This is a genomic window from Ruegeria atlantica, assembly GCF_013032455.1.
Classification (GTDB): domain Bacteria; phylum Pseudomonadota; class Alphaproteobacteria; order Rhodobacterales; family Rhodobacteraceae; genus Ruegeria; species Ruegeria atlantica_B.
Window position 1 is genome coordinate 226,435 of record NZ_WQCF01000001.1, and the last position, 115,343, is coordinate 341,777.

Consider the following 115,343-nt stretch of genomic DNA (forward strand, 5'->3'; position numbering starts at 1 on the left):
ATGGCAACATTGCGCCCACAGGCAAAGCAATACCCAAGGCAACCATGAAAGGCGTAAACGCGGCGTTAAAGAACGGCGCTCCGACCGAGAGTTTGCGATCAAACGCCATCTCGGCCACCATTGGCCACATTGTACCAACAAAGACGACGAAACAGCTGACGGCCAAAAGTATATTGTTCAGCACCAAACCACTTTCGCGGCTGACCATTCCGAATACACCCTTTGCTTCCATCGCCTGAGCGCGAGCCGCAAACAGCGTTAGCGCGCCGCCCATAAAGAAGATCAAGATGATAAGGATGAAGACGCCACGCTCTGGGTCATTGGCAAAGGCGTGCACCGAAGTCAGCAACCCCGAGCGCACGATAAACGTACCAATAAGCGAGAACCCGAACGCAATGATCGCCAGCAGAATAGTCCAGCTTTTCAGCGACTCACGCTTTTCGACCACGATGGCCGAGTGCAGCAACGCAGCAGCCAGAAGCCAGGGCATGAACGAGGCATTTTCGACCGGATCCCAGAACCAGAAACCGCCCCAGCCAAGTTCGTAATACGCCCACCACGACCCCAACGCGATGCCGATGGTCAGGAAGATCCAGGCCGCCAATGTCCACGGGCGCACCCAGCGCCCCCAAGCCGCGTCGACGCGTCCTTCGATCAGGGCGGCCACGGCAAAACTGAACGCCATACTCAGACCAACATAACCCAGGTAAAGAAACGGCGGATGGAAGGCCAAGCCGGGGTCTTGCAACAGCGGATTCAGGTCTCGTCCATCGAACGGCGCTACGATCAGCCGCTCAAACGGGTTGGATGTGAACAGGATGAATGCATAGAACGCCACGGCTATCGATGCCTGAACGGCCAATACCCGTGCTTTCAGCGTCGGCGGAAGGCCACCGCCAAAGAATGCGGCCATCGCGCCAAACACAGCTACGATCAGCACCCACAGCAACATGGATCCTTCATGGTTTCCCCAAGTGCCGCTGATCTTGTAGAGCATCGGCTTAGCGGAATGGCTGTTTTCAACAACCACCCGCAATGAGAAATCCGACGTCACAAACGCCCAGACAAGCGCGCCGAATGAAAAGGCCACCAGCGAAAATTGGATAATCGCGGCGGGTTCGGCAAAGCTCATCCAACCGGGCCATCGTTTGGCGGCACCTATCAGCGGCACCACCGACTGTACGATAGCGACCAGGAAAGCGAGGATCAGGGCAAAATGGCCAAGTTCTGTAATCATGGCCCCGGGTATAATCCTGTTCCGAGGGCAGCGCTAATCACTTTCGCCCCTTTGGGGCGAGCATAGTGTCGCGCCTCGAAACCAAGCCTCAGCCAAATGATGGACATCACATTTTGCGAGGCTTTCGCTCGCACCCGAGCCAATCACCCAGCTTAAGGGGAAAATTTACAGCGCGCGGTTAGTCACTTAGTGAAAACACGCCTGTTTCAGGTTGAAAACACAGATTGGTCTGCCGGGCCAGTTTTTGGCAGGAATGAACCAGTTTGCTTCGGTTATACGACTTTGAAACCCTCCGGAACGAGACCATACGATGATCACCAAACCCATCGACCAGAAACAGCTGAGTCCGATCAAGTTCCGTTCCGAAAACAACGTTCCGATATTGCAGGTCTGTCGCCACAATGTGCTGGGTCATACACAATCTGACAAATTGGTTTAATGCATCCAACATGCCGGTGACATCGTTATTGTCGACAAAGTCCTTTAGCTGAGGTGCCAGATTTCCCTGATGGTCGCAGACTGCGTTCCACAAAGCCCCAATACCTTCTGACGTTTCGACGAAGCCTACAAATCGCGGAAATGGAAACGGTCCCCATTCCCTGTTCCACCTGCAGCTGACCGCTTTCCAGTATTCAGCTTCTTTGCGAATGACGCGCAAGGAACTTGCCGGATAAATTTTCCTGAGCAAGCGCTTCGCTGACGAAAGCCGCTGCAGACGTTCCTGCCGCCGGGGGACTTTCAAGACAAATCGCTGATTTCCGTCGCGCAAACCGACGTCTTTGCCCCGAACCAGATATATGTTGCGCTGCTTGCCATTTGCGATTTTCTCAAATGAACTCAGGTCTATGAAATCGGTAAGTGTCGCCAGCTTTTCCATGCTGGGTTACTTGTGTTTTCAATATATTGAAGTGTACCAGGTCACACAGTGACGTGTTAAAATGTGAGGGGTTATAGACCTTTAAAGGAACCGTTTTGGCAAAGGGCCCAATGCCTGTATCGACATATGTTTCAGACACTATTGTTCTTAAGCAAGTCCGCTTATTGACCCCGCCGCAAGCGACGCCAATCCTCCAGAGCAGGGTTTTCTTCCGTAACTGAAAGGTGATGAAGCAAATTCGGGTCCGGTCCCGGGTCGGCAGCCCCGACGACCTTGCTTCGCAGGTCTTTCAAAGCCTGCAAGTTTTCAAGAACCTTTGGCGTGCGTTGCATCGTGGCGGTGATCTCCCGCTGCAACTCCTGCACCTTGGCTTGATGCCGCGCCCCAAAATAAAACGACACGATCACCCCCAGAAGCCACCACAGCGGCTCGGGCACAAGCGCGATTCCCTGCATACGCGCAGCGAACCAAATCGGATCAATCATAGCCGCTACAAACAGGCCAAGTGTACCAATCGCCATTGCTGGACGGGGCAGACGGTTTAAACCATCCATAAAACGATCAAACGCACCCTTTTGCGGAGCTTTGAATTCCTCGCCGAACTGGAGCATCGCCTGCTGTTGTAAAACTAGAGAGCGCTCCGCCCCGTTTTCCGAATTTTCCCGAAATATTTCTACGGTTTCCCGCACGGAGTTTCGCCCGCCGCCAAACAGAAACGCAAATACGCTTGAGATTAATCCCATCCAGCAACCCTCCGTTTAAATTCCGCGTCATTCAGGTGATATCCTGGGGAAACAAATTCTTCGGCACGAAGTATCCAGCCTCCCTTTTTCCCCGCCCGCGTACGCGCGTATTTTCGTGACGCGGGCCTATGATCGGCCAACCGGAAATAATAGTTCCGCCGCGCGACACCGTATGCATCGCGCAAGGCAATTGGTTCAGGATCGGCTGCGCCCTGACAGGCAAGTGCTGTCTTGGGGCCGACAATCCCATCAACGACGACACCAAACCCCATCTCACCCAGCAAACGTTGCAGGATTTTCACTGCCTGGTTGCCAGCATTCACATGCATGTCAAAGACCGACGCTTGCAGTTCAACCGGCAAAAGGTCCAACCGAGGCCACTCAAAATAATGCCGTACGAACAATTCGACGGCCTGAGATTTACTCAACATTCGAACATCAGAACTGTCGATCGCGCCATCACCCGTAAGGTCCAGCCCCAGTTTTCGCATGGTGTGAATGGTTACGCCGTACTTTGTTGCGCCGCCGGGATCGTCTGGGTCATCTACAAACCCACCCTCACGCGCAACAATGTCAGTTGCAATCTGTCGTACCGTCTGCATTGCACCCCCGCTTGTCTTTGGACAAACGCTGGGGCAATTGAGTTAATGTCCGATCATGAGAAAGGGCGCTGCCTGCGCAACGCCCTGTCAATCAACTCGTTCAGAAAGCTAAGATCAGCTTTCGCCGCCTTCCTTGTAAACGCCTTGCTCTTTCAAAGCGTCAACAACCTCTTTCGGCATATATGTCTCGTCGTGTTTTGCAAGGATTTCAGTCGCTTCAAACACGCCATTCACGTAGGAACCCGTGCCAACCATACCCTGGTTTTCAGAGAACAAATCAGGCAGAACTCCGGTGAACGCCACTTTCACGCTTTCTCCGCCGTCGGTCACCGTGAAGTGTACCGTTTCACCCTGCCCCCGAATGATCGAACCCTCTTCGACCAGACCGCCAATACGGAACACTTCGGTCGGCTTTGGCGGTTCGGCGATTACCTGACTGGGCGAACGGAAAAAGTTGATGCCGTCCTGCAACGCATATCCAATCAACCCCGTGGCCATAGCGAGGGCCACGACAGCCAGCAGAATGACTTGGACACGACGGCGTTTCTTGAGCGTTTTCATTTCATCCTCATGGGAACAACGGGGCCATCATCAGGCCCGCGGTTTCATCCTCACCTAACATCAGGTTAGCGTTCTGCAAGGCTTGCCCACTGCTACCTTTTGTCAGGTTATCCAAGGCGCCAATAACGATGGTGCGGCGCTCGATCCGGTCGCCGACAACACCGATATGGCAGAAGTTCGAACCGCGCACATGGTGGGTCGATGGCGTTTCGCCAAACGGCAACATCTGTATAAACGGTTCATTTTCATAAGCATTGGCAAGCGTTTCATAAACGCTGGCTGAATCACCTTTAACATAGGTGGTCGCCAGAATGCCCCGGTTGGCAGGAATCAGATGCGGCGTGAACTGCACGTGCACAGTCCGGCCTGCCAGCGCCGAGAACTCCTGATCGAACTCACCCAGATGACGATGCGTGCCACCCACGGCATAGGCATTATAGCCTTCGCTAAGCTCTGCGTGCAGCAAGTTTTCCTTTAACGCCCGACCTGCGCCCGACACGGCACATTTCAGATCGAGAACGATATCATCCAGATCAATGACACCGGTTGAGATCAGAGGCCGTAGCACATACTGCCCGGTCGCCGCGTTACATCCAGTGCCAGCAACCAGCCGCGCCGTACGGATGTCATCCCGATAGAACTCGGTTAGGCCGTAAACTGCCTCTTCCTGCTGCTCCAAGGCGCTGTGCGGGTTGCCATACCATTTTTCGTACTCTTCCGGGTCACGCAGCCGGAAGTCTGCAGACAAGTCAATGATCTTCAGGTCATTCGGCAGGTCGCGGATGACCTCTTGGCTGGTTTTATGCGGCAAGGCGCAGAAACACAGGTCGATCTGTGAAAAATCAATCGCGGAGATTTTGCACAGGTTAGGCAAACTCATGTGGCGCAGATGCGGAAAGACCTGCGCCATCGACATGCCTGCCTTACGCTCAGCGGCCAGAGCGGTGATTTCCATGTTCGGGTGCTCGGCGATCAACCGCACCAGTTCGGCGCCGGTATAGCCGGAAGCACCCAGAATTGCGATTTTATGGGTCATGTCAGACCTCTTCATTCATAGTGTCACATGTCACGACCGCCGATGTGACGGTCTTCGAATAAAGTAGAGTGCGCGGCTGCGTCCTTGACCTAAGTCAGGCAGCTTCGAACGTGATTTGTCGTCGGAGGAACTGCGTCGCCCGGTCACTGACAAAGGTCGGCTTTCCTGTGGTCAGAAAACCACCCTTACCATTGCCCTGCATGTTCGGGTGGCGCTCCAGATAGTCCGCCAGACTTTCGGCAACTAAGGCCCCCTGGCTGAACACCTGAACATCCGCGCCCAATGCGGCCTGAAATTCTTCTGCCATAAGCGGGTAATGCGTACAGCCAAGAATAGCGGCCTGAGGCTCGGGCATTTTGCGTTTCAATGCATCCACATGGCTGCGCACGAGCGCCTCGGCGAGGATCATGTCGCCGTCTTCGATCGCGTCTACAACACCGCCGCATGCCTGCGCCTCAACGTCCACGCCAATGGCGCGGAACGCCAACTCTCGCTGAAATGCGCGGCTAGAAACCGTGGCAGGCGTTGCAAACAGGGCCACATGTTTGACAGCAACCTCACGCGGTGGGCTGTTATCACCCCACTGCCGTTCGGTCAGTGCTTCGATAAGAGGTACAAAGACACCCAAAACACGTTTGCCTTCCGGCACGCCATCTTCTTGCATCCGACGCAGCGCCGCAGCGCTCGCGGTGTTACAGGCAAGAATCACCAGATCACATCCCCGGCTCCACAGGTCATAGACCGCACGGCGCGTTAGATCATAAATGTTCTCGGAGTCGCGCACACCGTATGGCGCATGAGCACTATCCGCGTAATACAGAAAATCCACGTCCGGCAGACGTTTCTGCGCGGCGTCAAGAACGGTCAGACCGCCCAAACCAGAATCAAAAATGCCTACTGCCATTTGCCCCTTTAGGCGCGATGCCGTTCCTCGAATTCATAGCCGTAGTCATAAGACTTCAACGGCGTCGGAGACAGCTCATACGTGGCTTTGCGCAAGAAATCCATCATCTTGCGCGTATCCTTGGCCAGCGGGTCCAGAACGTCACGGCCAATGGGCTCTCCGACCACCACTTTGACCGGCGTATCCACACGTTTTTTGAACTCTTTAATCAACAGCCCCATGCGCAGAGTGCTGTGCAAATGACTGGCAATCTGGAACAAACGCGAAGTATGGCCATCGAAGAAAACCGGAATAACCGTCGCGTCCGACTTCGCCACCATACGTGCTGTAAAGCCCCTCCAACCCGGATCCATCGGATGCGAGAAGGGTCTTGCCCCCGTGCTGACCGTACCGCCGGGGAAAATACCAATTGCCCCACCCTCGCTCAGGTAATTCAGCGCAGTTTTACGGGTATCCAAGTTCAACTTCACCGCCTCTTTCGTGTCATCAAACGAGATCGGCAGAATAATCCGGTCCAGATCCTCGGCTTTACGGAATACATGGTTCGCGAGAATGCGGAAATCGCCACGCGTCTGAGACAGCATGTGCCCCAACATCATCCCGTCGAGAATGCCATAAGGATGATTGGCGATCAAAATCAGAGGCCCGTTTCTTGGTATGTTCGACAGCGACCCGCCGACCACGTCCAGCGACAGACCATATCTGCCAACCATCACCGACCAGAAATCTTTCCCCTTGGCGACTTCTTTTTCGTACCCATCCGCGCGCTTGATCAAACGCAAGCGGCCCGTGGCGTTTTCCATCACTTTGATCACCATCCGCCCGCTTTTGGTCTCGGCGGAATGGGCGTAGGAAATGTCACGAGCGACATGACGGCGCGAGGGCATTCGAATCTCCGAGGTTTGTTGCCTGCAAATTATGTGCAGGCAGCAATTTTGCCTAGGTTTAGTGACAAGCCCGTGACGAATTATTCCGCCGCGGCGCGCAATTCCGGCCCTCCGCCCCTTATGGTTGCCAGCAATTCCTCACGGCGTTTGGCTGCTTTGGCCTCATTCGCCTGCAACACTGGTCCGAACCCGCGAATATCCAATGGCAACTGCGCCAATGCAATGACCGCGTCACGCGTATTAGGCGTAACAAGAGGCGTTATCTCCTTGATATCACGCTCATATTGCTTGATCAAAGCACGCTCCATCCGCCGTTCTGGGCTGTAACCGAAAATATCCAGCGGTGTTCCGCGCAGAATTTTCAGCTTTGCCAAAAGCTTCATCGGCTTCAGCATCCACTCCCCAAATGCGCGCTTGCGTGGCCGCCCGTCCGGTCCGGTCCCTCCAAGGATGGGCGGAGCCAGATGGAACGTCATTTTGAAATCCCCATCAAACTCGGTTGCCGCCTTTTCCCTGCTGTCTAGCATCAACCGGGCGACTTCATATTCATCCTTATAGGACAGCAGCTTATGATACCCTTTTGCCACGGCTTCGCGGATGGCTTCATCTTCGAACGTCTCCACCATCTTACGGTAGCGTTTCGCCAGACGTGCACTTTGGTACGCGGTCAGATGCTGCGCGCGGAAGTCGATTTTTTGTTCCAACGTTTTCGGCATGTCGGAAACATTAGGCTCAAGAATTGTCGCGACTTCTTGCGGATGCAGAACCGCCCAGCGTCCGATGTCGAAGGCACGCTTATTTCGCTCAATCGCGGTTCCGTTTAATTCGATGGCCTCGACAATTGCTTGATGACTAACCGGCAACAGGCCCCGTTGCCACGCCGCGCCAAAAACCATCATGTTCGAGTAGATCGAATCCCCCATCACTGCGCGCGCCAGTTCAGTGGCATCGAACATGGACAATCCGTCTTTCAATCTCGCCTGCAGGGCAAGTTCTAACCGGTCCCCCGGAATTCGGAACTCAGTATCGCGGGTGAACTCTCCGGTGACGATCTCATGGTTATTGACGACTGCACCGGTTTGCCCGGTGCGCGTCAGACCCAGTGTCTTAGCCCCAGCCGAGACAACCAGGTCGCCACCAATCAGAGCATGAGCCTCGCCTGTAGCCACTCGAATCGCACTGATATCTTCTGGCTTGTTTGCCAAACGGCAATTGATGTGCACTGCACCACCCTTTTGGGCCAGCCCGGCCATTTCCATCATGCCAGCGCCCTTGCCGTCGATCTGCGCCGCCTGCGCAAGTATTGCGCCCAATGTCACCACCCCTGTGCCACCAACCCCGGTGATGACGACGTTATGAGTGCCTTTGATTTCGGGCAGAACAGGATAAGGCAGATCTGGTAGATCAATATCTGTCGTCGCCTCCTTGCGGATTTGCGCACCTTCCAAAGTAACAAACGATGGGCAGAACCCGTTTAGGCAAGAGAAGTCTTTGTTACAGCTAGACTGATCAATCGCACGTTTGCGGCCAAGTTCCGTTTCCTTGGGCACGATTGAGACGCAATTCGACTGCACACCGCAATCACCGCAGCCCTCACAGATGTCAGTGTTAATGAACACGCGCTTATCGGGGTCCGGAAAAGTCCCACGTTTGCGTCGCCGACGTTTCTCGGCTGCGCAGGTCTGAATGTAGACAATTACAGAGACGCCCTCGATTTCACGAAACCGCTCTTGCACTCGCATCAACTCGGCGCGCTCGAATGTTTCGATACCAGAGGGCAGATCCTTGAAGTTTACGTCTTCCTTTTCGTCATAAACCACGGCGACATGCTGTACGCCCATGGCTGTGACTTCGGCCACAATACGCTCTGCCGTCAGCCCGCCTTCATTTTCTTGCCCGCCGGTCATGGCAACCGCGTCGTTGAACAGGATTTTGAACGTTATATTCGTACCCGCCGACAAGGCGGCTCGAATTGCCTGCACACCCGAGTGGTTGTATGTCCCGTCTCCAAGGTTCTGGAACACGTGCTTCGTGGTCGAAAACGGCGCCTCTCCAACCCAATTCACGCCTTCGCCACCCATCTGGGTGAAGCCTGTCGTCTCACGATCCATCCACTGAACCATGTAGTGGCAACCAATCCCCGCGTAGGCGCGGCTGCCTTCCGGCAACCGGGTCGAACTGTTATGAGGGCAACCCGAACAGAAATACGGCAAGCGCGTAGCGATTTCCTCGGCATTGTCTGCTCGGCGCGCCTCGGACAGCTTTTGCAAACCCGCGCGAATGCCATCGGTCTCACGACCCTCTTCGATCAGGATTTCACCTAGTTTTTCGGCGATCATATTCGGGTCAAGCGCGCCACGGGTTGGGAACAGTTCCTCGCGGTGCAGAGTCCCCGCTCCGCCCTTGTACCAACCATAGACACGGCGACCCCGGCGGTCATCAAAGATAGCCTCTTTGACTTGAACCTCGATCAATTTTCGCTTTTCTTCCACGATCACAATAAGGTCCAGCCCCTCGGCCCAATCGTGGAAACCCGTCATATCCAACGGAAAAGTCTGGCCGATTTTGTAGGTAGTGATCCCCAACCTCTCGGCCTCTTCAGCGTCGATATTCAACAGCGACATCGCATGAGACAAGTCCAGCCAGTTTTTACCTGCTGCGACAAACCCGATTTTTGCACCCGACTTACCCCAAATGCGCTTGTCCATTTTATTCGCGTGCGAAAACGTCTCTGCAGCGAACCGCTTGTAGTCGATGATCCGCCCTTCCTGCAGGTGCGGGGTATCGCCCAGCCTGATATTCAATCCCCCTTCAGGCATATCGAATTCTGGCGTAATCAGTTTCATGCGGTCGAAACTGCCGTCCACAACCGATGTGACCTCGATCGTGTCCTTCATTGTCTTCAGACCGACCCAAAGCCCTGAAAACCGACTGAGCGCAAAGCCGTAGATGCCGTAATCCAGAATCTCCTGCACCCCGGCCGGGCTGACAACCGGCATATACATATCGACCAGAGACCATTCAGACTGATGCAAAACGGTGGAGCTTTCTCCGGTATGGTCGTCGCCCATAGCCATTAGAACCCCGCCATGTTTGGCGGTGCCAGCCATATTGGCGTGGCGCATCACGTCGCCAGACCGGTCAACCCCCGGCCCTTTGCCGTACCATAGGCCAAACACGCCATCATAGCGCCCATCCCCGCGCAATCCCGCTTGCTGACTACCCCATAACGCGGTGGCGGCCAGATCCTCGTTCAAGCCGTACTGAAAGGTCACGTCACTTTCAGTCAGCTGCTTTTGAGCGCGCGTCATCTGCAGATCCACGGCACCCAACGGAGACCCGCGATAGCCAGTTACCAATCCTGCAGTGTTTAGCCCTGCCTGCGTGTCCCGCGCCTTTTGCATTAGCATCAGGCGGACGAGCGCTTGCGTTCCATTCAATAGAATGGGGTTCTTTTCCAAATCGAAACGATCATTCAGAGATATTAATGGCTGACTCATCAGACGCCTCCCGTCGTCAGATTAGTGTGCAATTTACACTCTATTTTAGGTCATAACTTCTGACCTGCATAGTGTTTATCCCCTGAATCCTAAGGATTTCGGTGTTTGATTGTAGAAGTTGTCACCTATTTCATATAGGCAGTCCGAAAGATAACGAAAGTTGCGGCGATGGATTGGGACAAGCTTAGGATATTTCACGCAGTGGCAGACGCAGGCAGCCTGACGCATGCGGGCGATAAGCTTAATTTGTCACAATCGGCCGTGAGCCGCCAAATCAGAGCGCTGGAAGAGTCGCTTGATTCGACCCTTTTTCACCGCCACGCGCGCGGTCTGATCCTGACCGAACAGGGAGAGCTGCTTTTCGACGCGACATCCGCGATGTCCAAACGCTTGGATGCCGCCGCCGCGCGTATCCGCGACAGCGAAGAAGAAGTCTTTGGCGTCTTGCGCGTCACAACCACATTTGGCTTTGGGACCCTATGGCTGGCCCCGCGCCTGCCAAAACTTTATGAGCAATACCCCGATCTAAACATCGATCTGATGCTTGAGGAACGCGTGCTGGATCTACCCATGCGCGAAGCTGACGTCGCGATACGGATGAAAGAGCCCAGCCAGGCCGACCTTGTCCGCAAACGTCTGATGACCGTTCAGATGATGCTGTATGCAACGCAGGAATACATCGAAACACATGGCGGCATGCTTAAATCACTGGATGAGATTTCAGAACACAGGCTGATCTGTCAGACACCTTCGGCACCGCAAGTGGGTGCCAGTGCGGCGATGGTGCGGCATCTGATGACGTTTAACCCAGGTTCTTTGCTGACCGTGAACAATTATTTCGGAGTTCTGCAAGGAGTTCTGCACAATTTGGGCATTGGGGTCCTGCCGAACTATGTTACCAGGGATTTCCCGCATTTGGTCCCGATCCTGTCGGATATCGAAACAGCGGACGTTCCCGTGTACCTCGCCTACCCAGAAGAGCTGCGCCATTCCAAACGCGTCGCCGCATTCCGGGACTTTGTTCAGGACGAGATTATCGCGCAGCGCAAGCACTTGAAACAGATGGGGAAACTGTAGCTATGCACAACCAGCATAGCGGACATGACCTGCAATCGGCCTGAAACATCTTGATCGTTTAACAAGTGATCCCTAAATGAGCACTCGAAGGCGGTGATGCTGAAACGCTCATCATCTTCATACCTCCCTGTTGGACTATGGCCGAGCTTAGTGCTCGGCCTTTTTTTTGGCCAATCGGCAACGCGCGTAGTGCTGGACTGGTAAAACATCTGGGAAACTCGGGTACTTAGACCTATGATCACATAAAAATCACGAAGACTTGTGTTCGAGGACAGATTCGATGTTTCACCCCCTTCGCCTATTGGCGGCGATACTTTCAGTTATTTGCCTTTCCGGACCGGTGCTCGCGCAAGAAGGCACCACCAGTTCGACGGGCGCAATCACCATTCCCGAAGACCTGACCCCTGAACAAGTTGACGATCTGGTCGCCCGCATGTCTGACGATCAGGTCCGCGCTATCCTGCTAGAGCGTTTAGACGCGGTCGCCGAACAGCGCGCTGCTGAAGCAGCCGACCGTGAAGACCCCATCAAGGAAATCAATGCGATTTGGGAAGCGATGGTGGCTTCATGGACCCACGTCGTAGTCACGGTTCCGAATATCTTCAGCGCGCAGGCTCATGCGGTCGAGAATTTTGTAGGTACCTTTGGAACGCAGGGAACGTTCGTTCTCATGGGGTTGGTCCTGAGTGTTCTAGTCGTTGGCTTCATCGCGGAAAAGCTATTCTATCTATTCACCCGCAGATGGCATAGTCAGGGTAGTGGCAGTGAAGAGAATGACCTCTGGGGCGCCGCCAGATACCTATTCCGCCGCTTCTGTCGAGAAATTGCCGGGTTGGTGGTGTTTTACGTTGTAATCCGCGCGTTGGGGCGCGGGTTGCTGACGACCGAACAACTGACCTATGCCGCACCTTTTGTCCTCTACCTGATCTGGGTCCCACGTCTGGGCGCGGCTGCCTCGCGCTTCGTTCTGGCCCCGAACCAACCTCGATATCGGCTTGTCAACATTGACGATCATTGGGCAAAATTCCTGCACCGCAATCTGATTGGACTCTTGCTCTTGATTGGGTTGACACTGTTCATCGTTCATTTCAACCAACTCAACGGGATCACCGGGCGAGAAACACGGATTGCTTTCTGGCTCAATGGTGCGATTCACATCTATATCGGAGTTATTGCCTGGAAAGCCCGCGAAGGGCTGTCGCAGATGATGCTGGGCACCGACCCGGATCGCACGAAGTTCGACGAAGAAGTCGCGTACTACTACCCTTATTTCGCTATCGGTGTGTCAGCGGTGATTTGGCTGCTGGTTGAGTTCCTCGCCGCCCAACGTGATCCGGTGTTGCGTGCCCTGCTGCTGCAAGGTGCTCATTTCACTACGATGTTCTGGCTGCTGATTGCGCCAGCGCTAGATACTCTGATCCGTGGTTTGGTGCGTCACCTGCAGCCGCCGATGCTGGGCGAAGGCCCAGTCGCCGAGCGCGCATATAAATCAACCAAACGCAGCTATATTCGTATCGGCAGGGTTCTGGCAGGTATTCTTGTCATCCTGATGATTGCTAACGCATGGGACCTGGATCTGCAGGAAATCGCGGGCGGAGGTGAAGAGTCCGGCAGCAGATTGATTCAGTTCTTCATCATCATCGCCGTCGGTTACATCTTGAATGAGCTTGTCTCGCTGTGGATCAACCGTCGTCTCGCGAAAGAACAGACTGCGGCCGATCAAAGCCCTGACGAGGAAGCCGGCGAAGGCGGCGGCTCGGGTGGCTCGCGCTTGGCTACGGTCCTGCCCCTACTTCGTGTGACCGCGCAGGTCGCCATCGCAGTCATCTTTGTCCTGCTGGCACTTGGAGCACTGGGCATCAATATCACTCCGCTTCTGGCCGGTGCCGGTGTGCTGGGTCTGGCCATCGGCTTTGGCGCTCAGAAACTGGTGGCGGATATCGTCGGTGGTATCTTCTTCCTTGTGGATGATGCATTCCGCGTTGGAGAATATGTCGACGTTGGCGGCACAACTGGTACGGTCGAGAAGATTTCGATCCGTTCCATGCAGCTGCGCCACCACCGTGGTCCGGTGCACACCATTCCCTATGGCGAGATTCAAAAGCTGACCAACTACAGCCGCGACTGGGTCATCATGAAGCTGAAATTCACTGTGCCCTTCGACACTGACCCCAACAAGGTAAAGAAGATCTTCAAGAAGATCGGCGCCGAGATGATGGAGGACGAAACGCACAAAGATGGTTTCTTGCAGCCCTTTAAATCTCAGGGTGTTTTTGACTTTGACGACGTCGGTATGATTATCCGCGGCAAGTTTATGGCAAAGCCGGGCAAGCAATTCACCTTGCGCAAGGAAATTTTCAACCGGGTCAAAGCCGCGTTCAAAGAAAACGGAATCGATTTTGCCCGTCGCGAGGTGCGCGTTGCGATCCCCGGCCTGGACGAAGCGGAACATCTGACCGAAGAACAAAAAGCCGCAGTCGGCGCGGCGGCTGGAGAGATTGCCAATCAGCAAGCCGAGCAGCAAGAGCAAAAACCCGGCTCTGGTCACGGCGCGCCGAAGTAAAAGACGCAACCGAAACCAACTGCAGGCCGCCCGTCACACCCGTCGGGCGGCCTTTTTCTGGTCAGATGGCCACAGGAAAGCGTCTGACCCCGGTCTTAACCCTTTCCACCAGCGCGCCCTTGCCCTAAAAGGCGCGCAATCTCGGCCCACTTGGACACAGGACAGAAGATGCAAGAGCCCGCAATCACACCCGATCTGATCGCCGCACACGGGCTCAAGCCCGACGAATACGACATGATCCTCGAGATCATCGGGCGTGAGCCGACCTTCACCGAGCTTGGCATCTTTTCGGCCATGTGGAACGAGCACTGTTCCTACAAGTCATCCAAGAAGTGGCTGCGTACCCTGCCCACCTCGGGGCCTCAGGTGATCTGCGGACCGGGTGAGAACGCGGGTGTGGTCGATATCGGTGACGGTCAGGCCGTGGTCTTCAAGATGGAAAGCCACAACCACCCGTCCTACATCGAACCCTATCAGGGCGCGGCGACCGGCGTGGGTGGTATCCTGCGCGACGTCTTCACCATGGGCGCGCGTCCGATTGCCTCGATGAATGCTCTGTCGTTCGGAGAGCCCGGCCACCACAAGACCCGCCAGTTGGTCAACGGCGTGGTCGAAGGCATTGGCGGCTATGGCAACTGTTTTGGCGTGCCCTGCGTCGGTGGCGAGGTTCGCTTTCACCCGGCCTATAACGGCAACTGCCTTGTAAACGCCTTCGCCGCTGGTCTGGCCGACAGCGACAAGATTTTCTACTCGGCGGCTTCGGGCGTCGGGATGCCGGTCGTTTACCTAGGCGCAAAAACCGGCCGTGATGGCGTCGGCGGTGCGACCATGGCCTCGGCTGAATTCGATGATACCATCGAGGAAAAACGCCCAACCGTTCAGGTCGGCGACCCCTTCACCGAAAAGCGCCTGATGGAGGCGACGCTGGAGCTGATGCAAACCGGAGCCGTGATCTCGATTCAGGATATGGGTGCTGCTGGCCTGACCTGCTCCGCGGTGGAAATGGGCGACAAAGGTGGTCTGGGTGTCCGCCTTGATCTGGAAAACGTTCCGCAGCGCGAAGAGAACATGACCGCCTATGAGATGATGCTGTCGGAATCTCAGGAACGTATGCTGATGGTGCTCAAGCCCCAGCTCGAAGCTGAGGCCCGCGCTGTGTTCGAGAAGTGGGACCTGGACTTTGCCATCGTAGGAGAAACGATTGCCGAAGACCGTTTCCTGATCGTCCACAATGGCGAAGTTAAAGCCGACCTCGTTCTGTCGAAACTGTCTTCGACCGCACCGGAATACGACCGCCCGTGGGTGGCGACACCCGAGGCAGAAGAACTGGCAGAAGTGCCTCAGATCGATCCGATCGACGGTCTGCGCGCTCTGCTTGCCTCACCCAATTATGCGGGTAAACAGTGGGTCTATGAACAGTATGACACCATGGTTATGGCAGACACCGCGCGCACGCCGGGTTTGGGTGCTGGCATGGTTCGCGTGCACGGCACCGATAAAGCACTGGCTTTCACTAGCGATGTGACCCCGCGCTATGTGCGTGCCAACCCGGTAGAGGGCGGCAAGCAGGCGGTGGCCGAAGCCTACCGCAACCTGACTTCTGTCGGGGCTAAGCCGCTGGCAACTACCGACAATCTGAACTTCGGCAACCCCGAAAAGCCTGAGATCATGGGCCAGTTTGTCGGCGCCATTCAGGGTATCGGCGAGGCCGTTGCCGCGCTGGACATGCCGATCGTCTCGGGCAACGTCTCGCTGTATAACGAAACAGATGGTCAGGCGATCCTACCGACCCCGACCATAGGCGCGGTCGGCCTGCTGTCTCACACCGATGAGATCATTGGCAACGAAGTCCGCGAGGGCCACGTGGCTCTGGTCATCGGCGAAACCAACGGCCATCTGGGCCAATCCGCCCTTCTGGCTGAGGTCTTCAACCGCGAAGACGGCGACGCACCGCATGTCGATCTGGATGTCGAAAAACGCAACGGCGAGTTCATTCTTGCCAACCGTGAGATGATCAAAGCCTGTACCGATCTGGGCGACGGTGGCCTTGCGCTGGCCGCGTTCGAACTGGCCGAGGCCGCAGGCGTGGGTGTTCACCTCGACGATGCTTCGACCGAATTCTTATTCGGGGAAGACCAGGCCCGCTATCTGGTTGCCTGCAACTTCGATCAGGCCGAGGCATTGATGATTGCGGCCGGTCAGGCCGGCGTTCCGCTGGTCTCGGTCGGCCGTTTCACCGGCGAGACAGTGAAGGTTGGCAATTCCGAGGCTTCGCTGGAAGAACTGGCTGCAACATTCCGCAACAGCTTTGCCGAGGCCGTTGCCTGATTACAGGTCAAAACCGAATTACGAAACCTGCGTCCCGATAGGCGCGGGTTTTGTCGTTTTCAGACCTCTTTCACACCCTTGCGCGCCCCGGCTTGGCGCTCTACATCTTGGGAAAGACCATCAGGAGTAACCTACATGCCGATGAGCGCCCACGAAATCGAACACCTGCTGCGCGAAGCCTTTCCAGATGCGGAAATTCAGGTCGGCGGGCATGACGGCGTACATATGTCCGCCATGGTCGTGGACGAGAGCTTTCGCGGGAAAAACCGGGTTCAGCAGCAACGTGCAGTCTATGCAGCGTTGAAAGGCAAGATGGACGGCCCAGACGGAGAGCTTCACGCGCTGGCGTTGACTACGAAAGTACCCGAGTAATGGATCTAGCAATTGGCATTGCTGGCATTTTGGCAGTGATAATGCTTGTTGCTTTTTTAGCGCGTAGTCGCGCGAAACTTGATCCGAAACCAAAACGAGGCATTCACCCAGGTCAGGGTGACCAGATGATTAACGCCAGTTACGACTCAGGTGGGCCTGGCGGTGGCCACGGAACAATCATTCGTGTACCTAAGGATCCCCAAGAGTATACCAAGGCGATGTCACCCAAGAAATGAGTAGCTGGCTGTTTTGGATAGGTGTACTCGCAACATTGATTGTTGCCGCCGCGCTGATCGAAGCCTATGTGAAACGCAATCGGAAACGTAACCTCGCCGATATGCGTCCGGACCCGGACAAGATCAGCAAAGTCGGCGGCATCGAAAGATACGGGCTGGATCCGCTGGCGCTGGCGCAGGCCGAACACCGACGGTTGGAGGAAGAAGGATGGTCCTCTGACCCGTCACAGAATGAAACGACCGCCCCGGATGCGGGTGAAGAGGACAAGCAAGATGAGCGACGTTAAAACTCAGATCGACGAAACCGTTAAAGCCAACGACGTGGTGCTGTACATGAAGGGTACTAAGGAAATGCCGCAGTGCGGGTTTTCATCCCGTGTGGCAAGCGTTTTGAACTATATGGGTGTCGAATACACTGATGTGAATGTTCTGGCCGATGACGATATCCGCCAGGGCATCAAGGACTATTCCGATTGGCCGACTGTTCCCCAGCTCTACGTCAAAGGCGAGTTTGTCGGTGGCTGCGACATCATCACTGAGATGACCTTGTCGGGCGAACTGGACACACTGTTTGACGAAAACAAAGTCGGCTACAACAAGGATGCAGCCGACAAAATTCGCGAAGCGAACGCCTGATCAGCGGCTGACGCAGCTGTCTAAAATAATCTGCTCACTGGCGGCATCTTCACCTGCCGCCAGATAGCTTACCGTCGCGTCCCAACCTTTGGAACGTAGGAAATACGTCCCTTCCCCACCACTGGATTCATAGCGAATACCAGAGCCACTTTCGACCTGACGCAGCGTGACCAACTGATTATCCACCATCATCGCAGCAGCACTGGATCCGTCCGATCCATTAAAATAGGCGATTTGCAGTGGAGCGTCATTCTGGCAAATGAAAGTAACCGGCAGGATGTCAATTTCAGCCAACGCCGCGCCGCCGACCAATGCCAGAACTGCGGCACAGGCAAGCGATTTCACTGCCTTCATCGCGCAGACCTTTCTTCAACCACAGAAGCCAAGGCCTCAGCCCGCGCAGCCAATTCCGCCAGGGTATCTGTAACCGAAGGTGGCACCACGGCAACTTCGATCCGCTCCGGCTCGGGCTGCGGCATATTTCTAAGGGTATGCAGTTCGGCTTCAACCTCGGCAAGTTTCGCCTCCAGCGCCATGATCCGATCTTCAGTACCAGCCGCCTTGTCGGCCAGCATCAGACCGGCCATTAACAGCATCCGCGACTCCGGCATCCGGCCGATTTGATCGGAAAGCACTTGCGCCTCGTCATCCAGCATCTTGGCGGCCGAGTGCAGGAACGTCTCTTCCCCCTCCTGACACGAGACGTCAAACCCGCGCCCGCCGATTTGAATGGTCACTTCGGGCATTATTCAACCTCTCCTTCCGCCAGTTTCGCCTTGGATAGCAAGGGTTCCAGTCGAGCCAGCACTGCATGCGCCTCGGCCGCGTCCGTTGCCTGAGCGGCGCGTGTCGCCTCAAGCTCTGCCACAGTGGCACGGTTCAGCAGTTCAGCATCTGAAATTCCTTCTGCAGCCGCCGCCCGCAGTTCATCCACGGATTGACGCAACTGCTCATTAGCCTTGCGCATCCGTTGCAAATCATCATCCAAACGTGACATCGCAGCCCCATGGCTAGAGCGTTCAGCGCGCAACATATCCAGTTCGGCGCTCAACTCTGCCACACGCTCACTGTCAGCCAATTCTGATCGCAGACGCATGTTTTCCGCTTGAATGTCCTGCGCTGAAGCAACTGCAGCCGACAGTTGAGCATTCTCGGCTTTTAGTGCCTCAAGCTCGTCCTGGTTTTCCAGAGCTTCCTTGGCTGCTGCCAATTCGGCACGCGCGGCTTCCACGGAAGCTAGCCGGGCGTTGGCTTCGGCTAATTGTTCGCGCAGCGAACCTTTTTCAGGATCGTCCACAGGCGCCGTCCGCAGGCTTTCCATATCAACGCGCATTGCGCTGACTTCCTGTTCGTGACGATCCTTCAATGCTTTCAGGCGCTCTTCCAATTGTGCATTGGCGACGCGTTCGTCATCCAGCGCGGCACGCAATGCGTCGTCTGCACCCCCGCCGACCGGAGCAGTATCCCTCAGCGCTTCCACGCTGGTCCCGATCCGATCCATTGCGGCAACGATACGGCGCTGTAATTCTTCGATCTGGCTCATGCCCCTGCCACCTCTTTATCAAGGTTCGTTCGTTTCCCGGCTTTGTCCGAATCAACATAGCCCGGGTCTTGGCCTAGTCTAACCCAACGGGACGGAAAATACCCACTGTTTGCTTTCAACAACTTGGGCTGTTTTCTTGATCCAGTAAACCGCTGATACGCCCGGTTCTGCTTGCACTTTGGGGGGTGGATGGTATTGAGCCCGCAATCTGCTTGTAATCCAAAGGAACAACGCCCGTGGACCTGACTGCGCTGCGCAATGCCAACCCCGAACACTGGGACAAGGCTGCGGCCATCCGCACCCTGACCCTTGACGCCGTCGCCGCCGCCAATTCCGGCCATTCCGGTATGCCGATGGGCATGGCCGACGTTGCAACAGTGCTGTTCGAAAAGCACCTGAAATTCGACGCCTCGGCCCCGAACTGGCCCGACCGCGACCGGTTCATCCTGTCGGCGGGTCACGGCTCGATGCTGATCTATTCTCTGCTCTATCTGACCGGCCACTCCGATGTCACGCTGGACGAGATCAAGAACTTCCGTCAATTGGGCGCAAAAACCGCAGGCCACCCAGAAAATTTCCTGGTCGAAGGGATTGAAACCACCACCGGCCCGCTGGGTCAGGGCATCTCGAACGCTGTGGGCTTTGCCATGGCCGAGGAAATTCAGCGCGCGCATTATGGCAAGAAGGTCGTGGATCACTACACCTACGTAATCGCGGGCGACGGTTGCCTTATGGAAGGCGTCAGCCAAGAAGCAATCACCCTGGCCGGCCGTCATGAGCTGAGCAAACTGATTGTTTTCTGGGACAACAACAACATCACCATCGACGGCACCGTCGATATGGCTGACCGCACCGATCAGGTGCGCCGTTTTGCAGCCTCGGGCTGGCATGTCATCGAAATCGATGGCCATGATCCCCAGGCCATCGACGCTGCCATCGTTCAGGCGAAAAAGTCCAACAAGCCAACCATGATTGCTTGCGAGAGCCACATCGCCCTGGGTCACGCGGCGCAGGACACTTCGAAGGGTCACGGCGCTCTTACCGATCAGGAGCAGTTGAAGGCGGCAAAAGAAGGCTATGGCTGGCCGCATGACGCGTTTGAAATCCCCGCGAATGTTAAATCCGCATGGGAAGCCATCGGTGCCCGTGGAGCAGCCGAGCGCGCCGCATGGGAAGAGCGTTTCGCGCAAATCTCGGAACGCAAACAGGCCGAGTTCAACCGCGCCTACGCCTTCGAAGCGCCCAAGAAACTGGCCGGTGCTATCCGCGCGTTCAAGAAACAGGCCTCGGAGGATCAACCGAAACTGGCCACCCGCGCCTCGTCTGAAAAGGTTCTGAATGTCGTGAACCCGATCATGACCGAGACCGTTGGCGGCTCGGCTGACCTGACTGGTTCGAACAACACAAAATCGGCCGATATGGGTGTGTTCCTGCCGGAAAACCGTAAAGGTCGCTATATCCACTACGGTATCCGTGAACATGGCATGGCCGCTGCGATGAACGGTATGGCTCTGCATGGTGGCATACGCCCCTATGGCGGTACCTTCATGGCCTTCACCGACTATGCTCGTCCGTCGATGCGTCTGGCTGCGCTGATGAAAGTACCCTCGGTCTTTGTGATGACCCACGACTCGATCGGTCTGGGTGAAGACGGTCCGACTCACCAGCCGGTCGAGCATCTGGCGATCTCGCGCGCAACGCCGAACACCTATGTGTTCCGCCCCGCCGACACGGTTGAGACCGCCGAGGCCTGGGAACTGGCGCTGACCTTCAAAGACAGCCCTTCGGTCCTGTCGCTGACCCGTCAGGGCGTTCCGACCGTGCGAACTGAACACAAAACCAAGAACCTGACCGCGCAAGGTGCTTATGTGCTGGCTGATGCCGAAGGCAAACGTCAGGCCATCCTGATCGCCACCGGCTCTGAAGTTTCGCTGGCGATGGAAGCCAAGGCAATGCTCGAGGCCGAAGGCATCGGTACACGTGTCGTATCCATGCCCTGCATGGAACTGTTCGCACAGCAGGACGAAGCATACCGCAAACGCGTCCTTCCCGGTGGCCCAGTCCGCGTCGGGATCGAAGCTGCCGTGCGCGCCGGTGGCTGGGATCGCTGGCTTCTGGGTGAGCGTGGCCGCGAAGCCAAGGCTGGCTTCATCGGCATGTCGGGCTTTGGCGCGTCTGCTCCGGCAGGTGAGCTGTACAAGCATTTCGGCATCACCGCCGAGGCGACGGTTGCCAAGGTCAAGGAACTGCTGGGCCTGTAAGCCAATCACAAAGAATAAAGCAAAGGGCGGCTTTGGCCGCCCTTTTCCTTTTGATTTCAGTGTGTTTCCGATTTGTTGAAAAGCGGTAGGATCACTTTGGTTCCAACGGGGATCAGTACCAATCCCCATACCAATCCGAAGATCCCATCCATCGTGGCCTTAGAGATCCACTCTACTGCGCCGACCCATTGATCGGAAACCGAATGACCGATGGCATAGGCCCAGTCGTGGATGTGGTGCCCCAGCCAGCCAAAGCCCAATACCTCCATTCCATGAATGACAATCGACCCACCAACCCATAGCATCGCCGCTGTGCCGACAATGGACAGGGTCTTCATCACCGTTGGCATTGCCTTTACCAATCCACGCCCTAAACCGCGCCCGACGGGTGTTGGCGCGTTCTGCGCCAGATACAGCCCCACGTCATCCATCTTCACTATCAGCGCGACCGATCCATAAACCGCAACTGTTACACCGATGCCCACGACCGCCAGCGTCGCGGCCTGCATCCACAGATTGGGGGCCTCGATGGCCGCCAGCGCAATGGTCATGATCTCGGCCGACAGGATGAAATCGGTCTTGATCGCTCCCCTGACCTTCTGCTCCTCCAGATGACCAGGGTCGCGCACGTTCATGTCTTCTTCGATTGCGTGGCTGCCATGTGGAAAGAGGACGTGGAATATCTTCTCAGCCCCTTCAAAACATAAGTATGACCCGCCCAACATCAGCAGCGGCGTGATCAGCCACGGAGCGAAGTTGGCCAGCAACAAAGCCACCGGCAGCAGCAACACAATCTTGTTGAACACCGAACCTCGCGCAATACGCCAGATGATCGGCAGTTCGCGCGCCGGCGCAAAGCCCTGAACGTATTTAGGAGTAACCGCCGCATCGTCGATAATCACACCCGCCGTTTTTGCCCCGGCCTTTCCTGCCGCCGCAACGACATCGTCCACCGACGACGCCGCGACCTTGGCAATCCCCGCCACATCATCCAAAAGGGCCAAAAGACCGCTCATTGCGCTTCCTTTCCTGTCACCTGCCGCATCCGGACCCTACCCGATCTCACGGCTAGCGCAAGCGTTAGCGCAATCGCGTTAGGTTTGCGCTAACACCTTAAAAATATGCCGCTTTTGCTCTTTTGAGATTGCGGATTCACCGCTATATGGCCTGCAACGCAAGCGCATCTGGAGACGTCATATGACCATCAAGGTCGGTATCAATGGTTTTGGCCGCATTGGCCGCTGCACCCTATCGCACATTGCTGCGTCAGGCCGTAACGACATCGAAGTGATCAAAGTTAACGCGACCGGCCCGCTAGAGACCTCGGCGCACCTGTTGAAATATGACAGCGTCCACGGTCGTTTTCCGCGCGATGTGACCATTAACGGCAACACCATGGATCTGGGCCGCGGCCCGATGGAGATGTTCTCGACCTACGACATGAACGAACTGGACTGGGAAGGCTGCGACGTCGTTCTGGAATGCACCGGTAAGTTCAATGACGGCATCAAGGCGAAAACTCACTTAGAGCGAGGTGCCAGCAAGGTTCTTCTGTCCGCACCTGGCAAGAATGTTGACAAGACCATCGTGTTCGGAGTGAACCACAACACTCTGACAGCAAACGACAACATGGTCTCGAACGGCTCCTGCACCACCAACTGCCTCGCTCCGCTTGCCAAGGTTCTGGACGAAGGTATCGGCATCGAAAACGGCATCATGACTACGATCCACGCCTATACCGGCGATCAGCCGACACTGGACCGTCGTCACAGTGATCTGTACCGCGCCCGCGCCGCCGCCATGTCGATGATCCCAACTTCAACCGGTGCAGCAAAAGCGCTGGGTGAGGTTCTGCCGAACCTGAAAGGTCGTTTGGACGGCTCTGCGATCCGTGTTCCAACGCCGAATGTCTCAGCTGTTGACCTGACCTTCCGCGCCTCGCGCGACGTCACAGTAGACGAGGTCAACGAGATTGTCCGCGAAGCCGCACAAGGCCCAATGCAGCGCGTTCTGGGATATGAGCCCGCACCGCTGGTTTCGACCGATTTCAACCACACCGAAGAAAGCTCGATCTTTGCGCCGGAACAAACTCGCGTTGTTGATGGTCGTCTGGTTCGTGTTCTGGCGTGGTACGACAACGAATGGGGCTTCTCGGTTCGCATGGCAGACGTCGCCGTTGCGATGGGCCGCCTTAACTAAGAGTTGTTTGAAATATTGAACCTCTTTGCCCGCTCAGGTTATCTGGGCGGGCAATTTTGTTCGGGGCCACTATGACCAACCAAATCGCAATCTGGCTTGGCTTCCTGATCCTTGGCGCTGTCGTTGTCGACTATGCGGTCTTTGGGCCCGAGCATTTGATCTTCCTCGGGAAAAAACTTTACGCCTTTCTGGATTGGCTCGCCTTCTGGCGCTGAATGAAGTTTTGCTTGACATTTCTGCTCATCTATCATTGTTAGCGCTAACTTTATTCAAACCGACACTCGGACGGAGCGCATCATGACACTCAAGCTGGCAATCAACGGATTTGGTCGTATCGGGCGGGGTGTACTGCGTGCGGTCATGGAAACAGGTCGTACAGATGTGGAAATCGTTGCCATCAACGATCTGGCCAAACCCGAGATGAATGCGCATTTGTTCGAGTTCGACAGTGTGCATGGCCGTTATCCCAACAAAGTAACCCTATCGGACGCTGGGCTGGACGTGGGTACTGGCCCGATCCGTTTGACCAGCGAACGTGATCCCGAGGCGCTGAACTGGTCAGATGTGGATGTGGTTCTAGAATGCACCGGTGTGTTCAGAACTCGCGAAACTGCTGAACGTCATTTAAAAAACGGCTCCAAAAAAGTGCTGATCTCGGCCCCTGCCCGCGGTGACGGAGCGGTAAAAACAGTTGTGTTTGGAGTGAACGAAAACGAGTTGACCGATGCGGATACAGTTGTATCGAACGCATCCTGCACGACCAACTGCCTTTCGCCGGTTGCCGCTGCATTGGATGCAGGGCTTGGCATCGTCCACGGAAACATGACCACCGTTCATGCCTATACCGCCAGCCAGCCTGTCCACGACACGGCAGGCAAAGATCCGTACCTGTCGCGCGCAGCCGCTTTATCGATGATTCCGACAACTACCGGAGCCGCCGCCGCCGTTGGTCTGGTTCTGCCGCAACTTGCAGGGAAATTGACCGGTCAGGCCATCCGTGTTCCTACGCCTAACGTATCAGTCGTTGATCTGGTAGTCGAAGTATCGCGCCCGACCACAGAGGATGAGGTCAATGCCCTGTTCGTAGGCGCGGCTGCCAAGATACCAGGCGTATTGGCTACTGAAGACCGCCCGCTGGTATCTATGGATTTCAACCACGACTCACACAGCTCAACCGTGTCACTAGCAGAGACCAAAGTTACAGATGGCACGCTGGTGCGCGTGCTGGCCTGGTATGACAATGAATGGGGCTTTTCGAACCGGATGCTGGACACTGCTGCCGCGATGGGCGCCTTAACCTAACCGTTCGCGCAGAGCGGTGTAGACGCGGGGCGTGACGAATTTGGATACGTCCCCGTCCAATCGAGCGATTTCTTTCACCAGTTTCGAGGCGATGGCCTGATGCCGAGCCTCAGCCATCAGAAACACGGTTTCGATGGAATCATCCAAAGCACGGTTCATTCCAACCATCTGGAATTCATATTCGAAATCGGCCACCGCGCGCAGCCCGCGCACGATAATCTGGGCACCTACATCTCTAGCACAGTCGATCAACAGGTTTTCAAAGGGATGAGCGATAATTTCTGTCCCGGTCTGCTCGGACAAAAGGGCACATTCTGCTTCGATCATGGAGACGCGTTCCTCTAGGGAAAACAGCGGCCCCTTGTCACGATTGATGGCAACCCCAATCACAAGCTTATCAACCAAAGCCGAGGCGCGGCGAATGATGTCTATATGACCCAGAGTAATCGGGTCAAAGGTTCCGGGGTAAAGACCAACCCGCATTACGCTCTCCTGCGTCGTGAAATTTCCGCGCCAGCAAACATAACTTTGCCATCGGTGCAAGAGGCAGCTAAGCAGCCGACCCTATTCAGTGCCCCATTATCATGCCTTCCAAGGCATCTTTTTCCATGGCCAGTTCGGTTAGCTGCGCCTTAACCACGTCGCCGATGGTCACAATACCAACCAGTTTTCCTTCCTCTACAACCGGCATATGGCGAAATCGGCCTTCGGTCATGCGGGTCATGACATCTTGAACTGTTTCCTGGCGCGTTACCGTGACCAACTCTCTGGTCATATACTCCGAGACCGGATGGGCTAAGCAACCGCTACCGCTGGCTGCAAGTTCGCGAACAATATCTCGCTCTGACAGGATACCTGCTGCGGTTTCGCCACCATCCTCAGAAACGACTACTGTACCGATCCGTTTCTCAGCAAGGATCTTCGCGGCATCGGATACCGTCGCCGAAGGTTCAACCGTCACAACGCCTTCTGCTGCCTTGGATTTCAGAATGGCCTGAACGAGCATGAAGAACACCTCCGAATTAGTAAACTTAACCAAAGCGTTGCGCGATTAAATCACCCTGTCAAGCGTTCGCATCGGCTTCAAGCCGCGCAACTTCGTCACGGATTCCATGCGTTAACGCCTGGGCAAAGCGGTTCAGGCGCTCATTCCTTTGGTCACCCTGATGCCGGACAAGGTAAAAACTTCGCGTCAAACTCACTTGATCCGTCAGTATTTTCCGGAGGTCTGGGTGGAACGGCAAAGTAAAGTCATGGGCAACACATACACCTATGCCAAGGGACACTTGCCGCAGTTGGACCGACACCGAATTCGATGCAAGCGCGACACGGTCAATGCCGATGTCGCTAAGGTAGTCCAATTCCTGATCGAAAATCATGTCGGGGATGTAACCAATCATCCGATGCCCCTTCAGATCGGAAGTTGATTTTATGGGGCCATGACGATCCAGATATTCCTTTGTGGCGACCAAATGCAGTTTGTAGTCGCTGACTCTCTTGACCAGAAGTTTACCAGCAGTGGGTGCACTAACGGTAACGGCCATGTCGGCCTCGCGCCGCGACAAGTTAATGATCCGGGGCAGAGCCAGAATCTGTATGTCCAGGTCCGGATTTGCGTCACTGATTTTCGCACAAATCTGTGGAAGCAAGTAATTCGCGCTGCCATCCGGCGCACCGATCCGAATTTGACCACTCAGCGACTTGGTCGACCCCGCCACGGCACCCTCAGCCGCACGCATTGATTCTTCGGCCTGCAAGGCATGGTCCATCAGACGTTCTCCCGCCGCAGTAAGGACATACCCTTGCTGGGATTTCGTAAACAGCGAGGTATCCAGGTTTGTCTCCAGCCGGGCAACGCGCCGTCCGACAGTTGCCGGGTCGATCTTGAGGATACGTCCTGCCGAGGACAGGCTTTCCTCGCGCGCGACGGCCAGAAAAATCCGCATATCATCCCAATTTGGGCCCATGACTACCCTTTGCATTTTTGCAGTACTCTTTTGAAACATTGCCTCTGTTCGTGGGATTTCTGCAAGCCTATTCTGGCCGCAACTTATCGGAGGAGTTTCCAATGCAAGACCTGACCCATTTCCTGAACGGCGAACAAGTGGCTGGCACATCTGGTCGGTTCGACGATGTATTCAACCCGGCAACCGGCGAAGTACAGTACAAATGCCCAATGGCAAGCGCGGACGAAACTACCGCTGCCATCGAAAGCGCAGCAGAAGCGCAGGTTGCCTGGGGCAAGACCAACCCGCAAAAACGTGCGCGCGTGATGATGGCCATGGTTGGCCTGATCAACCGCGACATGGAGAAACTGGCCGAAGCGCTGAGCCGCGAGCATGGCAAAACCATCCCCGACGCTAAAGGCGACCTACAGCGTGGTCTGGAAGTGATCGAATACTGCGTCGGCGCACCCCAGATGCTGAAAGGTGAATTCACCGACAGCGCTGGCCCCGGCATCGACATGTATTCCATGCGCCAGCCGCTGGGCGTTGTAGCCGCGATCATGCCGTTCAACTTCCCGGCCATGATGCCGCTGTGGCACGTAGGTCCGGCACTGGCCTGTGGCAACGCTGTTATTCTGAAACCGTCCGAGCGCGCGCCTTCGGTTCCGCTGATGCTGGCCGAATTGTTTGTCGAAGCTGGTCTGCCCAAGGGCGTCTTCCAGGTCGTCAATGGCGACAAAGAGGCGGTTGATACCCTGCTGGACAGCGAAATCATTCAGGGCGTCGGCTTTGTTGGTTCGACCCCGATCGCGCAGTACATCTATTCGCGGGCAACAGCGAATGGCAAGCGCGCGCAATGCTTTGGCGGTGCAAAGAACCACATGATCATCATGCCCGACGCCGACATGGACAAGGCAGCTGATGCGCTGGTCGGGGCCGGTTTCGGTGCCGCAGGCGAACGTTGCATGGCAATCTCGGTGGCTGTACCCGTTGGTCAGGAAACTGCAGATGCGCTGATCGAAAAACTGATCCCGCGTGTCGAAAAGCTGAAGGTTGGCCCCTATACCGCAGGGAACGACGTGGATATGGGCCCGGTTGTGACAGGTGCCGCCAAAGAGCGCATCATGGGCCTGATCAACTCGGGCGTTGAGCAAGGCGCCAAGCTGGTTGTCGACAACCGTGACTTCAGCCTGCAAGGCTATGAAGATGGCTTCTTTGTTGGCCCGCACCTGTTTGACCATGTCACAACCGACATGGACATCTACAAGCAGGAAATCTTTGGTCCGGTTCTGTCCACTGTGCGCGCTGAGACCTACGAAGAAGCGCTGAAACTGGCGATGGACCACGAATACGGCAATGGCACCGCGATCTTTACGCGCGATGGTGACACTGCACGTGACTTCGCCAATCGGGTCAACATCGGCATGATCGGCATCAACGTTCCGATCCCAGTGCCGCTGGCCTACCACACCTTCGGTGGGTGGAAGAAGTCGATGTTTGGTGACCTGAACCAGCACGGTCCGGACAGCTTCAAGTTCTACACACGCACTAAGACGGTCACGTCGCGCTGGCCGTCGGGCATCAAGGAAGGTGGCGAGTTCAGCTTTAAAGCAATGGACTGATCCACAACTTCAGCCAAACAGATCAACCCGGCCTTGCACAGGCCGGGTTTTTTTAGGCAATGCATCGCCAAAACTGACAGCTTCACAACAAATTCACTCGGCAGACCCTAGAAATACGGGGCAATGACCAATAATTTACTGGGAAATTATTACTCGAGCAGATCCTGAACTGGAGGCCAATTTGTCAAATTCCCGAATGACTCGTCGCTCTGCTTTGTTGGGCGCAGCTTCCCTTGTTGCGACGCCTGCCTTGGTGCGCGCGCAAAGCATCGATGCTTTCCCGCAGGATGAAGAGGCCATCAGCACACAGTTGCCCGTACGCCGGAACGTTTCTTCATTTTCACAGCAGAACTGGCAGGACCACTTTGACGAGTTGGGCGTTGGCTGCCTGTTGGCCGATATCACCAGCCGCGCGGTGCATTACTGGGGGTCTGATGGATCGTATAAACTGTATCCCAGCTCTGTCCCTATGAGCGAAGAACTCACAAAACGCGGCTATACCAAGGTTGTTCGCAAAGCAGAGAATCCAACTTGGACGCCAACTGCGTCCATGCGCGAACGTGACCCTACCCTACCTGTACGCATGGAAGGTGGCGATCCCGGCAACCCGCTGGGCACCCGCGCCATGTACCTAGATTGGCCTGCCTATTTGGTACACGGCACCCATGATACGCGCAAAATTGGACGTCAAAGCTCTTCGGGCTGCATCGGGCTGTACAATCAGCATGTCGAGGAACTTTATCCTCTGGTCCAGATCGGAACGCAGGTCAGATTGGTCTAACGAACAAAGCCCCGGTGATTGTCACCGGGGCTTTTTCTTCGCGGGCTTTGATTTTATTCCGGAATAATTACGGCATCGACTACATGAATTACGCCGTTGCTCGTTACGATGTCAGCCTGAACAACTTCGGCGCCGTTGACCTTCACACCATTCTTGGCATTCACGCTGAGGCGGTCGCCTTGAACGGTCAGAACCTTTGCGCGTTTGCCAGCGATATCACCGGACATCACCTTGGCGGGAACCACGTGATACGTGAGAATCTCAACCAACTGGTCTTTGTTTTCAGGCAAAAGCAACGTTTCCACCGTGCCCTCTGGCAGCGCGGCAAAAGCTTCGTCTGTTGGGGCAAACACAGTAAACGGGCCGTCGCCCTTCAGAGTGTCGACCAATCCGGCGGCCTGCACGGCGGCGACCAGTGTATTGAAGGATCCGGCCGAAACGGCGGTATCGACGATATCAGCGGCTTGCGCTTTGACAGGTAGTGCAAGGGCAAGTGCGGCGGCGGCTCCGATGAATGTGCGACGGAACATGGCTGTTGTCTCCTCTCCAGCTTGTTACGGAAAGGGATACGGGCATTTTTCCGCAGCGGATCACTCTGAGATCATTTTTCTTTGATCTGAATCCAGATGCTCTGCGCACGTCCTTCTTTCAGAAACGGCAAAGCTTCAACTGCATTGGGTCGGTCTTGTTGCAGAAAGTAACCCGGCCAAAGCATTGAATATCCACCAGATTGCAGCAACGCATGCAGAATGTACTGCTCGCCCCACCCTGGGCAATCATAGAAAAACCGCTTGGGATATTCGTAAGGCAGAAAAACATCGTGGACATGAATGACCACACCAGGTTTGAGCGCGGGGATGATGCGACAGAACAAATGCGCGACGTCATTGCTCATCCGTACTACATGGCTGGAATCGATGAAAAGGACATCACCCGCCTCAAGTTGCTCGAACAATGATGGATCAACCTCTTCCAACCTCATCTGTTCGAAATGGTCCACAACATGCGCGATATCAGCGCGTGGGTATGGGTCGATCGCCGTGATCTGTGTGTCCAATCCACCGTCAATGACGGCCTGCCTTGTGATACGGGTGGAATTGCCACAGCCGACCTCGATCACCCGTTTGGGTGCAAACCGTCGGATCATCAGATACAACGCTTCGGCATCTGGGCTGTCGTAATAGCCGTTGCCCATGTGATAACCAGTCTGGTTGCGTGCAGAGTCTTTCAGGGCTTCCAACGCATCCGCATGCTGGCCATACTCAGCGACCAACTGGCCGATGTCGAAATCTTCCATTCCCGGTGACAGGGCATAGGCCGGACGGGTCAACCCGCCAGCGCGTTCAAACGCCTCAAGTCTGGCACGCTCCTCCTGCTCAATGGTCTTGTCGACCAGCTTTACCCCCAACTCATCAAGGGCTTCGTTGATCTTCGGGAATTTTCTGGGTTTCACGGGGCCGCTCCAATTTCCTCTTGCTTGTTCCTTACCGTTGCTTGGCGGGCCTCTGCAAGAAGGGCCGCGCCAAACGCTTGGCAAAACAGAAAATTCCGTATTCACTGGTGCGAACAGTTAAGCGAGGGCCGCCATGCAGCAAGAATACACGCTGGGTATTGAAGAAGAATATTTGCTGGTTGACCGCGACAGCCTTGAACTCGCCGAAGCACCTGCCGCACTGATGGAGGCCTGTCAGGCTGATTTCGAAGGTCAGGTCAGCCCCGAATTTCTTCAATGTCAGATCGAAGTCGGCACCCGCCCTCATACGACGGTCAAGTCCGCCCGTGAGGATCTGAAACGGTTGCGGTCCTGTGTTGCGCAGCGCGCGGCCGAGTACAACCTTGCCCCGATTGCCGTGTCCTGCCACCCTTTTGCCGATTGGAAGAAGCAGCACCACACCCGCAAGGATCGCTATGATGCGCTGCAGCATGCTTTGGGGGGCGTTGCACGGCGCATGTTGATCTGTGGTATGCATGTCCATGTCGGGGTCGAGGACCCTGCCCTGCGCGCCGATCTGATGCCGCAGCTTTCGTATTTCCTTCCGCATCTTCTGGCTCTGTCTACTTCCTCTCCCTATTGGAATGGTGAGGATACCGGCCTGTCCTCATATCGTCTGACCGTATTCGATAACCTGCCGCGCACAGGACTGCCGCCGGTTCTAGCCAGTTGGTCCGATTATGAGCGCACCACCGGGATCCTGGTCGAGCTGGGCGTGATCGAAGATACCACTAAAATCTGGTGGGATCTAAGGCCGTCGCACCGATTCCCGACTTTGGAAACCCGGATCATGGATGTACAGCCACGGTTGGAGCACACGCTTTCCCTGGCCGCGCTGCTGCAGGCTTTGACCCGAATGTTGTGCCGTCTGAAGGATCGAAACCTGCGCTGGCGCAACTACGATCAGTTCCTGATCGGCGAAAACCGCTGGCGCGCGCAGCGCTACGGCGTCGGTGAAGGGCTTATTGATTTCGGAGATCGATCCATCAAACCAATGCCCGAATTGATGGGAGAACTTATGGGCATGCTTGCCGAAGACGCCGAGGCGCTGGGAACCATGACTGAACTCGCCCGTCTGCAACAGATTGCCCAGAATGGTACCTCTGCCACCCGCCAGCGCCGCATCCATGCCGAGGCTGCAGCGCGCGGTGATGATCCCGGCAAGGCCGTGGTACAACATCTTATCGAAGAATATCACCACGATCTTTGACTCTCTGGAATGCCTCATACCGATGATTGCTGATCGTGCAAAATTTCTGTAAGGATTGCGAAATAGAACAGTTGTTCAATTCATCCGGCAGCGTGGGAGGCAAGCCTTGGATTTTGCACTTACAGAAGAGCAAACCGCGATCTTCGATATGGCATATGGTTTCGGGCAGGATCACATCGCCCCCAACGCCCGCCAATGGGAGGCTGACGGCACCATCCCTAAAAGCCTTTGGCCGCAGATCGGTGAATTGGGATTCGGGGGGCTCTATGTCTCGGAAGACAGCGGAGGGTCCGGCCTCAGCCGTCTGGATGCAACGCTGGTGTTCGAAGCACTTTCAATGGCCTGTCCATCCGTCGCGGCATTCCTTTCGATCCACAATATGTGTGCCAAGATGCTGGACAGTTTTGCCAGCGACGAACTGAAATCACGCATCATGCCCGACGTACTGAGCTTGAATACAGTCCTCAGCTACTGCTTGACCGAGCCCGGATCGGGTTCGGACGCCGCCGCGCTGAAAACCCGCGCGGACCGCACGAATGAAGGGTACACGTTGAACGGCACCAAGGCCTTCATCTCGGGCGGTGGCTATTCCGACGCCTATGTCTGCATGGTGCGCACTGGTCAGGATGGACCCAAAGGTATCTCGACCGTTTATGTCGAGGACGGCACACCGGGGCTAAGCTTTGGCGCGCTGGAACAAAAGATGGGCTGGAAAAGCCAACCCACAGCGCAAGTGCAGTTTGATGATTGCCACATTCCTTGGGGCAACCTTGTAGGCACCGAAGGCGACGGGTTCAAATACGCGATGATGGGTCTGGACGGCGGACGTTTGAACATCTCCTCCTGCTCGTTGGGTGCCGCGCAGACCGGGCTGAACATGACACTTCAGTATATGTCCGAACGTAAAGCTTTCGGCCAATCCATTGATCAATTCCAGGCACTGCAGTTCCGGCTGGCGGATATGGAGATCGAACTGCAGGCTGCCCGAACATTCCTGAGACAGGCGGCGTGGAAACTGGACCAGGGCGCGCCCGATGCGACTAAGTTCTGCGCTATGGCGAAGAAATTCGTAACCGAGACTGGATCGAAAGTGGTTGATCAATGCCTGCAATTGCACGGCGGGTACGGCTATCTGGCGGATTACGGCATCGAGAAACTGGTCCGTGATCTGCGCGTACACCAGATTCTCGAAGGCACCAATGAAATCATGCGGGTTATCGTGGCTCGTCAAATGCTTGCAGAACGCTGAGGATTCCATGCCTGACATCGACATCCGCATCACAGGCCGCGCCGGTCGAATTACCCTGACCCGCCCAAAGGCTTTGAATGCGATGACCTATGATATGTGCATGGCCATCGACACGGCCCTGCGCAATTGGCGTGAAGATGACACCGTAGATCTGGTGATCATGGACGCCGAAGGCGACAAAGCATTTTGCGCGGGCGGTGATATCGCCGATCTCTACGAAACCGGCATCAAGGGCAATTTTGACTTTGGTCGGACCTTCTGGCGCGACGAGTATCGGTTGAACGCACTTATCTTTGAATACTCCAAACCGGTCGTCAGCTTTCTGCAGGGTTTCACAATGGGCGGCGGTGTCGGCATCGGCTGTCACGGTAGCCACCGAATCGTCGGAGAGTCTTCAAGAATTGCCCTACCGGAATGTTCCATCGGATTGGTGCCAGATGTAGGCAGTACCCTTATGCTGGCACTGGCCCCCGGACGTCTGGGGGAATATCTGGGTACCACTGGTCATCACATGGGGCCCGGAGATGCCATCTTTGCCGGATTTGCTGATCACTATATCCCAATCTCGCAATGGCCTGACCTGATCGAAATGCTTGAAGCATCCGGCGATGCGGAATTGCTGGCGACGCATTCCACGACACCTCCGGAAAGCGAATTGGCCAAGCAACAAGCGAAAATCGACGCTCATTTTGCCGGGGAAAGCCTGGGCGACATCCTGAATTCTCTGAGCCAATCAGATCTCGAGTTAGCAACCAAAGCTCTTGAACTTATGGGGCGCAACTCACCGCTTTCGATGGCTTGCACTGTGGAAATTCTTCACCGACTGCGCGGCCCCAGTCTGACGCAGCGCAAAGCGCTGGAGCTGGAGTACCGCTATACTTTCCGCGCGATGGAGCATGGGGATTTTCTGGAAGGCATCCGCGCTCAGATCATCGACAAGGATCGCAACCCGCGTTGGCAGTTTGCCGACCAGACCGTGCCTGCAATTGCAGTGTCAAAGATGCTGCAACCGTTGGGTAAAGAAACACTGACATTTGAGGAGACATAAGTGATGAAAATCGGATTTATCGGTCTGGGTAATATGGGTAATCCGATGGCAGCCAATTTGGCCAAGGCCGGGCATGAGGTTACGGGCTTTGACATGGCCGAGGTTGACGTTGACGGTGTCTCTCTTGCCGGATCAGGTGCAGAGGCCGCTGCCAACGCGGATATCGTCATCACGATGCTGCCAAACGGCCAAATCCTGCGCTCGGTTGCTGATGAGATCCTTCCAGCGATGCATTCCGGAACCGTCTGGATCGACTGCTCGACGGTTGATGTCGACAGCGCCCGCGTCGTTGCAGGTCAGGCGAAAGAGGTTGGTGTCCTAGCGGTTGACGCCCCGGTCTCGGGTGGAATCGGTGGCGCTGCGGCGGGTACGCTAACCTTCATGGCGGGCGGCAGCGATGCGGCTTTTGCCAAGGCCGCCCCTCTTTTCGACATCATGGGACAGAAAGCCGTACATTGCGGTGATTCCGGCGCTGGTCAGGCCGCAAAGATTTGCAACAACATGATCCTTGGCGTGACAATGATCGCCACCTGCGAAGCCTTTGCGCTGGCCGACAAACTTGGCCTCGACAGGCAAAAGATGTTTGACGTGGTCAGCACCTCCTCGGGCTATAGCTGGACAATGAATGCCTACTGCCCCGCCCCCGGCGTTGGTCCGGAAAGCCCGGCAGACAACGGCTATCAGCCCGGTTTTGCCGCTGAATTGATGCTGAAAGACCTGCGGTTAAGCCAGCAAGCCGCCGAAAGTTCGGACGCGGACACACCAATGGGTCAGGCTGCGACTGCGCTGTATGAGCAATTCGTCGAGGCCGAGGGCGGATTAGGCAAGGATTTTTCTGCCATGCTTCCACGGTTCGAAAAGCGTGGACGCAGTTAATTGCAACTCATGGGCGACTTCCCGCGCATGGGGTTGACCATACCGTGACCGACGGCCATCTGTCTCAAGAACGGGCATTTAGTTGAAAGGAAGCAAGATGAAGCGCAGCTTGGCCATTACGACGGCAATATTGGCGATTGCGCTCAGTTCAGGCGTAGCCATGGCCGGGAACGGCAAAGGAAAAGGTGGGCACTGCCCACCCGGTCTGGCAAAGAAATCCGTTCCATGTGTGCCTCCAGGTCAGGTGAAGAATTTTTACCGCACCGGCGACTACATTAACCGCGACTACCGGTGGATTGACGACCCCTATCGATATGGGTTGCGTCGTGGTGACAGCTATATCCGAGCAGGCGACTACGTTTACCGCGTCGATCCCGACACCAGAAAAGTGCTCAACCTGATCGGCGCGGTGGCTGACATCCTTAACTGAGGATCTGCGCTCTATTCCGCAGCAACCCGAGCGCCCTCAAGCATCTGTTTCAGATACCTTCCAGTATGGCTGCGTTCAATCGCGGCCACATCCTCGGGTGTTCCGGTTGCAACAATCTCACCACCACCGTCGCCACCTTCGGGGCCAATATCGATGATATGATCCGCAGTTTTCACAACATCCAGATTGTGTTCGATCACCACAACAGTATTACCCTGATCAACCAATTCATGAAGCACTTCCAGCAACTTACGAACATCTTCGAAATGCAGCCCCGTGGTCGGCTCATCCAGAATATAAAGCGTTCGTCCGGTCGAACGTTTGGACAATTCTTTCGAAAGCTTTACGCGCTGCGCTTCACCGCCCGAAAGGGTCGTGGCCTGCTGACCAACCTTGATATAGCCAAGCCCGACACGCGCCAGCGCATCCATCTTGTCGCGGATCGAGGGCACGGCCTTAAAGAATTCCTGCGCGTCTTCCACTGTCATATCAAGGACATCGGCAATGGACTTGCCCTTGAACTTGATCTCAAGCGTTTCGCGATTGTACCGCGCGCCTTTGCAGGTTTCGCAGGTCACGTAGACGTCGGGCAAAAAGTGCATCTCAATCTTGATGACACCATCGCCCTGGCAGGCCTCGCACCGGCCACCTTTGACGTTAAAGCTGAAGCGACCCGGCTTATAACCTCGTGCCTTGGCCTCGGGCAGACCGGCAAACCAGTCGCGGATCGGGGTGAACGCCCCGGTGTAAGTCGCTGGGTTTGAACGCGGTGTCCGCCCAATGGGGCGTTGGTCAATGTCGATGACCTTGTCCAGATGTTCCAACCCCTTAATGGTTTCACAAGGCGCTGGGGTTTGCCGCGCCCCGTTCAATCGCATCGAAGCGGTCTTGAATAGTGTTTCGATGGTCAGCGTAGATTTACCCCCACCAGACACACCAGTCACACAGACAAATTTACCCAGCGGAAAGTCGGCCGTAACATTCTTGAGGTTGTTACCCGTGGCTTTGACAACTGAAACTTTCTTCTTGTTTCCCATCCGTCGCTCGGTCGGAACCGCGATCTCTCGGGTACCTGCAAGATACTGCCCGGTCATAGACGCAGCATCCGCCGCAATTTGATCTGGCGTTCCCTGACTTACAACCTGCCCACCATGAACTCCGGCACCGGGGCCGATATCAAATACATAGTCGGCCTCACGGATGGCTTCCTCGTCATGCTCCACGACAATCACAGTGTTGCCCTGATCGCGCAGGTTTTTGAGCGTGCCCAGCAACCGGTCATTGTCCCGTTGGTGCAAGCCGATAGAGGGCTCGTCCAACACATACAGAACCCCCGTCAGGCCGGAACCGATCTGGCTGGCCAGTCGAATCCGCTGACTCTCCCCCCCAGACAATGTTCCACTTGAACGGGATAGCGTAAGGTATTCCAGCCCAACGTTATTCAGGAATCCCAAACGTTCGCGAATCTCCTTCAAGATTGCACGAGCAATCTCATTCTTCTGGTTGCTCAGATGGTTTGGTGCAGCCTCGACCCAAGCCAGAGCCTCTTTGATCGACATCTGAACCACCTGGCCCACATGCAGACCAGCGATCTTGACCGCCAACGCCTCGGGCCGCAGACGGTACCCTTCACAGGTGCCGCAAGGCCGATTGTTCTGATACCGCTCGAATTCCTCACGAATCCACGCACTGTCGGTTTCGCGATAGCGGCGTTCCATGTTCGGAATCACGCCTTCAAAGCTACGGGTCACCTGATACACCCGCCCGCCTTCGTCATAGCGGAACTGGATTTCCTCGTCACCCGAACCGCGCAGGAACACCTGCTGCACTTTTGCCGGTAGATCTTTCCAAAGGGTGTTCTTATCAAATTCAAAATGGCGTGCAATCGCCTCAATGGTCTGCAGGAAATACGGAGATTTGCCTTTGCGCCATGGTGCCAAAGCGCCATCGTACAGCTTCAGCGTCTGATCCGGCACCACCAGCCGTTCGTCAAAGAACAGTTCAACCCCGAGACCATCGCAGTCCGGGCAAGCCCCAAAAGGCGCGTTGAATGAAAACAGGCGGGGTTCAATCTCGGGAATCGTAAATCCGCTGACCGGGCAGGCAAAATTCTCGCTAAAGGTGACGCGTTCCGGGTCGCCTTCGCGCGGTGCCGTCTCTAGAATCGCAATTCCATCGGCAAGATCCAGAGCGGTGCGCAAACTATCGGCCAGCCGGGTCTCCATCCCTTCACGTACGACAAGGCGGTCAACGACCACATCGATGTCGTGACGGAACTTCTTGTCCAACGTAGGCGGTTCGTCCAGTTCATAGAAGTCACCGTCAACTTTAACGCGCTGGAACCCCTGCTTGCGTAGCTCAAGGAATTCCTTTTTGTACTCGCCTTTCCGGTCCCGCACAATCGGCGCCAGCAGATAGCCCCGAGTCCCCTCCTCCATTGTCATGATCCTGTCGACCATGTCCTGCACCTGCTGAGCCTCGATGGGTTGACCAGTGGCGGGGCTATAGGGTGTGCCCGCACGTGCGAACAGAAGACGCAGGTAGTCATAGATCTCAGTGACAGTACCAACGGTCGAACGCGGGTTTTTCGAGGTGGTTTTCTGCTCGATGGATATCGCCGGGGACAAGCCGCTGATGTGATCCACATCGGGCTTTTCCATCATATCGAGGAACTGACGCGCATAGGCCGACAGGCTTTCAACATAGCGGCGCTGACCTTCGGCGTAGATCGTGTCAAACGCCAATGACGATTTGCCCGAGCCCGACAGCCCAGTGATCACCACCAGCTGATCACGTGGGATATCCACGTCGATGCTTTTGAGGTTATGCTCGCGCGCGCCGCGCACCTCGATATTCTTCAGCTCAGCCATTTTCGGCCCCCAACACACAAGTGTCTTAGAAATAGGCTAGCGGCATCGAGTCTCCAACAAAAAAGTTAGAACAAAGTATGAACAATCGGATTATTGCCGACATCTCCTGACACAAAAACCCCGATCCGATGGCCACCCCTAGAAAGGGGTTAAGATTTCATCGTATCTAAGGGAAATGGCGCGGTTGACGGGGCTCGAACCCGCGACCCCCGGCGTGACAGGCCGGTACTCTAACCAACTGAGCTACAACCGCGCATTAAGGTCTATGTCTGACCCATTGACCCGGATCAAAGGCTGGCAGCGATGGCGCGGTTGACGGGGCTCGAACCCGCGACCCCCGGCGTGACAGGCCGGTACTCTAACCAACTGAGCTACAACCGCCCGCTGCACGTTCGTTGCTGAACGTTTGGGTGTATTATGGCTACGGTCGGGCAGCGTCAAGCGGCGTTTTGAAGTTTTTTCAGGATTTCGAATTTTTCCGCGCAGCCAGCCATTTTGGGTCAGCCCCACAGCAGGTCTTACTTGCAGAAACGTGCTTGGTGGTACTTGCAGCCTGCCGTAAGTCACTTTATGAAGCGCTCTGGCGGGTGATTAGCTCAGTGGTAGAGCGCTTCGTTCACATCGAAGATGTCAGGAGTTCAAATCTCTTATCACCCACCATCACTTTCATAATTGTTAAACGCCACTTACTTGGTTCGCAGGCCTGAAAAGACGACAATTGACATGACGCTAGGACAAGAACCTCACTGTCTCGGCCTTTTTGATCGCTAAGTTGAGCAACTTGCGTTTATCCAGATACCGAGCTACGGCTATGTCCAATATTATGTGAGCCAAACGAGCAGGTTTTTTGAAGACTATCATTCACATTGGAATGCCCAAGACGGGCAGTACGGCGCTTCAAAAGGCCCTTTGTGGTGCACGTAAAGAGTTGGCCAAAAATAGTGTGTTATATCCAATTCAAGGCAAGCAAGTAAACCACGGACTGCTTGCTGGTGCAGTTCGACCTTATGAGGTTGCTCCGAGACGGTTTCGAAGATTTTCAGAACAGGAACTCAACTCACGCGTTAAGGTTTTTCTTGAAAACTTGAACAGTCAGATTTTAGGGCACGATTCTGATCTGTTAATCCTCTCCTCCGAATACCTGTGGCCAGTGGGGCAAAACCAAGCCGGGCTGGAAAAGCTCGGGTTTTTGCTGAAACAGGCCGGAATCGAAAATCCTGAATTCGTAGCTTATGTCAGGGGGCCTTCCAGCTACTATCTGTCAGCAACTCAGCAGCGCTTACGAGCATCCTCTACGTTTCGACAGCCCGGCAATTACAACATAACAGCGAATCTTGACGCATATTCAGAGTTTTTTTCGAATTCGAAATTCTCCGTTCGCTTGTTCAACCGCGAAGCTCTGGTCGGCGGCGATATTATTTCTGACTTTATGTCGCTGCATAGGCCAGACCTGCAGGGAATCGTGTCGAAGGCGGCAAAAAAAATCTCGACCAATGAATCGCTGTCTGCTGAAGGAATGGTGTTGATGCAGCAGTTTAGAAGGCATTTCTACGCGAACCAAGATGACCGAATTAACAAGCAAACACTAAGGTTCATTAATCAGTTACGTCGTGTAGAGAAGAGGTTAAACCTGCCTCGTCCCATGCTTCGACCTGAGGTCGCCGAATATACAGATTATTCAGGCACTGGGCCTTTAGAACTGCGTGATCGCTATGGCATCGTTTTCCCGAAACTAGACTATAGCCGCCTCGAAAGGGGTGAGTTCGCTAAAAAGCCTCAGATCGGAAGTGACGTCCAGGACGTTGTGCAAGTCAGCGATGAACGACTGGAACAGATGGTACGCCGCCTTTTGCAGAGCTATCTCAGCTTGAATCCCACCCTTAGAAAATGGTTGCGATCCTTGCCTCTTGGTAAATCGGCTTAATCCGCTTTAGCCAGTTTAGAACGCCGCGCAGATTGGCCGATCATTTCTTCAACAACCATGATATCCGGCAGCAGAAACAAGCCTCTTCAATATCTAAGCGTACGCCTTTCACAGCTGAAAGACTCAAGACAGCGATTTTTATAGATGAATGACGGGGCTGTCGCCCCGCTTCTTCCATTTCAGATCAATGCGCTGTTGCCGAAGGAACAGCGTCTTCTGACGCCTTAGCAGCCGCCGCAGCAGCTTCTTCTGCCGCTTCGTCCCACTCAATGGCCTCAGGCTTGCGCACAAGAGAATGTTCCAGAACTTCCGACACATGTTTGACCGGAATGATCTCTAGCCCTTCTTTCACGTTATCCGGAATATCTGCCAAGTCCTTCTCGTTTTCTTCCGGGATCAGAACTGTTTTGATCCCACCGCGAAGCGCCGCAAGCAGTTTTTCCTTAAGCCCACCGATCGGCATCGCATTTCCTCGCAATGAGACCTCGCCAGTCATCGCGATATCCTTGCGCACCGGAATGCCGGTCAGCACGGACACAATCGAGGTCACCATCGCCAGACCAGCACTCGGGCCGTCCTTGGGCGTCGCCCCATCCGGCACGTGGACGTGGATATCCAGCGTGTCGAATTTCGGCGGCTTCACCCCGATCTGAGGCGAGATTGACCGCACATAAGACGAGGCCGCGTCGATGGATTCCTTCATCACATCACCCAGCTTACCCGTGGTCTTCATCCGCCCCTTGCCGGGCAGTTTCAGCGCCTCGATGTGCAGGAGGTCGCCACCGACCGATGTCCACGCCAGACCGGTGACAACACCGACCTGATCGTCCTGTTCGGCCAGACCGTAACGGAACTTGGGCACGCCAAGGAACTCATCCAGATTGTCCGGCGTCACGGTGATCGAGTCCGCCTCTTTCTTGATGATCTTGGTCAGCGATTTCCGCGCCACCTTGGCGATTTCGCGTTCGAGGTTCCGCACGCCCGCCTCGCGGGTATAGGTGCGGATCATCTTTTGCAGCGCTTCGTCGGTCAGTTCAAACTCCTTGGTTTTCAGACCATGGTTTTTGACCTGCTTGCTGATCAGGTGCTGTTTGGCGATCTCGCTCTTTTCCTCTTCGGTGTAACCGGCCAGCGGGATGATCTCCATCCGGTCCAGCAAAGGCCCAGGCATGTTGTAGCTGTTCGACGTGGTCAGGAACATCACGTTGGACAGGTCATATTCGACCTCAAGATAGTGGTCCATGAACGTGCTGTTCTGTTCCGGGTCGAGCACTTCAAGCATCGCCGAGGCTGGATCACCACGGAAGTCCTGACCCATCTTGTCGATCTCGTCGAGCAGGATGAGAGGGTTCGTGGTTTTCGCCTTTTTCAGCGCCTGAATGATCTTGCCGGGCATCGAGCCGATATAGGTCCGACGGTGGCCCCGGATCTCGGATTCGTCGCGCACACCACCCAACGAGATGCGAATGAACTCGCGCCCCGTGGCTTTGGCAACCGACTTACCCAGCGAGGTTTTACCCACACCCGGAGGGCCAACAAGGCACAAGATCGGGCCTTTCAGCTTTTTCGACCGCTGCTGAACGGCCAGATATTCAACGATCCGCTCCTTGACCTTCTCAAGGCCATAGTGGTCGTCATCCAGAATTTCCTGCGCCCGACCCAGATCCTTTTTGACGCGGGATTTGGTGCCCCACGGCAGCGATAGAATCCAATCCAGATAGTTGCGCACAACGGTCGCCTCAGCCGACATGGGCGACATGTTCCGAAGCTTCTTCAGCTCACCTTCGGCCTTTTCAAGCGCCTCTTTCGACAGCTTGGTTTCAGCGATTTTGGCTTCCAGCTCAGCGACTTCGTTGCTACCGTCCTCACCATCGCCAAGCTCCTTCTGAATAGCTTTCATCTGCTCATTCAGATAGTACTCGCGTTGGGTTTTCTCCATCTGGGACTTGACGCGGGTCTTGATCTTTTTCTCGACCTGCAGAACCGACATCTCGCCCTGCATCAGGCCATAGACTTTCTCAAGCCGCTCGCTGACGCTGAGGGTTTCCAGCAATTCCTGCTTTTGCTCGACTTCGATACCCAGATGACCCGACACCAGATCAGCCAGCTTGGCAGGCTCCGTGGTCTCACCAACCGCGTTCAAGGCTTCCTCGGGGATGTTCTTGCGCACTTTGGCATAACGCTCAAACTCATCCGCGACGGTGCGCAGAAGCGCTTCGGTCGTGGTTACGTCGCCCGGAATTTCGGTCAGATATTCGGCGCGCGCCTCGAAAAACTCTTCGTTTTCAAGAAATTCAGTGATCTGCACACGCGCCTGCCCCTCGACCAGCACCTTCACGGTGCCATCAGGCAGCTTCAGCAATTGCAGAACGTTGGCCAGAACACCAGAACGGTAAATTCCGTCCTGCGCCGGGTCATCATCACCGGGATCAATCTGGCTGGACAGCAAAATCTGCTTGTCGTCCTGCATCACTTCTTCCAATGCGCGGACGGATTTTTCCCGCCCCACGAACAACGGCACGATCATATGCGGAAATACCACGATATCGCGCAGCGGAAGTACGGGGTATGAGGAATTAAGGGGCTCTTGCATGCTCAATCCTTATCGTTGGCAAGACGGCTCTGGTCCCTGCTTGAGGCAACTCTTGGCCATCTCCTGTCTTGGACGATAAAGGTGGGGCCTCATCGCCCTTTTTCAACCTTACCGCCATGTATCGAGGTTCAGAATGACTGTTGTGTTCGGCAAGGGCAAGGCGACAAACCACAAGCTTTGGCAATTTTCCTGAAAAACAATTCAGGCGCGAACTCAATGCCGCGAATTTCCGTCTCCTTCCAGTGCATTACCAAATTTTGACCACAAACACGTCACGATCGTTTCGCGATCAACCAATAGTTGCTGTGATTAAAGGATTTTCATTCAAGCCGAGTTCATCATGCTAACCCGTATCTTCTTACAGTACCGACGCTTCTTTCTTTGCTGTATTCTCCTATCAGTCTTTTTTTACCTAGCTACTTTGCTTGGTTACGGTGAGTGGCCAGAAGACGTCCGGGGACCACTTGCTCCGCTCGCATACATTATCACGATCGCGATCTGCATAGGCACGCCCATCATAGTATTTTCGCTTTTAGCAACCTTTATGCTTCCGTTGATGGAGATCTGGTTAGTGTCTTTGATTGTTTTAATGCTGGTCTTCACCCCAATGCGCGCCCTTTTACCGGCAGACTCCATTCCCGGATGGGTGGATTGCATAGCATTGGGTGCCCTAAGCATCCTAACTTATCTCGCGGTGTACGGTTCATGGTTCGGTGGAATTATGAAAAAACACATGAAAAAGCACACAAAGACTTTCCATTTAACCGGAGACCCCGAGGACATCTGGAACGCTTTTTTCCCGAACCCCGAAAATCCAGATCGGTATTATTGGCCGAACACCCAGTTTCTTCCGCCTCCAAATGGCAGCAAAGCAAGTTTTGTCATGACACTCCCTCGTCGCGGGGACCTCGAGAACATGACGCAGAAAGTTTTCATCGAATACGCACAACCCTTTTCAGAGTTTCGGTTCAGCACCCGCTCTCTGCCAGGCTGTTCGGACCCAAATCAGATTGTTGAGGTCAAGATCACGCCAACTGGAACAAAGTGCCAAGTGGAATACACACGCCAACTGATTGACGTGCCTATCGGAAAGCGGCTTTTTCTGTATTTGTCCAACGACTTTCGCGACACTGTTCACAGCATGAAACGCCGCTTTTCCGGGCGGCGAGACGGATCGTTGCAAGGTCGACAAATGCTTCGCGGTTAAAGAAGATCTATATCGCCCTGCGCCCGCTGCGCGTGAAACTGCGCCTGCCATGCGTCAAACGCACCTACCGAAATAGCATCGCGCATACCCTGCATGATTTCCTGGAAATAGTGCAGGTTGTGCCACGTCAGCAGCATGCCCGAGATCATTTCGTTGGACCGGAACACATGATGCAAATAAGCCCGTGAATAATTCGAACAGGCGGGGCATGAACAGTTTTCATCCAGTGGCCGTGGATCATCAGCGTGGCGGGCGTTTTTGATGTTCACAACGCCATAGCGGGTGAACACTTGCCCGGTGCGGCCCGAGCGTGAGGGCAAAACACAATCCATCATGTCAATGCCACGCGCTACCGCACCAACGATATCATCTGGTTTTCCAACCCCCATCAGATAACGCGGCTTGTCGGCCGGCAGGAAGTCAGGCGCGTAATCGAGGCAACCAAACATAGCCTCCTGCCCCTCGCCCACGGCCAGACCGCCAACGGCATATCCTTCGAACCCGATGGCCTTCAGTGCTTCGGCACTTTCCTCGCGCAGGTCCTGCTCCAACCCGCCCTGCATGATGCCAAACAGCGCGTGGCCCGGACGGTCCCCGAAAGCTTCGCGCGACCGTTCGGCCCATCGCATCGAAAGACGCATCGACTCGGCAATGCGATCGCGGTCCGCAGGCAAGGCTGGGCATTCGTCGAAACACATGACGATATCCGAGCCCAGCAACCGCTGAATCTCCATCGACCGCTCCGGTGTCAGCTCATGCTTGGAACCGTCGACATGGGATTTGAACGTCACACCCTTTTCAGTCAGCTTTCGCAGCCCGGCCAGCGACATCACCTGAAACCCGCCCGAGTCCGTTAGAATGGGGCGTTCCCAGTTCATGAATTTGTGCAGGCCGCCTAACCGGTCGATCCGTTCCGCCGTTGGGCGCAGCATCAGGTGATAGGTGTTGCCCAGCAGGATGTCAGCCCCGGTCGCACGGACGCTTTCGGGCATCATTGCCTTGACTGTCGCCGCCGTCCCCACCGGCATGAACGCAGGAGTCCTCACCTCACCGCGCGGCGTGTTGATCACTCCGGTACGGGCTTTGCCATCAGTGGCCTTAAGGTCAAAGGAAAAACGTTCGGTCATGGGGTCGCCTCGGGGTCGCTGAACCGGGTGGGATGTGCCTGATCTGCCGCGCCATTGCAACCCGTCAAGGCAGCGAAGCAACGCGTTCGGTAAACAGTCGCACAACCCCCGCCCCGTCCACGTCCCTACACACACGAACCGCCGGTCGGGACGGATCAGGGCGCGTCGCTCCGATCTCTGAGCCTGCGGTCAAAACCTGCAATCCGGTTTCAACCATGTCAAACATCGGCTCATGGGTGCAGGCAATCACCGCAGTTGAATCATGGAGGCCGCAGCCCTCAAGCCCGCCGATTTCCTTGTAGAATTTCAAATAGAACCGAGAGATATCTCGAAGAAATCCGCCCATATCCAATGACTGATCGGCCAACGCCTCAAAGTCTGCTGTTTCATAAAGGGTTTTTAGCGTCACATCCAAACCGACCAAAACCGTTTCTGGTGGTGCCGCAAAAACCTCATCCGCCGCATTGGCATCATGATAGATATTTGCTTCGGCGTGCGGTGTGACGTTGCCCGGGCAGTAGACCGCACCGCCCATTATCACCAGACGCTTGATGTTGGCCGAAAACGCGGGATCCAGACGCATCGCCTGCGCAATGTTGGTCAGAGGGCCAACCGCGCAAACTACAAGCTCTCCTTTATGCTGACGCGCCATGTCCACCAGAAACTCAGCAGCCGACAGCGAATGATTTGCCCCAATCTCAGGAATGTCGGTGATATCGCCGAAACCTTCAGGCCCGTGGACATGTTCAGACGGTGCGTGGGTATCTTGCCCCGTTGCAAAGGCAGCACCTTCAGCCACTGGCGCATCCACGCCCAGCTTGTGCAGCAAGAACCGCGCGTTTCGACTGGACTGACGTACATGCGTGTTTCCAAACACAGTGGTCAGCCCGATCAGGTCGATCTCAGGTGCTGCGGCGGCGTAGGCAATTGCCATGGCATCGTCGATGCCGGGATCAGTGTCGATGATAAGTTTCATGCCGATCCGATATCGCAAACATTGCAGGATGCAAAGCGGTCACAATCGGAAAATTCCGCCCTTCGTCCAACGCTTCTAAGATTTGCTTTCCAACCCAACCCCTTCATACCAGTGTTGAATTTCGGCGACTCGATACCCATATGTATACCGTCGTACACAATAAAAGAGGACAGATATGACCGAAGACCAGATTATTGGATTGCTAACGTCGAACATTATTTACGTGCTGGCGGCTGTTTTAATCATCACCGTCATATTTAAGGGTGTGAAGATCGTCCCCCAATCCGAAAAATACGTGGTCGAACGGTTTGGGCGCCTGCATTCGGTGCTTGGCCCCGGAATCAACTTTATTGTTCCGTTTCTAGATGTTGCACGCCATAAGATATCCATTCTGGAACGTCAGCTGCCCAACGCGACACAAGACGCGATTACCAAGGACAACGTTCTGGTGCAAATCGACACCTCGGTCTTTTACCGCATTCTTGAACCGGAAAAGACAGTGTATCGTATTCGCGATGTAGACGGTGCTATTGCAACAACTGTGGCCGGTATTGTGCGAGCGGAAATCGGTAAAATGGATTTGGATGAAGTTCAATCCAACCGTGCTCAACTGATTACCCGCATTCAGGAAAGCGTAGAAACCGCCGTGGACGACTGGGGTATTGAAGTGACCCGCGCGGAAATTCTGGACGTGAACTTGGATCAGGCCACACGTGACGCGATGCTTCAGCAGTTGAACGCCGAACGCGCCCGTCGTGCCCAGGTGACAGAGGCCGAAGGTCAAAAACGTGCCGTCGAATTGAACGCCGATGCCGAGCTGTACGCTGCCGAGCAAACCGCCAAGGCACGCCGCATTCAGGCCGAGGCCGAAGCCTATGCAACCGGCGTGGTTGCCAAGGCCATTCAGGATAATGGTATTGAGGCCGCGCAATATCAGGTTGCCCTGAAACAGGTCGAGGCACTGAACGCGCTGGGTAACGGTACCGGTTCGCAAACCATCGTCGTTCCCGCCAACGCGCTGGAAGCTTTCGGAGATGCGTTCAAAATGCTGAAAGGAGGAAAGTAATGGCTGATCCCTTCTGGCTGACCTGGTGGATTTGGCTAGCCGGAGCGCTTGCCCTCGGAATCCTCGAAATCGTGCTGCCAGGCTTCATCTTTCTGGGCTTTGCGATTGGGGCTGCCGTCACCGGATTGATGCTGGTTATTCCCGGTGTCGCGCCTTCTCTGCCAGTTCTGCTGCTAATCTTCGCGGCTTTGTCGCTGATCTCGTGGTTGATTTTGCGTCGGGTTTTCGCCCTGCCTCATGGTCAAGTCAAAACCTTCCGGCACGACATCAACGACTAAACTTCACTGGCGCCCCTCTGGGGCGTCATTGCGCCTCTGGACGCCGCCACTGGCTTTCCCTATATAAATGCTCAGGTAACAAACCCGAGGCACGAATGACTCATCCGAGTGAACAATTTGAGGGCTCACCGCTGATTGCACCTTCAAGCATCGAGCACCCCCTTTATGACACTGTTGTGGAAGCCTGCCGCGCGGTGTTTGACCCTGAGATTCCCGTGAATATCTACGATCTGGGTTTGATCTACACCATCGACATCAACGCCGAAAACGCGGTCAAGATTATTATGACTCTGACTGCTCCGGGATGTCCTGTTGCAGGTGAAATGCCCGGCTGGATCGTCGAAGCTGTCGAGCCTGTCGCAGGCGTTAAGGAAGTGGATGTAGAACTGACTTGGGAACCGCCCTGGGGCATGGAGATGATGTCAGACGAAGCGCGTCTTGAGCTTGGGTTTATGTAAGTTTTCCTCGACAATCCTCTGTCATAAAAAGTTTATCTTTATGTCACTGAGGTTTCTAAAAACCGTTACCAAGATTGCAGACAGTGCTCGCGTGCTTGCGCTTGTATCCTTTCTGGCCCAGCACAGGCTGGAAAAGCTTGTAACCCCATAAACTCCGGCCTGACGACCCAAATATGAGACCGCTCTTGCCCGAGGGCGGTCTTTTTTTGTGCAAACAGGCTGGTTATTGCACACCGCAGGTAGATTTGATTTCTGCTGCCCTTTTATCCAACGCCTTCACGTAATCACCTGATAACATGGTCAATCTTTTGTTTTCGGTTCCGGTTACCATTCCCAATAGCGCCCCTGCAGGTGTCAGCGCCACCACGCTTTCTAGCTGCTGGTCCTGAGCATGTTTCTTTTCGGCTGCAATCGCCCGCAAATCGCCCTCGGCTGTGGCGCAATTGATTGGATGTGTTTTTTGTGCGGTGTCGGCAGATGCCGCGGCCGTTGAGAGCGCTGAAAGAACAGACGCCAACATTATGTTAACAAGCAACAAATTACGCTTAGCCATGTTACCTCATCAATTAATTTTTCGCCCAAGATTGAGTGTGATCAGCTAAAGTCAGCAAATTTCAAAAGGCAAGAACATTCACCGTAAGCGCGAAATGTTAGGTAAGCATGGCTGCTATGTCTTGAGCCATCGCTCTGTCGACACTAGATTAATACTCACGCGCGACAACGGAGATCACAATGTTCGGCATTCCCGGCAAACAAGCCGTGACCATGACGCCCAAAGCGGCAGAGCAGATTGCCCGCCTGATGAAATCAGGTGGTCACGCCGGCCTGCGGATTGGCGTTAAGAAAGGCGGCTGCGCTGGCATGGAATACACAATGGACTATGTCGAACAGCCCGACCCCAACGACGAAGTCGTCGAACAGGATGGCGCGCGTATAATGATCGCGCCTATGGCGCAAATGTTCCTGTTTGGGACCGAGATTGACTATGAGGTCTCCTTGCTGGAGGCGGGCTTCAAATTCCGCAACCCGAATGTGGTTGACGCTTGTGGATGCGGTGAGTCGATCAAGTTCGACGAAGGCCTCTCTGCCAAGACGTAATCCCTTACCCGCAATCCTCCCGTTTTCAGTCCTGCCTGCAACCGGAATTGTCAGTCCGGACTGGCGGTGTTATCCCGTTCTAGCAAATACGAATTTCAAGGAGATCGGGACATGCGGCGCAAGCTGGCGGCTGGTAATTGGAAGATGAACGGAACCACGGCGGCGCTGAGCGAGTTGGAGGCGCTGGCCCGAGCGCACCCGTCACCGTCCATAGATGTTCTGATCTGCCCACCAGCAACGCTGCTGCACCGCGCGGCAGAGGCCGTGCGTGATACCGATATTTCAGTAGGTGGACAAAATTGCCACGCAGCGACCTCGGGCGCACATACTGGTGACATCAGCGCGGACATGTTGGTCGACGCCGGAGCGAACGCTGTGATTCTGGGCCATTCCGAACGCCGCGAAGATCACGGCGAGCAGAACAAAGACGTTCGTGCCAAGGCGCGCGTGGCCATGGATGCCGGGCTAAAGGCAATCATTTGCGTTGGCGAAAGTCTGGAACAACGCGAAGCTGCAAATACGCTGGACATCATCGGCGGGCAGTTGTCCGGATCGATCCCGGATCAATCGACCGGTGAGAACCTGATCGTCGCTTATGAACCCATCTGGGCCATCGGCACTGGCAAAGTCCCCACGCTGAATGAAATTGGAGAGGTTCACGACTTCATCCGCGCCCGGCTGGAACGCCGGTTTGGCGAAGGCGTCGGCCGGTCTGTACGCCTGCTTTATGGTGGGTCAGTCAAGCCATCCAACGCCAAAGATATCTTCGGCGTCTCAAATGTGGATGGTGCGTTGGTGGGCGGCGCCAGTCTTAAGGCACAGGATTTCTCGGGCATCATCGACGCCCTGCAAAAGGCCTGAGCTTAAGCTCAGGCCAGTTTCATCGTCACCATACCGGTCACAATCAAAATCGCCGCGATTACGCGCGCGGCGTTCACTGTTTCCCCCAACAGCATAACTCCAACCAGAAACGCGCCTACCGCACCGATGCCGGTCCAGATGACATAGGCAGTTCCCAGAGGCAGCGTGCGCATCGCCAGCGCCAACAACCCGAATGAGCCAATCATTGACACGCCCATGATGGCGGTCGGCCAAAGCCGTGTGAAACCAGCGGATTGCTTCATGGCAACCGCCCAAACAACTTCCAGCAAGCCAGCAAACAGCAGATATATCCAAGGCATAAGGACACCTCATGTATTTTCGGGTCGTCCCGAAAAATTACCCGTTTTGGGGAGGTCGTCCTCTGCCTCCGATGTGGGATTGCAAGGCATATATTCAAGTGGCCCACAGACAAAAAGGCCGGGCAGATTGCGCTGCCCGGCCCAAGCGAAAACTTACTATCGCTAGTTCGTTATGATCTCTGGCCCCATGAAGGTGTTCGGCAGGAAGGTCGAAATCCACGGTATGTACGTAACCATGATCAAGAAAACGAACAGCACAGCCAGGAACGGCAGCGCCGCCTTCACCACGCTCATCATTGGCATGCCAGCCACGCCCGAAGTCACGAACAGGTTCAACCCGACCGGAGGTGTGATCATCCCGATCTCCATGTTGACCACCATGATGATGCCCAGATGGATCGGGTCGATGCCCAGTTCGATCGCAATCGGGAATACCAGAGGTGCCACGATCACCAGTAGGCCCGATGGCTCCATGAACTGACCACCAATCAGCAGGATCACGTTGACCACAATCAGGAACGTCACCGGCCCCAGCCCCGCAGACAGCATGGCGCTGGCGATATGTTGCGGCACCTGCTCGTCCGTCAGTACATGCTTCAGGATCAGCGCGTTGGCGATGACGAACAGCAACGTAACTGTCAGCTTACCGGCCTCGAACAGAGTATGCTTGGTGTCCGGATGGAAGAAAGCAGTGACCAAAGCATAGGGCTTTTTCAGAAGCGGCAAGTTGGCCGTGCCCTCTTCTGTGCTGAGCGGCCCCATGTCCTTGTAGACAAAGCTGGCGATTAAGAACGCATAGACGGCAGCAACCGCAGCGGCCTCGGTCGGCGTGAAGATTCCGCCGTAGATACCGCCCAGGATAATGACGATCAGGAACAGACCCCAACCGGCCTCTCGTGCCGAGGTGAAGACTTCGCCCCAACCTTTCCACTCACCTTTCGGCAGGTTCTTGACCTTGGCCATGACGTAGATGGTGATCATCAACATCAGACCCGCCATCAGGCCCGGAATGACGCCCGCCAGGAACATGCGCCCAACCGAGACTTCAACAGCCGCAGCGTACACGACCATCACAATGGAAGGCGGGATCAGGATGCCCAGCGTACCGGCGTTACAGATCACACCTGCGGCGAATTCCTTGGAATAGCCGACCTGCCGCATCCCCGCGATCACAATCGAGCCGATAGCCACCACAGTTGCCGGAGACGAGCCGGAAAGCGCTGCGAACAGCATACAGGCAAACACACCCGCGATCGCCAGACCACCGGGCAAATGACCGACACAGGCAATCGAGAACCGGATGATCCGCCGCGCGACGCCGCCTGTCGTCATGAAGGACGACGCGAGGATGAAGAACGGGATCGCCAGCAGGGTAAAGTGCCCCTCAAACGCCTCGAACAGCGTCCCCGCGACCGAAGCCAGCGAACTGTCGGAATAAATCAGCAAGAACAGGGTTGAGCTGAGGCCAAGCGCCACCGCAATCGGAACACCGATCAGCAGCAGGCCAATGACCATTGAGAATAGAAGAATTACGTCCATCAGTCATGCTCCCCCTGCTGAGCGCGCACTTCTTCGATCTCATCCTCAACCTCATGACTGGCGACAAGACGATCCGTTTCGCCGCGCCAGATCTGAACTGCGACCTGAGAAAAACGGATCACCAGCAACAGCATCGACAGTGGCAAGATGAAATAAGGAACGACCTTTGGCAGCTTTTCATAGGCTTCGCCGTAGTTGATCATGTCTTCCAGGAACCGCAGAGGTGCGACCATGGGGATGTCATCAACTTCGTAAAAGCTCTGGCTACGGGCATCGACATTGAAGCCGGTCGGGAACCAGCGGCCCGACGTGGGCGGCAAATCCGCGAACACAGCCCAATAGTCATAGGCGCCCTTCAACAGCAGCAGCGAGAATAGCAGACAGCATGCCACAGCGATCAACGCCAGTATCCGGCGCGGTGCTGGGGCCAGCATGTTCAGGATAGCATCCACACCCAGATGCGCGTGCTTTTTCACGGCATAAGACGCACCCAGCAGTACCAGCCAGCCAAAAGTGAACACTGTCAGCTCAAGCGCCCACAGAATGTTGGAGTTAAATACGAACCGCGCAATCACGTTGGCAAAGGTTACGGCCGTCATCAGGCCCAGTAGCAACGCGATCAGGGTTTCTTCGATATGGTCGACCAGCCCGCCTTGGCCGGGTTTCGCACCAGACATCTTTCTGTCCCCGCATTTTTGTGATGAGAGTGAATAGGTGGCGGGCCTGATATGGCCCGCCCGACCAGCGCGTCCCTCCAACTCCCCAGTCCTGGGACGCGCGGCCTGAACCGGGATCAGAACCCGGCGTTGATGGCCTGCGCTGCGTCGATCTTATCTTGACCCACGTCACCTGCGAACTGATCCCAGACGGGCTTCATCGCATCAACCCAAGCCTGACGTTGTTCAGGGCTTAGTTCACGAATGATGCCGCCTGCATCAGTGATCGAGGCTTTGGCCGCTTCGTTCACCGTAAAGGCTTCTTTGTTCCGGGTTGCGGTGACTTCGTCCAGAATAGTCATGAACTGATCACGCACTTCCGGATCCAGGCTATCCAGCCAGTCGACCGAGGTCACAACCAGATAGTCGATGATGCCGTGGTTGGTCTCGGTGATGCCGTCCTGCACTTCAAAGAACTTCTTGCCGTAGATGTTCGACCAGGTGTTTTCCTGACCGTCCACAACACCCTGCTGCAGCGCGCCATACACTTCCGAGAACGCCATCTTCTGGGGGCTGCCACCGATGGCTTCCATCTGCGCAACCAGCACGTCCGAGGACTGAACACGGAACTTCAGGCCATTGGCATCCGAAGGGTCAACCAGCGGCTTGTTGGCCGACATCTGTTTCATGCCGTTGTGCCAGAAGGCCAACCCCTGCAGTCCACGACGCTGCATACTGTCCTTCATCGCCTGACCTTCGGCCGAGGCTTGGAATGCGTCCACAGCATCGATGTTCTTGAACATGAATGGCAGGTCGAACAGACGGAATTGCTTGGTGAATTTTTCAAACTTTGACAGCGAAGGCGCGGCCAGTTGCACGTCACCTTGCAGCATCGCCTCAAGCACCTTGTCATCGTTATACAGGGTGGAGTTCGGATAGACTTCCACGCACATCACGCCATTCATCTCGTCATTGACGCGCTGCTCCAGCAGGGATGCTGCGATGCCCTTGGGGTGTTTGTCGGTATTCGTAACATGAGCGAACTTCACGACGATCTCGCCATCATCACAGGCCGCCATGCCTGCGGTCGCTGTTACGGTCAGTGCCATGGCTGTTGCAGCCGTTGTCAGGAACTTCATCAGTCTTTTCCTCCCAGACTTTCTAAATCTTCAACTCGGCACCCCTTCAAGCGCCGTATACTGGAAGTGAACCGAATCAACGGGCACGGCTCAACGGTTTGTTACGATTCGTGTTTTTTCTGAGATTTTGATTATATAACAGATAATTAAAACATGCCTTCAATAGGCTCATTTTGTGCCTTTACATGTAGTGTGCGAAATTCCGCACGGCCATATCAGTTGTTGTGCGGAAATTCGCACTTCCGGCGAATCATCTTGGCAGAATCACGAGCTGAAAAACTGCGCTAACCGCAGCTTGCGTCAGCGGGCTGCCCCGCCCAACTGCTAAAAGTGCATGACAATGCGATTTCAGGAGGCGGGAGCCTCTCGCTCTATCTTCGGTAATCCTCGGGGCGTATCTGATACCGGGCTAGCTTGTCGTAAAACGTCTTGCGCGGCAGCTTCAAAGCCTTAGCCGCATCCGAAGCCTTTCCATTGTGCCGCCCCAACGCCGCGACCAGCAATGAACGCTCCACCCGCGCCATCTGCTCGCTCAGCCCCAGATCGGTGGCCTGCGCCACTTCTTCCGGCATACCAAGCACGAACCGCATCGCGGCCGACATCAAAGACCGCGCATTCCCCGGCCAGTCGGCGGCCATCAGAGCCGCCAAATGTTCCGAGGAAATCTCGGGTTCTGCGATGCCCGCTTGCTCAGCTGCCTGAGCCACATTGTGTCGAAAAATTACCGGAATATCCTCGGGGCGCTCAGCCAGTGACGGAATACGCACACGCATTACGTCCAACCGATAGAACAAGTCCGCCAGAAATCGCCCGTCGGATGACAGATCCGCAAGATCCGCCGTTGTTCCCGCAAGGATACGCGCGCCTGTTCCCTGCTCAACCAATTCCAGCGCGGCATATTGCGTGGCTTCAGGCATGGCTGAAATCTCATCCAGAAACAGTGATCCACCGGCTGCGTCCTCGCAAATCTGAACCAGCGCGTCCGGCGTCAAACCCGATGATGGCCTTTTTACAAACGGCCCCTGCCCCTGCGGTGACATCAGATGCACAACCTCGGCCACCTTGGATATCCCACTACCTGCTGGCCCGGTCACCAGAACCTCAGCCCCAGTGGGCGCAACGGTCCGAACCCGCTCTCGCAATGCTTCTGCCTGAGGAGACAAACCGAACAGTAACCGAGCAGCCGGATCTCCACGCTCCAACTCATGCTTAAGCGCGCGCTCTTCCAAAACCTGAGTGCGCACGGCAAAAGCCTTGCTCAAAACATCCAAAAGATCAGCGGCTGCACATGGTTTTTCAAGAAAATCAAATGCGCCCTGCCCCATGGCCCGCACCGCCATCGGAATATCCCCTTCACCGGTCAATAGAATGACTGGCAAATCCGGGTCGATCTCAAGCGCATAGGTCAGCAGATGAAACCCATCACGGCCCGGCATTCGAATATCAGATACGATCACACCGGGAAAATCCGCGCGAATGTGATCTTTCGCCGCCACGAAAGAACCAGCCGACACGGGAAGATAATCCGCAAGTTCCAGCGTTTGCGCCAGCGCCTCACGCACGGCGGCGTCGTCATCAACCAAAAGAACTTTACGCGTCATGCCACTTCATCTTCCCGATACGCTTCAAGCTCGACAGTGAACACCGCCCCTGTTTGCGTATTTGCCCCGCGGATATTGCCACCAAAACTTTGGACCAAACCATACGAGATTGACAGACCAAGACCCATCCCCTCGGACGACCCTACCGCCTTGGTGGAGTAGAAGGGTTCGAACAGCTTCTCGGTATTCTCAATGCCGGGTCCGATGTCGTGTACAGTGACAGAAAGCGGCTCTTCGCTGTCGACTTCAATGCGAATAAGCCGATCGTCTTGCTGGCTCATCGCGTCAGCAGCATTGTTGATCAGGTTCACAAAGACCTGCACCAACCGTACCTCTCCACCCCAAGCGAAAACTGGCCCGTCCGAGGGCTGCCAATGCAACTTAACACCTTCAGCACGCAAACGCGCATCGGTTAGTTCCACGGCTGTGTTGATCACCTGCACCAAATCAACCTTGCCCATCGGTTCGCTTTCATTGCGCGCGAAGGCGCGAAGATTCTTGATGATACGCGCCATCCGAGAGGCCATGTCCGAAATGCGACTCAGATTTTCTGAGGCCTTTTCTGAACGCCCCTTTGTCAGAAACGCCGCGCCATTATCCGCGAATTGCCGTATCGCCATCAGGGGTTGATTCAATTCATGACTGATCCCCGCTGACATCTGACCCAAAGCGCTAAGCTTGCCGGCCTGTATTAGTTCTTCCTGCGCGTGTTTCAGTGCGGTCTCGGCCTCTTGTCTTTCACGCACCTCGCGTCGCAGGGCCGTGTTGGCGACCGTCAAGGCGCGCGTACGCTCTGTAACGCGGCTTTCCAAAATCACGTTTGTTTCGGCCAAGGTTCGCCGCCGTTCAGTCGCCAGAAACAGCAGCGCTCCGAACGCCAAACAGATCGCTGCGACGGTTGCCGCCTGCAACCCAGCCAAACGCTGGGCTGGGGCGACATCAACCAGCACCTCTGCCGTCATGTCGATCACCGGAAGGTCCAGCATCAGGTGCAGCGCGCGTTGCGGAAGATAGCGGCCCCAGTTCAGCGTCCATAGCTCATGCCCGCCAACCATGGTCGTCGCGAAATCGACGGGGCCTCCGTCTGGTGGTTGCAAGCCCTGCTGCCCTTCGGCTCTTTGCCAGAACAGAAGGTCAGACCGGTTCGAGATAAAGACTACCCCGTCCCCGTCGATGAAAAACACCGCCTCGGTACTGCCACGCCAAGTCTGCTCCACATCCTGCACATCAGCCACAACCATCAGCGCGCCCTCAACGCGCCCCGTGGAATCAAATGCAGGTGCCGCGTAAGAATAAGTCCGCTCTCCGCTATCCAGCGCACCATGCGCGTTACCCAAAGCCCCCTGCAAGGCCCGCCGAAATGCCGGGTGATCCGCCATATCCTTTTGCGCCACGGGTTGGGCCGAGGTCAGAACCTGTCCGCGACGATCCAGATACATCATGTTCACCGCAGCCGTCTTGTCAGTCACATCCAACAAAACCGCTTGCGCCGCCTGTTGCCGGGCCGGGCTATCCAATGTGCGCAAGGTGGGGTGGGTGGCCATAAGCACAGCCAATTCCTGATACACCTGCATCTGGGTGCTAAGCCTATCGGCAGCCAGTTCAAGATCGGCCTCGGCCTTTTCGCTAAGCTGCGACAGTGCCTGTCGATAGCCATAAGACCAAACCCCGGCGGACAACAGCCCGACGGCAAACAGAAATCCAAGGATCATCCAAATCCGTTGCATGACATAGGGTCTTGCATTCGACGCGCCTCATGGCAAGTCTGCCTCGCATGAAGACCGTAATCCAATCCCCGGTGGAACCGGGTTTCGTGCAAAATCCTTATGCCTTCTATGACACGGCCCGCACATACGGGGACCTTGTCTACTGGAATGACTACAAGAAGGTCACAGCGGTCTCGCACCGTGCTGTACAGGCGCTGCTAAAAGACAGACGCTTTGGCCGAGAAGTTCCCGCCGAGATGCAAAGGCCCGGCCCCGCGCATCTGCTCCCGTGGTTGAATATCGAGGCGCATTCGTTGCTTGAGGCGGAACCACCACGCCACACCCGTCTGCGCGCGCTGGTGATGCGAGCCTTCACGTCACGCGCGATTGCGGCACTTGAATCGTCAGTTCACGAGCTCAGCCACGCCTTGATCGACCGATTTCCCGATACTCCATTTGATCTGTTGGATGCCTTTTGCACGCGGGTGCCGGTGATCACCATCTGCCGCCTTCTGGGTGTGCCCGAAGAAATGTCGCCTGATCTACTGCGCTGGTCTCATGCGATGGTGGCGATGTATCAGGCCAGCCGCACGCACAAGACCGAGGACGCAGCCGCCAAAGCCGCCGAGGGTTTCACTGCGTTCCTGAGTGAGTACATCGAAAAACGCAGAACCGATCCCCGAGACGACCTGATCACCCGCCTGATCGCTGCAGAAGAAGATGGCGAAAAACTTTCACGCGATGAACTGGTGGCCACCTGTATCTTGCTGCTGAATGCTGGCCACGAGGCAACGGTTCATTCTCTTGGAAATGGGGTGAAAACGCTGCTGAAACTGGGTATCAACCCATGCAACCAGAGAACGGATGGGCTGGTCGAGGAAGTCCTGCGCTATGACCCACCGCTGCATATGTTCACGCGCTACGCCTATGAAGAGGTCGAAGCCTTTGGCCACAGTTTCAAACGGGGGGATGAGGTTGCCTTGCTGCTAGGTGCGGCGAACCGCGATCCTGCGGTTTGGAGCGAGCCGAACCGCTTTGATCCGACTCGCCCGATTGTCACTAACACCAGTTTCGGAGGTGGTCTGCATTTCTGCGTCGGGGCCCCACTGGCACGGCTAGAGATGCGCATTGCGTTGGTGGCGTTATTCGCTCGGTGCCCGAACCTGCGCCTGACCGCCGAACCGGAATACTCAAACACCTACCACTTTCACGGGCTGACCCGCTTGATGGTTCAGACCTGAGAAGCCTCAGTTTTCGATCAGCGCATTCAGCGGCAGCATGGTGGTGGACTTGATCTCCTCCATCGACAGCAATGCGGTCACGTTATGCACACGCACCTCTGAAATCAGGGTCTGGTAGAACACGTCATAGGCCCGTGCATTTTTGACCCGAACCTTGAGGATATAGTCGATGTCGCCCGCCAGCCGGTGCGCCTCTTGCACTTCGGGGCGGTCGCGCAACGCTTTTAGGAACTTACGCTGCCATTCCGCCTCGTGTTCAGAGGTTCGAATCAGAACAAAAAAAGTGGCTTCGAATCCCAGTGCTTCGGCATCCAGCAAAACAGTCTGCTGACCGATGACTCCGGCCCCTTTCAGCTTGCGGATTCGATTCCAGACCGGGGTCTTGGAACTGCCAACACGGGCTGCTATTTCGTCCAGCGATTGGCTGGCGTCGCGCTGTAGCTCGACCAGAATTTTCCGATCCGTGTCATCAATTCGCACTGACATTCCAATTTTTCCTTTGTTTCGAAACAAAAGTCCCGCACAGAGGCGCTGACCAAACATTTGTTCTTATTTACACGCCCATATAGCGCAATACAGGGAATATTTCCTATATTGCAGGTCAAGTCAAACCAAGCGGAACGAACATGCAGCTTACGCATTCATATGATGGCACAGGACACGTCGACTTTGTCGGCGCGGGTCCGGGCGATCCGGAATTGCTGACGCTCAAGGCGGTGAACGCCTTCGCGCGTGCTGACGTCGTGCTGCATGACCGCCTGATCAGCGCCGAGGTTCTGGAGCTGGCGGGCAAGTCCGCCGTTCTGGTTGACGTCGGTAAGGCAGGCTTTGGTCCCTCTTGGAAACAGGAAGACATCGACGCGCTGCTGGTCGACTACGCAGTCAAGGGCCACCACGTCGTACGCCTGAAATCGGGTGATCCGACTGTGTTTGGTCGCCTGGATGAAGAGATCGAAGCGGTCGAGGCCGCAGGTATCTCATGGCAGATCGTACCGGGCATTACGGCGGCCTCTGCTGCCGTTGCAGGAATCGGTCAAAGCCTGACCCGCCGCGGCCGCAACTCGTCCGTGCGGTTCCTCACCGGTCACGACATGAAAGGTTTCGCCGATCACGACTGGACCGCGCTGGCGCGCTCCGGCTCTGTGGCCGCAATCTATATGGGCAAGAAATCCGCCCGTTTCATTCAGGGCCGCCTGATTATGCACGGCGCTGACCGCGAAACGCCGGTCACACTGATCGAAAACGCGTCGCGCCCCGATCAACGCATTCTGGCCACCACGCTGGACCAGCTGCCCACCGATTTGAACGCCGCCGAAATGGACGGCCCCACCCTGACCTTTTATGGCCTCGCCCCGCGCCAAGCGGCCCAGGCCCTGACCGAATTCAAGAAGGAGCACGCCTGATGGCCCGCGCTTTTACACCCAAAGTGGTCACCGCCAACGATCTGTTGGAAGGCGACGTTATCTATCTGACCGAAGACGACCGCTGGTCGCGTGACCTGTCCGAGGCCGAGCTGATCACGGATGAGGCCCACGCTCAGGTCCGTCTGCTGGATGCCACCCGTCAGGCCAACAAAATTGTCGGCGCCTATCTCGCCGATGCCGTAGCAGGCGCGAACGGCCCCGAACCCACCCATTTCCGAGAGGACTTCCGCCGCACCGGACCGTCCAACTATGCCCACGGCAAACAGGAAACAGCAACGCAGCCCCGGGCCTGATATCTGGCCCTCTCTCTCCCCTACAAGGCCCCCAGGTTTCGGGGCTGCAATTAAGGACAGCTAATCATGTATCGCTACTCCGAGTTCGACACAGCATTTTTGGCAGAACGTAACGCGCAGTTCCGCGCGCAGGTTGAGCGCCGCATCGACGGCTCGCTGACCGAAGACGAATTCAAACCGTTCCGCCTGATGAACGGCCTGTACCTGCAGCTACACGCATACATGCTGCGGGTTGCTATCCCCTATGGTACGCTGTCCAGCGCACAGATGCGCCAACTGGCACTGCTGGCCGAGAAGTGGGACAAGGGTTATGGGCATTTCACCACCCGCCAGAACATCCAGTACAACTGGCCCAAGCTGAACGATGTGCCGGACATGCTGGACGCGCTGGCCGAGGTTGGCATGCACGCCATCCAGACCAGCGGTAACACCATCCGCAACGTGACCGCCGACCATTTCGCCGGTGCCGCCGCGGATGAGATCGCTGATCCCCGCCCCTATGCCGAACTGCTGCGCCAGTGGTCGACCGACCACCCGGAGTTCCAATTCATGCCGCGTAAGTTCAAGATCGCCATCACCGGCTCGGAAAATGACCGCGCCGTGATCAAGGCGCATGACATCGGCCTGCAGCTGGTCGAGCGCGACGGCGTTCTGGGTGCCCGTGTTATCGTGGGCGGCGGTTTGGGCCGTACACCGATGATCGGCAAAGAGCTCTCGGAATTCGTCGCCTTTGACGACCTGCTGGCTTACCTCGAAGCCACTGTTTCCGTGTGGAACCAGATCGGCCGCCGCGACAACAAGTATAAGGCGCGCATCAAGATCACCGTCCACGAGAACGGCATCGACACCATCCGCGCCAAGGTCAACGAGCGCTTCCTGCAGGTTCGCCCGCAGTTCAAAGGCGCCGACATGAACCTGCTGGAAGAGATCAAAGGCCACTTCGCTGCCCCGGCTTTCCGTGAGGGCTCGGTTGCCTCGTTCGAAAGCGCCTATACCAACGATCCTGTCTTCCGCTCGTGGGTCGACACCAACATCGCGCCGCACAAGAATGCGGACCACGCGATCGTCACGATCTCGATCAAGAAACACGGCGCGACGCCGGGCGATGCAACTGCTGAGCAAATGCGCGTGATGGCCGATCTGGCCGAAGAGTTCGCCTATGACGAGCTGCGTATCAGCCATGAGCAGAACGTGATCCTGCCGCATGTCCACAAGTCGGACCTGCCCGCAATCCACGCGAAGCTGAAGGAATACGAATTGGCGACCGCCAATATCGGCCTGATCAGCGACATCATCGCCTGCCCTGGCATGGACTACTGCGCACTGGCAACCGCCCGCGCAATTCCGGTTGCGCAGGAAATCGCGACACGTTTCGACGACCTGAAGCTTGAGCATGATATCGGCCACCTGAAGATCAAGATCTCGGGCTGCATCAACGCATGTGGTCACCACCACGTGGGTCACATCGGCATCCTTGGTCTGGATCGCGCTGGCGTCGAAAACTACCAGATTACTCTGGGTGGTGACGGAACCGAGACCGCGACCATTGGCGATCGCACCGGTCCGGGTTTTGCCTACGATGAGATCGTGCCAGCCGTTGAGCGCATCGTCGACACGTATCTTGAGCAACGCGAAAGCAACGAGGAAACATTCCTGCAGACCTATCGTCGGGTAGGCATGGCGCCGTTCAAGGCGGCGCTCTACCCCGAGGCGCAGGCCAATGCCGCTTGACCTGATCCAAACGGAACTGGGTAAAGACCGAAGCGCACTGACCGAAAGGGTCGAAGCGCTGAACGCCCAGTTCCGGCACCACAGTGCGCATGATGTCATGCATGGTGCCATCGAAGAGGTCGACAAGCTTGCTCTGGTCTCAAGCTTCGGTGCGGAATCGGTAGTGTTGCTGCACATGGCGGCGGTCGTCGACAAGATGACCCCGGTGTTGTTCGTGGACACGCAGATGCTGTTCACCGAAACCCTGGAATACCAGCAGGAGGTCAGCGAGCGTCTGGGGTTAAAAAACGTCCATATCATCCATGCCGAGGATGAGGACGTGCAACGTGAGGACCCTTATGGTGCGCTGCGTTTACGGGACACGGATGCGTGCTGCAATCTGCGTAAAACCTTCCCGCTGCAGCAGGCTTTGACAGGCTATTGCGGCTGGATTACTGGACGCAAGCGGTTCCAGTCGGGCACTCGCGCGGCGCTCGATTTCTTCGAGGTAGAGGACGGCACGGGCCGGATCAAGGTCAACCCGCTGGCCCATTGGGCGCCCGAAGATGTGCGCGCCTATATGGAAGAAAACAACCTGCCCCGGCACCCGCTGGTGGCCAAAGGATACCCTTCGATTGGCTGTGCACCCTGCACCTCGCCGGTCAAAGAAGGCGAAGACCCCCGCGCCGGACGCTGGCGCGATCAGAACAAAGAAGAATGCGGCATCCATTTTGTCGATGGCAAGATGGTGCGCGCCGGAGAGAAAACATGAACGTAATCGTATCGGATGAGGGGTTCGCCCCCGACGACTGGACCGACGGCTTTGTCACGCTGGAAGACGCGGCCAATGATGTGGTCGCGCTGGATGTGGCCTCGGACACTGACCCGGATGACCTGATTGACCGTTTGGGCAACGCAAGGATGGTGCGCGTGGACTTCCCGTCTTCGGCGGATGGCCGCGGCTTTACCATTGCCCGCGTTCTGCGCTTGAAAGGCTATACCGGTCGCCTGCGCGCCAAGGGTCACGTGCTGGCCGACCAATACGCTATGGCCCGCCGCAGCGGTTTTGACGAGGTCGAGATCGACCACGCACTGGCCGCCCGGCAGCCGGAAGACCAATGGTTGGCCCGTGCCAACTGGAAAGACAACAATTACCAGGCCCGCCTGCGCGGCTGAGACCCGCATAGCCAGCTTGTGAGCGGAAGGGGGCAATCTGTCCCCTTTTCCTGACTTGGATCAAAGATTAAACGGAGATGTCGGTTTACCCCACCGGCAGTGAAACGATGACAGAGATGAAGCCCGTGACCGAAGCAACCGCCGTGAAGGCCCCCGTTCTGCCGGATGCGCAGACCGTAACAGATGTCAAACACTGGACCGACAGCCTGTTCTCGTTCAAGGTGTCGCGCCCTGCCTCGCTGCGGTTCCGCTCGGGCGAATTCGTGATGATCGGCCTGCTGGGCGACAACGGCAAACCGCTGCTGCGCGCCTATTCAATTGCCTCGCCGTCCTGGGACGAAGAGCTGGAGTTCTATTCGATCAAGGTGCAGGACGGTCCGCTAACCTCGAAGCTGCAGCACATCAAGGCAGGTGACCAGATCATCCTGCGGCCCAAGCCCGTCGGCACACTGGTCCATGACGCGCTGCTGCCCGGCAAGCGCCTGTGGTTCTTTGCCACTGGCACCGGTTTTGCGCCGTTCGCCTCACTGCTGCGTGAGCCTCAGACCTATGAGGATTACGATGAGGTCATCATCACCCACACCTGCCGTGAAGTGGCCGAACTTGAATACGGTCGTCAGTTGATCGAAAGCATCCGCCAGGACGAAATGCTGGCCGAACTGATGGGCGAAGGTTTTGCTGACAAGATTCGCTATTACCCGACCACCACACGGGAAGAGAGCCCCAAAATGGGCCGCATCACGAACCTGCTGAAGGACGGCACCGTGTTTGCCGATCTAGGCATCGAAGGTGGCATCAAGCCTGAAACCGACCGCGCGATGGTCTGCGGTTCGCTAGCCTTCAATCTGGATATCAAGGCAATCCTTGAAGAATTCGGTCTGCGTGAAGGTGCGAACTCGGAGCCCAAGGAATTCGTGATCGAAAAGGCCTTTGTAGGCTGATCCTTTCGTGCGGGCCGCTGAAATGACAGTGGCCCGCGCATAAACCCGCTGCAAAACCTGTGAATTTCAGCCTTTTCGACGCGGATGGCGCTTGAATCAAGGCGCGGGGCGGTCTAGATTTCGGGCTCGAAATTCTGCAATCATCAAAGGAATGAACCCATAGCCCGCAGACCCCACAACGCGCCGCCGCAGAGAGACACCGGACCGCGCGTCAATGAAAAAATCCGTGCCCCCGAAATTCGCCTGATTGGCGCTGATGGTGAAAATGTCGGGGTGGTTCATCCCGCCAAAGCCATGCAACTAGCCGCAGATGCCGGCCTTGACCTCGTCGAGATTTCGCCAAACGCGAACCCTCCGGTCTGTAAGATCATGGATTTTGGCAAGTTCAAATACGAACAGCAAAAGCGTGAGAGCGAAGCCCGCAAGAAGCAAAAAGTCATTGAGGTGAAAGAGGTCAAGTTCCGGCCCAACACCGACACTCATGACTATGACGTCAAGATGAAGAACGTCTTCAAGTTTCTGGAAAAGGGCGACAAGGTCAAAGTCACCCTGCGTTTCCGAGGCCGTGAAATGGCACACCAAAACCTGGGCCGCGAGCTGCTGGAACGTGTGGCCGAAGACATCAAGGATCTGGGCAAGGTCGAGAATATGCCCAAGATGGAAGGCCGTCAGATGATCATGATGATCGGGCCTCTGCCACAGAAATAAGGTTCTGACTGATCAGACCAAGAAAGCCTCCTCAATTTTGAGGAGGCTTTTAATTTTGCGCTCTGCGTTGTCAGATCACCGCAGGAATGGCCCTGCTCAGTTTCCCAACCAGTTCGTCAATCTGCGCGTCTTCAATGATGAACGGCGGCGCCAGCAGAACGTGGTCTCCCTTTCTCCCATCTCGGGTGCCTGACATCGGATAACAAATCAGCCCCTCAGCCAGAGCGGCCTTTTTGATCTTTCCAGCCACCCCAAGTGCAGGGTCAAACGGCGTTTTCGTATTCCGATCCGCAACAAGCTCAATACCCCGGAACAACCCTCGACCCCGAATATCACCGACATTCGGGTGCTGCCCCAGTGCAGCTTCAAGCGAGGATTGCAGTCTTTCACCCATGACAGCCGCCCGCGCCGGTAGCTCGCGGTCGGTCAATTCACGTACGACCGCCAAAGCCGCCGCCGTCGCCACCGGGTGCCCGATATAAGTGTGACCGTGTTGAAAGAATCCGGACCCATCGCGGATGGCGTCATATATCTGACCTGTGCACATCATCGCACCGATCGGCTGATAACCCGCCCCCAACCCTTTGGCGATACACAGAATATCTGGATCCACCCCATCGTGGTCACAGGCAAACAGATGTCCGGTTCGGCCCATGCCGCACATCACTTCATCCAAGATCAACAGCACGCCGTATCGATCACAGATTTCACGAACGCGCTTAAAATACCCATCAACAGCAGGCACTGCACCCAGTGTAGCACCAACAACCGGTTCAGCCATGAACGCCATCACAGTGTCAGGACCCAGTCGTAGGATTTCAGCCTCCAACTCATTAGCGACCCGCTGACCGTAGTCAAAGCTGCTCTCACCTTCGGGTTTTTCAGCATATTCATAGCAAGCTGCGATATGAGTCATGTCGATCAGCATCGGCGCGAACTGCGCGCGCCGCCACGCATTTCCACCCGCAGACAACGCCCCAAGGGTATTGCCATGGTAACTCTGTCGCCGCGCAATCACGTGCCGCCGGTCAGGTTGACCGATCTCCAGAAAGTACTGCCGCGCCAGCTTGATCGCCGCCTCGGTCGCCTCGGACCCGCCCGAGACGAAATACACCCGATCAATATCCCCCGGCGCATGTTCGATCAGCAGGTCCGCCAAGGCTTCGGCCGGTTTCGAGGTCATGAAACCGGTATGCGCGAAAGCAATCTGTTCGACCTGTTCCTGCACGGCCTGGATGACTGCGTGGTTGGAATGACCCAGACACGACACCGCCGCATCGCCACAATCCAAATAACGATTACCCTGCGCGTCGATTAGATAACACCCGTCTCCACCTGCCGCGACCGGCAATTCGGATTTCGTGTGGCGAGGAAATACGTGACTCATTTGACTGCCCTTTCCAGCGTGGCAACAAGCGCCGAAACCGACGCGGCATTGTTTTTCCAAAGGTTCCCGTCTTCATCGGTCAGACTATTTTCGAACCCGACGCGAACATTTCCGCCTTGCCGAGCAGCGTATGTCAGACAGGCATGTTCCTGAGCACCAAAAGCACAGACCATCCAAGGCGATTTGGTTTTGGGAAAATGGTCCAAATCCTGCGGTGCAGACTGCTGGCCCGCAGTATACCGTCCCAATACGAAAATACGTTCTGACTGCCCAACTCGTACGGTCCCAGCCTTCTGCCACTGCGCCAACAATGCGGCATCTTCGGAATCATACAGAATATGCTGCACACGCGTATCCTGTTCAGCACACAGGCCGTACACCCGCTCCGCCCATTCCGGTGCTCGCGCAATCTCGCGCACAGAAATCGACGCCCACTCAGGGCGCACCCGTTCCAGACATGCAAACTGGGCAGGCACATCGAAAGTACCGGCGGCTTCGGTCGTGATCTGAATGTCCATCTCGGGTACAGCCGCCCGAAGCTCGGCCATTGTCTCAAGATAGAGACCGTCGTCCAACGAATGCAACCCATTCGAATCCCGAACATGCAAATGCAGCCCATTCGCCCCTGCATCAAAGCTGGCTTTCGCGGCTTCCACAATCTGATCAGTGGACACCGGCAAATTCGGGTGATCCACCGGCCCGCGCCGTGCACCAGTCGGAGCGACAAGAATATAAGGTCTAATTTTGGATCGCATGTCGGACATTAAGATACCTCTGAGCTCCCGGCCTCACCTAATCCATTTCGCTATGTTTTTTAGTTGCCTTTTCCATAACATTTGTTTTTTTTGATCTATGGACGCTACGCCCAACCAACTCCTCGATCGACTGCGCCAAGATATTGGCCAGATGCCGTCTGCCCTGCAAGCTGCGGCCAAGTATATCATCGACCATCCTGGTGATTTTGGACTGAACCCGATCCGCACCAGCGCTGAAAAAATCGGGGTTAGTTCGAATGTTCTGGTTCGGCTAGCACAACGCATGGGTTTCGACAGCTTCGACTCCCTCCGAAGCCCCTTTCGTGACGCGCTGGTCACAGACCGGGAAAGCGTATTGGGGCAGGATTGGCTAACCACGCTGCAGCGCGAAGATGCCTTCAGCAATACCCAGGCAAGACTGGCTCAGAACGAGCAAAACGTGGTCGCCCGATCACTGCGTCTGATGAAACCCGATAAAGTACGCAACGCTGTCGCATATATGACCGAGTCGCGTAGATGCTTCGTTACGGCGACGCGTGCCAGCTATGCGTTGGCCTATTACTTTTCTTACACCGGACGCATGGCGCATCCAGGTATCCAATTAATACCGCGCCATATCGGCTCCGCCACCGACGATCTGCTTGACGCCGATCAACGGGATTGTCTTCTCGTCATCACCGTTCACCCCTATTCAGCGGACACCATCCAATCAATGCGGTTCGCGAAACAAAAAGGTCTGCGCCTTATTCTGATCTCAGACAGTGACGTGATCGCACCTGGGGTCGAGCCTGACGTCGCATTTAAGGTCAGCACTCGGGCATTACACTCGTTTTCCTGCTTTACCGGGGCCATGGCCGTTCTGGAATGTCTGCTGGGTCATCTTTTCGACGCCGGGGGTGACACTGCCCGACAGCGGATCGACGCCTATCAAAAGGCACGTGAGGACACTGGTGCCTACTGGCAACCGTCCAAACCACCAAGGCTGCGCCGAAAATAAAAAGCCCCGACGCACGACCGGGGCTTTAATAACAGAATACAAATCACAGACAGGCTTCAACAGCCCGCTTTGTCATGACGCCAACAAGATGGGCACGGTATTCTTTACTGCCATGCAAATCAGCAATCATGTTGGCCGGGTTAATACGCAGATCCATCAGGGCGTCTGCCCGGAACTCTTTGTTCAAAGCCTCTTCGGCCTCGGTCCAGCGGAACACACCGTCTTCACCAGCCCCGGTCACGGCCACTCGAACCCCATCTGCAAACCGCGCCAGATACACGCCAACCAGAGCAAAACGCGATGCTGGCTGCAGGAACTTCTGATAGCTGGCGGCTTGAGGCACCGGGAACCGGACCGTGGTAATAATCTCGCCCTCATCCAACGCGGTCGAGAACATCCCGTCGAAAAAATCATCCGCCGCAATCTGACGCGTGTTGGTTATGATCGTCGCTCCCGAACCAAGTGCCCCTGCCGGATAGCACGCCGCAGGATCATTGTTGGCAATCGAGCCGCCAATAGTTCCCCGGTTGCGCACCGCCGGATCACCGATCTGACCAGCTAGCGCCGCCAATGCCGGATAGCTGCTTGCAGCCTCGTTCGCCACGGTGGCGTGGGTTGTTGCCCCACCAATCGACACCGAACCATCATCGTCGACACAAACCCCCTTCATCTCGGCAATCCCACTCAGAGAGACCAACACCGAAGGCGCCGCCAACCGTTGCTTCAAAGTCGGGATCAGGGTCTGCCCACCCCCTAAAGCCTGCGCATCCTCATCTCCCAAAGCGGCGACCGCGTCAGCAATGGTAGAGGGTTTTTCAAACTCGAAATTGTACATTTCGCTTTTCCTTTCCGAAAGGCGCTCCTTGGCCCTTCATCTTTTTGGAAATACTCCGGGGAGCGCGAGGGGCTGGCCCCTCGTACCCCAACCACTTAACTGTTCATCGCCGTCCAGACACGCGACGGGCTCACCGGCATATCGATGTGATCCACAGCCTTGCCGCCCGAGTTCAGCGCATCCAGCACAGCGTTCACCACCGCAGGCGGCGAGCCGATCGCCCCGGCCTCACCACAACCCTTTACGCCTAGCGGGTTGTGCGTACAGGGTGTCTGGCTGGAATGATCCACCTCATAAAACGGCACATCGTCGGCGCGCGGCATCGCATAATCCATGAAGGACGCACTCAGCAGCTGGCCGTTCTCGTCATAGGCACAGTTCTCCAAAAGTGCCTGACCAATGCCCTGACCGATGCCACCATGCACCTGACCATCCACGATCATAGGATTGACGATGTTGCCAAAGTCATCCGCTGCCGTGAACTTTTCGATGCTGACTTGACCGGTTTCCGGATCAACTTCGACCTCACAGGCGTAGGCGCCTGCCGGGAAAGTGAAGTTCGCCGGATCATAGAACGCTGTCTCTTCCAGACCGGGCTCGACCTCCAACGGATAGTTGTGCGGGACATAAGCCGTTAGGGTCACATCCCCCCAAGCCACCGACTTGTCGGTGCCAGCCACGCTGAATTGACCATCCTTCAGCTCAATATCTGCCTCGGACGCTTCCAACAAATGCGCTGCGATCCGCTTGGCTTTTTCGATGACCTTTTCGGTCGCCTTGACCATTGCCGATCCGCAGACGGCCAGCGATCGCGAGCCATAGGTGCCCATGCCAAACGGGATCTTGGATGTATCGCCATGCACGATCTCAACCATCGACTCGTCAATGCCGATCATGTCGGCCACAACCTGCGGGAAGGCGGTCTCGTGCCCTTGCCCGTGGCTATGCGCCCCCACCATGACGCTGATCGAACCGGTGGCGTTCACCCGCACCGTCGCCGCATCATACAAACCCGCGCGAGCCCCCAACATGCCAACAATGTTCGAGGGCGCAATACCGCAAGCCTCGATATAGCAGTTGATGCCCAGACCACGCAGCTTGCCCTTGGCCTCACTTTCAGCACGGCGCGCGGCAAAACCTGCCAGATCAGCCGCAGCCTCCAGCTTATCCATCGTACCGTTGTAGTTGCCTGTGTCATAAGTCAGCGCGACAGGCGTATCGTACGGGAATTCAGTGATGAAATTCTGGCGGCGTAGCGCAATTGGATCGACACCCAATTCACGCGCGGCCTTATCCACGACACGCTCCAATTGGAACGTCGCCTCGGGGCGACCGGCGCCGCGATAGGCATCCACCGGCACCGTGTTGGTGAACATCGCCTTCACGTTCACCTGAATGACCGGCGTCTTGTAATTGCCCGCCATCAGCGTGCCGTGCAGCCATGTCGGCACTGAACTGGAGAACGTGGAAAGATAAGCACCCAAGTTGGCGTATGTATTGGTACGCAGACCGACAAAGTTGTTGTCCGCGTCCAATGCCAGTTCAATGGTGCTGACGTGATCTCTGCCCTGTGCGTCCGACATGAACGCCTCGGACCGGCTCGCGGTCCACTTGACCGGACGTCCACATGCCTTGGCGGCAAAAGTACAGAATGCCTCTTCCGCGTAGTGGAAAATCTTGGTGCCAAATCCGCCGCCCACGTCCGGAGCAACAACGCGGACCTTGTGTTCCGGCAGCCCCAGCACGAAGGCACACATAAGCAGTCGGATCACGTGAGGGTTTTGCGACGTGGTGTAGAGAGTATACTCCTCGGTCCCGCGCGCGTATTCGGCCACCGCCACACGCGGTTCCATTGGATTGGCAACCAGTCGGTTATTTACCAGATCCAGAGTGGTCACATGCGCCGCATTGGCAAAGACCTCATTGACCTTGGCATCATCCGCCTCACCCAATTGCCAGTCATAGCAGATGTTGTTTTTCAGATCGTCATGGACCAGTGTCGCGCCATCCTGCGCTGCAGCCTTCATGTCGAGAACAGCGGGCAGTTCCTCGATATCTACATCGATCGTTTCCGCCGCATCACGGGCCTGTTCCAAGCTATCCGCCACAACAGCCGCGATAGGATCGCCCACATGACGCACTTTTCCCTGCGCCAGAATGGGGTGAGGCGGTTCCTGCATCGGCGCGCCGTGCTTGTCGGTCACTTCCCAGCCGCAGGGTATACCGCCCACGCCTTCGAAATCCTTGCCGGTGAACACCTTAACCACACCGGGCATGCCTTCGGCGGCTGAGGTATCTACGGATTTGATACGGCCATGAGCGATGTCGGACCGCAGAAAATGCACATAGGCCTGGCCATGTACGTTGATGTCGTCAGTATAATTGCCCGCTCCGGTCAGAAAGCGGACGTCCTCGCGCCGCTTGGAACTGGCTCCGATGCCACTGTCTTTGGGCATTGCTTGTTCTCCTCCCATAAACGGGTGCTTATGCACCCTGTGTCATCCCACGGGCATCTCCTCCGACGCCCGCAGTGGCATCATTCGGCAGCGATGCTGCTGACGTCCTGACCGGATGCGGCCATGATCGCCTTGACGATGTTGTGGTAGCCGGTGCAACGACACAGGTTGCCTTCGAGGTACTTGCGAATTTCGGCCTCGGTCGGGCGCGGATTTTCCTTAAGCAGCGCCGCCGCGCTCATCACCATACCCGGTGTGCAAAACCCGCACTGCAGGCCATGGTGATCCTGAAAAGCCTGCTGGATCACGTTCAACGACCCATCGTCGTTAGCCTGCCCCTCGATGGTGCCCACATCGGCCCCGTCCGCTTCAAGCGCCAGCATGTTGCAGGATTTGACCGCCTCGCCATTCACATGAACCACACACGCGCCGCATTGCGCTGTGTCGCATCCCACATGAGTACCGGTCAGGTGCAGATTGTCGCGCAGAAAACTGGACAGCAAGGTCCGGCCCTCGACATCACCGCTCACGGATTTTCCGTTCACGGTCATTGAGACCTGTGTCATTGGCTCCTCCCAAAATGAAACTCCCTGGCCCGAGTTAAACACGGGAATTTTTGTTTGAGAACAAAAATATTTAGCGACTTGCCTTTATGGCCGCTTGGTTAACTACCATAAGTATTTCGTTGACTCCGAAAGGCAAATTATCGCCGTGACGCCCGTGGCTGGGGCCGCGTCGGGATCTCTTTAAGCAGTCCGCCAACGCCCATCGCTGCAATGTCAGCACCTGTCGTTTCGATCCCACAGGCGACACGAGACAGAACCCAGTCGGCCCCATTCAAAGCCGGAGATCGCGCGCATCCCGGTAGCCCAATCACCGGTCGCGGGCCGAGCACGCCCAGAAACAAAAGGTTGCCTGGATCAACCGGCATGCCAAAACGATCCACATGGCCGCCTGCGGCGCGCACTGCCTCGGGCGCTATGTCCATCACATCCGACGTGGCTGAGCCGGTCAGGATCATCACCAAATCGCCTTGCGTTTCCAAAAGCGCAATCGCAAGCGCATCTGTCCGGTGCGGCACGATACGCACGTCGTTCATCTCCATTCCCAGTGCCTCGACACGGCCACGGATCGCGGCGATGCCCTTCTCGTTTGATGGACCGCCAGGAATGTCAGTCACGACCAACCCGGCGCTTCTGTAAGCTGGCGTCGCAAGGCGAATGGCGTTTTGCGCAACGCGCGACGCTGCAAGAACATCGCCACCCGGAACCGCATAGGAAATGACCTTTATCGTCGCGACCATACCCCCGGCACTCATCTGTTGATACTGTGGGACGGTGGCGACGGTAATCATCGGGTTGACCAGATTGAACGCCTCAAGCGCGGCTATGTCCAGAACCGCAATACCCGGCCCATCTGCAAGCAGATTCACACGACCGGTAAAGGGCTGTGTTACCCGCAGGTTCGCGGCAGCGGCATCAGATACCAAAGCATCGGCCAACATCCCGGCAGCTTTGTCTTCATGGCAATCACCGGGCTCCAACCGGGCAACCGTGACGGAACTGTATCCGGCGGAAACCAACTGTTCCTGATGTTCAGTCGTAAGAACAATGCCTTTGCGCAGTTTCGTGCCTGCTGCCTGTACGGAATGGGCCAGAATGGCCCCGGCGGCCTGATCAACAGGAACGGAGCCGAACTTCACGCTTTGCCTCGCAAGACGGCAGTCATCTGAGCAAGTATTGACACGGCTATTTCCGACGGATCCGCAGCGCCAATATCCAACCCAACCGGGCCGTGGATACGTGCAATCTGCGCGTCGGTGAAACCCGCCTCTTTCATTCGCGCCACCCGTTTGGCATGGGTTCGCTTGGATCCCAATGCCCCAATGTAGAACACACCTGCCTTCAACGCAGATTTTAGCGCTGGATCGTCCAGCTTGGGGTCGTGCGTCAACAGCACCATCGCCGTTCGCGCGTCCAATCCAAGCTTGGCCACTGCTTCATCAGGCCAATCCGTCAGAATCGTTTCACCGGGAAAACGCGCGCTCGAGGCGAAAGCATCACGTGGGTCAACAATGGCAGGGTCGTACCCAGCAATCCGTGCCATCGGCACCAGCGCCTGCGCAATATGCACCGCCCCCACGACAATCAATCGCAACGGAGGGTTATGAACCGCCACAAACGTCTGACCGTCTTCTTCGAATCCGGAACGGTCCATTCTCAGGCGATCCGGATATGCGTTCCGACGCAAGGCGCGGTGGCCGGTTTCGATGTTTACTTCATAGGCGACAGACTCACGCCGCGCGCGTCGGTCGACCAGTTCGCGTAACATCGGTTCGTGCAGCACCTTGCCCACCGGCTCCACCAAAACGCGGATGGTTCCGCCACAGGCCAGCCCAACGGCAAAAGCGTCGTCATCACTGACACCAAATTCCAATAGCCGCGCCTCGCCTTCGTCTATCGCCTCAAGGGCCTCGACCACCACCGCGCCTTCGACACAGCCACCCGAGACGGAGCCTTCGATGCGACCGTCCCCGCCAATCACCAGCTGAGCGCCGACGCGACGCGGAGCACTACCCCAGGTTTCGACAACAGTGGCCAATGCCGTCGGCTTACCATCGTTATACCAACGCAGCGCCGTCTCAGGGCTGTTATCGAATCTGTCCATGGAACTCTCCGAATGTGTTCTGACCCAACATAAGCAGGTTTGGCGCGATGAAAAGGAACCTGGGTTCTCAAGTATATGGGTCGGCGGACAAACTGGTAATTTCAGCGCCATTTGGCCGGGATTTTCGCGCTTTGTGCAAAGGATTGATTGTCATGGGGCGTGGATTTAGCCTACACGCGCAACTGGTGCATTCCAGAATGCGCATATTGTTTTTACACAAGGGAGTCAGAGACTTGAAACGCATTTTTACATTCGGACTGGCAATGGGTCTACTGACCTCGACTGCGGTAAGTGCCGATACGTTTCTGCGTTACGGCGAAGTGGAGGGGTGGAAGGTCTTCATTGATCAAGACAAAAAATCCTGCCTGATCGAAGCCGTGGATGACGCTGAAAACGTTGTTCAAATGGGGCTGACCGAAGATCGCGGCGTGGGCTATGTCGGTGTTTTCACCAAGGGGGAAACCAACATTAAACGCGGTGAGAAAGAAGGTGTTGCGATTCTGTTGGGCGAAAACATCTATGTCGGCGAAGCCACTGGTATGAAGGGCAACATCACAAAGGGGTATTCCGGCGGATATGTTCTGTCAGATGATCCTCAATTCGCGGACGATATCGCCAAGCAGAAAGTAATGGTCGTATTCCCCGAGAAGGAGTTTGGCTTCACAGTCGATCTGACGGGTACTTACAAGGCCATGGAAATGGCGCGCAAGTGCAACGAAGAACAGCTGGGTTAAGGCTCAGCCCGAAAGCGCGGTCATCAACCGCGCTTTCTCTCCCACGTCTTCGGGCTTTGAGATGACAGCGGCCAAATCCTCTAACGACGCGATCGAGTGCCCTGCGCGAAAACTGTCCACATGTGGCAGCATCGCGGCCACGCCCTGCGCCTTGGGCGCGAAACCGTCCCAGCGCAACAATGGATTGAGCCAGATAAGACGACGTGCCGACAGATGCAGGCGCTCTATCTCTTTCCCCAACGCCTCGGGGTCGCCCCGATCCAGACCGTCCGAGATCAGCAGAACCACCGCCCCCTGCCCCATAACCCGGCGTGACCAGTCGCGGTTGAAGGCATGTAGACACTCTCCGATCCGGGTTCCCCCCTCCCAATCCTGCGCCTCGGCCCCTGCAGCGGCGAGTGCGGCGTCCACGTCGCGCTGTTGCAGGTGTCGGGTGATATTGGTCAGTCGCGTTCCAAAGGTGAACGCATGCACCTTGGCCCACCCCGCCCCCTTGGCATTCGAGACTGTATGCAGGAAATGCAGGACGATCCGACTGTATTGGCTCATTGATCCTGAAATATCGCAGAGCACCACAAGGTTGGGCCAGCGCGGTTTGGGCTTGAGACGGGCGATGTCACGCAGTTCACCCCCCTGTCGCATCGCCGCGCGCAAGGTTCGGGCGCGGTCAATCCGATACCCCAAATGACTGGCCTGCCCACGCCGGGAACCGATAGGTTTAACAGGCAATGTCAATCGCGCCAGCATACGCTTGGCCTGCGAAATTTCGGCCGTACTCATCTGTTCGAAATCCAGACTACGTAGCCGTTCCTCGGTCGATGCGGTTTGCGAGGCATCAATCTCAAGCAAGGTCTCTTCTTCGGAATCTGACGATTCAGGCTGATCGCGCTCTACCCCGTGCAACAATGCCTCGGCCGCGCGCTTTTCAGCCGCGTCGGCCTTGCGGTCCTCCTGTACGCCGCGGATTGCAGGCAGCATCATGGACATCATGTGTTCCATGTAACGCGGGTCCCGCCAATACATGCGAAAGACCTGTGCGAACACCGTTCGATGCTCGGGGCGGCTAACGAAACAGGCGTGCAACGCCCAGTAGAAGTCCCTCTTTTCAGTGAACCCTGCGGCTTGCACAGCTCGGATTGCGTCAACAACGCGGCCTGTTCCAATTGGTAATCCAGCCTTGCGCAAAGCTCGTGCAAAATGCGTGATGTTTTGCGCCAGTTTTGGGTCGTCGGGAACAGCGAGAGGAAGCTGTTCTGCCATCAGACCGGTTCCAAATCGGCTTTAGCCTGATCCAATATTCGCTTTGCCTCAGACCCCTGAAGTTTCTGAATATCGTCCTGATATTTCAGAATCGCACCCAGCGTATCGCCGATCACCTCGGGGCTGAGGTTGATCACGTCCAAGGCCAGCAGGCATTTAGCCCAGTCAATGGTTTCGGCCACACCAGGTTTCTTGAACAGATCCTCAGTGCGCAAACGCTGTACAAAAGCAACCACTTCGCGACTGAGCGCCTCAGCAGCCTCGGGTGCGCGAGCGTGCAGAATATCGATCTCACGGTCGAAATCCGGGTAGTCGACCCAGTGATACAGGCAACGACGTTTCAGCGCGTCGTGCACTTCTCGCGTGCGGTTCGACGTCACTATCACAATGGGTGATTCAGGCGCTTTGACAGTGCCCAACTCAGGGATCGTAACCTGAAAGTCGCTCAGCGCTTCGAGCAGGAATGCCTCGAACGGCTCATCCGTGCGATCCAGCTCATCAATCAACAGGACCGGAGCGCCGTTTTCGTCCGGGCGCATGGCCTGCAGCAGTGGCCGCTCGATCAAATATTCATCCGAGAACAATTCATTCTGCAACGCGCCCCGATCGGCACCACCTGCAGCCTCCGCCGTACGGATCGCTACCATCTGCGCCGGAAAGTTCCATTCGTACACGGCCGACGATGCATCCAATCCCTCGTAGCACTGCAACCGGATCAGCCGCCGGTTCAGCCCTGCGGCCAGCGCCTTGGCGATCTCGGTTTTGCCAACACCAGCCTCACCTTCCAGAAACAAAGGGCGGCCCAGCTTCAAGGACAGAAACACGACTGTAGCCAGCGCTCGTCCGCAGACATAGCCCTGCGCACCCAGCATTTCTTGAACTGCGTCAATGGTATCCGGCTGTTTCATGTTCTCATCTCTCCCTCGCCACAACAGGTCACGGCAACGCGCGGGCGTCAAGACTACTGTCTGTCGGGGACTTGGACCGATCCGGACCGCTGACAAGGGCTTTCGCGCGGGTCACTGCTGTGCTAGCGGATGCGCCATGACCGATAGCATCACGATCCGCCGCCCCGACGACTGGCACCTGCACCTGCGCGATGGCGCGATGTTGCAGGCCGTCCTGCCCGAAACCGCACGCCATTTTGGCCGTGCGATCATCATGCCGAACCTCGTTCCGCCCGTCGTACGCGGCGATCAGGCCGCCGCCTATCGCGACCGCATAATGGCCGCCCTGCCCGACGACATGACGTTCGAGCCGCTGATGACGCTCTATCTAACCGAAGACACCGACGCCGAGGACGTGGCCGCCGCACACGCCAGCGGTCTGATCAAAGCGGTCAAACTGTATCCGGCAGGCGCAACAACAAACTCGGCTTCGGGCGTGCAGGACTTTAACAATGTTCGTTCGGTGCTGGAAAAGATGGCCGAGATCGGACTGCCTTTGTGCGTTCATGGAGAGGTCACAGATGCCGAGATTGACATCTTTGACCGCGAGGCCGTGTTCATCGACCGGGTTCTGGACCCGATCCGCAAGGCCACCCCCGGCCTGCGCGTGGTGATGGAGCACATCACCACCAAAGACGGCGTTGAGTATGTCAAATCTAACGAAACCGATCTGGGCGCGACCATTACAGCGCACCACCTGATCATCAACCGCAACCACATTCTGGTCGGTGGAATCAAACCGCATTACTATTGTCTGCCTGTCGCAAAGCGCGAAGAGCACCGTCTGGCACTGCTGGCCGCTGCAACGTCGGGCGATAAGCGGTATTTCCTGGGTACCGACAGTGCGCCGCACACCGATGCCAATAAGGAAATGGCCTGCGGTTGTGCTGGATGCTTCACTGCAACGAACACCATGTCTCTGGTTGCCGAGATGTTCGAGCGTGAGGGCGCATTGGACAAGTTGGAAGGCTTTGTCTCACTGAACGGCCCTGCCTTTTACGGCCTGCCGGTGAACGAAAGCACGATCACCCTGACCAAAGGTGACCCCGTCGAATATCCAAGCAAGATCGAAACCGAAGACGGCCCGGTAACGGTGTTCGAGCCAGGTTTCCCTCTGCACTGGCGCGTGGTTTAGCCCGCCAGCCTCTTTGCCAGATCGCGGGCGCGACCGCCGGTGCGTAGCATCGACCAGATCGCGTCCGCCTCATCGTTTCCAATCAGCTTGGCAGCCTTACCGCGTACGCGGTCTTCCCGTTCAGACAAGGACATCGGCGCCAGCAGGTCATGTTTTGCCTCTCGCCGCGCACCATCCCGGCGCAACAAAGTCAGATGCGCCTGCGTTTCCGTAAGCGTGTCGTCAGCCTCAACCGAGATACGGTCCCGAAGGGACATCAGACGCGAATCCGCACAGTTCTTTTCGCTATAACTTCCCGGCAATGCCGTGTCATATCCAAGCGCCTGCATGGCGATGACGGTCCGATATGAGAATTTCGCCCCCAGCCCCGTTGTCGGATTCATCTGGTTACAAACGCTCATCCAACGAGGATGGGTCTTGATCTTGATCTCAGCCACTTCGGGTTCGGCAATGTCCAGATCGCGCGCGGCCTCAAGCGCTGCATGCAGACCATGACAGCATGCATGAAACTTGTGGCTTACGCTTTCGAACAACCATTCATCGCCCAAACCCTCTAGCGCTGCTTCCGCGTTAGCCTCACCTTTATGGGTCGCGCCAAATCCAAATGGGCCTTCAAGCGCACCCGAGTTTGGTTCGAACCCTTTTGAAATTAACAAAGCGGCTTCCACTCCGACCGCCGCCGCCAGCCCCGCGTTATACGGCTTGCCCATCGTTCCGAACTGCGCTTTTAACCCCGCCGCGCGTGTCGCCGTAAGCCCCAAGACACTGTGCATTTGATCCGCGTCGAATTCCAAAAGGCGCCCCGCAGCTACAGCGGCGCCAAACGCGCCAGCCGTCGCAGTCTGGTGAAACCCTGCTTGATAGTGATCGCGCCCCAGCCACAAACCGACGCGTATGGATACCTCCATACCCACCAGCGCGGCCTCAAGGAAATCGACCAGGATACGATCATCCCATTCGCTCAGCGCCAAAGCGGCAGGTAGGACTGCAACCGAAGGATGACCAATATGGGCAAAATGCGTGTCATCATAATCCAACGCGTGCGACACAGTCCCGTTGACCAATGCCGCCCCACGCATTGGCACCGCGCCGCCGCCAAACAGACGTGCTTGCGCGGCACCTTCTTCGCCTAGCACGAGATCGCGAACGACCGTCGATACCGGCTCATCTTGTCCGGCGCGCCCAACAGCGAGCCAGTCGAGCACAGACAGTGAGGTGACGACTCGCGTCTGCAGCGTTGTTTCAATGGGGCCTGCGGAAAACCCAGCCAGAGATGTGGAAAAATCGCTCATGGGCGCAGTCTATCGCCCGGATTTCACGGGTAAAGACCTAGCCGTACAAATCCTCGGCACGGGCTTCGAACGCCTGCACGATCCGGTGCATCGCTTCGTTGAACACTACCCCGATGATACCCTGCAGGATGGCGTTCTTGAATTCGAAATCCACATGGAAAGACACGTTACATCCGCCGTCGGGCGTGTCTTCAAAATGCCAATCGGACTTCATGTACTTGAACGGGCCGTCCAGATATTCTGTGTCGATCTTCATTTGATCGGGGAACAATGTCACCCGGCTGCCGAACCGTTCACGGAACACCTTGAACGAGATGATCAGATCCGCCTCCATCACCTGCGCCTCGCCTGCGGCATAGGTCCGGCGGATACGGGAGGCGGCGCACCAGGGCAGAAACTCGGGGTATTTCGCCACATCCGCAATCAGGTCATACATCTGCTGAGCCGTATAAGGCAGAGGGCGAGTTTCCGAATGAGTAGGCATAGCGTCCGGTATTAGCAGGTGACAATGGCGCGTCATGTCGTATGTTGCGCGCCAAAGATCAAGGGGGCAGCGATGAGTGACCGTGCATATGTAATCGACGAGATGATCTCGGCCAAGGCTATCGCTGCTCGGATCGAAGAACTGTGTCGTGAAATCAGCACAGAGTTTTCTGATACCGATAAGCTGGTTGTGGTCGGCCTGCTGCGCGGCAGTTTCGTCTTTATCGCCGATCTGGTGCGTGAGCTGGACCTGCCGATCGAGGTGGACTTCCTTGAGGCTTCTTCATACGGAGACTCGATGGAGAGCAGCCGGGAAGTTCGCATTCTCAAAGACTTGCGCGGTGCAATTGAAGGGCGCGATGTGTTGGTCGTCGAAGATATTGTCGACACAGGCCACACGCTGAACCACGTGACCAAACTGCTGGAAAGCCGCAAACCCGCGCGCCTGAAGTCTATCGCCCTTCTTGACAAACCCAGCCGGCGCGAGGTGGATTTCCGGTCCGACTGGATAGGTTTTGATATCCCTGACGAGTTCGTGGTGGGCTATGGAATCGATTACGCTCAGCGAAACCGCAATTTGCCGTTCATTGGCAAAGTCCGCTTTACCGAAGACTGAGAAGACCCAGCCCCAAATTTTTAACAAAAACTCGTTTTTGTTCTACGCAAGAACAAATGAGCTCGGATTCCGTAACAACACCAATCAAATTCCCAAACCGGAATATCAATGGACAACTGGCCAGACCCCAGATTAACCTTCAAAAATCTTAGGAGGTTAATGCACATGAAGTTGTTGCCTATAGGTATTCTGGCCGCCAGCGCGGTGGTCCTGCTTGGCGGGTTTGCCGACGCGAAAGACAATAAAGGCAAAGGTAAAGGAGCAGACAAAGGCAAAATCGAGAAGCCGATAAAGTCCAATAACGGCGTCGCTGTTCCGCCCGGGCAGATTAAGAGATATACGCGAGGCAAGAAATTGCCCGACGATTTGGATTTCGACTACCTTGATGATCTGGACGGATGGAAGCTCAAACCTCTACCCAAAGGTCAACGCTATATCCGTGTAGATGATGAAATTCTTTCGATTTCGGATGACACGAAAACCGTCATTGATGCGGTCGGAATTGTCGGCGACCTTGTAAATTGATCTTTCACCACAGCAAAGATCGAAGCGATGCCACAAACACGGCAGTTCCCACCGGGATGAGTTCATCTGGAAAATCATAATCCGGATTGTGCAATTGGGGGTGGGCTGTCCCTGCCCCCAGCCAAAACATCGCCGCCTTTGCGTCTTTCCCAAACTGCCCGAAATCTTCGGAAAACTTCTGTGGGCTGGCCGTCAAGGTGCAGGACACGCCGGTTTTGGCGCAAGATTGGTTCAGGATATCGACTGCTTCAGGCTCGTTCACGCAGGCTTCGAAAACATCTTCATAGCTGATTTCACAGCCTAGCCCGTGATCAGTCGCGGTCTTGTCAACCAGCGCCTCGGCTTCCACGATCAGGCTCTGCATCCGTTCATCCGCGACAGTGCGTAGCGTCACCCAAAGCTCGGCCTCACCCGGCGCGACGCCAAAAGTCGGCTCACCAAGGTTGGCATGCGTGACAGTGGTCAGCGCAAAATCGGCGTCCAAAAATCCGCCCTGACCCAGTCCTGCCAATTGCGGCATAAGAGACGCCAATGCCGCAGCCGGTGACACCCCATCTTGCGGTGCCGACGCGTGCGAGGTTTTGCCCGTCAGAACAATCCTCATCCCACGTGAGGCACAATTTGCGGGGCCTTCACACAACTCGACTTCCCCCAGTGCAAGCCCCGGAAGGTTATGCAGAGAAAACGCATAGTCTGGTGCAATTTTCGCAAACTGGGGGTCAACCCGATAGGCGATTGCGCCCTGTCCGGTTTCTTCCGCCGGTTGGAATATCAAGACGACACGGCCCTTTTTCGGGCGGTTGCCCCTCAGATAATCCGCTACGCCCAAAACCATTACCATATGACCGTCGTGACCACACAGGTGACCTTTGCCCGGAATGCGCGACACATATTCGGCGTCGGATTGTTCTTGAATCGGCAATCCGTCCAACTCGCACCGAATGGCGACTGTTGGCCCGACCTGTCCACTGTCAAACACCCCGGCCACCCCGTGACCGCCAATTCCCGTCAGCACCGTATCAGCACCCCGAGCACGCAGCTCGTCTGCTATTCGAGCAGCCGTTTGCTCCTCTTGCCCTGAAAGTTCGGGGGCTTGATGAAGCGCGTGACGCAGACGAGTCAGCCGCGCGATTGTGTCAGGCGTCACCCTTGTTCCAACTTTTTCTGGCGGGCATCACGCAGACGGGCAAAGTCGTCACCCGCATGATAGGACGACCGGGTCAGCGGTGTCGCGGATACCATCAGGAAGCCCTTGCCATAGGCAGCTTTTTCATACGATGCGAATTCCTCGGGCGTGACAAATCGGTCAACCCCATGGTGTTTCGGCGTCGGTTGCAGATACTGGCCGATGGTCAGGAAATCGATATCGGCAGCGCGCATGTCGTCCATGACTTGCCGGACCTGCTGCTCATCTTCCCCCAAGCCGACCATGATGCCCGATTTAGTAAAGATCGAGGGGTCCATTTCCTTGACCCGCTGCAATAGCCGCAGCGAGTGGAAATAGCGCGCACCGGGGCGCACTTCGGGATACAGACCGGGGACGGTTTCAAGGTTGTGGTTGAACACGTCCGGTTTCGCCTCGACCACAACTTCCAGAACCGAAGGATCACATTTCAGGAAGTCCGGCGTCAGAATTTCGATCGTCGTCTTGGGCGAGCGGTGACGAACAGCACGAATGGTTTGCGCAAAATGCTCGGCGCCGCCGTCCGTCAGATCATCCCGGTCAACCGACGTGATAACCACATGGTTAAGGCCCAGTTTCTGCACCGCGTGCGCCACACGCCCGGGCTCGAACGCGTCCAGATCATCCGGACGGCCTGTCGCGATATTACAGAAGGTACAGCCACGGGTACAGATTTCACCCATGATCATCATGGTAGCGTGGCCTTGGCTCCAGCACTCGCCTACATTGGGGCACCCAGCCTCTTCGCAAACAGTGACCAGATTGTTCTCGCGCATGATCTTGTGCGTGTCTGCATACCCCTTACCGCCGGGCGCCTTAACGCGGATCCACTTTGGCTTTTTCGGCTGCGCATTGTCTTGACGATGCGCCTTTTCGGGATGACGTTGTTCGGGGATCTTCAGATCACGCACAGCTGGCTTTCCTGACTTGGGGTCAATTTCCTTGGGCATAATATAATTCGCCACACTTAGCTACACCACCCATGCATACCTGCTATAACAGCGCACCGCGCAAGTGCAGAAAAAAGGCCCCCTAAAAGCTAGAAAGCCTTTAAACAATAGCATGTTCAATAACCTTAAATCTTATTCGCGACCGCAGCAGAAATTACGTTGAAGCCAATTTAGAACTGTTTTAAATCGCAAACAGTTCACAAATGAATCACAGGAATATGAATATGAAATCCGGTACCAAACTGCCTGACGTAACCTTTCACACCCGTGTCCGTGATGAGGCTGTTGAAGGCCCCAACCCGTTCCGCTGGGAAGACAAGACCACCGCAGATTACTTTGCCGGCAAACGCGTAATCCTGTTCTCTCTGCCCGGCGCGTTCACCCCGACCTGCTCGACCTACCAGCTTCCTGGCTTTGAAAAAGGCTATGGCGAGTTTAAGGAAAAAGGCATCGATGAGATCTACTGCATGTCGGTGAACGACAGCTTTGTCATGAACAAGTGGGCGCTGGATCAGGGTCTGGAAAACGTCAAGGTTATCCCGGATGGATCTGGTGAATTCACCCGCAAGATGGGCATGCTGGTCGACAAGGACAACCTGGGCTTTGGCATGCGTTCGTGGCGTTATGCGACCGTCGTCAACGATGGCGTGGTCGAAGCTTGGTTCGAAGAACCGGGCCTGATGGACAACTGCCCCGAGGACCCCTATGGCGTGTCCTCCCCGGAAAATCTGAAAAAGCATCTGGACGAAGCAAAAGAGCCAGCGCTGGCATAAGTTTACGTGCAATTGCATATAAAAGACCCGCATTCTCGCGGGTCTTTTCGTTTTTCAGGCTCTGGTTTCGGAAACGATTTCTTCACCGACTTGTCGGATGACCTCGGCCAGACCATCAAACCAATCCTCGCCACCGGTAGATGCACGGCGCACCAAACCAACCGTCCGTGCCGGTTGGGGTACGGTGAAACGCAACAGTTTCAAGCCGGGAACCGCCTCGGATTCGGCGCGTGCGGCCAGTTCCGGCATCAGGGTCAAACCAAACCCTTCGGCGACCAGTCGGGACAAGGTTGCCAAAGATGATGCACCCATATTGATCAAACCACTACTGCGATCCTGACCGCAAACCTCAAGGGCCTGATCAGTCAGGCAATGGCCATCATCCAACAACATCAACTGAGCGGTCTGCAAATCCAGAGGCCGCAATGCCTCGGGATTTGTCGCCATGGTCTCTAGGCGAGCTGTGCTGCCAGCCAATAGAAAGTGATCCTGAAACAACGGCAGTTCGAAGAGTTCGCGTCCACCGGCTGGCAGGGCCATGACACCGGCGTCGATCTCTCCTGCTCGCAGCATGGTCAATAGACGCTCGGTCCGGGCCTCGCGAATTTGCACTCGCAGCGACACGTCAGAAGACCGTAGCCCCGCCAACACGCCGGGAAGCAAATATGGTGCAATGGTCGGAATGATCCCGATGGATAGCGAACGGTGCCCACCTGAACGATCCTTTGCGAACTGGTCAAGCCGTTCGGCAGCCCCCAGAACCTGACGCGCATGGTCCAACACATCACGCCCCAGCGGCGTTAGAAGGATATCACGCGCCTGACGTTCGAACAGCGGGCCTCCCAAGCTCTCCTCAAGCGTCTTTATCTGCACTGACAAGGCGGGTTGAGAAACATTGCAAACTTGCGCCGCGCGGCCGAAATTTCTCTGTTCGGCGACTGCCCGCAAGTATTGCAACTGTCTAAGGGTGAAATGCATAACCCGTGATTATCACTTGGCGCCACCAGCGCAACCAAAACATATCACCCGATCATTCGGTTGCGCTCTGACTGGCTCTCATAATGCCGCTTGAGTCTTTGCAGCGCGATCCGTAGCACGATCTTGCCCGAACGCGCGGACCAACCCATTCGTTTTTCCGCCAATTCAAGCCCTTCAAGGTAGCAACAACAGCGCAGAGCAACATCACTCAGCCCTGGACCGAGGTCTGACAAGGCAAGGGCGACACGATCACGCGCATCGGAAGAACCGCGCCCGCCATGGGCTTCGCTGCCAAAACTGCCGCGCCCGCCTGCAGTCAGAAAGTGATCCCAATTCTGCGTGACCTGAGGCCCAATCTGCGCCAATTCGAAATCTTCTCGCAGACGTTCGCCAGCCGCCACCAGCTTTTCATCCAGAAAAGGCTTTCCGTCCCTATCCCTCCTGCGAGCGAGAGCGATCAACGGGCTTTCCGCCGCGCTGTAGCGCATGCGTTTTGGGCGGTCATTCTTGTTTGCCCCCCCCTGCCCCGGTACCACCTTGGCCTGAAACGGTGTCTGCGCATCGGCCATTCCAAACTCATTTCGGGCGCGGGCTTTGTTTTCTGCATCGGCAACCAATTGACTAAGCGCTGTCCGACCCGTCGAAGAAATGCGATACCGCGAAATACGTCCCGGGTTATCGCAAGAAATCCAATCTTTCAGAGCCAGCGCCTGAGCAATAGCGCAGTCCACCACCGCAGTCCTTGTCGCGCCGCCACCTCCAGAGTCTCGCACGACGACCGCCTTGTCCATCTCTTCAGCGACTGCAAGCACCGAGCCCGTTTCGCACAAGCGACGCAGAATCCGAAGGGCCTCGCGGTTGAACTCTTCATCTTTGGCTTCGGCGGTTTCCTCAGGTGTCGTACCAAACGTGTTATTCACATGAGCCGACGGCTCGGCGAAATGCGTCTTGGCCAGCGATTGCAGAGCTGCGTCTACCAACGGATCATCCCGCCGAGTTTCGATCCGACGGATTTGTCTGAGAATGGTCGAAGCATGGCACCCAGCAGATCGCGCGATGTCGCGGATCGATTGGCCGGTTTCGGTGTGGGCAAGGTATCTTTGAGCCCCCTCTGGCACCCAAGCCGGAATAGTGAAAGCCATGTTATTTTCCATAGTTTCTTGACCTCGTCGACAAAACAATCTGTTCCCAATCGCCCCCGATGAGTTTGTTAACCAATTCTAACTAGAGTCGCTTTCGTTACTCGTTCGTTAACCCGCAGAGACAAGAACCAGATTTGATTCAAAAATATAAACACTCATGAAGCCATAGTTCGGGGCGACCCAGATCAAGGCAACACCCGCCTAGGTTGTGCGACACATTCAGGGACATTCACTGTTACGAAGGACCGCCGGAATGCAGGATTTAATGACCTTGATCACAACTCTACGCCGCCCTCGCCTGTTGGCACGGGCCGCGAAACTAGGGGCGCAAGACTATGACCGAGACCGGCATCTGCAACGCATCCTCGGTTATGGATCATTGCCCGGCACAGGCGCCGCACTGATGCGACTGATGGAAATGGAAAGAGAATTTAACTCACAGCGAATGGAAGAAGATGCGGCCTATTCTTTGGTCCGGCATCTTGACGTGTTGATCGCGCTACTGGGCGAGGCGCAACTGTTTCAGGCCAGTCGCGCCTCGCAATATTCAGTGATTAGCTGAATGCATCCGGCATGGATGCTTTCTTTTTCTCAATGTACTCATTGAGCGCGGCGGTGATCGCCGGGTCGAGTTGTGGTTGCTGGTAGTTGGCCAGAAGATGCTCGACTCGGGCAGATGCCAGTTGGCGCGTGTCACGCCCGCCTTCATCTTCCCAGGTTTCGAACGGTTTGTAGTCCAGCATTTCAGACTTCCAGAACGCGTCCTTGAAGTTCGCCTGCGTATGGGCACAACCCAGATAGTGGCCGCCCGGTCCGACCTCGCGGATCGCATCCATCGCCTGCGCGTTCTCGTCATAAGCCACGCCTTTGGCCAGACCATGCAGCACGCCCAGTTGATCGGCATCCATGACGAACTTCTCGAAATCCGCAACCAGACCGCCTTCAAGCCAACCGCAGGAGTGCAGCATGAAGTTCACGCCCGACATTAGGCCCATATTCAACGAGTTTGCTGTTTCGTAAGCCGCTTGTGCGTCGGGCAGTTTCGACCCACAGAACGATCCGGCCGAACGGAACGGCAGGTTCAGACGCCGCGCCAGCTGACCCGCACCATAGGTGACCATCGACGCCTCGGGGGTGCCAAATGTCGGCGCGCCCGAGTTCATGTCGATCGATGACACAAAAGCACCAAATATCGCAGGCGCACCCGGACGGATGATCTGGCTGTAAGCCACACCGGCCAGAACCTCGGCCAGAACCTGCGTCAGCGTCCCCGCCACCGAAACCGGAGCCATCGCACCGCCCACGATAAAGGGCGAAATGATGCAGGCCTGATTGTTCGCGGCATAGACTTCAAGCGAGCCCATCATCACGTCGTCAAACGTCATCGGCGAGTTGATGTTGGTCAGCGAGGTCATGACCGTGTTTTCCTGCACGAACTCTTTGCCGAACAGAATCTCACACATTTCAACCGAATCTTGTGCGCGGCTGGGGTCAGTAACCGAACCCATGAACGGCTTGTCCGACAGGGTCATGTGCGCCATCAGCATGTCCAGGTGGCGCTTGTTAACTGGCACATCGGTAGGTTCGCACACGGTCCCGCCCGAGTGGTGCAGCCACTTGGACATATAGGCCAGTTTCACGAACTTATTGAAATCGTCCATGGTCGCATAGCGACGACCACCCTGCGCGTCGCGTACGAACGGAGGACCATAGACCGGTGCAAGCACCAAATTGCGGCCACCGATGACAACCGATTTCTCGGGGTTGCGCGCGTGTTGTGTGAATTCGCTGGGGGCGGTTTTGATAAGCTCTCGCGCCAAACCGCGGGGGATGCGAACACGTTCACCATCGACATCGGCACCGGCGTCCTTCCAGCGCTGTAGCGCGCCCGGATTGTCGACGAAATTGACGCCAACCTCCGCCAGAATGGTTTCCGCATTGGTTTCGATGATCTCTAACGCTTCTTCGTTGAGGACCTCGAAATTTGGAATGTTCCGTTCGATATATTTTGCAGTTTCGATACGAACTGCGGTGCGCTCGGCCCTACGGGCGGCACCACCGCCGCCTCTGGCTCTGCGTCGGGTGTTTGCCTCTGCCATGAGATAATCCCGTTAGTCATGTTCACGTTGCAAATCGTGTTACCGGAACCGCAAGTCACACCAAACGTGGATTACGGCGCTATAGGGGTAAAAGCGACATGATCGACCTTTCGATCTTGTTTTAGCCCCTAGTTCCTCATGTTCATGATAGGCGCGTTGTACCGGAATCGCAAAAATCAACTTTCCCCTCGGCTGAAAATGAACCCTTGGGTGCGACAGAAAGCGGTGCTGTCGCAAACCTGTTTCGAGGTGCATTTTTCTCCAGTAAGAAATCGGATTCGATGAGCTGGCAAACTTCAGAGGTCTTTGCGCATCGCAACCGAGTTTCCTGCCAATTCAGTTTCAACCCACCCTAGATGCGCGTAAATCGCCCGCGTATCCTGCATCAGCCGATGGGTGCGCAGTTCCATGTGGGTGCAGCCAGCGTCGCGGGCGTCGATCTCGGCGCGTGATAGCAACTTACCGGCAACCCCCTGCCCCTGTGCCGCCGGTGATACAGCCAGGTTGATAACCTTCATCACGTCACCTTGTTGTGCAAAGATGATCACCCCGACAAGTTCGTCATTGCCGAGGGCCAGAATCACGCGGTGATCCGCAATATCCTGCGCCAACCCGCCCGTTACATCTGGCAGATCATCAATAGTCTCGCGGGCTTTAGAATATGCCGCCCGGATGCAGTCAGTGACTGCTTTGACGTCATCCTGCGTTGCATCCGTGAAACGAATATCCGCCATTGCTAGCATCTCCCTCTGCATCTGCTCGAAAACGTCCTCATAACGCTTGCACATAACCGCCGCGCGACCTAAGAGCCAGTCATGAGCCAGACATCCCATGACCGCCTTCTGATCATAGACTTCGGCAGCCAGGTGACGCAGCTGATCGCACGCCGCCTGCGCGAGTTGAATGTCTATTGCGAAATCCACCCCTACCAAAAGGTCACGATGGACTTTGTGCGCGAGATGGCGCCCAAAGCCGTGATCTTCTCGGGTGGACCGGACAGCGTTACGCGCGAGGGATCCCCCCGCGCACCGCAAGAGATTTTTGATTATGGCGTGCCGATCCTTGGCATCTGCTATGGTCAGCAAGTGATGATGCAACAACTGGGCGGCAAGGTTGAAAGCGGCCATGGCACCGCCGAGTTTGGGCGCGCATTTGTTACTCCGAAAAGCCAACTGGGCATTTTGGACGACTGGTTCGCTGAAGGTGATGAACAGGTCTGGATGAGCCACGGCGACCACGTCAGCGAAATCGCACCGGGTTTTGAGGTTTTCGGAACCTCGCCCAACGCGCCCTTTGCGATCACTGCCGACACCAGCCGTCACTTCTATGCCGTACAATTCCACCCCGAGGTGCACCATACACCCAAGGGTGCGAAGCTGTACGAGAACTTCGTGAAACTGGCCGGGTTCGAGGGCGATTGGACCATGGGCGCTTATCGCGACGAGATGATCCGTAAGATTCGCGAACAGGTCGGTGACAAGAAGGTCATTTGCGGCCTGTCCGGCGGTGTCGACAGCTCGGTCGCGGCGATCCTGATCCACGAGGCGATCGGCGACCAGTTGACCTGTGTGTTCGTTGACCATGGGCTGTTGCGCAAGAACGAAGCCGAAGAAGTCGTTGGCATGTTCCGCGACAATTACAACATTCAACTGATCCACGCAGATGAAAGCGAATTGTTCCTGGGTGAACTGGACGGCCAGTCCGACCCCGAAACCAAACGCAAGATCATTGGTAAACTGTTCATCGACGTATTCCAGAAACACGCGGACACCATCGAAGGGGCCGAGTTCCTGGCTCAGGGCACGCTGTATCCTGACGTAATCGAGTCTGTCTCGTTTTCAGGTGGGCCTTCGGTCACTATCAAATCGCACCACAATGTGGGCGGTCTTCCGGAAAAGATGGGTCTCAAACTGGTTGAACCCCTGCGTGAACTGTTCAAGGACGAGGTTCGCGCTCTGGGCCGCGAACTTGGCCTGCCGCAAAGCTTTATCGGCCGTCACCCCTTCCCCGGCCCGGGTCTAGCGATCCGATGCCCCGGCGAAATTACCCGCGAGAAACTGGAAATCCTGCGCGAAGCGGATGCGATCTATATCGACCAGATTCGCAAACACGGCCTCTATGACGACATCTGGCAGGCATTTGTGGCGATTCTACCCGTCCGCACGGTTGGCGTAATGGGTGATGGTCGCACATACGACTACGCCTGCGCCCTTCGTGCCGTGACGTCAGTAGACGGTATGACTGCAGATTATTATCCGTTCAGCCATGAATTCCTCGGAGAAACGGCCACACGGATTATCAACGAGGTCAAAGGCATCAACCGATGCACTTATGACATTACCTCGAAACCTCCGGGAACGATCGAGTGGGAATGACAAGAAAGCCGGGCTTCACCCCGGCTTTTTTTGTTTAAGTCCTGCCAGAAACCCATAGGTTTTCATAAGGAAATCCGTGATTCCCGCAGGCAAAGGCATGGACAGCAGTAAACCACAGATCGGCAAGGCCGCGCTTTGGATGACAGGCGCCATTGCCTCATTCTCGTCCATGGCGATTGCTGGCCGCGAACTGAGCGTCACCCATGATACGTTCGAGATCATGTTTTACCGCAGCCTCGTCGGCATCTGCATTGTGTCATTGGTTCTGACACTGACAAATAAGTGGAATCAGGTCTCGACATACCGGCTCGGTCTACACGGCATCCGAAACCTGATGCATTTCACCGGTCAGAACCTTTGGTTTTATGCTGTCTCAGTTATCCCATTGGCACAGGTTTTCGCGCTGGAATTCACCCAACCGATCTGGGTTATTCTCCTGTCTCCGTTGCTGCTGAAAGAGAGGCTGACCCCTGTGCGTGCCCTTTCGGCCATGATTGGGTTCGTTGGAGTTCTGATAATCACCCGCCCAGGTGCTGCCCCCCTGAGCACTGGTATTCTTACTGCGGCAATGTCAGCGGTATTCTTTGCGTTTACAACGATTTCCACCAAATCTCTGACCCGTTTGGCAAGCATCGGTTGCATCATGTTTTGGCTGACAGTTATGCAGGCAATCTTGGGGTTTCTAGCAGCAGGGATTGACGGCCATATTGCCTTACCGACGGCAGCTACTGTCCCTTTCCTATTACTTGTAGGTTTGGCCGGCTTGCTGGCGCATTACTGCATCACCAACGCGCTGGCCATTGCCCCTGCGACCGTGGTTGTGCCGTTTGACTTTGTCCGCCTGCCCACAATCGCCGTGATTGGGATGATTCTGTACCACGAACCCTTGGATCACTGGACCCTTTTGGGGGCCGTCGTGATTTTTTTCGGCATCTTTCTGAACGTAAACACCGAAAAACGTAACAGTTTGGCAACAGATACCCGCCACACTGGACAGTAGTAACGCACCGTCACCAGTTGACGGTTAAACTAGGGTTAAGAAAGTATCGAGCACCACAAGGCGGGTCTATCAACTCCACTCGAAATCGGATCTGGCCTGAAAATACCTTTAGGGAGGACACAATGAAAAAAGCGCTATTGCAGGCGTGCGCTCTGAGCGTTGGGGCAACCGGTGCGTATGCAGGCGGCCTGGATCGCAGTGGACAAGGCGTCAACATCCTGTTTGAAGAGGGATCAGTTGTACAATTCCGCCTCGGCTATACTGATCCGGATGTGAGCGGCAGTCAGGACGGTGTAGATTCTGGCAACGTAGCCAAGGATTTCTTCACTCCGCACCTGGCATTTAAATATTCTGTCTCAGACAGGCTGGATATCGCGCTGATCTATGATGAGCCATTCGGCGCAGATGTCGAATATCCCTCCGACTATCCATTGTCGCTAAACCCCACGGCCGCATTTGGCGGTCGCAGCGACGTCTTGCGTGCCGAAGCTGAAACAGACGCAATCACAGCCCTCCTTCGCTACAAGTTCGACAATGGGTTTAGCGCCATTGGCGGCATCCGTGCTCAAAGGGCCAAGGCGAATGTCGCAGTACCGGTGGTTGCAGGCTACGAGTTTGAATCTGGCTCTGAGATAGACTTCGGCTACGTTGTAGGTGTCGCTTGGGAAAAGCCCGAAATCGCGGCGCGTGTGGCGCTGACCTACAACTCGAAAATCACGCACGATTTCGACTCTACAGAATCCCTAAACCAAGTACCGCCGATACCGGCCGCGCTTGTAACGGCGGATACCGAAACCGAAGTTGAGACGCCTCAGTCGGTGAACCTGGACTTCCAGACCGGTGTCGCTCCTAAAACATTGCTGTTCGGTTCGATCCGCTGGGTTGACTGGCCGCAGACTGTTCTGGCTCCGCCAATTTATGTCGGTATTGTTGACGATAACCTTGTTGATTATGCGGACGACACGTTTACCTACACGTTGGGCTTGGGCTACCAGTTCACCGACGAGTTTGCGGGGGCAATCTCAGCGGGATATGAAACGTCAACAGGTTCCGAAGTTTCGAACCTTGGCCCGACTGACGGCTTCTGGAACATTGGTGTCGGTGGCACCTACACCATTGAGAAAGCAAAAATTTCCGGCGGTGTGCGCTATACAGATATTGGTGACGCGACAACCACGACAGGTGGCGAGTTTTCGGGCAACTCGGCTTGGAGCGTCGGCTTCCAGATTACATATGCTTTGAACTAAACTAACGTCACAGCCCTGACGCTATAACCCCGCCTTTTTGGCGGGGTTTTTCTTTGTGCGTCGATTACACTCCCATCACCAGATACGGTGCATTGCGTTTGCGCCACATCTAACGGGATTCTTTGGACAAAATATCTCACTTTGACATTTCGCCTGTCGACTCAGGGCTTGTGCATATATGGGAGCCGAACAACCAAATATGTAACGAGGAACGACTCTGTTGAAAACGAGCAAAATTTCAATCGTAGCAATCATTTCCATGACAGCGGGTGTTGCCAGCGCCCAGGATTTTCGCGGGGCGGCGACTTTGGGATACGGACACTCGTCCATTTCCGACGGCGGCGGTGACTTCAGCACTTTCACAGGCGACGCAACCGGAGCTCTGAGCTTTGACAACGGTCTACACTGGGGTTTGGACGCCAAGTATTACTATGTCGTCCCGGATGACGTGTCCAGCGACGTGACAGTTTGGGATCTGGGAACCACATTGAACTATCAGTTCAACAGTGGCGGAGTTCTGGGCGGTTACCTTGACTATGCAGATACCGAACTGGACACGGGGCTGGGCTTCGACCTGTCAACCGACATAACTTCTTATGGTATTTCTGGCGGCTACGTCGCCGAAGGCGTCGGGATCGAGGCATGGATCGGTGAGAGTACTACATCTCCCAGCTTGCCTGGCGGTGCTGACTGGACCGATATCGGCGCTCTGTTTCGGTATCAGCTATCGGATAGTGCGGCATTCGGCGGGCATTACGTACGCAGCGAAATATCCGGAAGCGGTGCAGACCTTGATTTGTACAGTATTGGTCTGGGTGGTTACTATCAGTTCGCCAGTGGCTGGGGCACCTATGCTGGCCTCGTCCATCAATCGTTCAGCGATCTTGACACGGACCTCACCACATTCGGCGTAGGCGTTGACTATAACCTGCTTGAGATCAGCCCAATTCCAGCTCAATTTTCCTTGGAATTGGCCAGAACCGACATTGATGTTGCCGGTACCAGCGGTGATATCGACACAATCCGCGTTGGCCTGACTTTCCCCCTTGGGGACCGCAGCGCGGCTACACCTCTCAACAGTGTTGCGCGTGCAGCCATGGCACCGCGTCACAATGCTCTGACAACGTTGACAGATACTGCCTTCTGAAGCTCGGGCACTTTATAAGAACGGCTTAAGACCCCGCCCCTTTGGGCGGGGTTTCTCTTTGCGCAAGTTCCGGGTCGAATGGATTTATCCAAGTTGCGAGAACGAGGTATGGCAAAACAAAAACATCTTTCCCCAAAAGCATGGGCCGAGCTTCTTTTGCTGGGCTTGATCTGGGGCGCTTCGTTCGTGTCGATCCGGATAGCTCTGGATACGGTCCCTGTAATGACCTCAGTATTCCACCGCGTATTTTGGGCAATGCTGGTGCTTTGGCTGGTGGTTTGGATTCAAGGGCTTCGTGTGCCGACCAGTCCCCGTATGTGGCTCGCGTTCGGAATCATGGGCCTGTTAAACAACGCAGTCCCATTTTCCTTAATGGCCTGGGGGCAGCTCTACATAGAAACCGGCCTGACCTCGATCTTGAACGCAATGACGGCCATATTCGGCGTTATCACCGCCGCGATTTTGTTCAAGGATGAACGCCTGACACCTCTACGCGCAGCAGGGGTTGGACTAGGGTTTCTCGGCGTCGCCATCGCCATTGGGATCAAGAACTTCACCACATTCAACCTACAGAGCGCGGCTCAACTGGCCATTATCGCCGGTGCGATTTCTTACGCGTTGGCCGGAGCTTGGGCGCGTGTGAAATTCTCCGACATGCCACCCGTTGTCGCCGCCGCCGGTATGTTGACGGCATCGACCGTGCAAATCCTGCCAATCACACTTCTGGTCGATGGTGTACCCCAGTTGGACTTGCCCATGATCACATGGGCCGCAATCGGCTATTACGCACTGATCGCCACAGCCGGAGCGTATCTGCTGTACTACCGGGTTCTTGCCATGGCCGGTGCGGGAAACCTATTGCTAGTCACCTTGGTCATTCCTCCTGTTGCCATCGTACTGGGTGCGGTATTGCGAGATGAAACCCTGCCCCCACAAGCTTATCTGGGCTTTGCAATCCTCGCGCTGGGGCTGTTGATCCTTAACCGCGCGGGTACACGCGATTGACGCGGACCTCTGCCCGATTTAGCTAGGTCGGAAAAAGGGATGGCGGACGATGATCTACGGCTCGGCAAAAGACTGGCGCGATGCGGCGCGAAAAAAGGTGCTGTTCTTCGGCATGTCGGGGCTGGGCAAGACCTATGTGTCTAACGTTTTGCGCGACTCGGGTGACTGGTTTCACTATTCTATCGATTACCGCATTGGCACCCGCTACATGGGTGAATACATCGCCGATAACGCCAAGGCCGAAGCGATGAAAGTCCCATTTCTGCGCGATCTACTACTGTCTGACTCGATCTTTATCGGGTCAAACATCTCGTTCGAGAATCTGACCCCCGTTGCCTCCTATCTGGGCAAACCCGGAAACCCGGCTTTGGGCGGCCTTGAGCTGTCAGAGTACCGCCGCCGGCAGGAACAATTCCGCCAGGCTGAAATTCATGCCCTTCTGGACACCGAGTATTTCATTGATCGCGCGCAACACCTGTATCAGTACCCGCATTTCATCTGCGATACCGGCGGTTCGATCTGCGAATGGGTCGATCCGAACGATCCGAACGACCACGTATTGTCCGAACTGTCCAGTCGGACGCTGATGATCTGGATCAAAGGGGATGAGGACCACACTGCCGAACTGGTCCGTCGGTTCGACAAAGCCCCCAAGCCGATGTCCTATCAGCCGGAATTCCTTACCCGTGTTTGGGACGACTACCTAACCCAGAATGCCTGCCGGGCCGAGGATGTAGACCCCAACGCCTTTATCCGCTGGACCTATGCGCAGGCTCTTGCACACCGTCAGCCGCGCTATCAAGCGATGGCGGACAACTGGGGAGTCACCGTAATCGCGGATGACATGCACAACGTCCGTGATGCTGGGGATTTCGATGAGTTGATCGAACGCACCCTTGAGACCAGCGCCAAGCGCGCTTAATTACCGCCTCTACACTGTAACTCCAAAGGCTTGCACCTGATGCCAATCAAGATTCCTTCCGACCTGCCGGCATTTGACGTTCTCTCGAAAGAGGGCGTCTCGGTCATGGCCGAGGATCAGGCAATGCGTCAGGACATCCGCCCCCTGCGGATTGGTTTGCTGAACTTGATGCCCAAGAAGATTCAGACCGAAAACCAATTTGCGCGCTTGATCGGAGCGACTCCGCTGCAGATCGACCTGTCACTGATCCGCATGACGGAACATCGCACCAAGAACACTGCTGCTGAACATATGGCTGAGTTCTATCGTCCCTTTCAGGAGGTGAAGGACGAAAAGTTTGACGGCCTGATCATAACAGGGGCGCCAATCGAGCATTTGGAATTCGACGCCGTTACCTATTGGAACGAAATGCGCGAAGTCTTCGAATGGACGCAGACAAACGTACATTCAACGTTTGGCGTGTGCTGGGGCGGAATGGCTATGATCAATCATTTTCATGGCGTTAAGAAACACATCCTGGATGCCAAGGCTTTCGGCTGCTTTCGTCACGTGAATCTGGACCCGGCCTCGCCGTTTCTGCGTGGATTCTCGGATGATTGTGTCATCCCGGTAAGCCGGTGGACCGAAATGAAACAGGCTGAGATTGATGCCGCAGACGGTCTGGTGACTCTGCTGGGCAGTGAGGATGTCGGCCCCTGTCTGGTCGAAGATACGGCGCACCGTGCGCTCTATATTTTCAACCATTTCGAATATGACAGCGATACGCTGAAGCAGGAATATGACCGAGACGTAGCCAATGGTACGCCGATTAACGTACCGATGAACTACTATCCGGACGACGATCCGACCCAAACGCCACAGAACCGTTGGCGCAGCCATGCGCATCTGCTCTATGGAAACTGGATCAGCGAAATATATGGCACCACGCCCTATGACATCAGCCGGATCGGTGTGGAAAAAACCGACCTGAGGGCCTGAGCTGGTGATGCGCGTCGGCCTCATAGCTTTAACCCTTCTGGTTTTGCTCTGGGCCATCGCCATCTGGCGCGCTGGTCGAAATGAGGCCCGCGCCGAGGCTGCCTTTCCCCCCGAAGGCCTGATCATCGACGTCAATGGCATTCCGGTGCATGCGGTCGTGATGGGCGAAGGACCTGACGTTGTTCTGATCCATGGATCCAGCGGGAATACGCGTGACATGACCTTTGCGCTGGCCCCGATCCTGGCCAAGAATTTCCGAGTGATCGTGTTCGACCGCCCCGGCCTAGGCTATAGTGGTAGCTTCAACCCCGATGGGGAAACTATTGAAGAACAAGCAGATATCCTGCAAAAAGCCGCCAAAAAACTGGGCGCTGAAAAACCCATCGTAGCTGGGCAAAGTTATGGCGGGTCTGTCTCGCTTGCCTGGGCTGTAACGCGGCCTGACAATATCTCTGGCCTGGTTCTGATCGCCGCTGCTGCGATCCCGTGGGAGACACCTCTGGACGGGTTCAACAAGATGGCTGCGACCTCGGCGGGCAAGGTCGCAGCCCTGCCCTTGGTCACTGCGTTTGTTCCCGAATGGTATGTTGAAAAGGCGCTGGACCGGGTGTTTGCGCCTCAGACCGCGCCCGAAGGTTATGCCGATCACTTCGGTCCGGGTCTGACCATTCGAAGAAGCTCGATGCACGCCAATGCCAAGCAACGCGCAAACCTGCTGGAAGAGGTTCGCGCGTTGCAGCCGCACTATGCAGAGATCACCGTTCCGACTGAGATCGTTCACGGCACCGATGACGACACTGTGGGCTTGGGCTGGCATTCCCACCGGCTGGTCGAACAAATCCCCGGTGCCGAACTGATCGAACTGCCCGGAATTGGGCACATGCCGCAAGTTGTGGCCGCCCCTGAGGTCTCTGCCGCCATTATACGTGCGGCGGAGCGAGCGGGTTTGCGTTAATCCCACGGCTAATCCATAGTAAGTTATGGATTTTATGACGAGGTAACCTATGGCCCGCACCGAAAAAGGTTCCATCGAAAAGTACTTCAGGAATGACGCCCCGGAAGAGGTGCGTTCGGCCATCAAGAAGTCGGGTAAGGACGACATTCTGAACCCAACATACCCTTACGAAGAACGCATGAAACGTAAGGACTATGAAAAAGAGATGGAAAAGCTGCAGATAGAGCTGGTCAAGCTGCAGTCTTGGATCAAGGAAACCGATCAGCGCATCGCTCTTATTTTCGAAGGTCGAGACGCGGCGGGAAAAGGCGGCACGATCAAACGTTTCCGTGAAAACCTTAACCCTCGCGGTGCGCGTAACGTGGCCCTCAGCAAACCCTCGGATATTGAGCGCAGCCAGTGGTACTTTCAAAGGTACATCCCGCATCTTCCAGCCGCGGGCGAGATCGTGTTCTTTGACCGGAGTTGGTACAATCGTGGCGTTGTCGAAAACGTATTCGGATTCTGCACTGCCGAGCAACGTGAGCGGTTTTTCCGGCAGGTTCTGCCGCTCGAGACCGGTCTGGTCAACGATGGGATCAAACTTTTCAAATTCTGGCTCAACGTCGGGCGGGCGGAACAGTTGAAACGGTTTATAGCGCGTGAAGGTGACCCGTTAAAACATTGGAAACTTAGCCCAATCGACGTGGCAGGCCTGAGCAAATGGGACGAATATAGCCAGTCGATCTCGGAAACCCTGACCCGCAGCCACTCGGAACACTGTCCATGGACGATTGTGCGGTCAGATGACAAGAAACGAGCGCGCCTAGCCGCCATTCGCACGGTTCTGCATGCGCTCGACTATGACGAAAAGGACGAGAATGCGATTGGCCCCAACGATCCAAATATCTGCGGCGGGCCGGATATCTGGGAATCATGATCAGCGGTGGACGAATACCACAGCGCGAATTATGTCATGAATTCTGAACACTTAAACAAAAAAGGCAACTGAAACAGGAATGACGAAACGCGGGTATCACCATGGGAACCTGAAACAAGCTCTGATCGAAGCAGCCCTGTCTTTGATCGAGAAAAAAGGCCCGACTGGTTTTACCCTGTCCGAAGCTGCAAAAACCGCAGGTGTTACCCCTGCCGCCGTCTACCGGCATTACCATGGGCGCGAAGACCTGATCGCCGAGGCCGCGCGCCAGGGGTTCGAGATGTTCGCAGACCTAATGCAATACGCCTATGACAAGGGTCAGCCCTCGGCCTTGGCTGCGTTCGAAGCAACGGGCCGCGCCTATCTCGCCTTTGCCCGCAAGCACCCAGGCCATTACATCGCCATGTTCGAAAGCGGCATCTCCGTTAACCGAACACCCGAATTGGCGCTGGCCGCCAGCCGCGCAAAGGGTGTGCTGGAGAAAGCCGCAGCCGATTTGTCACAACATATCCCACCCGAGAAGCGCCCACCCGCTTCGATGTTCAGTGCCCATATCTGGGCGATGAGCCACGGCGTTGTTGAGCTTTTTGCTAGAAATACCGGCGCAAGCTCGCCATTTCCACCAGAGGATTTGCTCGAGACCGGTATCGGCATTTATCTGCGGGGGTTGGGTTTGGTTCCACAAGACGACTGATATTCAAAATCTGGACACGGGCTGCGGGGCGCTCAGACCCGATGTAACATTGATAAGCTCCATCTCGCCCATGCCTTTGATTTCCACTCGCCCAAGATCAGAGACCTGAAACTCATCGATCAGAGCATATTTCATCTCTTCCGGTGCAACGATTTTCATTGGGTTAGCAAATACTTGCAAGCGTGAAGCGATGTTCACCGCCGGGCCAAACACATCATAAACGTATTTCTGTATTCCAACCACAGATCCAACCGCTGCTCCTGTGCCCAACCCTATCCTAGCCTGCCATTTGTGTGGATGGCTTTCGTTGCGTCGCTCCAGATACCGCAGAAAGCGAACCGCACAATGGGCAACCGCAGTCGCGTGATCCGGTGTTGGGTCAGGCATACCAGACACCGCCAAGTAGGCATCGCCAATGGTCTTGATCCGCTCGCAGCCGAATTGTTCGACAATGCGGTCAAAAGCCGTGAAAATGTCGTTCAATTCACTCAGCGTGACGGTTGGGTCGGTTTTTGCCGCAAAATCGGTGAACCCAACAAAATCCAGCATCACCACCGATACCTGATCATAGAGCTGTGGTGTGACCACGCCAAAGCTTTTGAACTCTTCGTAGACGGCCCGCGGCATTAGATTCAGCAGTAATCGCTCGACACGTTCTTTTTCACGCTCCAACTCTCGCGTATTGCGCTCGACCATGGTCGAGTAGCTGTCGATCATACTTTCAAGCTCACGGATGCGGGTGATGTTCTGGCATTCAACAACCAGAACCTGTTCGGTCAATCCGTTCGCCAGCGATACCGCCGTAGCAAATATCAACGTTCTGCGTTTCGGTTTAATTTGTAGTTCAACTGAATACCTAAGCCCCGAATGTTTGACATCGTCTAATTCGCGAGCGTCCAGCGAGGGGAGAATATCCAACAACGTCTGACCTTCAGTCGGAGTACCAAACCACTCCGCAAAAGGCCCGTTGTGGAAAACGAAGGTCAAGTCCGAAGCCCGCACAACCGCCACGCCGACACCGATCGCACGCAGCAATTGTTCATTTATCGCAAGAATACTCATGCCACGTCTCGGGTAACAATGATTGCTCGCTTTGATTCAATAGCTTGCATGGCAATCTTTATGTGACCATCCTCCATCCCGTGCATTGACAATGCCTCAGCGAACAGTTCCGCCATCTCGTCGAAATCGGCATGTGAGATATTCAGATGGCGGTGCACAGCCTCAATCCTTTCATCACTGAAAGACGCTGGCCCACCGACTAGAGAAGAGACAAATTTGGTCTGATGGTCGATCAGGCGCGGCATATCGATGTCTTCAAAATGGCCACCGATTTGATCGGAATCCAAAGCCATTTCGTAGAAAGTCATTACGATCCGGCTTATCGTTTTGAATCCACCATATCTTTCGTAAATTGTCTGACCCACACCGCGCACCCAAGCTTTAACAACAAATAACACTGCGAGCTTATATCAAACTGACAGTTTTGTTAACGCTTATAAGCAGTTTAGCAGGACTCGGGCCAAGGGAGCCCTTCCAAAGTGAAGTAAACGTACCAAAGAGTTAGGTTGTAAGCGCATGGAACTAAGAACAAATGCGCCCGACGACAAGTGCCAGTTTGTAGAAGGCACTTCCTAACTGCCTTTCGCAGTCGCGGCAGGAGGGGTGGTCACCCCTCCTGCCGAAAAGATCAGGCGCTGATCGTGTTGTGCTCAGGTCCATAGGGGAAGCCTGTGATGTTTTCTGCACCGTCTTCTTTGACCACCAGAATATCATGCTCGCGATAGCCGCCGGCGCCCTTTTGACCTTCCGGAATCCACAGCATCGGCTCAATTGAGACGACCATGCCGGGCTCCAGAACCGTGTCAATATCTTCGCGCAGTTCCAGCCCGGCCTCACGCCCGTAATAGTGACTGAGAATGCCAAACGAATGACCATAGCCGAACGAGCGGTATTGCAGCAGCCCCTCATCAGCGAAGAACCGATTGATTTCCTCACAAATGCCAGAGCACGTCGCGCCGGGCTTAATCAGGCTCAAACCCAACTCATGCGCTGCGACGTTCGCCTTCCAGATGCGCAGGCTTTCTGCGTCGGGTTCACCGAGAAACAAGGTGCGCTCCAGTGCGGTGTAATAACCCGAGATCATGGGGAACGTATTCAGCGACAGGATATCGCCCTTCAGCAGCGCCCTTTTGGTGACCGGGTTATGTGCGCCGTCAGTGTTTAGGCCAGACTGAAACCAGACCCAAGTGTCGCGATATTCGGCGTCTGGGTAGGCACGCGCAATTTCTGCCTCCATCGCATCACGACCGGCCATCGCGATTTCGATCTCGGTCGCGCCCTCACGGATCGCGGCGTGAATGGCCGCGCCACCCACATCGGCGGTCCGTGCTCCACCCTTGATCAGCTCGATCTCTTCCGCAGATTTCACCATGCGCGCGGCCATCGTGTCCGGCGCGATATCCACCAATTCCGGCCCACCCAGCATATCCAGCGCGGTGTCACGCATCGCCAGTGTCATGTGATCGCCTTCGATCCCCAGCCGTCCAGCCGAGCCAATCAGGTTGGAAACCGCGCGCCAGTAATTGTTCCGCTTCCAGTCGGTGTAGATGACGTTCTCTTCGACCGAACGCCGCCAAGGCTGACCTGCGTCGATATTGGCAGAAACGGTTGTGCAGGCATCCTGCGTCACAACACACCCATACGGGCGGCCAAATGAGCAGTACAGAAAGCCTGAGTAATAGGCGATGTTGTGCATCGACGTAAGCAACACAGCCGGAATATCCCGCGCTGCCATGGTTGCACGCAGGCTGGCCAAACGCCGCGTGTATTCCGCCTTGCTGAACGGCAAAGGCGCTTTGTCGCCATTGTGGCTGGTAAAGAATTCAGGGCGATTGTTTAGGTCAGTCATTTCGGTCTCTCCTTAATGCCGGACAGGCATCGCCCGGCCACAAGCCCCGGCGTTCAGGACAAGCGGCCTCGGGAACCGAGAGCCATGCACCCCAAGCTACGTCACGACGCCATCGTGACCGGGGTGCATGGTGAAATCGCTAAATCAGCTTTCGAGTCGCGTCAAGACGGGCTGAGACCCCGCAGGCGCTCAGACCGACGCCGCAGCAGTTCGACCGTCGTCAGCAGCGCGATTGAGATCACAACAAGGATTGTCGCAACTGCCAGAATAGTCGGGCTGATCTGTTCCCGCAGGCCAGTGAACATCTGCCATGGCAGCGTCTTCTGGCTGGCCGAGCCAACGAACAGAACCACCACCACCTCGTCAAAAGAGGTGATAAAGGCAAACAGCCCGCCCGAGATCACCCCCGGCAGGATAAGCGGCATCTGAATCTTGAAGAAGGTCCGCACTGGCCCTGCCCCCATATTCGCCGCAGCCCGCGTCAGCGACTGGTCAAACCCGACCAGCGTTGCCGTCACCGTGATGATCACAAACGGAATCCCCAGAACCGCGTGGGCAAGGACAACTTTGATATAGCCCACAAAGTTCTTGTCCATGCCCAAGGTTCCTTCAAGGAAGCGCCCGATATCACTGTAGAAAAAGAACATACCGGTGGCGGAAATGATCAGCGGCACAATCATCGGCGAGATGAGAATTCCCATAATTGCCCGACGCCCCGGCACGTGGGACTGGCTAAGCCCGATAGCGGCCAATGTTCCCAGCGAAACCGAGATAACGGTCGCAATCGGGGCGATGATCAATGAGTTCTTGAAGCTTCGCTGCCATTCATTGTTGGTAAAGAAGTCACGGTAGTGCTTCAGCGAATAGCCTTCGGGGTCCAGCCGCAGCATCTCGGGTGTGAAGGTAAAGAAGTCCTGCGCGTTGAAGGACAGCGGCAGCACCACAAGGATCGGAGTGATCAGGAACACGAAGATCGCTCCGCAAATCACTCGGAACAGATAGTGCTCAAACACCTGGCTACCTGTCAGGTACGGCAAGAGTTTTTGGCGGTAGCGCCCTTCGTATAGCCAGAAGATGAAGAACGCAAAGAACCAACCGGACAGCAAGCCCACGATCAGGCCCGTGAACCCGGCAAAGAAAAAACCGACCGCTCCCAAGCCCAGAATGGTGATCCAGCGCGCGACGCCTTCATTATCAAGCACCGTGATATAGACCCAGGCCAACGCCGCCATCAGCGCAGCACCTATCACGATGCCCAGCAAGGCACTGCCCTGCCCAGCCCCGACAAACATGCCAAGGAAACCTCCGGCGGCGGCGACGGTGGGCAGAACCATCGACAACGGCTTTCGGGATATTGGTGTAAGTGCTGCCATGATATTTATCCCAATTTCACGTTATCGATGCCTACGATCTTGTCGTAGCACCAGTACAGAAGCATAACGACCGCCAGCAGGATCGTCCCCAACGCCGCAGCCAGTCCCCAGTTCAGCGAGGACGAGATGTGGTACGCAATCCGGTTCGAGATGAAGACACCTTTGGTGCCGCCCACGATTTCAGGCGTGATGTAGTAGCCAATGGCCAGAATGAACACGAGGATCGACCCCGCCCCGATACCGGGGATAGATTGCGGAAAGTAGATCCGCCAGAAGGTTGTCCAGTTGGTCGCCCCCATCGACTTGGCCGCGCGGGTATAGGATTGCGGGATCGTCTGCATCACCGAATACATCGGCAGGATCATGAATGGCAGCAGGATATGCGTCATCGCAACGATCGTACCGATCTGATTGTTGATGATCACAAGCCGGGCATCATCCGCGACCAACCCAAGCCAAACCAGCGTTTCGTTGATAACACCTTGTTGTTGCAGCATCACTTTCCAAGCTGATGTTCGCACCAGAAGCGATGTCCAGAATGGCAACAGCACCAGGATCATCAACAGGTTCGAAACCCGCATCGGCAAGGTCGCCAACAGATATGAAACAGGATAGGCCAGCAGGATACAGGACCCGGTTATGATTAGCGACATGAACAATGTCCGGCCGAACAGCTTTACAAGGATCTGCTTTTCTTCCGGTTGCGCGGCTACACCATCAGGCGTGAGCCTCAAGTCAACTGCGGCAAGGAAATAACCGGGGGTCACGTTGCGGGAATGGGTCTTGATCACACGCCAGTTTTCGACGTCTCCCCACCCTTTTTCTGCATCAATAAGTTTTTCCTTAAACGGCGCATCCGCTTCGGGGTCCCACTTCCTGATCTTGCGACCGGTTTTACGAAACAGTGACGAGATCCCCGGCTCTTCGTAGTTCAACCGCGATCCCAGCCGGGTGTGCTTCTTTTCGGATACTGCAACGATCATGTCGCGGACAAAGGCGTCGTAAACGGCCTCGTCCGGCAATTCGCCGCTTTTTTCATCCCAGGTCTCCAGCGCCACGACCGTCAGGGGCAGCGTCTTTTCCACGATGCCGTTTTCAACCGAACGGAACAGCATCGACGCAATCGGAATAATGAACGAGAACAGGACGAACAGAAGAAGGGGCGCAATCAGTAACAGAGCGCGCAACTTTTGCCGTCGTAGTGAACGTGCCAGAGATTGCTTGAGCGGTGTTCCATCCGCGGCCAGCATCGGTCCTGCGTTTTGGCTTGCGTCAGTCATCTGTGCCCCTTGGTTTTATTGGATCAAGGGGCAGCGGACTGCCCCTTGACTGATTTTGGAACTCAAACGGTTACTGCGACAACCATGCCTGGAACTGCGCGTCCAGGTCATCGCGGTAGTCAGCCCACCATTCGTAGTTGTTCACGAAGGTGTTCTTCGCGTTGCGCGGATCGGTCGGCATGTGTGGTGCCATGTCGATTCCCAGATCGGCGTGCTTATCGACGAGAGGCGCCGAAGATTTTCGTGCCGGACCATACGAGATATATTTTGCCTGATCCGCCAGCCGTTGTGTATCGGACGAGAACCGGATGTAATCCAACGCCCGGGCCTCGCGCTCTGGGCTCAGACCAGCCGGGATTGCCCAGCCGTCCAGATCAAACATCTGCCAGTCCCAAGCCATGCCAACAGGCTGATTTTGCTCGACGATCATAGAGAACAGACGTCCATTGTAAGTGGATCCCATAAAGATCTCGCCATCAGCCAAAAGCTGAACCGGCTCGGCGGCAGCCGACCACCAGATCGTCTGGTCCTTGATCGTATCCAGCTTGGCCAGCGCACGTTCAACACCCTCTTCCGTTTCAAGAGTGTCGTATACGTCTTCGTAAGCTACGCCATCACAAAGAAGCGCCCATTCCATATTGGCGATTGGGCGTTTGTTGAGCGCGCGTTTGCCTGGATACTTCTCAAGGTCGAAAACATCACATGCTCCGGTCGGAGGCTCAACACCTTCGGGCACCATATCGGTGCGATAACCGAAGGTCGTCGAGTACACAATCGTCGGAATGTAGCAAGGCGAGACCAGCTGATCACCAAAATCCTCAGACGCCGGTGTACCATCAGGCGCAGGGGCCAGATGCACGTCTGGGTCAATTTCAATGATCAGACCTTCGTCACACGCACGGATATTGTCAGCCGCTTCAAGATCAACAACGTCCCATGTGACGTTGCCCGCTTCGTTCATGGCCCGCAGCTTGGCGACACCTTCTGGTGAACTGTCGTCATTCAGAATGGTGACGCCTGTCAGTTCAGTATAGGGCTCGTGATACGCTTTAAGCTGCGACTTAGAATATGCACCGCCCCAAGAGACAATCGTCATCTCTTCGGCCATAGCACCGCCAGCAATTGCAGCAACTGCACTGGCAAGCAGAGTGGATTTAGTCACTTTCATAGTTAACTCCCTGTTTAACCCGTTATTTTTGCATTTTGAGACCGGATCACGGGCAACCCGATCATCTGAGTGTCCCGCGTGCCCGGGCGGGCCGCACGGGAAATCTATGGCTCAGGCGTCCAGCGCCCGGCAGTCTTGGGCCAGCCAGCCGATTTCGACTTCCTGACCTGGATGCAGTTTGACCGCATCCGGCGCGTTCCGAGTTTTGATGATAAAGTCATCGTTCCCCGCCACAGAAAGGCGGAAACGGAACACGTCGCCCATGTAAATGAACTCTTTTACCGTTGCCTTCAGCGTATGCGCATCAGCATGCAACCGGTCCTTGTTGAACTCGACCCGCTCTGGACGGATAGATACCTTTGTGCGTTCACCTGCGTTGTGTACGTTGACCGGCTTGGCGTCGATCTCAGACCCATCGTCCAGCGTCACAACACAAGAATCCCCATCAATTGATTTAACAACGCCTTCCAGCGTGTTGTTTTCACCGATGAATTGCGCAACAAAACTGTTTTCGGGTTCTTCGTACAGCAGATCAGGTGGTGCCAACTGCTGAATACGTCCATCATCGAACACGGCAACCCGATCAGACATTGTCAGGGCTTCGGTTTGGTCGTGGGTTACGTAAACCGTGGTAATCCCCAACTCATGCGCCAGACGGGTGATTTCAAACTGCATATGTTCACGCAGTTGTTTGTCCAGTGCGCCCAACGGTTCGTCCATCAAAACCAGTTCGGGTTCGAACACCAGTGCCCGCGCCAGCGCGATCCGCTGTTGCTGACCACCCGAGAGCTGGGCCGGACGGCGGCTGCCAAACGCGCCCATCTGCACCATGTCCAACGCACGCTTGACCTTTTCTTCGCGTTGATCCTTGCCCATCTTCCGTACTTCCAGCGGAAATGAGAGGTTCTCGGCCACAGTCATATGCGGAAAAAGGGCGTAGTTTTGAAACACCATCCCAATTCCGCGTTTATGCGGTGGGATATTGTTGATCGGACGCCCGTCCAACATGATTTCACCATGCGTGGCGGTTTCAAAGCCGGCCAGCATCATCAAACAAGTTGTCTTACCGGAACCTGACGGCCCCAGCATTGTCAGAAACTCACCCTTGGGCAGTGATAGGTTTAAATCTTTTACAACGAGTACTTCGCCATCATAGGACTTTTGGACACGCTGAAACTCGACGAACGCTGCGTCATTTGACATATACCGACTTGGCTCCCTGTGGTCTTTTGTTTGTCCGGTTTATCCGGATCTCAACGACCTATTGGCACCATTTAAGGACACGCGAGGCGCAGCACGCAACCAAAATATGTCGGTTAGATGACAATTTTTGAAACAAGGCCCCCACCTTTAGGTGAGGTTCAGCTTCCTCATGTGCCAAGCAAGGCTTTGATTACTTGACAGAACAGGCTTGTTCAGGCGCTTTTTTATCTCGGGAATTGCATCAAAAGTTCTTATATTAGTGCAGCTTATAAAAACAGCTTCAACCAATGGATCAGCACCAAGTTTAAGTGCTGCTTCAACGATTGAACTTTTAGAAATACGCACAACTTTCGATTCTTCCGCCTCTCCGAACGAGCCAAAAACGTCCATCGACACTCCGTTTTCTGCAAAAGCCCGGCGTAACGGCTCATTCACTTCCTCGATATACGGCGACAGCAGCGCAAACTTCGACACCCCCAGATGCGCGGCACAAGCGGAAGCCGCACGCAACGGGTTCGTGACCACTGCGGCTTGGCACGTCTTTTGAACCATCCGCTCAACCTGTGTTGAGCCGATAACCGAACTGGCCGAAGTACACCCGTAGCCGACAACCTTGTATGGGCGTATCTTGGGCAACAAATCCGCAGCCGCAGGCAGGGCTTTTTCCATTTCTGTCAGCGTATCCGTCGTTACCTCTGTTCCGCTTGGAATGCGCGAGACATAGATCGGGCATCTCAGGTCGGCAAAATAGGCGTTGAATTCGGGTTCAATGGTTTCGTCTGTCTGCAACACAATCAGGCCCATAGGCGACGCGACAGGATCATCTTCGTCCAGCGTATAAGGCAGATAACTCATATCTGGGGCAACTCCGTTCCCACGCGAGGGCTGATAAAACGTGCCCCTCTTTTGGTGATGACTATGTTTTCTTCGTGAACGAGTATCTTGTCTCCGACCGCGATGCCCGGCTCAAGCGTCAGAACCATTCCTTCTTCCAAAACCGTATGGTCAGTTGGGATCAACGACGGCCATTCAGTCAGCGACATCCCCAACCCATGCCCCAATCGGCCCGCACCTGTGTCTTCGCTGTTACGCGACAGGATCGTGTTCATGACGTGAAACAGGTCTGCCGCCGTCTTTCCCGGGCATGCAGCGTCAAAAGCGGCGTCTGATGCTTCGATAAGAGTAGCGTAGGCGTCGCCGACCTCGGCATTGGCGGGCCCGACTGACCAATTGCGATCATAATCACAAAAATATCCATCCCACACCAGACCAGTGTCCAGCATCAGCACATCACCCGGTTTCAACGCTGTTGCGCGGGCCGGAGAAATGACGTCTGTATAACCGCCCTGTTCTGCACCTCCTGCAAGATACGGAACCCAGTCGGCACCTTCCTCAAGGCACAACATCTGAAATCGGCGAAAGACCTCGTCCAGATTCGCACCTTCAGTGGCAATCTCAGGGACGCGCTGGAAGGCCCTCCCCGCAATGGCGCAGGCGGTTTCGATTTTGGCGATTTCCGCTGGAGATTTGACCATACGAAGCGCGCGAAGAATACCGTCGTCACTTCCCAGCCGACGGTTTCCAAGGCGCTTTTGAAGCTGCTGAAGGTCAGCCAACGGCATGCGGACATGAGTCTCGTGCCCATCAGGCAGACCAATTAACACATCCGAAGGACAGATTTCACACAGGGTTTCAGCCAGCAGACTGACACCATCGTCAGTCAAATCCGGGGCACTCCAGGTACGGATGTCATCGACCCAGGTTTGGGCCATCAGCGCTGATCCGATCGAGGGAATGACTGCGATCGGTTTTCCCGTCGCCGGAACAATCAGAAACCACGGGCGCGTCGGGCTTTCCCAAAACCGGGTCAGATAGCCGGTAAAATAGCGAATCTCGGGTTCAGTGGTCAGCAATAAGGCGGACAGCCCCGCTTGCCCCATACGGCGTTGCGCACGGTCGAGCCGAGACTTGAACTCGGAGGTGTCGAAACCTCTCATTCCGCGACCTCGGAAAGGAAACACAGAACGCGGGATTCTGGACCGATGCCCAGAGCCTTACGCACGTCCGAATTCATAACCGCCGCGACGCCTGCCCCACCGGACGCAGTTGTGGCAATGCCTGCTGACGCCATCGCGGAAAGGTGCTTGGTCACTTGCGGATCTGTCAGGGTCAGGAAACTGTCAGCATCTCGTGCTAGCCCATTTAGGGCAATCAGAGACGGCTCTTTGCAATCGAGCCGCCCCATGACGCTGTCAGGGCCATCGGCAAAAACGCAAGCTCCGGCCTCTATGCTCGCCTGCAAGGCAGGTGCTGCGTCCGGTTCAACCACGACGATCTGCGGCTCGTCCCCCCAAATTTTGCGCACATAGGCAGCGACAGCACCGGCCAGCCCGCCGACACCGGCCTGCAACATGATATGGGTTGGCTTTTCTGGGCATTGCCGAATGGCCTCAGCGGCCATCTGCAAATACCCCTCCATCAGTGTATACGGCAGCTCATAGTACCCTTCCCACGAGCTGTCCGACAACAATATCCATCCGTTGTCCTGCGCGGCATTCTCGGCACCTTTCATGCTTGCTGCATAATCCGTACCGCACCGTACAACCTGCGCATTTTGTGCCCGCAATCTGTCGGCAAAGCTTTCGGGCACGGTTTCGGCGATATAGACCACCGCGTCTGCACCGAATATCCGCGCGCCTGCGGCGACGCTCATCCCATGATTGCCCGCACTGGCGGTTACATAAGTGCGCCCTGACAAAGTCGCGCTGTCCGGATTTTCGGAAATATCTGCTGCATGACGCGCAATGACATAGGCCGCCCCTAGTGCCTTGAACGAGCCAAGATTCATTCGGCCACGTTCATCCTTTACCCAAAGCGCGGCGACATCTGCCAAGCCATCGACCGGCAGCAATGGTGTCTCAGCCGCAATAGGGCATTGATTTAACAGATCGGCCACACGGCCTGCATCGGTCGAAGGGTACGGCGCGGCCTCAATCAGCTTTTGGCCACCGCGATGAGGGTTGGATGTTATCTTCAAGTGAGCGTCTTTCCTGAGTTACGCATTGACGTGATCGTATTCCTCAAGTTCTGTCAACAAATCTCGGTCACCACAGGAACCAGCCATGCCTCATACCGACCCGACCTTCAGCCGATCCGAATACGACAGGCGGCTCGCCAAGACACGCGCCGCCATGGCCGCTGCTGATTTGGACGCACTGTTTATCGAAGATCCCTCCAACATGGCATGGTTGACCGGGTATGAGGGCTGGTCGTTTTACGTTCATCAGGGTGTTTTGGTTCTACATGACCGGGACCCAATCTGGTGGGGCCGAAACCAGGATGCCAACGGTGCAAGGCGCACAGTTTGGATGTCAGATGACCGAATTCACGGTTATGCAGACCACTTCGTGCAATCCACCGTCCGCCATCCAATGCAAGACCTAGCAGCCCTGATCCGCGATTGCGGGTTGGCTTCGCGCCGGATCGGCGTTGAACTGGACAATTATTATTACTCGGCCAAAGCCCACCTGACATTGTTGGCAGAGCTACCGCAGGCCGAACTGGTAGATGCAAATGCGCTGGTGAACTGGCAACGGGCGGTGAAATCCGATGAAGAAATCGCCCTGATGCAAAAGGCTGCCCGTATCTCAGAGCATATGATGGACGGCGCGTTGGAACGAATTGAACCTGGCCTGCGGAAAAATGAACTGGTCGCGCAGATTTACCATGACGCGATTTCAGGCGTGGGCGATGACTGGGGCGACTATGCAGCTATCGTTCCTCTGCTCCCTTCGGGGACGGATGCAGCCGCGCCGCATCTGACATGGAATGGTGCGCCTTTGAAATCCGGTGAATGCACGTTCTTTGAGCTATCTGGTTGCTACCGCCGCTATCACGCACCGTTCTGCCGGTCGGTCTTTCTGGGTCAGCCACCCGATTATCTGCGCCGGGCCGAAGCTGCATTGGTCGAAGGGCTGGAAGCCGGACTGGACGCAGCCCGCGCGGGCAATCAGGCGCGCGACATCGCATTGGCGCTGGCTGCGCCGCTGGAGCGCGCCGGGATCGAACGCGGCGCGCGCTGCGGCTATCCGGTGGGTCTCAGCTATCCACCCGATTGGGGAGAGCGCACCATATCCCTGCGCCCCGAGGATGATACCGTTCTAGAACCCGGCATGACCTTCCATTTCATGCCCGGCCTCTGGATGGATGACTGGGGTCTCGAGATTACCGAGTCGATCCTGATCACCGAAACCGGACCCGCAGAATGCTTTTGCAACCGGCCCCGAAAGCTGTTCGTAAAGCCATGACCCTAATCAAAACCACTGAAATCCTTGCAGACCTGATCGCCTTTGAAACAGTCTCTGCCGACAGTAACCTTGAAATCATCCGTTATCTGACCGAACGGCTTGAGGCGCTGGGCGCGCGGTGCATCGAAACGCGAGATGCGACCGGAGCCAAGGCGAATGTCTTTGCTACGCTGGGGCCGGACATGCCCGGCGGCATCCTGCTGTCCGGCCACACGGATGTGGTGCCCGTGGCCGATCAGGACTGGACCACAGACCCGTTTCAGATGACTGAACGGGATGGGCGCCTCTATGGGCGCGGCGCCTGCGACATGAAGGGGTTCATCGCCGCCGCGTTGGCATTTGCCGAGACACTGGATATCAGCAAGCTAACCCAACCTCTGCATTTTGCCTTCACCTATGACGAGGAAACCGGCTGTCTGGGCGCGCAGAACCTTGTCAACGACCTGTCCGAACGCGGCATCGTGCCGGACATCGCCATCATCGGCGAGCCGACCGAGATGCGGGTGATCGAAGGACACAAGGGCTGTTTCGAATACACCACCAGTTTCGTGGGGCTCGAAGGGCACAGCTCGGCCCCTGACGATGGTGTTAACGCTGCGGAATACGCGGCGCGCTATATTGGCAAGCTGCTGGAATTACGCCATATCCTGAAATCCCGCGCGCCAAAGGGCAGCCCGTTTGAGCCGCCTTGGACCACGGTCAATGTCGGGCGCATCTCGGGCGGCGTCGCCCACAATGTCATCGCAAGCAAGGCCGAAGTTGCGTGGGAAATGCGCCCGGTTCAATCGAGCGATGCTGAGTTGGTCCGGAGTACCCTGTCTGATTACGTGCAACATACCTTGTTGCCCGAAATGCAGGCAGTTCACCCTGAGACCAGCATCACGCAAGAAGCAGTGGCAGAAGTCGAAGGGCTTGAACCCATGGACGAAAACGCCGCGCGCGAGCTTGTCGCCGAACTGACCGGGGCCAATGGAACCGGCGTCGTTGCCTTCGCCACCGAAGCCGGGCTGTTCCAGCAGCTGGGTGTGCACGCAATTGTTTGCGGGCCAGGCTCGATCACGCAAGCGCATAAAGCAGATGAATATGTCGAGATCGAACAGCTCGATCTGTGCTGCCGGATGCTGAACCGTCTGGGCCGCCGCCTGATCGCTTAGCCAGTCCCATGTGTGCGATCATAAGCCGAGCGCGACGGTTGAACATGCGCGGCACGTGCGTCCTCGCCCGGATCATAGACCTCCATCACCAGCGGATAACAGGCGGCAACGTCCGAGGAATGCTCGGATGAACAATCCCCACCGGGACAGGCAGAAAGACCCACGGTCAGGTCGATCTCGGCATAGAATTCAAGATAGTCGCCCGGACGCACCGGGCTGGCCTTCATGAAATATTGACCGGTGTTGCGGGTGAAACCAGTGCACATGAAGACGTTTAACACGTCATGTACCAACATCTCGGCCTCGTGCAGCGGCAGATCGCAATGGCTGGCCAACGCGCGGGTCAGGTTGGAATGGCAGCAATAGTGATAGTCATCGCCGGACAACAACCGCCCGGTATAGGGATCACAGCGCGTCCCAATCACGTCGTGAACTGAACCCCCAAAGGCATCGAACCCGTACCAATCCAGCGTATCATCGACGACGGTCGCCATCGGGCGCATGTTGGGAAAGCTCGACCACATGCGATCTCCGGTCGACAGATGTGTGCCGTGCAGAGCGCGGGTTTTGCCAGAATAAAACCGCTCGGTCAGGTCGTGTTTATTCCACATGTTCAGGTCGCCAACCTGCGGACCATCCACCGACACCACCCGAACGAACGCCCCCGCAGGCACATCTATGCAAGCGGCATCCCGCGGAGCGGCCACGGCTTCGGCGGTCTTCTTCGCGCCCTGCCGCAGCTTCGCCAGCGCGCTCAGGTCTGGTTGAACCAACGTCTCGGGCGGGTAGCAGATTACCGGTGCAACAGCCTTGCGTTCGTCGGCATCCGTGGGTGCCGCGAAGTTCGGGTTTTCAAGTTTCATGAACGCTCTCCCCTGCTTTTACACAGGCTTAGCGCATAATGAACGGGTTCGCCATCGGCTCTTGCGCGGTGCTTATCCAGGTGGTTTTGGTACGGGTATAGTCCAGGATCGCCTCGACCCCGGCCTCTCGCCCATAGCCGGACTGATTGAACCCTCCGAAGGGCGCTATCGGGGAAATCGCCCGATATGTGTTCACCCAACAGATCCCGGCCCTTATCCGTTTCGACACCCTATGCGCCCGCGCCAGGTTCTGCGTGAAGACGCCCGAGCCCAAGCCATAAGGTGTGCTGTTCGCAAGCGCGATTGCCTCGTCCTCGGTGTCAAATGGCAGCAGAGACATAACCGGCCCAAACATCTCGACCTTCAGCGTTTCAGTATCGGCTGAGGTGCATTCTACCAGAGTTGGTGTCATGTAGTTGCCCGGACGATCCGCAGCCACCCCGCCAAAACGGATAACCGCACCCTGCCCTTGTGCCTTCGCCAATGTCGTCTCGATCTTGCGCACTTGGGCAGCCGTGCACAGCGGACCAACATGCGTATCCGATTGCAGAGGGTCACCCAGACGAATTGCGCTGGCTTTCTGCTCGATACGCTCAATCAGTGGCTTCAAGATCGACCGATGCACCAAACCGCGCGTCCCAGCCACGCAGCTTTGGCCAGACGCACCAAAGTTACCCGCGATCAGGCCATTGGCTGCCCCGTCTAGATCAGCGTCATCGAACACAAGGATTGGGGACTTACCGCCAAGCTCTAGTGAGGTCACCGCAAAATTCTCGGCCGAGTTTCGCACCACATGCCGCGCGGTTTCTGGCCCTCCGGTAAAGGCGATCCGGTCGATATCGGGATGGCGGGTCAACGGAATGGCGCAGTTCTCGGCATCCCCGGTGATGACCGAAACGACACCGGGCGGAATCCCGGCCTGCTCGATCAGACGCGCAAACTCCAGCATCGGCGCAGGCGCGATTTCCGAGGCTTTCAATACCACCGAACACCCTGCCGCCAAGGCCGGACCCAGCTTTGTGGCTGTCAGGAACATCTGCGCGTTCCACGGCACGATGGCCGCCACAACGCCGATCGGTTCTCGCGTTGTGAAGACGTGCATGTCGGGCTTGTCGATGGGTAGAACTGTGCCTTCGACCTTATCCGCCAGCCCTGCGAAATAGCGGTAATAGTCGACCACATATCCGGTTTGCGCCGATGTTTCCGCAAGCAGTTTGCCGCTGTCCGTGGTTTCAAGCTCACCAAGCCGAGAAGCATGTTCAGCCACCAGATCAGCCAGACGGTACAATAGCTTACCGCGCGCAGTTTGCGTCATATCCCGCCACGCCGGGTCATCCAAAACGCGCTTGGCAGCCGCAACGGCGCGATCGACATCCCCGGCAGACGCGCAAGCAAACGTAGCCCACCCTTGCCCGGTCGCAGGGTTTTCTGACGTCATGATCTGAGCATCTGACCCCTCGGACCATTCTCCATCAATGAACAGTTGAAAATGCGGAAGGTTTCCCATGGTGATCCTCACTGAAAGGCTGGCATAACGTCGTCGATGAACCGCGCCAGTGAGGCGCGCTTGCGGTCGTTTGTCATGCCGCTATCGATCCAAAACGAAAACTCATCATATCCTAGATCCTCGTAACGTTTGATCCGGTCGATCACCTGCTGTGCGGTGCCGAAAGTCAGGTCTTGGCCCAGTTTTTCGCAGGTATACATAGGATTGGCGTCCATTTCGTCTTCAGAGATCGGTTCGATCAAACCTTGCTGAATTGGCCGCTTGTTGAGGAACCACGCGCCGAAATAGTTATAGTACCGCCGCAATTCCTGCACCCCTTGGGCCACGTCAGCGTCGTTTTTGCCCACATAAGTATGGTGCAACAGCATGATCTTCGGGCGCGGCCCAGCGTAGCTGTCACAGGCATCGTTGAACCGGCCCATCAGCGTTTCGATCTCTTCCATGCCTTGCCAGAGCGGCGTGACCTGAATGTTAAAGCCGTTATGCACTCCGAATTCGTGGCTGTTGGGGTCGCGCGCGGCGATCCATATCGGTGGACCGCCGTCCTGCAACGGTTTCGGGGCAGAAGTCGTTGCCGGGAACGAATAGAACTCACCGTCATGCGCACAATCCCCCTTCCATATTTTGGGCAAAAGAGGAGTAGACTCACGCATCTTTTGCCCCGCTTCCCACGCGTCCATGCCCGGTGCCA

At 56.0% G+C, this 115,343-nt stretch carries 111 protein-coding genes and 3 tRNA genes (2 of these 114 only partly in view); 52 read left to right on the forward strand and 62 right to left on the reverse strand.

The window, feature by feature from the left end:
• From GOW93_RS01145 to GOW93_RS01185, 9 genes are all read right to left on the reverse strand, one after another.
• On the reverse strand, positions 1–1,237 hold the 5' portion of the coding sequence (locus GOW93_RS01145; RefSeq protein ID WP_170381232.1) for a heme lyase CcmF/NrfE family subunit. Its footprint begins 728 nt before the window's first position; the window shows 1,237 of its 1,965 coding nt (coding positions 1–1,237); its start codon is at positions 1,235–1,237; the stop codon falls past the left edge of the window.
• A gap of 178 nt (positions 1,238–1,415) precedes the next feature.
• Positions 1,416–2,114 (reverse strand): YrbL family protein, encoded by a 699-nt coding sequence (locus GOW93_RS01150; RefSeq protein WP_170381233.1) that lies wholly within the window; start codon positions 2,112–2,114, stop codon positions 1,416–1,418.
• 161 nt (positions 2,115–2,275) lie between these two features.
• Complete coding sequence (locus GOW93_RS01155; RefSeq protein WP_170381234.1) at positions 2,276–2,857, reverse strand: holin family protein; 582 nt, start codon at positions 2,855–2,857, stop codon at positions 2,276–2,278.
• Positions 2,848–3,459, reverse strand: coding sequence for a holin-associated N-acetylmuramidase (locus tag GOW93_RS01160; RefSeq protein WP_170381235.1), 612 nt, complete (start codon positions 3,457–3,459; stop codon positions 2,848–2,850). The genes GOW93_RS01155 and GOW93_RS01160 overlap by 10 nt, the downstream gene beginning before the upstream one ends.
• Before the next feature lie 114 nt (positions 3,460–3,573).
• Positions 3,574–4,020 (reverse strand): cytochrome c maturation protein CcmE, encoded by a 447-nt coding sequence (gene ccmE / locus GOW93_RS01165; protein WP_170381236.1) that lies wholly within the window; start codon positions 4,018–4,020, stop codon positions 3,574–3,576.
• Positions 4,021–4,027: 7 nt separating this feature from the next.
• The gene (argC, locus tag GOW93_RS01170; protein ID WP_170381237.1) at positions 4,028–5,056 is read right to left on the reverse strand and encodes an N-acetyl-gamma-glutamyl-phosphate reductase; all 1,029 of its coding nucleotides are present in this window, start codon (positions 5,054–5,056) and stop codon (positions 4,028–4,030) included.
• Positions 5,057–5,150: 94 nt separating this feature from the next.
• Positions 5,151–5,960 carry a glutamate racemase gene (gene murI, locus GOW93_RS01175; protein ID WP_170381238.1) on the reverse strand — a complete coding sequence of 270 codons (810 nt, stop codon included), beginning with the start codon at positions 5,958–5,960 and terminating at the stop codon, positions 5,151–5,153.
• Positions 5,961–5,968: 8 nt separating this feature from the next.
• Complete coding sequence (locus GOW93_RS01180; protein WP_170381239.1) at positions 5,969–6,847, reverse strand: lysophospholipid acyltransferase family protein; 879 nt, start codon at positions 6,845–6,847, stop codon at positions 5,969–5,971.
• 80 nt (positions 6,848–6,927) lie between these two features.
• Positions 6,928–10,347 carry an indolepyruvate ferredoxin oxidoreductase family protein gene (locus tag GOW93_RS01185; RefSeq protein ID WP_170381240.1) on the reverse strand — a complete coding sequence of 1,140 codons (3,420 nt, stop codon included), beginning with the start codon at positions 10,345–10,347 and terminating at the stop codon, positions 6,928–6,930.
• Between the two features lie 168 nt (positions 10,348–10,515).
• Here GOW93_RS01185 and GOW93_RS01190 point away from each other — a divergent pair, with 168 nt between their 5' ends.
• The 6 genes from GOW93_RS01190 to grxD all read left to right on the forward strand — a co-directional run bounded on the left by GOW93_RS01190 (position 10,516) and on the right by grxD (position 17,559).
• Positions 10,516–11,424, forward strand: a complete 909-nt coding sequence (locus GOW93_RS01190) for a LysR family transcriptional regulator (protein ID WP_170381241.1) — start codon at positions 10,516–10,518, stop codon at positions 11,422–11,424.
• A 280-nt stretch (positions 11,425–11,704) separates the two neighbouring features.
• Positions 11,705–13,987, forward strand: a complete 2,283-nt coding sequence (locus tag GOW93_RS01195; protein ID WP_170381242.1) for a mechanosensitive ion channel family protein — start codon at positions 11,705–11,707, stop codon at positions 13,985–13,987.
• Positions 13,988–14,155: 168 nt separating this feature from the next.
• A complete protein-coding gene (gene purL / locus GOW93_RS01200; RefSeq protein ID WP_170381243.1) occupies positions 14,156–16,315 on the forward strand; it encodes a phosphoribosylformylglycinamidine synthase subunit PurL in 2,160 nt (719 codons plus the stop codon).
• 135 nt (positions 16,316–16,450) lie between these two features.
• Positions 16,451–16,687, forward strand: a complete 237-nt coding sequence (locus tag GOW93_RS01205) for a BolA/IbaG family iron-sulfur metabolism protein (protein WP_155147029.1) — start codon at positions 16,451–16,453, stop codon at positions 16,685–16,687.
• Between the two features lie 232 nt (positions 16,688–16,919).
• Positions 16,920–17,210, forward strand: coding sequence for a hypothetical protein (locus tag GOW93_RS01210; RefSeq protein WP_170381244.1), 291 nt, complete (start codon positions 16,920–16,922; stop codon positions 17,208–17,210).
• Positions 17,197–17,559 carry a Grx4 family monothiol glutaredoxin gene (gene grxD / locus GOW93_RS01215; protein ID WP_170381245.1) on the forward strand — a complete coding sequence of 121 codons (363 nt, stop codon included), beginning with the start codon at positions 17,197–17,199 and terminating at the stop codon, positions 17,557–17,559. Before GOW93_RS01210 ends, grxD begins: the two co-directional genes overlap by 14 nt.
• On the opposite strand, the gene GOW93_RS01220 is transcribed toward grxD, so the two are convergent.
• From GOW93_RS01220 to GOW93_RS01230, 3 genes are read right to left on the reverse strand one after another with little or no spacing between them, the layout of a single operon-like run.
• Entirely contained in the window at positions 17,560–17,913 is a 354-nt protein-coding gene (locus GOW93_RS01220; RefSeq protein WP_170381246.1) for an MliC family protein, read from the reverse strand.
• On the reverse strand, positions 17,910–18,305 hold the full coding sequence (locus GOW93_RS01225) for a cell division protein ZapA (protein ID WP_170381247.1): 396 nt from the start codon (positions 18,303–18,305) through the stop codon (positions 17,910–17,912). Before GOW93_RS01225 ends, GOW93_RS01220 begins: the two co-directional genes overlap by 4 nt.
• Positions 18,305–19,102 (reverse strand): hypothetical protein, encoded by a 798-nt coding sequence (locus GOW93_RS01230; RefSeq protein WP_170381248.1) that lies wholly within the window; start codon positions 19,100–19,102, stop codon positions 18,305–18,307. The genes GOW93_RS01225 and GOW93_RS01230 overlap by 1 nt, the downstream gene beginning before the upstream one ends.
• A 236-nt stretch (positions 19,103–19,338) precedes the next feature.
• On the opposite strand from GOW93_RS01230, the gene tkt reads away from it, so the two are divergent.
• Positions 19,339–21,363 (forward strand): transketolase, encoded by a 2,025-nt coding sequence (gene tkt / locus GOW93_RS01235; protein WP_170381249.1) that lies wholly within the window; start codon positions 19,339–19,341, stop codon positions 21,361–21,363.
• A 56-nt stretch (positions 21,364–21,419) separates the two neighbouring features.
• On the opposite strand, the gene GOW93_RS01240 is transcribed toward tkt, so the two are convergent.
• A complete protein-coding gene (locus tag GOW93_RS01240; protein WP_170381250.1) occupies positions 21,420–22,379 on the reverse strand; it encodes a DUF808 domain-containing protein in 960 nt (319 codons plus the stop codon).
• Between the two features lie 181 nt (positions 22,380–22,560).
• Here GOW93_RS01240 and gap (GOW93_RS01245) point away from each other — a divergent pair, with 181 nt between their 5' ends.
• The 3 genes from gap (GOW93_RS01245) to gap (GOW93_RS01255) all read left to right on the forward strand — a co-directional run bounded on the left by gap (GOW93_RS01245) (position 22,561) and on the right by gap (GOW93_RS01255) (position 24,864).
• On the forward strand, positions 22,561–23,562 hold the full coding sequence (gene gap, locus GOW93_RS01245; RefSeq protein WP_170381251.1) for a type I glyceraldehyde-3-phosphate dehydrogenase: 1,002 nt from the start codon (positions 22,561–22,563) through the stop codon (positions 23,560–23,562).
• A gap of 71 nt (positions 23,563–23,633) precedes the next feature.
• Entirely contained in the window at positions 23,634–23,777 is a 144-nt protein-coding gene (locus GOW93_RS01250; RefSeq protein WP_170381252.1) for a hypothetical protein, read from the forward strand.
• Between the two features lie 82 nt (positions 23,778–23,859).
• Positions 23,860–24,864 carry a type I glyceraldehyde-3-phosphate dehydrogenase gene (gap, locus tag GOW93_RS01255; protein WP_170381253.1) on the forward strand — a complete coding sequence of 335 codons (1,005 nt, stop codon included), beginning with the start codon at positions 23,860–23,862 and terminating at the stop codon, positions 24,862–24,864.
• On the opposite strand, the gene coaD is transcribed toward gap (GOW93_RS01255), so the two are convergent.
• The 3 genes from coaD to GOW93_RS01270 all read right to left on the reverse strand — a co-directional run bounded on the left by coaD (position 24,856) and on the right by GOW93_RS01270 (position 26,831).
• A complete protein-coding gene (gene coaD / locus GOW93_RS01260; protein WP_170381254.1) occupies positions 24,856–25,347 on the reverse strand; it encodes a pantetheine-phosphate adenylyltransferase in 492 nt (163 codons plus the stop codon). The two genes, gap (GOW93_RS01255) and coaD, sit on opposite strands and share 9 nt — an antisense overlap.
• Positions 25,348–25,432: 85 nt before the next feature.
• Entirely contained in the window at positions 25,433–25,870 is a 438-nt protein-coding gene (locus GOW93_RS01265; protein WP_170381255.1) for a CBS domain-containing protein, read from the reverse strand.
• Positions 25,871–25,928: 58 nt separating this feature from the next.
• A complete protein-coding gene (locus tag GOW93_RS01270) occupies positions 25,929–26,831 on the reverse strand; it encodes a LysR family transcriptional regulator (protein WP_170381256.1) in 903 nt (300 codons plus the stop codon).
• A gap of 101 nt (positions 26,832–26,932) precedes the next feature.
• Here GOW93_RS01270 and GOW93_RS01275 point away from each other — a divergent pair, with 101 nt between their 5' ends.
• The gene (locus GOW93_RS01275; RefSeq protein ID WP_170381257.1) at positions 26,933–28,432 is read left to right on the forward strand and encodes a CoA-acylating methylmalonate-semialdehyde dehydrogenase; all 1,500 of its coding nucleotides are present in this window, start codon (positions 26,933–26,935) and stop codon (positions 28,430–28,432) included.
• 196 nt (positions 28,433–28,628) lie between these two features.
• Positions 28,629–29,213 carry a L,D-transpeptidase gene (locus GOW93_RS01280; protein ID WP_170381258.1) on the forward strand — a complete coding sequence of 195 codons (585 nt, stop codon included), beginning with the start codon at positions 28,629–28,631 and terminating at the stop codon, positions 29,211–29,213.
• Between the two features lie 53 nt (positions 29,214–29,266).
• Here the strand turns inward: GOW93_RS01280 and GOW93_RS01285 are convergent, their stop codons facing one another.
• Positions 29,267–29,743 (reverse strand): fasciclin domain-containing protein, encoded by a 477-nt coding sequence (locus GOW93_RS01285; RefSeq protein ID WP_170381259.1) that lies wholly within the window; start codon positions 29,741–29,743, stop codon positions 29,267–29,269.
• A gap of 71 nt (positions 29,744–29,814) precedes the next feature.
• A complete protein-coding gene (locus GOW93_RS01290) occupies positions 29,815–30,666 on the reverse strand; it encodes a class I SAM-dependent methyltransferase (RefSeq protein ID WP_170381260.1) in 852 nt (283 codons plus the stop codon).
• Positions 30,667–30,799: 133 nt separating this feature from the next.
• On the opposite strand from GOW93_RS01290, the gene GOW93_RS01295 reads away from it, so the two are divergent.
• From GOW93_RS01295 to GOW93_RS01315, 5 genes are all read left to right on the forward strand, one after another.
• Positions 30,800–31,915: a carboxylate-amine ligase gene (locus GOW93_RS01295; RefSeq protein WP_170381261.1), complete on the forward strand. Its 1,116-nt coding sequence runs from the start codon at positions 30,800–30,802 to the stop codon at positions 31,913–31,915.
• Positions 31,916–32,021: 106 nt separating this feature from the next.
• On the forward strand, positions 32,022–33,164 hold the full coding sequence (locus GOW93_RS01300) for an acyl-CoA dehydrogenase family protein (RefSeq protein ID WP_170381262.1): 1,143 nt from the start codon (positions 32,022–32,024) through the stop codon (positions 33,162–33,164).
• Between the two features lie 7 nt (positions 33,165–33,171).
• On the forward strand, positions 33,172–34,212 hold the full coding sequence (locus GOW93_RS01305) for an enoyl-CoA hydratase/isomerase family protein (protein ID WP_170381263.1): 1,041 nt from the start codon (positions 33,172–33,174) through the stop codon (positions 34,210–34,212).
• Positions 34,213–34,215: 3 nt separating this feature from the next.
• Complete coding sequence (gene mmsB / locus GOW93_RS01310; protein WP_170381264.1) at positions 34,216–35,088, forward strand: 3-hydroxyisobutyrate dehydrogenase; 873 nt, start codon at positions 34,216–34,218, stop codon at positions 35,086–35,088.
• Positions 35,089–35,185: 97 nt separating this feature from the next.
• Positions 35,186–35,518, forward strand: coding sequence for a hypothetical protein (locus GOW93_RS01315; protein ID WP_170381265.1), 333 nt, complete (start codon positions 35,186–35,188; stop codon positions 35,516–35,518).
• An 11-nt stretch (positions 35,519–35,529) separates the two neighbouring features.
• On the opposite strand, the gene uvrA is transcribed toward GOW93_RS01315, so the two are convergent.
• The 3 genes from uvrA to GOW93_RS01330 form a co-directional block, all read right to left on the reverse strand.
• Entirely contained in the window at positions 35,530–38,388 is a 2,859-nt protein-coding gene (uvrA, locus tag GOW93_RS01320) for an excinuclease ABC subunit UvrA (protein ID WP_170381266.1), read from the reverse strand.
• A 176-nt stretch (positions 38,389–38,564) separates the two neighbouring features.
• Positions 38,565–38,641: transfer RNA gene (locus tag GOW93_RS01325), tRNA-Asp, on the reverse strand.
• Between the two features lie 51 nt (positions 38,642–38,692).
• Positions 38,693–38,769, reverse strand: a tRNA-Asp gene (locus GOW93_RS01330).
• A gap of 204 nt (positions 38,770–38,973) precedes the next feature.
• Here GOW93_RS01330 and GOW93_RS01335 point away from each other — a divergent pair.
• A tRNA-Val gene (locus tag GOW93_RS01335) sits at positions 38,974–39,048 on the forward strand.
• A 187-nt stretch (positions 39,049–39,235) separates the two neighbouring features.
• A complete protein-coding gene (locus tag GOW93_RS01340) occupies positions 39,236–40,312 on the forward strand; it encodes a hypothetical protein (protein WP_170381267.1) in 1,077 nt (358 codons plus the stop codon).
• A 184-nt stretch (positions 40,313–40,496) separates the two neighbouring features.
• Here the strand turns inward: GOW93_RS01340 and lon are convergent, their stop codons facing one another.
• Positions 40,497–42,905, reverse strand: coding sequence for an endopeptidase La (gene lon, locus GOW93_RS01345; protein WP_170381268.1), 2,409 nt, complete (start codon positions 42,903–42,905; stop codon positions 40,497–40,499).
• 340 nt (positions 42,906–43,245) lie between these two features.
• On the opposite strand from lon, the gene GOW93_RS01350 reads away from it, so the two are divergent.
• The gene (locus GOW93_RS01350) at positions 43,246–44,112 is read left to right on the forward strand and encodes a hypothetical protein (protein ID WP_170381269.1); all 867 of its coding nucleotides are present in this window, start codon (positions 43,246–43,248) and stop codon (positions 44,110–44,112) included.
• On the opposite strand, the gene tgt is transcribed toward GOW93_RS01350, so the two are convergent.
• Positions 44,109–45,239, reverse strand: a complete 1,131-nt coding sequence (gene tgt, locus GOW93_RS01355) for a tRNA guanosine(34) transglycosylase Tgt (protein WP_170381270.1) — start codon at positions 45,237–45,239, stop codon at positions 44,109–44,111. The two genes, GOW93_RS01350 and tgt, sit on opposite strands and share 4 nt — an antisense overlap.
• A gap of 64 nt (positions 45,240–45,303) precedes the next feature.
• On the reverse strand, positions 45,304–46,215 hold the full coding sequence (locus GOW93_RS01360; RefSeq protein WP_170381271.1) for a nucleoside hydrolase: 912 nt from the start codon (positions 46,213–46,215) through the stop codon (positions 45,304–45,306).
• A 175-nt stretch (positions 46,216–46,390) separates the two neighbouring features.
• On the opposite strand from GOW93_RS01360, the gene GOW93_RS01365 reads away from it, so the two are divergent.
• The 3 genes from GOW93_RS01365 to GOW93_RS01375 all read left to right on the forward strand — a co-directional run bounded on the left by GOW93_RS01365 (position 46,391) and on the right by GOW93_RS01375 (position 48,017).
• Positions 46,391–47,281, forward strand: coding sequence for an SPFH domain-containing protein (locus GOW93_RS01365; protein WP_170381272.1), 891 nt, complete (start codon positions 46,391–46,393; stop codon positions 47,279–47,281).
• Positions 47,281–47,559 (forward strand): NfeD family protein, encoded by a 279-nt coding sequence (locus GOW93_RS01370; protein ID WP_170381273.1) that lies wholly within the window; start codon positions 47,281–47,283, stop codon positions 47,557–47,559. Before GOW93_RS01365 ends, GOW93_RS01370 begins: the two co-directional genes overlap by 1 nt.
• Before the next feature lie 95 nt (positions 47,560–47,654).
• Positions 47,655–48,017 carry an SUF system Fe-S cluster assembly protein gene (locus GOW93_RS01375; protein WP_170381274.1) on the forward strand — a complete coding sequence of 121 codons (363 nt, stop codon included), beginning with the start codon at positions 47,655–47,657 and terminating at the stop codon, positions 48,015–48,017.
• Positions 48,018–48,240: 223 nt separating this feature from the next.
• Here GOW93_RS01375 and GOW93_RS01380 read toward each other — a convergent pair whose 3' ends face one another.
• A complete protein-coding gene (locus GOW93_RS01380) occupies positions 48,241–48,570 on the reverse strand; it encodes a hypothetical protein (protein ID WP_170381275.1) in 330 nt (109 codons plus the stop codon).
• Between the two features lie 179 nt (positions 48,571–48,749).
• Between GOW93_RS01380 and GOW93_RS01385 the strand changes: the two genes are divergently transcribed.
• Positions 48,750–49,115: a HesB/IscA family protein gene (locus tag GOW93_RS01385; RefSeq protein ID WP_170381276.1), complete on the forward strand. Its 366-nt coding sequence runs from the start codon at positions 48,750–48,752 to the stop codon at positions 49,113–49,115.
• 111 nt (positions 49,116–49,226) lie between these two features.
• Positions 49,227–49,976 carry a triose-phosphate isomerase gene (tpiA, locus tag GOW93_RS01390; RefSeq protein WP_170381277.1) on the forward strand — a complete coding sequence of 250 codons (750 nt, stop codon included), beginning with the start codon at positions 49,227–49,229 and terminating at the stop codon, positions 49,974–49,976.
• Between the two features lie 8 nt (positions 49,977–49,984).
• Here the strand turns inward: tpiA and GOW93_RS01395 are convergent, their stop codons facing one another.
• The 6 genes from GOW93_RS01395 to GOW93_RS01420 form a co-directional block, all read right to left on the reverse strand.
• The gene (locus GOW93_RS01395) at positions 49,985–50,296 is read right to left on the reverse strand and encodes a DMT family transporter (protein ID WP_170381278.1); all 312 of its coding nucleotides are present in this window, start codon (positions 50,294–50,296) and stop codon (positions 49,985–49,987) included.
• A 162-nt stretch (positions 50,297–50,458) separates the two neighbouring features.
• The gene (locus GOW93_RS01400; protein ID WP_170381279.1) at positions 50,459–51,835 is read right to left on the reverse strand and encodes a TRAP transporter large permease; all 1,377 of its coding nucleotides are present in this window, start codon (positions 51,833–51,835) and stop codon (positions 50,459–50,461) included.
• Positions 51,835–52,512, reverse strand: coding sequence for a TRAP transporter small permease (locus GOW93_RS01405; RefSeq protein WP_170381280.1), 678 nt, complete (start codon positions 52,510–52,512; stop codon positions 51,835–51,837). Before GOW93_RS01405 ends, GOW93_RS01400 begins: the two co-directional genes overlap by 1 nt.
• A gap of 116 nt (positions 52,513–52,628) precedes the next feature.
• Positions 52,629–53,630, reverse strand: coding sequence for a DctP family TRAP transporter solute-binding subunit (locus GOW93_RS01410; protein WP_170381281.1), 1,002 nt, complete (start codon positions 53,628–53,630; stop codon positions 52,629–52,631).
• Positions 53,631–54,001: 371 nt separating this feature from the next.
• A complete protein-coding gene (locus GOW93_RS01415) occupies positions 54,002–55,231 on the reverse strand; it encodes a sigma-54-dependent transcriptional regulator (RefSeq protein ID WP_170381282.1) in 1,230 nt (409 codons plus the stop codon).
• Entirely contained in the window at positions 55,228–56,958 is a 1,731-nt protein-coding gene (locus GOW93_RS01420; protein WP_170381283.1) for a sensor histidine kinase, read from the reverse strand. The genes GOW93_RS01415 and GOW93_RS01420 overlap by 4 nt, the downstream gene beginning before the upstream one ends.
• 47 nt (positions 56,959–57,005) lie before the next feature.
• Between GOW93_RS01420 and GOW93_RS01425 the strand changes: the two genes are divergently transcribed.
• Positions 57,006–58,178, forward strand: a complete 1,173-nt coding sequence (locus GOW93_RS01425; RefSeq protein WP_170381769.1) for a cytochrome P450 — start codon at positions 57,006–57,008, stop codon at positions 58,176–58,178.
• A gap of 6 nt (positions 58,179–58,184) precedes the next feature.
• On the opposite strand, the gene GOW93_RS01430 is transcribed toward GOW93_RS01425, so the two are convergent.
• Entirely contained in the window at positions 58,185–58,664 is a 480-nt protein-coding gene (locus GOW93_RS01430) for an Lrp/AsnC family transcriptional regulator (protein WP_170381284.1), read from the reverse strand.
• 140 nt (positions 58,665–58,804) lie between these two features.
• Between GOW93_RS01430 and cobA the strand changes: the two genes are divergently transcribed.
• The 7 genes from cobA to infC all read left to right on the forward strand — a co-directional run bounded on the left by cobA (position 58,805) and on the right by infC (position 64,430).
• Positions 58,805–59,581 carry a uroporphyrinogen-III C-methyltransferase gene (gene cobA, locus GOW93_RS01435; protein ID WP_170381285.1) on the forward strand — a complete coding sequence of 259 codons (777 nt, stop codon included), beginning with the start codon at positions 58,805–58,807 and terminating at the stop codon, positions 59,579–59,581.
• The gene (locus GOW93_RS01440; protein WP_170381286.1) at positions 59,581–59,895 is read left to right on the forward strand and encodes a DUF2849 domain-containing protein; all 315 of its coding nucleotides are present in this window, start codon (positions 59,581–59,583) and stop codon (positions 59,893–59,895) included. Before cobA ends, GOW93_RS01440 begins: the two co-directional genes overlap by 1 nt.
• Before the next feature lie 66 nt (positions 59,896–59,961).
• Positions 59,962–61,626, forward strand: a complete 1,665-nt coding sequence (locus GOW93_RS01445; RefSeq protein ID WP_170381287.1) for a nitrite/sulfite reductase — start codon at positions 59,962–59,964, stop codon at positions 61,624–61,626.
• Positions 61,616–62,377 (forward strand): phosphoadenylyl-sulfate reductase, encoded by a 762-nt coding sequence (locus tag GOW93_RS01450; RefSeq protein ID WP_170381288.1) that lies wholly within the window; start codon positions 61,616–61,618, stop codon positions 62,375–62,377. Before GOW93_RS01445 ends, GOW93_RS01450 begins: the two co-directional genes overlap by 11 nt.
• Positions 62,374–62,781 (forward strand): DUF934 domain-containing protein, encoded by a 408-nt coding sequence (locus GOW93_RS01455; RefSeq protein ID WP_170381289.1) that lies wholly within the window; start codon positions 62,374–62,376, stop codon positions 62,779–62,781. The genes GOW93_RS01450 and GOW93_RS01455 overlap by 4 nt, the downstream gene beginning before the upstream one ends.
• A gap of 107 nt (positions 62,782–62,888) precedes the next feature.
• Complete coding sequence (locus tag GOW93_RS01460) at positions 62,889–63,722, forward strand: ferredoxin--NADP reductase (RefSeq protein ID WP_170381771.1); 834 nt, start codon at positions 62,889–62,891, stop codon at positions 63,720–63,722.
• A 246-nt stretch (positions 63,723–63,968) separates the two neighbouring features.
• Positions 63,969–64,430: a translation initiation factor IF-3 gene (gene infC / locus GOW93_RS01465; RefSeq protein WP_438826220.1), complete on the forward strand. Its 462-nt coding sequence runs from the start codon at positions 63,969–63,971 to the stop codon at positions 64,428–64,430.
• Positions 64,431–64,500: 70 nt separating this feature from the next.
• Here infC and GOW93_RS01470 read toward each other — a convergent pair whose 3' ends face one another.
• Positions 64,501–65,817, reverse strand: coding sequence for an aspartate aminotransferase family protein (locus tag GOW93_RS01470; protein ID WP_170381290.1), 1,317 nt, complete (start codon positions 65,815–65,817; stop codon positions 64,501–64,503).
• Complete coding sequence (locus GOW93_RS01475; RefSeq protein WP_170381291.1) at positions 65,814–66,581, reverse strand: 3-keto-5-aminohexanoate cleavage protein; 768 nt, start codon at positions 66,579–66,581, stop codon at positions 65,814–65,816. Before GOW93_RS01475 ends, GOW93_RS01470 begins: the two co-directional genes overlap by 4 nt.
• A gap of 142 nt (positions 66,582–66,723) precedes the next feature.
• Here GOW93_RS01475 and GOW93_RS01480 point away from each other — a divergent pair, with 142 nt between their 5' ends.
• A complete protein-coding gene (locus GOW93_RS01480) occupies positions 66,724–67,569 on the forward strand; it encodes a MurR/RpiR family transcriptional regulator (protein WP_254443429.1) in 846 nt (281 codons plus the stop codon).
• A gap of 43 nt (positions 67,570–67,612) precedes the next feature.
• On the opposite strand, the gene GOW93_RS01485 is transcribed toward GOW93_RS01480, so the two are convergent.
• From GOW93_RS01485 to GOW93_RS01505, 5 genes are all read right to left on the reverse strand, one after another.
• The gene (locus GOW93_RS01485) at positions 67,613–68,404 is read right to left on the reverse strand and encodes an FAD binding domain-containing protein (RefSeq protein WP_170381293.1); all 792 of its coding nucleotides are present in this window, start codon (positions 68,402–68,404) and stop codon (positions 67,613–67,615) included.
• A gap of 95 nt (positions 68,405–68,499) precedes the next feature.
• Positions 68,500–70,860, reverse strand: coding sequence for a xanthine dehydrogenase family protein molybdopterin-binding subunit (locus GOW93_RS01490; RefSeq protein ID WP_170381294.1), 2,361 nt, complete (start codon positions 70,858–70,860; stop codon positions 68,500–68,502).
• Positions 70,861–70,940: 80 nt separating this feature from the next.
• Complete coding sequence (locus GOW93_RS01495) at positions 70,941–71,426, reverse strand: (2Fe-2S)-binding protein (protein ID WP_170381295.1); 486 nt, start codon at positions 71,424–71,426, stop codon at positions 70,941–70,943.
• A 137-nt stretch (positions 71,427–71,563) separates the two neighbouring features.
• A complete protein-coding gene (locus GOW93_RS01500) occupies positions 71,564–72,562 on the reverse strand; it encodes a molybdopterin-binding protein (protein ID WP_170381296.1) in 999 nt (332 codons plus the stop codon).
• The gene (locus tag GOW93_RS01505; protein WP_170381297.1) at positions 72,559–73,527 is read right to left on the reverse strand and encodes an XdhC family protein; all 969 of its coding nucleotides are present in this window, start codon (positions 73,525–73,527) and stop codon (positions 72,559–72,561) included. The genes GOW93_RS01500 and GOW93_RS01505 overlap by 4 nt, the downstream gene beginning before the upstream one ends.
• A gap of 233 nt (positions 73,528–73,760) precedes the next feature.
• Between GOW93_RS01505 and GOW93_RS01510 the strand changes: the two genes are divergently transcribed.
• A complete protein-coding gene (locus GOW93_RS01510) occupies positions 73,761–74,261 on the forward strand; it encodes a hypothetical protein (RefSeq protein ID WP_170381298.1) in 501 nt (166 codons plus the stop codon).
• A 3-nt stretch (positions 74,262–74,264) separates the two neighbouring features.
• On the opposite strand, the gene GOW93_RS01515 is transcribed toward GOW93_RS01510, so the two are convergent.
• Together GOW93_RS01515 and GOW93_RS01520 are read right to left on the reverse strand one after the other, a co-directional pair.
• On the reverse strand, positions 74,265–75,521 hold the full coding sequence (locus GOW93_RS01515; RefSeq protein WP_170381299.1) for a vWA domain-containing protein: 1,257 nt from the start codon (positions 75,519–75,521) through the stop codon (positions 74,265–74,267).
• Positions 75,521–76,429: an AAA family ATPase gene (locus tag GOW93_RS01520; RefSeq protein WP_170381300.1), complete on the reverse strand. Its 909-nt coding sequence runs from the start codon at positions 76,427–76,429 to the stop codon at positions 75,521–75,523. Before GOW93_RS01520 ends, GOW93_RS01515 begins: the two co-directional genes overlap by 1 nt.
• Positions 76,430–76,565: 136 nt before the next feature.
• Between GOW93_RS01520 and pyrC the strand changes: the two genes are divergently transcribed.
• On the forward strand, positions 76,566–77,603 hold the full coding sequence (gene pyrC, locus GOW93_RS01525) for a dihydroorotase (protein WP_170381301.1): 1,038 nt from the start codon (positions 76,566–76,568) through the stop codon (positions 77,601–77,603).
• Here the strand turns inward: pyrC and GOW93_RS01530 are convergent.
• Together GOW93_RS01530 and GOW93_RS01535 are read right to left on the reverse strand one after the other, a co-directional pair.
• Complete coding sequence (locus tag GOW93_RS01530; protein ID WP_170381302.1) at positions 77,600–78,895, reverse strand: MmgE/PrpD family protein; 1,296 nt, start codon at positions 78,893–78,895, stop codon at positions 77,600–77,602. The genes pyrC and GOW93_RS01530 overlap by 4 nt on opposite strands.
• A gap of 37 nt (positions 78,896–78,932) precedes the next feature.
• Entirely contained in the window at positions 78,933–79,379 is a 447-nt protein-coding gene (locus tag GOW93_RS01535; protein WP_170381303.1) for a type II toxin-antitoxin system RatA family toxin, read from the reverse strand.
• A gap of 72 nt (positions 79,380–79,451) precedes the next feature.
• On the opposite strand from GOW93_RS01535, the gene hpt reads away from it, so the two are divergent.
• A complete protein-coding gene (hpt, locus tag GOW93_RS01540) occupies positions 79,452–79,994 on the forward strand; it encodes a hypoxanthine phosphoribosyltransferase (protein WP_170381304.1) in 543 nt (180 codons plus the stop codon).
• Between the two features lie 108 nt (positions 79,995–80,102).
• Entirely contained in the window at positions 80,103–80,519 is a 417-nt protein-coding gene (locus tag GOW93_RS01545; RefSeq protein WP_170381305.1) for a hypothetical protein, read from the forward strand.
• Positions 80,520–80,523: 4 nt separating this feature from the next.
• Here the strand turns inward: GOW93_RS01545 and GOW93_RS01550 are convergent, their stop codons facing one another.
• Both GOW93_RS01550 and lipA read right to left on the reverse strand, forming a co-directional pair.
• Positions 80,524–81,666 carry an amidohydrolase gene (locus tag GOW93_RS01550; RefSeq protein WP_170381306.1) on the reverse strand — a complete coding sequence of 381 codons (1,143 nt, stop codon included), beginning with the start codon at positions 81,664–81,666 and terminating at the stop codon, positions 80,524–80,526.
• Positions 81,663–82,613, reverse strand: coding sequence for a lipoyl synthase (lipA, locus tag GOW93_RS01555; RefSeq protein ID WP_170381307.1), 951 nt, complete (start codon positions 82,611–82,613; stop codon positions 81,663–81,665). The genes GOW93_RS01550 and lipA overlap by 4 nt, the downstream gene beginning before the upstream one ends.
• Positions 82,614–82,876: 263 nt before the next feature.
• Between lipA and GOW93_RS01560 the strand changes: the two genes are divergently transcribed.
• Positions 82,877–83,425 carry a peroxiredoxin gene (locus GOW93_RS01560; RefSeq protein WP_170381308.1) on the forward strand — a complete coding sequence of 183 codons (549 nt, stop codon included), beginning with the start codon at positions 82,877–82,879 and terminating at the stop codon, positions 83,423–83,425.
• Between the two features lie 54 nt (positions 83,426–83,479).
• Here the strand turns inward: GOW93_RS01560 and GOW93_RS01565 are convergent, their stop codons facing one another.
• Both GOW93_RS01565 and GOW93_RS01570 read right to left on the reverse strand, forming a co-directional pair.
• The gene (locus tag GOW93_RS01565) at positions 83,480–84,403 is read right to left on the reverse strand and encodes a hydrogen peroxide-inducible genes activator (protein WP_170381309.1); all 924 of its coding nucleotides are present in this window, start codon (positions 84,401–84,403) and stop codon (positions 83,480–83,482) included.
• Between the two features lie 44 nt (positions 84,404–84,447).
• Positions 84,448–85,557 (reverse strand): DUF6456 domain-containing protein, encoded by a 1,110-nt coding sequence (locus GOW93_RS01570; protein WP_170381310.1) that lies wholly within the window; start codon positions 85,555–85,557, stop codon positions 84,448–84,450.
• A gap of 241 nt (positions 85,558–85,798) precedes the next feature.
• On the opposite strand from GOW93_RS01570, the gene GOW93_RS01575 reads away from it, so the two are divergent.
• Positions 85,799–86,107: a DUF6477 family protein gene (locus tag GOW93_RS01575; RefSeq protein WP_170381311.1), complete on the forward strand. Its 309-nt coding sequence runs from the start codon at positions 85,799–85,801 to the stop codon at positions 86,105–86,107.
• Here GOW93_RS01575 and GOW93_RS01580 read toward each other — a convergent pair.
• Both GOW93_RS01580 and GOW93_RS01585 read right to left on the reverse strand, forming a co-directional pair.
• Positions 86,100–87,644, reverse strand: coding sequence for a trimethylamine methyltransferase family protein (locus GOW93_RS01580; RefSeq protein WP_170381312.1), 1,545 nt, complete (start codon positions 87,642–87,644; stop codon positions 86,100–86,102). The genes GOW93_RS01575 and GOW93_RS01580 overlap by 8 nt on opposite strands.
• A 296-nt stretch (positions 87,645–87,940) precedes the next feature.
• Positions 87,941–88,378: a GNAT family N-acetyltransferase gene (locus GOW93_RS01585; protein WP_170381313.1), complete on the reverse strand. Its 438-nt coding sequence runs from the start codon at positions 88,376–88,378 to the stop codon at positions 87,941–87,943.
• An 81-nt stretch (positions 88,379–88,459) separates the two neighbouring features.
• Here GOW93_RS01585 and guaA point away from each other — a divergent pair, with 81 nt between their 5' ends.
• The 10 genes from guaA (at position 88,460) to GOW93_RS01635 (ending at position 98,886) form a co-directional block, all read left to right on the forward strand.
• Complete coding sequence (gene guaA / locus GOW93_RS01590; RefSeq protein WP_170381314.1) at positions 88,460–90,019, forward strand: glutamine-hydrolyzing GMP synthase; 1,560 nt, start codon at positions 88,460–88,462, stop codon at positions 90,017–90,019.
• Between the two features lie 97 nt (positions 90,020–90,116).
• Complete coding sequence (locus GOW93_RS01595) at positions 90,117–91,019, forward strand: DMT family transporter (protein WP_170381315.1); 903 nt, start codon at positions 90,117–90,119, stop codon at positions 91,017–91,019.
• A 122-nt stretch (positions 91,020–91,141) separates the two neighbouring features.
• Positions 91,142–92,266: an OmpP1/FadL family transporter gene (locus GOW93_RS01600; protein ID WP_170381316.1), complete on the forward strand. Its 1,125-nt coding sequence runs from the start codon at positions 91,142–91,144 to the stop codon at positions 92,264–92,266.
• Between the two features lie 220 nt (positions 92,267–92,486).
• Positions 92,487–93,413: a hypothetical protein gene (locus GOW93_RS01605; protein WP_170381317.1), complete on the forward strand. Its 927-nt coding sequence runs from the start codon at positions 92,487–92,489 to the stop codon at positions 93,411–93,413.
• A 108-nt stretch (positions 93,414–93,521) separates the two neighbouring features.
• On the forward strand, positions 93,522–94,418 hold the full coding sequence (locus GOW93_RS01610; RefSeq protein ID WP_170381318.1) for a DMT family transporter: 897 nt from the start codon (positions 93,522–93,524) through the stop codon (positions 94,416–94,418).
• 49 nt (positions 94,419–94,467) lie between these two features.
• Positions 94,468–95,340: an ATPase gene (locus GOW93_RS01615; protein ID WP_170381319.1), complete on the forward strand. Its 873-nt coding sequence runs from the start codon at positions 94,468–94,470 to the stop codon at positions 95,338–95,340.
• 39 nt (positions 95,341–95,379) lie between these two features.
• On the forward strand, positions 95,380–96,318 hold the full coding sequence (metA, locus tag GOW93_RS01620; protein ID WP_170381320.1) for a homoserine O-acetyltransferase MetA: 939 nt from the start codon (positions 95,380–95,382) through the stop codon (positions 96,316–96,318).
• Positions 96,319–96,325: 7 nt separating this feature from the next.
• Positions 96,326–97,273, forward strand: a complete 948-nt coding sequence (locus tag GOW93_RS01625) for an alpha/beta fold hydrolase (RefSeq protein WP_170381321.1) — start codon at positions 96,326–96,328, stop codon at positions 97,271–97,273.
• A gap of 49 nt (positions 97,274–97,322) precedes the next feature.
• Positions 97,323–98,192 (forward strand): polyphosphate kinase 2, encoded by an 870-nt coding sequence (gene ppk2, locus GOW93_RS01630; RefSeq protein WP_170381322.1) that lies wholly within the window; start codon positions 97,323–97,325, stop codon positions 98,190–98,192.
• Between the two features lie 79 nt (positions 98,193–98,271).
• Entirely contained in the window at positions 98,272–98,886 is a 615-nt protein-coding gene (locus GOW93_RS01635; RefSeq protein ID WP_170381323.1) for a TetR/AcrR family transcriptional regulator, read from the forward strand.
• 3 nt (positions 98,887–98,889) lie between these two features.
• On the opposite strand, the gene GOW93_RS01640 is transcribed toward GOW93_RS01635, so the two are convergent.
• The 10 genes from GOW93_RS01640 to GOW93_RS01685 all read right to left on the reverse strand — a co-directional run bounded on the left by GOW93_RS01640 (position 98,890) and on the right by GOW93_RS01685 (position 109,858).
• Positions 98,890–99,948, reverse strand: coding sequence for an adenylate/guanylate cyclase domain-containing protein (locus GOW93_RS01640; RefSeq protein WP_170381324.1), 1,059 nt, complete (start codon positions 99,946–99,948; stop codon positions 98,890–98,892).
• The gene (locus GOW93_RS01645; RefSeq protein ID WP_170381325.1) at positions 99,945–100,313 is read right to left on the reverse strand and encodes a group I truncated hemoglobin; all 369 of its coding nucleotides are present in this window, start codon (positions 100,311–100,313) and stop codon (positions 99,945–99,947) included. The genes GOW93_RS01640 and GOW93_RS01645 overlap by 4 nt, the downstream gene beginning before the upstream one ends.
• 263 nt (positions 100,314–100,576) lie before the next feature.
• Entirely contained in the window at positions 100,577–101,797 is a 1,221-nt protein-coding gene (locus GOW93_RS01650) for an aminopeptidase P family protein (RefSeq protein WP_170381326.1), read from the reverse strand.
• A 161-nt stretch (positions 101,798–101,958) separates the two neighbouring features.
• The gene (locus GOW93_RS01655; RefSeq protein WP_170381327.1) at positions 101,959–103,170 is read right to left on the reverse strand and encodes an ABC transporter permease; all 1,212 of its coding nucleotides are present in this window, start codon (positions 103,168–103,170) and stop codon (positions 101,959–101,961) included.
• A gap of 5 nt (positions 103,171–103,175) precedes the next feature.
• Positions 103,176–104,450, reverse strand: coding sequence for an ABC transporter permease (locus GOW93_RS01660; protein ID WP_170381328.1), 1,275 nt, complete (start codon positions 104,448–104,450; stop codon positions 103,176–103,178).
• Positions 104,451–104,520: 70 nt separating this feature from the next.
• On the reverse strand, positions 104,521–105,618 hold the full coding sequence (locus GOW93_RS01665) for an ABC transporter substrate-binding protein (protein WP_170381329.1): 1,098 nt from the start codon (positions 105,616–105,618) through the stop codon (positions 104,521–104,523).
• Between the two features lie 111 nt (positions 105,619–105,729).
• Entirely contained in the window at positions 105,730–106,821 is a 1,092-nt protein-coding gene (locus tag GOW93_RS01670) for an ABC transporter ATP-binding protein (protein WP_170381330.1), read from the reverse strand.
• A gap of 147 nt (positions 106,822–106,968) precedes the next feature.
• On the reverse strand, positions 106,969–107,625 hold the full coding sequence (locus GOW93_RS01675) for a maleate cis-trans isomerase family protein (RefSeq protein ID WP_254443430.1): 657 nt from the start codon (positions 107,623–107,625) through the stop codon (positions 106,969–106,971).
• Positions 107,626–107,672: 47 nt separating this feature from the next.
• The gene (locus GOW93_RS01680) at positions 107,673–108,818 is read right to left on the reverse strand and encodes a M24 family metallopeptidase (RefSeq protein ID WP_170381332.1); all 1,146 of its coding nucleotides are present in this window, start codon (positions 108,816–108,818) and stop codon (positions 107,673–107,675) included.
• The gene (locus GOW93_RS01685; protein ID WP_170381333.1) at positions 108,815–109,858 is read right to left on the reverse strand and encodes a pyridoxal-phosphate dependent enzyme; all 1,044 of its coding nucleotides are present in this window, start codon (positions 109,856–109,858) and stop codon (positions 108,815–108,817) included. Before GOW93_RS01685 ends, GOW93_RS01680 begins: the two co-directional genes overlap by 4 nt.
• An 85-nt stretch (positions 109,859–109,943) precedes the next feature.
• On the opposite strand from GOW93_RS01685, the gene GOW93_RS01690 reads away from it, so the two are divergent.
• Both GOW93_RS01690 and argE read left to right on the forward strand, forming a co-directional pair.
• Positions 109,944–111,128 (forward strand): M24 family metallopeptidase, encoded by a 1,185-nt coding sequence (locus tag GOW93_RS01690; protein WP_170381334.1) that lies wholly within the window; start codon positions 109,944–109,946, stop codon positions 111,126–111,128.
• The gene (gene argE / locus GOW93_RS01695) at positions 111,086–112,282 is read left to right on the forward strand and encodes an acetylornithine deacetylase (RefSeq protein WP_438826181.1); all 1,197 of its coding nucleotides are present in this window, start codon (positions 111,086–111,088) and stop codon (positions 112,280–112,282) included. The genes GOW93_RS01690 and argE overlap by 43 nt, the downstream gene beginning before the upstream one ends.
• Here argE and GOW93_RS01700 read toward each other — a convergent pair.
• The 3 genes in view from GOW93_RS01700 to GOW93_RS01710 are tightly spaced (at most 28 nt apart) and all read right to left on the reverse strand, a layout consistent with a single transcriptional unit that may run on beyond the window.
• Entirely contained in the window at positions 112,279–113,145 is an 867-nt protein-coding gene (locus GOW93_RS01700; protein WP_170381336.1) for an urea carboxylase-associated family protein, read from the reverse strand. The genes argE and GOW93_RS01700 overlap by 4 nt on opposite strands.
• A gap of 28 nt (positions 113,146–113,173) precedes the next feature.
• On the reverse strand, positions 113,174–114,652 hold the full coding sequence (locus tag GOW93_RS01705; RefSeq protein ID WP_170381337.1) for an aldehyde dehydrogenase: 1,479 nt from the start codon (positions 114,650–114,652) through the stop codon (positions 113,174–113,176).
• Between the two features lie 8 nt (positions 114,653–114,660).
• A protein-coding gene (locus GOW93_RS01710) for an LLM class flavin-dependent oxidoreductase (RefSeq protein ID WP_170381338.1) crosses the window boundary here: on the reverse strand, positions 114,661–115,343 show its 3' portion. It continues 352 nt past the right edge of the window; the window shows 683 of its 1,035 coding nt (coding positions 353–1,035); its start codon lies off the right edge, out of view; it ends in the stop codon at positions 114,661–114,663.

Bases quoted from the DNA above. Each gene is read 5' to 3' on its own strand.
- GOW93_RS01150 (WP_170381233.1), bottom strand. From the start codon at position 2,114: ATGGAAAAGCTGGCGACACTTACCGATTTCATAGACCTGAGTTCATTT.
- GOW93_RS01155 (WP_170381234.1), bottom strand. From the start codon at position 2,857: ATGGGATTAATCTCAAGCGTATTTGCGTTTCTGTTTGGCGGCGGGCGA.
- GOW93_RS01160 (WP_170381235.1), bottom strand. From the start codon at position 3,459: ATGCAGACGGTACGACAGATTGCAACTGACATTGTTGCGCGTGAGGGT.
- ccmE (WP_170381236.1), bottom strand. From the start codon at position 4,020: ATGAAAACGCTCAAGAAACGCCGTCGTGTCCAAGTCATTCTGCTGGCT.
- argC (WP_170381237.1), bottom strand. From the start codon at position 5,056: ATGACCCATAAAATCGCAATTCTGGGTGCTTCCGGCTATACCGGCGCC.
- murI (WP_170381238.1), bottom strand. From the start codon at position 5,960: ATGGCAGTAGGCATTTTTGATTCTGGTTTGGGCGGTCTGACCGTTCTT.
- GOW93_RS01180 (WP_170381239.1), bottom strand. From the start codon at position 6,847: ATGCCCTCGCGCCGTCATGTCGCTCGTGACATTTCCTACGCCCATTCC.
- GOW93_RS01185 (WP_170381240.1), bottom strand. From the start codon at position 10,347: ATGAGTCAGCCATTAATATCTCTGAATGATCGTTTCGATTTGGAAAAG.
- GOW93_RS01190 (WP_170381241.1), top strand. From the start codon at position 10,516: ATGGATTGGGACAAGCTTAGGATATTTCACGCAGTGGCAGACGCAGGC.
- GOW93_RS01195 (WP_170381242.1), top strand. From the start codon at position 11,705: ATGTTTCACCCCCTTCGCCTATTGGCGGCGATACTTTCAGTTATTTGC.
- purL (WP_170381243.1), top strand. From the start codon at position 14,156: ATGCAAGAGCCCGCAATCACACCCGATCTGATCGCCGCACACGGGCTC.
- GOW93_RS01205 (WP_155147029.1), top strand. From the start codon at position 16,451: ATGCCGATGAGCGCCCACGAAATCGAACACCTGCTGCGCGAAGCCTTT.
- GOW93_RS01210 (WP_170381244.1), top strand. From the start codon at position 16,920: ATGAGTAGCTGGCTGTTTTGGATAGGTGTACTCGCAACATTGATTGTT.
- grxD (WP_170381245.1), top strand. From the start codon at position 17,197: ATGAGCGACGTTAAAACTCAGATCGACGAAACCGTTAAAGCCAACGAC.
- GOW93_RS01220 (WP_170381246.1), bottom strand. From the start codon at position 17,913: ATGAAGGCAGTGAAATCGCTTGCCTGTGCCGCAGTTCTGGCATTGGTC.
- GOW93_RS01225 (WP_170381247.1), bottom strand. From the start codon at position 18,305: ATGCCCGAAGTGACCATTCAAATCGGCGGGCGCGGGTTTGACGTCTCG.
- GOW93_RS01230 (WP_170381248.1), bottom strand. From the start codon at position 19,102: ATGAGCCAGATCGAAGAATTACAGCGCCGTATCGTTGCCGCAATGGAT.
- GOW93_RS01240 (WP_170381250.1), bottom strand. From the start codon at position 22,379: ATGAGCGGTCTTTTGGCCCTTTTGGATGATGTGGCGGGGATTGCCAAG.
- gap (WP_170381251.1), top strand. From the start codon at position 22,561: ATGACCATCAAGGTCGGTATCAATGGTTTTGGCCGCATTGGCCGCTGC.
- GOW93_RS01250 (WP_170381252.1), top strand. From the start codon at position 23,634: ATGACCAACCAAATCGCAATCTGGCTTGGCTTCCTGATCCTTGGCGCT.
- gap (WP_170381253.1), top strand. From the start codon at position 23,860: ATGACACTCAAGCTGGCAATCAACGGATTTGGTCGTATCGGGCGGGGT.
- coaD (WP_170381254.1), bottom strand. From the start codon at position 25,347: ATGCGGGTTGGTCTTTACCCCGGAACCTTTGACCCGATTACTCTGGGT.
- GOW93_RS01265 (WP_170381255.1), bottom strand. From the start codon at position 25,870: ATGCTCGTTCAGGCCATTCTGAAATCCAAGGCAGCAGAAGGCGTTGTG.
- GOW93_RS01270 (WP_170381256.1), bottom strand. From the start codon at position 26,831: ATGGGCCCAAATTGGGATGATATGCGGATTTTTCTGGCCGTCGCGCGC.
- GOW93_RS01275 (WP_170381257.1), top strand. From the start codon at position 26,933: ATGCAAGACCTGACCCATTTCCTGAACGGCGAACAAGTGGCTGGCACA.
- GOW93_RS01280 (WP_170381258.1), top strand. From the start codon at position 28,629: ATGACTCGTCGCTCTGCTTTGTTGGGCGCAGCTTCCCTTGTTGCGACG.
- GOW93_RS01285 (WP_170381259.1), bottom strand. From the start codon at position 29,743: ATGTTCCGTCGCACATTCATCGGAGCCGCCGCCGCACTTGCCCTTGCA.
- GOW93_RS01295 (WP_170381261.1), top strand. From the start codon at position 30,800: ATGCAGCAAGAATACACGCTGGGTATTGAAGAAGAATATTTGCTGGTT.
- GOW93_RS01305 (WP_170381263.1), top strand. From the start codon at position 33,172: ATGCCTGACATCGACATCCGCATCACAGGCCGCGCCGGTCGAATTACC.
- mmsB (WP_170381264.1), top strand. From the start codon at position 34,216: ATGAAAATCGGATTTATCGGTCTGGGTAATATGGGTAATCCGATGGCA.
- GOW93_RS01315 (WP_170381265.1), top strand. From the start codon at position 35,186: ATGAAGCGCAGCTTGGCCATTACGACGGCAATATTGGCGATTGCGCTC.
- uvrA (WP_170381266.1), bottom strand. From the start codon at position 38,388: ATGGCTGAGCTGAAGAATATCGAGGTGCGCGGCGCGCGCGAGCATAAC.
- lon (WP_170381268.1), bottom strand. From the start codon at position 42,905: ATGCAAGAGCCCCTTAATTCCTCATACCCCGTACTTCCGCTGCGCGAT.
- GOW93_RS01350 (WP_170381269.1), top strand. From the start codon at position 43,246: ATGCTAACCCGTATCTTCTTACAGTACCGACGCTTCTTTCTTTGCTGT.
- tgt (WP_170381270.1), bottom strand. From the start codon at position 45,239: ATGACCGAACGTTTTTCCTTTGACCTTAAGGCCACTGATGGCAAAGCC.
- GOW93_RS01360 (WP_170381271.1), bottom strand. From the start codon at position 46,215: ATGAAACTTATCATCGACACTGATCCCGGCATCGACGATGCCATGGCA.
- GOW93_RS01365 (WP_170381272.1), top strand. From the start codon at position 46,391: ATGACCGAAGACCAGATTATTGGATTGCTAACGTCGAACATTATTTAC.
- GOW93_RS01370 (WP_170381273.1), top strand. From the start codon at position 47,281: ATGGCTGATCCCTTCTGGCTGACCTGGTGGATTTGGCTAGCCGGAGCG.
- GOW93_RS01375 (WP_170381274.1), top strand. From the start codon at position 47,655: ATGACTCATCCGAGTGAACAATTTGAGGGCTCACCGCTGATTGCACCT.
- GOW93_RS01380 (WP_170381275.1), bottom strand. From the start codon at position 48,570: ATGGCTAAGCGTAATTTGTTGCTTGTTAACATAATGTTGGCGTCTGTT.
- GOW93_RS01385 (WP_170381276.1), top strand. From the start codon at position 48,750: ATGTTCGGCATTCCCGGCAAACAAGCCGTGACCATGACGCCCAAAGCG.
- tpiA (WP_170381277.1), top strand. From the start codon at position 49,227: ATGCGGCGCAAGCTGGCGGCTGGTAATTGGAAGATGAACGGAACCACG.
- GOW93_RS01395 (WP_170381278.1), bottom strand. From the start codon at position 50,296: ATGCCTTGGATATATCTGCTGTTTGCTGGCTTGCTGGAAGTTGTTTGG.
- GOW93_RS01400 (WP_170381279.1), bottom strand. From the start codon at position 51,835: ATGGACGTAATTCTTCTATTCTCAATGGTCATTGGCCTGCTGCTGATC.
- GOW93_RS01405 (WP_170381280.1), bottom strand. From the start codon at position 52,512: ATGTCTGGTGCGAAACCCGGCCAAGGCGGGCTGGTCGACCATATCGAA.
- GOW93_RS01410 (WP_170381281.1), bottom strand. From the start codon at position 53,630: ATGAAGTTCCTGACAACGGCTGCAACAGCCATGGCACTGACCGTAACA.
- GOW93_RS01415 (WP_170381282.1), bottom strand. From the start codon at position 55,231: ATGACGCGTAAAGTTCTTTTGGTTGATGACGACGCCGCCGTGCGTGAG.
- GOW93_RS01420 (WP_170381283.1), bottom strand. From the start codon at position 56,958: ATGCAACGGATTTGGATGATCCTTGGATTTCTGTTTGCCGTCGGGCTG.
- GOW93_RS01425 (WP_170381769.1), top strand. From the start codon at position 57,006: ATGAAGACCGTAATCCAATCCCCGGTGGAACCGGGTTTCGTGCAAAAT.
- GOW93_RS01430 (WP_170381284.1), bottom strand. From the start codon at position 58,664: ATGTCAGTGCGAATTGATGACACGGATCGGAAAATTCTGGTCGAGCTA.
- cobA (WP_170381285.1), top strand. From the start codon at position 58,805: ATGCAGCTTACGCATTCATATGATGGCACAGGACACGTCGACTTTGTC.
- GOW93_RS01440 (WP_170381286.1), top strand. From the start codon at position 59,581: ATGGCCCGCGCTTTTACACCCAAAGTGGTCACCGCCAACGATCTGTTG.
- GOW93_RS01445 (WP_170381287.1), top strand. From the start codon at position 59,962: ATGTATCGCTACTCCGAGTTCGACACAGCATTTTTGGCAGAACGTAAC.
- GOW93_RS01450 (WP_170381288.1), top strand. From the start codon at position 61,616: ATGCCGCTTGACCTGATCCAAACGGAACTGGGTAAAGACCGAAGCGCA.
- GOW93_RS01455 (WP_170381289.1), top strand. From the start codon at position 62,374: ATGAACGTAATCGTATCGGATGAGGGGTTCGCCCCCGACGACTGGACC.
- GOW93_RS01460 (WP_170381771.1), top strand. From the start codon at position 62,889: ATGACAGAGATGAAGCCCGTGACCGAAGCAACCGCCGTGAAGGCCCCC.
- GOW93_RS01470 (WP_170381290.1), bottom strand. From the start codon at position 65,817: ATGAGTCACGTATTTCCTCGCCACACGAAATCCGAATTGCCGGTCGCG.
- GOW93_RS01475 (WP_170381291.1), bottom strand. From the start codon at position 66,581: ATGTCCGACATGCGATCCAAAATTAGACCTTATATTCTTGTCGCTCCG.
- GOW93_RS01480 (WP_254443429.1), top strand. From the start codon at position 66,724: ATGCCGTCTGCCCTGCAAGCTGCGGCCAAGTATATCATCGACCATCCT.
- GOW93_RS01485 (WP_170381293.1), bottom strand. From the start codon at position 68,404: ATGTACAATTTCGAGTTTGAAAAACCCTCTACCATTGCTGACGCGGTC.
- GOW93_RS01490 (WP_170381294.1), bottom strand. From the start codon at position 70,860: ATGCCCAAAGACAGTGGCATCGGAGCCAGTTCCAAGCGGCGCGAGGAC.
- GOW93_RS01495 (WP_170381295.1), bottom strand. From the start codon at position 71,426: ATGACACAGGTCTCAATGACCGTGAACGGAAAATCCGTGAGCGGTGAT.
- GOW93_RS01505 (WP_170381297.1), bottom strand. From the start codon at position 73,527: ATGGACAGATTCGATAACAGCCCTGAGACGGCGCTGCGTTGGTATAAC.
- GOW93_RS01515 (WP_170381299.1), bottom strand. From the start codon at position 75,521: ATGGCAGAACAGCTTCCTCTCGCTGTTCCCGACGACCCAAAACTGGCG.
- GOW93_RS01520 (WP_170381300.1), bottom strand. From the start codon at position 76,429: ATGAAACAGCCGGATACCATTGACGCAGTTCAAGAAATGCTGGGTGCG.
- pyrC (WP_170381301.1), top strand. From the start codon at position 76,566: ATGACCGATAGCATCACGATCCGCCGCCCCGACGACTGGCACCTGCAC.
- GOW93_RS01530 (WP_170381302.1), bottom strand. From the start codon at position 78,895: ATGAGCGATTTTTCCACATCTCTGGCTGGGTTTTCCGCAGGCCCCATT.
- GOW93_RS01535 (WP_170381303.1), bottom strand. From the start codon at position 79,379: ATGCCTACTCATTCGGAAACTCGCCCTCTGCCTTATACGGCTCAGCAG.
- hpt (WP_170381304.1), top strand. From the start codon at position 79,452: ATGAGTGACCGTGCATATGTAATCGACGAGATGATCTCGGCCAAGGCT.
- GOW93_RS01545 (WP_170381305.1), top strand. From the start codon at position 80,103: ATGGACAACTGGCCAGACCCCAGATTAACCTTCAAAAATCTTAGGAGG.
- GOW93_RS01560 (WP_170381308.1), top strand. From the start codon at position 82,877: ATGAAATCCGGTACCAAACTGCCTGACGTAACCTTTCACACCCGTGTC.
- GOW93_RS01565 (WP_170381309.1), bottom strand. From the start codon at position 84,403: ATGCATTTCACCCTTAGACAGTTGCAATACTTGCGGGCAGTCGCCGAA.
- GOW93_RS01570 (WP_170381310.1), bottom strand. From the start codon at position 85,557: ATGGAAAATAACATGGCTTTCACTATTCCGGCTTGGGTGCCAGAGGGG.
- GOW93_RS01575 (WP_170381311.1), top strand. From the start codon at position 85,799: ATGCAGGATTTAATGACCTTGATCACAACTCTACGCCGCCCTCGCCTG.
- GOW93_RS01580 (WP_170381312.1), bottom strand. From the start codon at position 87,644: ATGGCAGAGGCAAACACCCGACGCAGAGCCAGAGGCGGCGGTGGTGCC.
- GOW93_RS01585 (WP_170381313.1), bottom strand. From the start codon at position 88,378: ATGGCGGATATTCGTTTCACGGATGCAACGCAGGATGACGTCAAAGCA.
- guaA (WP_170381314.1), top strand. From the start codon at position 88,460: ATGAGCCAGACATCCCATGACCGCCTTCTGATCATAGACTTCGGCAGC.
- GOW93_RS01595 (WP_170381315.1), top strand. From the start codon at position 90,117: ATGGACAGCAGTAAACCACAGATCGGCAAGGCCGCGCTTTGGATGACA.
- GOW93_RS01600 (WP_170381316.1), top strand. From the start codon at position 91,142: ATGAAAAAAGCGCTATTGCAGGCGTGCGCTCTGAGCGTTGGGGCAACC.
- GOW93_RS01610 (WP_170381318.1), top strand. From the start codon at position 93,522: ATGGCAAAACAAAAACATCTTTCCCCAAAAGCATGGGCCGAGCTTCTT.
- GOW93_RS01615 (WP_170381319.1), top strand. From the start codon at position 94,468: ATGATCTACGGCTCGGCAAAAGACTGGCGCGATGCGGCGCGAAAAAAG.
- metA (WP_170381320.1), top strand. From the start codon at position 95,380: ATGCCAATCAAGATTCCTTCCGACCTGCCGGCATTTGACGTTCTCTCG.
- GOW93_RS01625 (WP_170381321.1), top strand. From the start codon at position 96,326: ATGCGCGTCGGCCTCATAGCTTTAACCCTTCTGGTTTTGCTCTGGGCC.
- ppk2 (WP_170381322.1), top strand. From the start codon at position 97,323: ATGGCCCGCACCGAAAAAGGTTCCATCGAAAAGTACTTCAGGAATGAC.
- GOW93_RS01635 (WP_170381323.1), top strand. From the start codon at position 98,272: ATGACGAAACGCGGGTATCACCATGGGAACCTGAAACAAGCTCTGATC.
- GOW93_RS01640 (WP_170381324.1), bottom strand. From the start codon at position 99,948: ATGAGTATTCTTGCGATAAATGAACAATTGCTGCGTGCGATCGGTGTC.
- GOW93_RS01650 (WP_170381326.1), bottom strand. From the start codon at position 101,797: ATGACTGACCTAAACAATCGCCCTGAATTCTTTACCAGCCACAATGGC.
- GOW93_RS01655 (WP_170381327.1), bottom strand. From the start codon at position 103,170: ATGGCAGCACTTACACCAATATCCCGAAAGCCGTTGTCGATGGTTCTG.
- GOW93_RS01660 (WP_170381328.1), bottom strand. From the start codon at position 104,450: ATGACTGACGCAAGCCAAAACGCAGGACCGATGCTGGCCGCGGATGGA.
- GOW93_RS01665 (WP_170381329.1), bottom strand. From the start codon at position 105,618: ATGAAAGTGACTAAATCCACTCTGCTTGCCAGTGCAGTTGCTGCAATT.
- GOW93_RS01670 (WP_170381330.1), bottom strand. From the start codon at position 106,821: ATGTCAAATGACGCAGCGTTCGTCGAGTTTCAGCGTGTCCAAAAGTCC.
- GOW93_RS01675 (WP_254443430.1), bottom strand. From the start codon at position 107,625: ATGGGCCTGATTGTGTTGCAGACAGACGAAACCATTGAACCCGAATTC.
- GOW93_RS01680 (WP_170381332.1), bottom strand. From the start codon at position 108,818: ATGAGAGGTTTCGACACCTCCGAGTTCAAGTCTCGGCTCGACCGTGCG.
- GOW93_RS01690 (WP_170381334.1), top strand. From the start codon at position 109,944: ATGCCTCATACCGACCCGACCTTCAGCCGATCCGAATACGACAGGCGG.
- argE (WP_438826181.1), top strand. From the start codon at position 111,086: ATGCTTTTGCAACCGGCCCCGAAAGCTGTTCGTAAAGCCATGACCCTA.
- GOW93_RS01700 (WP_170381336.1), bottom strand. From the start codon at position 113,145: ATGAAACTTGAAAACCCGAACTTCGCGGCACCCACGGATGCCGACGAA.
- GOW93_RS01705 (WP_170381337.1), bottom strand. From the start codon at position 114,652: ATGGGAAACCTTCCGCATTTTCAACTGTTCATTGATGGAGAATGGTCC.